The following is a 115,343-nucleotide window of genomic DNA, read 5'->3' on the forward strand; positions in this document are numbered from 1 at the left end:
GCTCGGCCTTCTCGGCGCCGTCCCCGTACGCGTACCAGCCCTGCCCGGACTTGCGTCCCAGACGGCGGGACTCGACGAGGCGGCGCTGGGCGAGGGACGGGGTGAACTTGGGGTCCTGGAAGAACGACTCCCACACCGAGCGGGTGACGGCTTCGTTGACGTCCTGGCCGATGAGGTCGGTGAGTTCGAAGGGGCCCATCTTGAAGCCGCCGCACTCGCGCAGCACCGCGTCGGTCGTCGCGGGGTCGGCGGCCCGCTCCTCGTGGAGGCGCAGCGCCTCGGCGTAGAAGGGCCTGGCGATGCGGTTGACGATGAACCCGGGGGTGTCGGCGCAGCGCACCGGCGTCTTGCCCCAGGCCTTCGCCGTCTCGTACGCGCGCGTGGCCGCCGCTTCGTCCGTGGCGTGGCCGCTGACGACCTCGACCAGGGGCAGCAGCGGCGCGGGGTTGAAGAAGTGCAGCCCGACGAACCGTTCGGGGTGCTTCAGGGCGCCCGCGACGGCGGTGACGGACAGGGACGAGGTGTTCGTGGCCAGCAGACAGCTCTCGGCGACGACCTCCTCCAGGTCCTGGAACAGCCGCTGCTTGACGTCCAGTTGCTCCAGGACGGCCTCGACGACGAGGTCGCAGCCCGCGAGGTCGGCGAGGTCCTCGACGGCGCTCAGGCGCCCGGTCGCGGCGTCGCGGGCGGTGGCTTCGATGCGGCCCTTCTCCACGAGGCGGTCCAGGCGGGCGGTGATCGCGGCGGCCGCCGTCTTCGCGAAGCCGGGCGCGGCGTCGTACAGCCGCACGGGATGGCCCGCCACCAGCGCGACCTGGGCGATGCCCTGGCCCATGGTGCCGGTGCCGACCACGGCGACCGGGCCACTGAGATCGAGTGCTGTCATGCTCGCGATCCTCCCGCACGGGGGTACTGGCCGGGAAACAGGGGTGTCGGCCAGGGCTTCGGGGCGGCCGGGGGGAGGTTTTCCACAGGTTCGGCAGACCCTCTTGTACCGACCGATCGTTCGGTTACTCTAGCTCTGTCCAGCTGTTCCTGCCCACTGCCCCTGCCCAGCTCGCCAGCTCGAAGGAGAGCTGACTCGACGAGGAGTTGGTCCCTCATGGCCGCCGAACTCACCGCGCACCAGCTGATCGCCAAGCACCGGCCCACCCTCGACCAGGCGCTGGAGACGATCCGCACACGCGCGTACTGGTCGCCGCACCCCGAACACCCCAAGGCCTACGGGGAGAACGGAAGCCTGAGCCTGCCCGAGGGCAAGGCGGCCTTCGAGGCCCTTCTGAACAGCCGCTTCGACCTCGACCAGCCGGGCACCGACGACTGGACGGGCGCGGAGACCTCGCCCTTCGGCCCCGAGTTGGGCATCACGTATCCGCATCCGGACGTGGACACCCTGCTGCCCGCCATGCGCGCCGGGATGCGCGCCTGGCGCGACGCGGGCGCGGAGACGCGTGCCATGGTCTGTCTGGAGATCCTGTCGCGCATCAGCGCCCGCACGCACGAGTTCGCGCACGCGGTCATGCACACCAGCGGCCAGGCCTTCATGATGGCGTTCCAGGCGGGCGGCCCGCACGCCCAGGACCGCGGCCTGGAAGCGGTGGCGTATGCCTACGTGGAGCAGTCCCGCACGCCCGACAACGCGGAGTGGACCAAGCCCCAGGGCAAGCGCGACCCGCTCGCCCTGACCAAGCGCTTCACGCCGGTCGCGCGCGGCGTCGCGCTCCTGATCGGCTGCAACACCTTCCCGACGTGGAACGGCTACCCCGGCCTGTTCGCCTCCCTGGCCACCGGCAATCCGGTCCTGGTCAAGCCGCACCCCCGCGCGGTGCTGCCGCTCGCCCTGACCGTGCGCGTCGCCCGTGAGGTCCTCGGCGAGGCGGGCTTCGACCCGAACCTGGTCGCGCTGGCCGCCGAGCGGCCCGGCGAGGGCATCGCCAAGACCCTCGCCACCCGCCCCGAGATCAAGATCATCGATTACACGGGCTCGACCTCCTTCGGCGACTGGCTGGAGGCCAACGCCCGCCAGGCGCAGGTCTACACGGAGAAGGCAGGCGTCAACACGGTCGTCCTGGAGTCGACCGACAACTACAAGGGCATGCTGTCCAACCTGGCCTTCTCCCTGTCGCTGTACAGCGGCCAGATGTGCACGACCCCGCAGAACCTGCTGATCCCCCGCGAGGGCATCACGACGGACGCGGGCGCGAAGTCGTACGACGAGGTGGTCTCGGACCTCGCGAGCGCGGTGGACGGTCTCCTCGGCGACGAGGCCCGGGCGAACGGCATCCTCGGCGCCCTGGTCAACCCGGACGTGAAGGCGCGCCTGGACGCGGCTCCCGGGATCGGCGAAGTCGCCCTCGCCTCACGGCAGGTCAGCAACCCGGAGTTCCCGGACGCCGTGGTGCGCACGCCGGTGATCGTCAAGCTGGACGGCGCCAAGCCGGACGCCGAGGCGGCGTATCTCAGCGAGTGCTTCGGGCCGGTCTCCTTCGCCGTCGCGGTCGACTCGGCGGCGGACGCCGTGGAGTTGCTGCGGCGCACGGTGCACGAGAAGGGCGCGATGACGGTCGGGGCGTACACCACGTCCGCGGAGGTGTCCTCGGCCGTCGAGGAGACCTGCCTGGAGGAGAGCGCCCAGTTGTCGCTGAACCTCACGGGCGGCGTCTATGTGAACCAGACCGCGGCGTTCTCGGACTTCCACGGCTCCGGCGGCAACCCGGCGGCGAACGCCGCGCTGTGCGACAGCGCGTTCGTGGCCAACCGCTTCCGCGTGGTGGAGATCCGCAAGGAGGCGTGAGCCGGGCGCCGGCGCAGCCCCCGGGGGAGCAGGCTCAGGCCTGGGCCTTCGGGGGCCTGCCCGACGACCAGTGGAAGAGCGCCATGGCGACACTCGTCGCCAGGTTGTAGCTCGACACCTGCGGCCGCATCGGCAGCGACACCAAGTGGTCGGTGCGGGCGCGCAGTTCGGCCGACAGACCGCTCCGCTCGGACCCGAAGGCCAGCACGGCGCCGTCCGGGACCTCGATGCCTCGGATGTCCTCGCCCTCCGCGTCGAGGGCGAACAGGGGCCCCTTGGGCAGTTCCTCGACGTCCACACGCTCCACCGCCGTGGCGAAGTGCAGGCCCGCGCCGCCGCGTACGACCGTGGGATGCCAGGGGTCGAGCGTGCCGGTCGTCACGACACCCGTCGCGCCGAAGCCCGCCGCGAGCCGGATCACCGCCCCGGCGTTGCCGAGGTTGCGCGGATCGTCGAGGACGACCACCGGCGCGGACCTGGGGGTGTGCTCCAGCGCCCGCAGGTTGGCGGCACGCGACGGACGCACCGCCAAAGCGGCCACGGCCGTGGGGTGCAGCCGGGGCACGAGGGCGCGCAGCGTCGCGTCGTCGGTCTCGGCGAGCAGCGCGTCGAGAGCGTCCGACACATCCGGCGCCAAGTCCTGCGCGAGGGCGAGGACGGCGGCCTTGTCGCTGGTCAGGGCGACGGGAATGGAGGCGCCGAAGCGGAGCGCGTGCTTGAGGGCGTGGAAACCGTCGAGGAGTACGGAGGTGTCGGCGAGGCCGTGCCAGACGCGGACCGGGTCGGTCGACTCCACTCGGTGCGGGGCGCCGCCGCCGATGCCGTCGCCGTCCGTTCGCCTACCGCTCATCGCCACTGCCGCCCATTGCCGCTACCGCTCATGCCCACAGTCGCCACTACCGCCCACAACCGCTCGGACCGCTCCCGCTCAGACCACTACTGCTCAGACCACTACTGCTCAGACCACTACTGCTCGGACCACTACTGCTCACGCACCGAAGCCTACGCGCGCGTGCTCGGTGGCATCCCGGGTGTGTTCCTCCCCGGGCGGCTCCGGCGACGCCTCCGTGCGGGAGCGCCGCGGCACCCGAGAGAGCAGCCCCTCCCGCGCGCGGGTCGCCCAGCCGCCGAGGCGGCGCAGGAACGACGTGGGCAGGAAGACGGCGTCGGCCGCGATCATCGCGAGCGAGAAGAACGGCAGCCCCAGGACGACGGCGATGACGGCGTGCTCGAAGATCATCACAGCGAGCAACACGTTCTTGACGCGCCGGTTGAACAGCGTGAACGGGAAGGCGACCTGGACGGCGACCGTCCCGTAGGTCACCAGCATCACCAACACGCCGTGCGAGGTCAGCAGGTCGGCAAGCGCGGGCCAGGGCGAGAAGTAGTCGAGCTGGAGGGGGTAGTAGACGGCCGTCCCGTCCTGCCAGCGGCTGCCCTGGATCTTGTACCAGCCGGCCGTGGCGTAGATCAGGCACGCCTCGACCATGATCACCAACAGGGCGGCGTTGTGGGCGAGGTTGGCGACGACGTCGAGCAGCACGCGCGGCTCACCGTTCGGAGCGCGCCGCCCGGCCACCCACCACAGCCCGTGCGCGGCCCACAGCCCCCAGAACAGCAGCAGCCAGAAGCCGGTGAGCTCCCCCATGAACGTCACGACGGACAGGGCGAGGCCGAGCACCCACCAGAGGACGGGACCGACCCGGTCACCCCGGTCAGCACGGTCTCCGTCGTCCCCACGGCTGCCGTCGACCACACCGCTGCCGTCATCGGCATGGTTTCCGTCGTCCCCGTAGGCGAGCCGTGCCCCACGCGCGCGTGCCGCGCGGCGCGCGTCCAGGGACCAGACCTGGCCGCACCGCGTGAACACCAGGTAGATCGCCATGAGATGGATGACGTTGTCGCCGCCGTCCCCCATGAAGATGCTGCGGTTCTGCAGCGACAGCACACCGATCATGAACAGCACGGACATGGTGCGGGTGCGCCAGCCGACGACCAGCAGGGCGCTGGAGACGATCGCCAAGAAGTAGACGATCTCGAACCACACCCGGCCGTCCGACCACATCAGCGCCGTGAAGGCGTCGTTGGCGGAGATGAGCTGCCGGGCCATGTCCCAGCTCCAGGGCCCGTCGGGCCCGTACAGCTCACGCCGGTGCGGCAGTTCGCGCAGCAGGAACAGCAGCCAGGTGGCGGCGAAGCCGATCCGGACGACGGCGGTCTGGTACGGGCCGAGGGCCTGGGCCGTGACACGCTGCACGCCCTGGGCGAGCGGGGCAAAACGGCTCACCGGACACCCCCGTTCCGCTCGACGGCCACGTCTCTGCGCGCGTTCAGCCCGGCGGCGACGTCTCTGCGCGCGCGGTCCTCGCCGGCCAGCGGCAGGTCGCCCGGCGTGACCGACCACCACGGAAGCACCCGCAGGACGGGCTTGGTGGTGATCTTCTCGTCACTCCACTCCGGCGGCTGTACGACCGTGGTCCGGGCCCGGACCTGCACCTGGTCGAACGCCTCGCCACGGGCCAGCGGCTCGTGCCGGTCGAGGCGCAGCAGCACGATGCGGCGGACGTAGCGCTCCGACAGCTCACCGCGCAGACCGGTGGGACGATTCTGCGCGTCGTGCGTGGAGACGAAGAAGTCCCAGCCCCGGCGCAGCTCGTTCTGCTGCGTGTGGCTCGGCAGGAGGTTGTGGTCGATGGCGGCGCCGTCCTGCGCGGACAAGTCGTACCAGCGCGTGGTCCTGCCGACCCCGTCCGTGGTCCGGATCTGCGCCCGGACCTGCACCGACACGTTCTGCTGGAGCGGGTTCGGCGCGAACAGCTTCCAGTTCTGCTCGAACTCCGGGTAGATCCAGTCGTCGACGGTCCGGCCGTGTTCCTTGGTCACGGTGTTCGACGGCGCGACGTGCAGGAACACCATCCCGACGTGGACGCAGACGGTGACGACGACCGCGGCGAGGGCGAGGATGGCGACGACCTGCGAGCCTCGGGAGAGGGCGGCGATGCCGGTGCGGGCGGGGGTGTCGGCGGCGGGAGCCGGTGGGGCGGCTAGGACTGGTGGGGCAGCGGGGGCCGGTGGGACGGCAGGCTCGTCGACGGGGCCTTCCAGCGCGGCAGGCCCGGCATCGGACCCCGTGGGCGCGGCATCGGACCCGGCGGGCTCGCCGCCCGAATCCTTGTCGTACGCGTCCATCTCGCCCCGTTCCTCGACCCTCCGACCGAACCCTGCCGCCGGAACGGTACTCAGGCCCGCCCGCCAGGCCCAGCGCCCCGGAGGTTATCCACAGGGTTGACACCTTATGGCGAGGCGCCGCACCATTGAACTGCAACGAACCGAACGATCGGTCGGTCGGTCGGTGGGTTCGATGACATGCCGAGACACAGCCCGAGGTCGAGGGGGACCGAGATGGCGACAGCGCACCAGCCGCTCACCACGGCGCCGCACCAACCCGCGGCCGCCGCCGTGGACACCGCCGCGCTCGAGTCCGCCTTCGACGCGGCCGTCGCGGCCGACGAGCGCATCGAGCCGCGCGACTGGATGCCGGACGCCTATCGCGCCACGCTCGTGCGCCAGATAGCGCAGCACGCCCACTCCGAGATCATCGGCATGCAGCCGGAGGCCAACTGGATCACGCGCGCGCCGTCCCTGCGCCGCAAGGCGATCCTGATGGCCAAGGTCCAGGACGAGGCGGGCCACGGCCTGTATCTGTACAGCGCCGCGGAAACGCTCGGCGCGAGCCGCGACGACCTGCTCGACAAGCTCCACTCGGGCCGCCAGAAGTACTCCTCGATCTTCAACTACCCCACCCTGACCTGGGCGGACGTAGGAGCCATCGGCTGGCTCGTGGACGGCGCGGCGATCACCAACCAGGTCCCGCTGTGCCGGTGTTCGTACGGCCCCTATGCCCGCGCGATGGTCCGCGTCTGCAAGGAGGAGTCGTTCCACCAGCGCCAGGGGTACGAACTGCTGCTCGCCCTCAGCAACGGCACCGAGGCGCAGCACGCGATGGCCCAGGACGCCGTGGACCGCTGGTGGTGGCCGTCCCTCATGATGTTCGGGCCGCCGGACGCGGAGTCGTCGCACTCCGAGCAGTCGATGGTCTGGAAGATCAAGCGCCACTCGAACGACGAGCTGCGCCAGCGCTTCGTGGACATCTGCGTCCCCCAGGCCGAATCACTCGGCCTCACGCTCCCCGACCCGGACCTGAAGTGGAACGAGGAGCGGGGGCAGCACGACTTCGGCGCCATCGACTGGAGCGAGTTCTGGTCGGTCCTCAAGGGCAACGGCCCGTGCAACGACCAGCGCATCACGCAGCGCAGGCGAGCCCACGACGAGGGCGCCTGGGTGCGGGAGGCGGCGGCCGCGTACGCCGCCAAGCAGAGCGAGCGCAAGGAGGCGACCGCATGACCGGCTCGACCGAATGGCCGCTGTGGGAAGTGTTCGTGCGCTCGCGCCGCGGCCTGTCCCACACGCACGCGGGCAGCCTGCACGCGCCGGACGCCGAGATGGCCCTGCGCAACGCCCGGGACCTGTACACCCGCAGGAACGAGGGCGTCTCCATCTGGGTCGTGCCGTCCGCGGAGATCACCGCTTCCTCGCCGGACGAGAAGGACTCGTTCTTCGAGCCCTCCGCCGACAAGCCCTACCGCCACCCCACGTTCTACGACATCCCGGAAGGAGTGAAGCACCTGTGACCGCCACGCCCATGCCCCCCACGGCGGCGCCGTCGGCTCCCGCGGCCACGCCCACCGACGCCCCGGCCGTCCACACCGCGGCTCTCGCCCTGGGCGACGACGCGCTGGTGCTCTCGCACCGGCTGGGTGAGTGGGCGGGCCACGCCCCCGTCCTCGAAGAAGAGGTGGCCCTGGCGAACATCGCCCTGGACCTGCTCGGCCAGGCCCGGGTGCTGCTCTCCCTGGCGGGCGACGAGGACGAGCTGGCGTATCTGCGCGAGGAGCGCGCCTTCCGCAACCTCCAGCTGGTCGAGCAGCCGAACGGCGACTTCGCGCACACCATCGCCCGCCAGCTCTACTTCTCCGTGTACCAGAACCTCATGTACGGCCAACTGGCGGCAACCGAAAGCGCGTTGGCGCCGCTCGCCGCGAAGGCCGTCAAGGAGGTGGCCTACCACCAGGACCACGCCGAGCAGTGGACGCTCCGGCTCGGCGACGGCACGGCCGCGAGCCACGAGCGCATGCAGCACGGCGTGGACGCGCTGTGGCGGTTCACCGGGGAGATGTTCGGGCCCGTCGCCGGCCTCGACCTCGACCGGGACGCCCTGCGGGAGCAGTGGACCGCCCGGGTCACCGACGTGCTCGGAAAGGCGACGCTCACCGTCCCCGAGGGGCCGCAGAGCGGAGCGTGGACGGCCGGCGCCGGACGCGAGGGCCTGCACACCGAGCCGTTCGGCCGGATGCTCGCCGAGATGCAGCACCTGCACCGCAGCCACCCGGGGGCGTCATGGTGACCACGGCCCCCGAAGCGCCCAGCGCGGCTGCCGGACCCAAGGCGCCCCCAGCACCCACCGAGCCCGCAGCGGCTCCCGCGCCCACCGCCCTTGAGGCCCGGCTGCACGCCCTCGCGGGCTCCGTGCCCGACCCCGAGCTGCCCGTCCTCAGCCTGGCCGAGCTGGGCGTGCTCCGCTCCCTCCGGGTCAGCGACACGGGCCATGTGGACGTCGAGCTGACCCCGACGTACACGGGCTGCCCCGCGATAGAGGCCATGAGCGCGGGCATAGAGCAGGTGCTGCGCGAGCACGGCCGGGACGATGTCACGGTGCGCACGGTGCTCTCCCCCGCCTGGTCGACGGACGACATCAGCGCCGAAGGCCGCCGCAAGCTCGCCGAGTTCGGCATCGCGCCGCCGCGCCCGCACGCCGCCGACGGCGTGGTCCCGCTCACCCTCACGGTCCGCTGCCCGCACTGCGGCTCGACGGACACCGAGCTGCTCAGCCGCTTCTCGTCCACCGCCTGCAAGGCGCTGCGCCGCTGCGTGACCTGCCGGGAGCCCTTCGACCACTTCAAGGAGCTGTGATGGCACGCTTCCACCCGCTCCGTGTGGCGGCCGTCGAGGAGCTCACCGACGACGCCGTGACGCTGACGTTCGAGGTGCCACCGCACCTGCGCGAGGAGTACCGGTACGCCCCCGGCCAGCACCTCGCCCTCCGCCGCGTCGTCGACGGCACGGAGATCCGGCGCACGTACTCCATCTGCTCCCCCGCGCCGGATCCCCAAGCCCCGGGTGAGCCCCGGGAGTTGCGGGTGGGGGTGCGCGTGGTGGAGGGCGGCGCCTTCTCGACGTACGCGCGCAAGGAGGTCGCCGTCGGGGACGAGCTGGAGGTGATGACCCCAGCGGGCCGCTTCACCCTGGATCCGGCACCGGGGAGGTATGCCGCGGTGGTCGGCGGCAGCGGGATCACGCCGGTGCTCTCCATCGTGACGACGCTCCTGGAGCGCGAGCCGGGCGCCGAGTTCTGTCTCATCCGCAGCGACCGCACGGCGGCGTCCACGATGTTCCTCGACGAGGTCGCCGACCTGAAGGACCGCTGGCCGGACCGCTTCCAACTGGTGACGGTGCTCTCCCGCGAGGAGCAGCAGGCGGGGCTCAACTCGGGCCGCCTGGACGAGGAGCGGCTTGCCCGGCTGCTGCCCGCGCTGCTGCCGGTCGAGCAGGTCGACGGCTGGTTCCTGTGCGGGCCGTACGGACTGGTGCAGGGTGCGGAGCGGACGCTGCGGGCGCTGGGGGTGCCGCGGCGGCGCATCCACGAGGAGATATTCCACGTGGACGACGGCCTCGCGACGGCACCGACGGTGCCCGCCCCGGCGGACAGCACGGTCACGGTCACCCTCGACGGCCGCTCCGGCACCTGGCCGGTGCAGGCGGGGGAGTCCCTGCTCGACACGGTGCTGCGCAACCGCGCGGACGCGCCGTTCGCCTGCAAGGGCGGAGTGTGCGGCACGTGCAGGGCGTTCAAGGTGTCCGGCGAGGTCCGCATGGACCGGAACTTCGCGCTGGAGCCGGAGGAGACCGAAGCCGGCTATGTGCTGGCGTGCCAGTCGCATCCGACCACGGACAAGGTGGAGTTGGACTTCGACCGCTGAGCGGCCCCGGCCCACGGCCGACGTCATGGGCCCACGCCACACGACCCACCTCACCTCACGGGGTCGGCGCCGGACCACCCGCCGCGCCTGTTCCCTTCCCATAGAACCTGTTCTATCTTGACGACCCGTCAGAAACAGCGACGGAGCCGACGAGACCGAACCGGCCGGTGCGGAGGGACAAGCAGTGGACTTCACCTTCACCGAGGAGCAGCAGGCGGCGCTCGAGGCGGCCAAGGCGGTCTTCGCCGATGTCGCGCCGGACGGCGTGCCCAGCCCCGCCCTCACGCCCGGGGCCGTCGCCGAGGACTTCGACCGCGCGCTGTGGGCCAGGCTCGCCGACGCCGACCTGCTCAGCCTGCTGATGGCACCCGAGTACGGCGGGTCGGGCCTGGACCCCATCGCGCTCTGCCTGGTGCTGCGCGAGTCGGCGAAGGTGCTCGCCCGGGTCCCGCTTCTGGAGAGCGGCGCGGCCGCGTACGTCGTCCAGGCCTACGGCGGCGACGAGTTGAAGCGGGCCGTCCTGGAGTCGGCCGCGCGCGGCGAGACCGTGCTGACCGTCGCGGCGAACGGCCGCACCGGTCACGACGGCGCCGAGCTCGCCGTCACCGCACGCCCCGACGGCGACGACTGGATCCTGGACGGCCTCCAGACCGGCGTCCCCTGGGCCTACGACGCCGACATCACCGTCGTGCCCGCCACGGCCCCCGACGGCCGCGCGGTCCTCGCCCTGGTGCCGCGTGGGCTGTCCGGGCTCGCCCTCGCCGAGCAGTTCTCCACCAGCGGGGAGCGGCTCGGCGAACTGCGCCTGGACGCGGTACGGGTCGGGGCCCGGGACGTCATCACGGCGGACGGGGCCTGGGACTTCCTGCGGGACCTGCTCGCGACCGGCACCTGCGCGCTCGCGCTCGGACTCGGTACGGGCGTGCTCGGCATGACGAGTGAATACACCGGCAAGCGCGAGCAGTTCGGGTTCCCGGTCGCCACCTTCCAGGCGGTCGCCATGCAGGCCGCCGACCGCTACATCGACCTGCGCGCGATGGAGGTCACCCTCTGGCAGGCCGCCTGGCGCATCAGCTCACCGGACCGCGCGGGCGCGGGCAACGGCGGGCCGCTCCCGGCCTCCGGAGACGTGGCGGTGGCCAAGATCTGGGCGTCGGACGGGGTTCGCCGGGTGGTGCAGACCGCGCAGCACCTGCACGGCGGCTTCGGCGCCGACACCGACTACCCCCTGCACCGCTACCACGCCTGGGCCAAGCACCTGGAGCTGGCGCTGGGCCCGGCCGCGGCGCACGAGGACGCCCTGGGCGACCTGCTGGCCGCACACTCCCTCAGCTGAGGCGACGGGCCCGCGATCGGGCGCCGGTCCCACCACGCCCACGCCCGACGGGAGCACGGCGCCGGACCGACCAGTTCCCCGAGCCCGACCGGGCTAGATCACCGTGCCGGGCTGGCCCTTGTCGTCGACGACGGGCCTGCCGGTGGCCTCCCAGGCCTGCATGCCGCCGTCGACGTTCACCGCGTCGAGGCCCTGCTGCGCGAGATACATGGTCACCTGCGCGGAACGGCCGCCGGACCGGCAGATGACGTTGACCTTGCCGCCCTCCGGCGCCTTCTCGGTCAACTCGCCGAAGCGGGCGACGAAGTCACTCATCGGAATGTGCAGCGCACCCTCCGCGTGACCCGCCTGCCATTCATCGTCCTCACGGACGTCCAGCAGGAAGTCGTCGTTCGAGAGCGCGTCGACCCCGACCGTGGGCACACCAGATCCGAATTGCATACCCCCGACGCTACCCGAAAGCCACCGCCCCGACGCCGCCCACCCAGGAGGCACCGCCCACCGAACCGGCGCCGCCCGCACGGCACCGCACCGCCCAACTCAGGCGGTCAGCCGCTCCAGCTCCGCCTCGCGCTCGGCGACCTGGGCGAGCAGTTGCTCGGCGATCTCCTCCAGGAGGCGGTCCGGGTCGTCGGGCGCCAGCTTCAGCATCGACCCGATCGCGCTCTCCTCCAGCTCCCCGGCCACGACCGAGAGCAGCTCCTTGCGCCGGGCGAGCCATTCGAGCCGCGCGTACAGCTCCTCGCTCGGCGTGGGCCGCAGTTCCTCGGGCACCGGCCCCGCGGCCCACTCGGCGAGCAGCTCCCGCAGCAGCGCCTCGTCGCCGCGGCCGTACGCGGCGTTCACGCGGGTGATGAACTCGTCGCGCCGCCCGCGCTCCTTCTCGTCCTGCGCGAGGTCGGGGTGGGCCTTGCGGACCAGCTCCCGGTAGAGCTTGCGGACCTCGTCGCTCGGCCGCACCCGCTGCGGCGGCCGCACGGACTGCTCGGTGAGCATCGCGGCGGCCTCGGGGAACAGCCCGTCGCCGTCCATCCAGCCGTGGAACAGCTCCTCGACGGCCGGCATCGGCATCACGCGCGCCCGCGCCTCGTCCGCCTTGCGCAGGTCCTCCGGGTCACCGGACCGGGCCGCCACGGCCTCGGCGATCAGGGCGTCCAGCTCGTCCAGGCGCGAGTACATCGGGCCGAGCTTCTGGTGATGCAGCCGGGAGAAGTTCTCGACCTCGACCCGGAACGTCTCCACCGCGATCTCGTACTCGATCAACGCCTGCTCGGCGGCACGCACAGCCTTCTCAAGCCGCTCCTCGGGCCGCGCACCGGCACCGGCAGGGCCACCCGACTCGGGCCCAGCACCGGCATCGGCCTGGCCGCCCGCCGCAGGTCCCGCACCGGCACCCGCCTGATCGCCCGCCTCCGGCGGCGTCCCGGAATCCGGCCTCGCCCCCTCGTCGGACTGGGGCGTCTCAGGGTTCGTCGGCTCGGCTTCCGGGGTCGTCACCTGTCCAGCCTAGGCCACGGCTCCCCGCCGTATGGCTCCCTAGTCCGTGGCCCGCAGCCGCCCCTCCTTCACCGCGGCCACGAGCTGGGCGTGGTCGGCCTCCGTGCGGTCCGCGTACGTCACCGCGAAGGCGGCGACCGCCTCGTCCAGCTCGTCGTTCTTGCCGCAGTACCCGGAGACGAGCCGGGGGTCGGCGCTGTGCGCGTGGGCGCGGGCGAGCAGGGCGCCGGTCATGCGGCCGTAGTCGTCGAGCTGGTCGGCGGCGAGGGCGGCCGGGTCCACGCTGCCCTTGCGGTTCCTGAACTGCCGTACCTGGAAAGGCCGTCCGGATATCGTCGTCCAACCGAGCAGGAAGTCGCTGACGACCTGCATGCGCTTCTGGCCGGCCACCACCCGTCGGCCCTCGTGCTCGCTCTGCTGCTCCTTGAAGCCCGCCACCGGCAGATGCGGCAGCAGCGCGGAGGACCCGGCTTCCTTCACCTGCAGGACCAGCGGCTCCCCGCGATGGTCGAGGAGCAGCACCACATAGGAGCGCAGTCCGACGCTGCCGGTGCCGACGACGCGGAACGCGACGTCCTGGATGGAGTACCGCGCGAGGAGGGGCAGGCGGTCCTCCGGCAGAGTGGTGCGGTACTCACCGAGGGCCGCGGCGACCGCCGCCGCCTCCGCGTCCGGTATCCGCCGGAGCACCGGGGGCGCGTCGACGAAGCGCCGGGGCGTGACGTGGCCCGGCGGGGTCCCGGCGCCCGGGACCGGCTCGGTGGACTTGGCGGCGAAGCGGGCGCTGGTGTTCTGCCGGGCCTTCTCGGAGACGCGGTCGAGGGTGCCGAGCAGGTCGCGGGCGTCGGTGTGGGAGACCAGTTCCTCGTCGGCGATCGCGTTCCAGGCATCGATCACGGGGAGCTTGGCGAGGAGTCGCATCGTGCGCCGGTACGCACCCACGGCGTCGTAGGCCGCTTCCGCGCAGGTGTCCTCCGTGGCGCCCGCCTCCCGGCCGGCCAGGACGAGGGAGGTGGCGAGCCGCTTGACGTCCCACTCCCAGGGTCCGTGCACCGTCTCGTCGAAGTCGTTCAGGTCGATGACGAGGCCGCCGCGCGCGTCCCCGTACAGCCCGAAGTTGGCCGCGTGGGCGTCGCCGCATATCTGGGCGCCGATGCCGGTGAGCGGGGTGCGCGCGAGGTCGTACGCCATGAGTCCGGCGGAGCCGCGCAGGAAGGCGAAGGGGGACGCGGCCATCCTGCCCACCCGCAGCGGCGTCAGCTCCGCGAGCCGCCCCCGGTTGGTCTCCTCGATGACGGCGACGGGGTCGGGACGGTGGTCGTCCTCCACGAACTCCGCGTGCGCGATGCGCGGGGTGGCTCCCCGCAGGGCCTTGCCCTCCTGCTTGGGCTGCACAGGCACGACGTACCCAGACGAACCAGATGAACCAGCCGACCCAGCGCCCCCGGACGAACCGGACACCCCCGCCGCCCCGTCCCCGGGCCAGTGCGCGAACCCCTCCACACGCGGCATCCGCCGCACGCCCGACTGCTCGACCCCCGCGAACGCCATACCGTCGCCGCCCACACCCATCGCCCCCCTGTTTGCCGACAACCCGACCACCGCCGGACCCCCCGAACTCCATCGCCGGGTCCCCGCGAAATCAACTGACACCGACGGTACCGCCGCGGGCGAATTCCCGTCACAGCCTGTGGATAACTCTCCCCACCTCTCCCGCCGATCCTGACAAAACCCCAGCTCAGGACCTACTTTCCCGCACATCTACGCGCCGCACCGCCACCCGCCGACGAGCCCTGTCGATCATGCGGGCCCCCCTCCCGCGTCCGATCGGCCGCAGCGGGGAGAGGCCACTGCGGAGCCAGGAGGGCCGGGCCCCGCCCAGAACGGCGAAGCGCGTCCCCGCGCCCTCCGCCACAGCGGCCATCCCGCCGATCACCATCCGGCTCTGCATCAGGCACCAGCCCGACTGCAGCAGCACGTCGAAGTCGGCGGCATGCCCCAGCGGGCCGTGCGCCACGGCCCGGCACCGATCACGACCGCCCGCCGCAGCACCCCCCGCTCCCCCTTCCTCCAACCGAAACGCCCGTATCGACGGAATGAGGTGCGGCAGCTCACCCTCCAGATCCCCGGCCACCGCCCACACCTCCGCGAAGGACACGTCGAGGTGAGCCTCCGCGTACATCACCGGGTTCAGACCCGCCGCCAGCACCCGCAGCCTGCGGACCGGGTCGAGCCCGCCCGTCGGCCAATCGGCGTCCATCACATCCCCGTTCACCGCATCCCCGTTCACCGCACCCACGCCTTCCGGAAGTTGTCGCGGGCCCGGTGCAACCGGGACTTCACCGTTCCGATCGATACGTTCAGCAGCTCACCGGCCGCCTTCTCGTCCAGGCCCTCCAACTCCCGCAGCACCAGGATGGCCCGGTGTTCGGAGGAGAGCCGACGCAGCACGTCGTGCACTTCGGAGGCGAGCTCCGTAGTGGTTCGCGTGCCCAGGAGGCCGACGATTCCGTCGCAGTCGTCGACCGCTACAGGGACCTCCCGGGAGGCACGCTTGGCTACGCGTACCGCCTCGCGTACGGCAATCGTGCGCACCCAGGCGTACAGCGATCGCGGATCCTTGAGTTTCGGCAGTCCCCTGAAGACAGCGATCAGCGCTTCCTGCACCGCGTCCGCCGTGTCCGTCAGGGCGATGGGACGGCAGAGTCGGTTCACGTACGGAGTGAGCAGTTCGAGCAGGTCGTTGAGCGCCAGCACATCACCGGACCGCGCCGCCACGACCAACGGCTCAGCGGCGGCCCACGGCGTGACGGAAACCTCCTCGGCGGCACCCCGCCCACGTTGGCTCACGCCCACGCCCTCACCGACCCCGACCCCGACCCCAACACCGGCACCCGCACCCGCACCCGCACCCGCACCCGAGTCAGCCGGATTCATCCCCCACCCCCCGCCAAATCCAACGGAACCTTCTCCCCACCCGCCGCCTCCTGACCCCCCGACAACCAACCGCACTTCAAGGAGGTTCGCCATGGCTTTGATCGCGGACGAGGTGGACGCGGACGAGATGCCACACCTGGCGGGCGTACGCCACCACTACGTGGACGTGCGGGGCGTACGCCTGCACCTGGCGGAGGCCGGGGACGCGGACGCGGAGCCGGTCCTGCTGCTGCACGGATTCCCGCAGCACTGGTACGCCTGGCGCCGGATCATTCCGCGGCTTGCGGGCGAGTACCGGCTGATCTGCCCGGACCTGCGCGGCTTCGGCTGGTCGGAGGCACCAGCCAAGGGGTACGACACCGACAGCCGGGTCGACGACGTCCTCGCGCTGCTGGACGCGCTGGGCCTGGACCGGGTGCGGCTGATCGGGCACGACTGGGGCGCCTGGGCCGGGTTCCACGCCTGCCTGCGCGCGCCCGAGCGCTTCAGCCACTACCTGGCGCTCAACATGATGCATCCGTGGCCGCTGCACCGCCGCCTCATGCCGCAGGCCTGGAGGTTCTGGTACACGGCACTCCTGGAGCAGCCGCTGCTCGGCCGGTGGGTACTGCGCAGGCGGCCGGGCCTTACCCGGTACCTGCTGCGCAAGGGAGTGGTGGACCAGGCGGTCTGGGAGCCGGACGTGCTGGCCGGGTTCGTCGCGTCGAGCCGGGAGCCGGGCCGGGCGCGGGCCGGTGAGGCGCTGCACCGGGGTTTCGCCCTGCGGGACATCTCCCGGCTGGTGCTGGGCCGGTACAAGGGGCTCCGGCTGCGCACCCCGACGGTGGTCCTGGGCGGCGACGCGGACTTCATGCTGCCGCCGGGCGTACTGACCGAGGATCCGGCGCACGCGCCGCGGCTGCGGGTCGAAGTGGTGGACGGCTGCGGCCACTACGTCCACGAGGAACACCCCGAAGCGGTGGTCTCGGCAGCGCGCACGCTCTTCACCAGCAGGTGATCACCCGACCGATCGATTGCCACGCGGCCGGACCGCGACGAGGGCGTAGTTGACCGACGGAAGGCAAGAAATACGCGCGGGCCCCGATCGTGAGATAGCTCACCGTCGGGGCCCGGACACAAACCCAGGCATGGGCCCATCCAGAACATCCGGATCATCGGCTACGCGCCGCACCCCGGAATGCCCCCAACACGAGAAACGGGCCTCCACCAGGACTTTCGTCCTTGGTGAAGACCCGTTCATCGGTTCTTCTCTGTGCGCGAGGGGGGAGTTGAACCCCCACGCCCTTTCGGGCACTGGAACCTGAATCCAGCGCGTCTGCCTATTCCGCCACCCGCGCATGGGTGCTGTCTTTGGGTCTCTCACTGGTTGGTGCGAGCGCCTGCCGACATCCAGAAGATTAGCACGCTGGCGAGGGTGGATTCACATCCGTATTCGGGGGCACCCGCGCGGAACACGCGGACGCAACCACTGCCTGCGCAGACGTGTCGCACCCCGTCCCCACCAGCCGCCCCGGCCCGATCACGACCCGCCCCCGCCCCGCCCCGCGCGCGAGCAGAACCGGCCGAACCACCCGCCCGACGCAACCAAGGCGGACGTCAAGTCCTCCTCCTAGGTCCACAGCCGCGTGCGGGACACTGTCTTGGGACCCCCTCTACGATCCCTCTTAAGAGGAAGTAGGAGGAGGCCCGAGCCAGGCCCGGCCCGGGACCCCGGAAGGAGCCCACAAGGAGCCCAGGAGGAGCGCGGAATCAGCCCCGAGCGGAGCGCGGCACGCAGGCGCGGAGCGAGCCCGGACCGAGCCGTCGGCGCAGCCTCCGACGCGGGACTCAGGACGGTTCCCGCGGGAGCCCTGACCGATCCCCGAGGATCGGCGGAGCGAACCCGGGCGGAGCCCCGGGACACCCCTGAAGGAACCCTGAGGATCGCGGAAGACCAGTGCGGGCATGCCTTGTGAGGGGCGACACTCGTGGTCCGGGCGGACAGGGGGAACCACCTGATTTCCCGGCGCGTGGATACGATCAGTAAGCAGTACGAGGATGACAACGACGGAGGAGGTGCCCCATGGGAGTCCTGAAGAAGTTCGAGCAGCGACTCGAAGGTCTGGTCAACGGCACCTTCGCCAAGGTGTTCAAGTCCGAGGTCCAGCCCGTCGAGATCGCCGGCGCCCTGCAGCGCGAGTGCGACAACAACGCGACGATCTGGAACCGCGAGCGGACCGTCGTTCCCAATGACTTCATCGTGGAGCTCAGCGCGCCCGACTTCGAGCGCCTGAGCCCGTACTCCGGACAGCTCGGCGACGAGCTCTCCGGGATGGTGCGCGAGTACGCGAAGCAGCAGCGCTACAGCTTCATGGGCCCCATCAAGGTCCACCTGGAGAAGGCGGAGGACCTGGACACGGGCCTCTACCGGGTGCGCAGTCGCACGCTCGCGTCCAGCACCTCGCAGACTCCCGACTCCGCTCCCGGTGGCCCCGCGGGTCCCGGCGGGCCCGGCGCCCCCGGCGGCGGTCCCACGAGCGCGGGTCAGGGCCCCCGCGGCGGCTCCGGCTATCCGCAGGGCCCCTCGGGCGCCCCTCCCATGCCCGCCGCGCCGCCTCCCGGCGCGGGTGCGGGCCGCGGAGCCGCTCCGGCGGCGGCGCGGCCGCAGGGGCCGGGCTCCGGCTCCCTCCCGGGCGCGCAAGTGCGGCGCTGGATCGAGATCAACGGCAATCGCCATCAGATCTCCCGCCCGACGCTGGTGCTGGGCCGCAGCACCGACGCCGATGTGCGGATCGACGACCCCGGCGTCTCGCGCCGGCACTGTGAGATCCGGACCGGAACGCCCTCGACGATCCAGGATCTCGGGTCTACCAACGGCATCGTGGTAGACGGGCAGCACACCACCCGCGCTACGCTCCGCGACGGCTCGCGGATCGTCGTGGGCAGCACCACCATCATTTACCGGCAAGCCGAAGGGTGAAGCGGGGGCAATGTCAGAGCTGACCCTGACGGTCATGCGGCTGGGTTTCCTGGCCGTACTGTGGCTGTTCGTGATCGTGGCCGTCCAGGTCATCCGCAGCGACCTGTTCGGTACGCGCGTCACCCAGCGCGGTTCGCGTCGTGAGGGCGGCCGCCAAGCGGCCCGCCAGCAGGCCGCGCCGCCGCCACAGCGCCAGCAGAGCGGCGGCCGCCAGCGGCGCGGCGCCCCCACCAAGCTGGTCGTCTCGGAGGGCACCCTCACGGGCACCACCGTCGCCCTGCAGGGGCAGACCATCTCGCTGGGCCGGGCACACGATTCGACCATCGTGCTGGACGACGACTACGCCTCCAGCAGGCATGCCAGGATCTACCCGGACCGTGACGGCCAGTGGATCGTCGAGGATCTCGGGTCCACCAACGGCACGTATCTCGACCGGACCCGCCTGACCACCCCGACGCCCGTTCCGCTGGGCGCGCCGATCCGCATCGGCAAGACCGTCATCGAGCTGCGGAAGTAGTGCTACATCATGAATGAGCGCGAGCGGAGCGAGCGAGCCGACGCGGTCCAGGACCTGGACGCCAGCGCGCTCCCGACCGGAGGGTGGGCACCGTGCGGATGTACCCGGAGCCGACGGGCGAGGTGCGCATGAGTCTGTCACTGCGCTTCGCCGCCGGATCGCACAAAGGCATGATCCGGGAGGGGAACGAGGACTCCGGTTACGCGGGTCCGCGTCTCCTCGCCATCGCCGACGGCATGGGGGGCCAGGCCGCGGGCGAGGTCGCCAGCTCCGAGGTGATCTCGACGCTCGTCACCCTCGACGACGACGTCCCCGGCTCGGACATCCTCACGTCGCTCGGCACGGCCGTGCAGCGGGCCAACGACCAGCTCCGGCTGATGGTCGAGGAGGACCCGCAGCTCGAGGGCATGGGCACCACCCTGACCGCCCTGCTGTGGACGGGTCAGCGGCTCGGTCTCGTGCACGTCGGCGACTCGCGCGCGTATCTGCTGCGCGACGGCGTCCTGACGCAGATCACGCAGGACCACACCTGGGTGCAGCGGCTCGTCGACGAGGGCCGCATCACCGAGGAGGAGGCGACGACGCATCCGCAGCGCTCGCTCCTGATGCGCGCGCTCGGCAGCGGCGACCACGTGGAGCCGGATCTGTCGATCCGTGAAGTCCGCGCGGGCGACCGGTACTTGATCTGCTCCGACGGCCTGTCCGGGGTCGTGTCCCATCAGACGATGGAGGACACCCTCGCCAGCTACCAGGGCCCCCAGGAGACCGTGCAGGAGCTGATCCAGCTCGCGCTGCGCGGCGGCGGCCCCGACAACATCACGGTGATCGTCGCCGACGTCCTGGACATCGACACCGGCGACACCCTCGCGGGCCAGCTGTCCGACACCCCCGTGGTGGTCGGCGCGGTCGCCGAGAACCAGCTCCAGGCGAACGACGACGGCGCCATGCAGACGCCCGCGGGCCGCGCCTCGGGGCTCGGCCGCCAGACGCCGCCCAGCCCCTCCGGAGGCGGCTTCGGCCCGCCCGGAAGCGGCGACGACACCCCGGGGTACGTCCCCGAGGGCGGCTCCTTCGGGGCATACGGCGACGAGGACCTGGTGAAGCCCGGCGGCGGCCGCAAGTGGCTGAAGAGATCGCTGTACACCGCACTGGCCCTCGCCGTGGTCGGCGGCGGCCTGTACGGCGGGTATCGCTGGACGCAGACGCAGTACTACGTAGGCACCAAGGACGAGCACGTCGCGCTCTATCGCGGCATCGACCAGGACCTCGCCTGGGTGAGCCTGTCGAAGGTCGAGAAGGACCACCCCGAGATCGAACTCAAGTACCTGCCGCCGTACCAGCGCAAGCAGGTCGAGTCGACGATCCAGGAGGGCAACCTCGACGACGCCGAGAAGAAGATCGGCGAACTGGGCCTGCAGGCCTCGGCGTGCAAGAAGGACGCCGAGCGGCGCGCGATCGAGCGGGAGAACCGCGAGAAGCGCGAGCGTGAGCGCGAGAAGAACGACAACACCAAGCCCGGTGACGGCGAGGCGGGCGGCCAGGACGGCTCGCCCAACCCGGCCGACACCTCCAAGCCGGACTTCCGCAACGCGAGTTTCCGCGCGGCGGACGACCCGGGCACCAAGGACGAAAAGTCCAAGTCCACCACCGCACCGACTCCCACACCCGGCCCCAGCCTCTCCCAGCAGGAGAAGGATCTGGTCCCGCAGTGCGGTAAGCAGTAAGCAGCCGTTGGGGGCCCTTGCACGCCATGAGCAGTAGCACTACACAAACGTCGACGATCGGCGCCATCGGTGCGCCGAGCCGACGCAACACCGAGCTCGCGCTCCTGGTGTTCGCCGTCGTCATCCCGCTGTTCGCCTACATGAACGTGGGCCTCGCCATCTCCGGCGAGCTGCCGCCCGGCATGCTCGGCTACGGTCTGGGCCTCGGCCTGCTCGCGGGCGTCGCGCACCTCGTCGTGCGCAAGTTCGCGCCGTACGCGGACCCCCTGCTGCTGCCCCTCGCCACGCTGCTCAACGGCCTCGGCCTGGTGGTCATCTGGCGGCTCGACCAGTCGGAGAGGCTGCAGCAGCTCGGCAAGGCCTCCTTCGGGGCGTTCAGCGCGGCGGCTCCCAAGCAGCTGTTGTACTCGGCGATCGGCATCGCCCTGTTCGTCGCCGTGATGTTGCTGCTCAAGGACCATCGCGTCCTCCAGCGGTACACGTACATCTCGATGATCGGCGCGATGGGGCTGTTGCTCCTGCCGCTCGTGCCGGGCCTCGGCAAGAACATCTACGGCGCCAAGATCTGGATCCAGGTCGGCGGGTTCTCCATCCAGCCCGCCGAGTTCGCGAAGATCGTCATCGCGGTGTTCTTCGCCGGATACCTGATGGTGAAGCGGGACGCACTCGCCCTCGCCAGCCGCCGCTTCATGGGCCTGTACCTGCCGCGTGGCCGTGACCTCGGCCCGATCCTGGCCGTGTGGGCGATGTCGATCCTGATCCTGGTCTTCGAGACCGACCTCGGTACGTCGCTGCTGTTCTTCGGCATGTTCATCGTGATGCTGTACGTGGCCACGGAGCGCACCAGCTGGATCGTGTTCGGTCTGCTGATGTCAGCCATCGGCGCCGTCACCGTGGCCTCCTTCGAGCCGCACGTCAAGGTGCGTGTGGACGCCTGGCTCGACCCGTTCAACAAGGAAGTCATCGCGTCGACCGGGACCGACCAGATCGCCCAGTCGATGATGGCCTTCGGCTCCGGCGGCACGCTCGGCACCGGCCTCGGTCAGGGCCACTCCGACCTCATCGGCTTCGCCGCCAACTCCGACTTCATCCTCGCCACGTACGGCGAGGAGCTGGGCCTGGCCGGAATCATGGCCGTCCTGCTGATCTACGGCCTGATCGTGGAGCGCGGTGTGCGCACGGCGCTCGCGGCCCGCGACCCGTTCGGCAAGCTGCTCGCGGTCGGCCTGTCCGGCGCCTTCGCCATCCAGGTCTTCGTCGTCGCGGGCGGCGTCATGGGCCTGATCCCGCTGACGGGTATGACGATGCCGTTCATCGCGTACGGCGGTTCCTCGGTGATCGCGAACTGGGCCCTCGTGGGCATCCTGCTGCGCATCAGCGACACCGCGCGCCGCCCGGCCCCGTCGCCCGCCCCGAACCCCGACGCCGAGATGACCCAGGTGGTACGGCCGTGAACAAGCCTCTGCGCCGCATCGCGATCTTCTGCGGCCTGCTCGTCCTCGCGCTGCTCGCCCGCGACAACTGGCTGCAGTACGTCAAGGCCGACCACCTCGCCGAGCACGAGATGAACCGCCGAGTGCCCATCGAGCGGTACGCCCAGCCGCGCGGCGACATCATCGTCGACGGCAAGGCCATCACCGGCTCGCAGAAGGTCGACGGCGACGACTTCAAGTACAAGCGGACCTACAAGAACGGGCCCATGTGGTCGCCCGTGACCGGCTTCGCCTCGCAGCGCATCGGCGCCACGCAGATCGAGTCCATCGAGGACCGCATCCTCACCGGCAACGACGACCGGCTCTTCTTCCGCCGCAGCCTCGACATGCTGACCGGCAAGAAGAAGGAGGGCGGCAACGTCGTCACGACGCTCAACCGGGACGCGCAGAAGGCCGCCTACAACGGCCTGAAGGGCCTCGGCAAGGGCGCGGTCGCCGCCATAGACCCCTCGACGGGTGCGATCCTCGCGCTGGCCTCGACGCCCTCGTACGACCCCTCGAAGTTCGCCGGCAACACCAGCGCAGAGGCGGAGACCTTCGGGAAGCTCGACAAGGACGCCGACAAGCCGATGCTGAACCGCGCGCTGCGCGAGACCTACCCGCCCGGCTCCACCTTCAAGGTGGTCACGGCCGCGGCGGCGATGGAGCACGGCCTGTACACGGAGATAGACGAGAAGACGAAGTCGCCGCTGCCCTGGACGATGCCGAACACCACCACCGAGCTGAAGAACGAGGGCAACATCCCCTGCAAGAACGCCACGCTCCGCGAGGCGCTGCGGGTGTCCTGCAACACGGTCTTCGGCAAGATCGGCTCGGACCTCGGCAAGGACAAGATGCTGGAGACGGCCGAGAAGTTCGGCTTCAACGAGGAGCAGTTCGTCCCGGTCCGCTCGAACGCCTCCGTCTTCCCCGAGGAGATGGACAAGCCGCAGACCGCGCTCTCCTCCATCGGCCAGTTCGAGACCGCGGCGACGCCGCTGCAGATGGCCATGGTCACCTCGGCGATCGCCAACGACGGCACCCTGATGGAGCCGTACATGGTCAAGGAGCTCCAGGCGCCGAACCTCGACGTGATCGAGAAGCACTCGCCCAAGGAGATGAGCGAGCCGCTGTCCAAGGAGAACGCGCAGAAGCTCCAGGACATGATGCAGACCGTCGTGAACGAGGGCACGGGAACCAAGGCCAAGATCCCGGGCGTCACAGTGGGCGGCAAGACCGGTACCGCGCAGCACGGTCTGAACAACAGCAAGAACCCGTACGCCTGGTTCATCAGCTACGCCAAGACCGACTCGGGCTCCCCGGTCGCCGTGGCCGTGGTCGTGGAGGACAGTGACGCCTCCCGTGGCGACATCTCCGGCGGTGGGCTCGCGGCGCCGATCGCGAGGGACGTGATGAAGGCGGTCATCGACAGCAAGAAGTGACCCCTGTCACGACCCCTCCACATCGGTGCACGTTGCGATACCGGTCCTGTATCGGGTGACAGTTGCGGCCGGGTCACGTCAGGCGAGCCGGGTACGGTATGCCCGGACAGCACACCGCCGGACCGCGCAACTCGGTGCGGTCGGGACCGACGGAGAGGGCTGGAATAGCTATGGAAGAGCCGCGTCGCCTCGGCGGCCGGTATGAGCTGGGCCAGGTGCTCGGCCGCGGCGGGATGGCGGAGGTCTACCTCGCGCACGACACCCGCCTCGGCCGCACCGTGGCGGTGAAGACGCTGCGAGTCGACCTCGCCCGCGACCCGTCGTTCCAGGCCCGGTTCCGCCGTGAGGCCCAGTCGGCCGCCTCGCTCAACCACCCGGCGATCGTCGCGGTCTACGACACCGGCGAGGACTACGTCGACGGGGTCTCCATCCCGTACATCGTGATGGAGTACGTCGACGGCTCGACGCTGCGCGAGCTGCTGCACTCCGGGCGCAAGCTGCTGCCCGAGCGCGCCATGGAGATGACCATCGGCATCCTCCAGGCCCTGGAGTACTCGCACCGCAACCAGATCGTCCACCGCGACATCAAGCCCGCGAACGTCATGCTGACGCGCAACGGCCAGGTCAAGGTCATGGACTTCGGCATCGCCCGTGCGATGGGTGAGTCCGGGATGACGATGACGCAGACGGCCGCCGTCATCGGCACCGCACAGTACCTCTCGCCGGAGCAGGCCAAGGGCGAGCAGGTCGACGCGCGCTCCGACCTGTACTCGACGGGCTGCCTGCTGTACGAGCTGCTGACCGTCCGCCCGCCGTTCGTCGGGGACTCCCCGGTCGCGGTCGCCTACCAGCACGTACGGGAAGAGCCGCAGGCGCCCAGCGTCTTCGACGCCGAGATCACGCCCGAGATGGACGCCATCGTCCTGAAGGCGCTCACCAAGGACCCGGACTACCGCTACCAGTCGGCCGACGAGATGCGCGCCGACATCGAGGCCTGCCTCGACGGCCAGCCCGTCGCGGCCACCGCCGCCATGGGCGCCGTCGGCTACGGCGGTCACCCCGACGACCAGGCCACGGCCATGCTCCGCTCGCAGAACGGCGGCGCGGGCCACGGCCAGACGTCCATGATGCCGCCGGTCAACCCCGACGACGGCTACGACGACGGGTCACGGCGCGGCCGCGGCCAGAAGAAGAGCAACACGTCGACGATCCTGCTGATCGCCGCGGGCATCCTGGTCCTGGTGGGGGCGATCCTCATCGGCAAGTGGGCGTTCACCGGCAGCAGCGGGAAGAGCGACGACACCAAGGCACCGAACTTCGTGGGCGAGACCCTGAAGGAAGCGCAGCGGTCGGCGAAGAACGTCGACCTGGAGATCGTGGTGTCCAAGCGCGAGCCCTGCGAGAAGTACCCCAAGGGGGAGATCTGCTCGCAGGACCCGGGTGCGGACGCGAAGGTCGAGAAGGGCGACACGATCAATGTGGTCGTGTCGACCGGTGCGCCGAAGGTGGCGGTGCCGAGTGTCATCGGCATGGACGTCGACAAGGCCACGGAGAAGCTGGAAGCCCCCAAGTACGGCTTCGTCGTCAAGACCAAGCAGGTGGAGTCCCCGGAGACCGAGGGCAGCGTCCTCGAGCAGGACCCGACCTCCGGTACGGAGCGCCAGAAGGGCAGCACCATCACGCTGAGCGTGGCCAAGAAGAAGTCCCAGACCCCGGTCCCGGACGTCTCCGGGCAGACCTGGGAAGCCGCGAAGAAGCAGCTGGAGGACAACGGCCTGAAGCCGGTCCGCTCGGACGTCGAGAGCGACAGCGTCGAGGAGGGCAAGGTCATCCAGACCTCGCCCGCGGCCAACACCGAGGTCGACCCGGGCTCGACGGTGACCGTCCAGGTCGCCAAGAAGAAGGCCGAGGAGGAGCCGGAGGAGGCCACCGTCCCGGCGGTCGGCGGCCAGACCCTCTCGGACGCCCGTGACGCCATCGAGGACGCCGACCTCACCGTGGGCACCATCACGGGCCCGCAGGACGACGACGCCCGTGTGGTCCTCTCCACGCCGAACGGCGGCCAGAAGGTCCCGTCCGGCACCGCGATCAACCTGGTGACCACCGGCGGCTCCGGCGGCGACCAGGGCGGCGGGAACAACGGCGGCGGCAACGGCGGCGGCTTCATCGAGGGCGCCACCGGCTTCGGCCGCCACGGGCGGGACTGACGCCTCCGGCGTTACACCGGCGGTACAGCGGACAAGGACGAGGGCCCCGGCACCAGAAGGTGCCGGGGCCCTCGTCCGCGCTCCGGGCTCGCGTCCCGGGCTAACTCAGCGGGCCCTCGTCCCGGGCTAGCTCAGCTCCCGCGGCGGCGTCCGCTCGTTGTCCACCTTCTCGACCCGCTCCAACTTCCCCCACACCACATACCGGTAGTTCGAGGTGAAGACGGGGGTGCAGGTGGTGAGGGTGATGTAGCGGTCGGACTTCTTCGCGCCCGACTCCTTGGGGATCGGGTCCAGGACGCGGACGTTGTACTTCGAGGTCTCGGGGAGGGTCTTGTAGACCTTGTAGACGTACCACTTGTCGCGGGACTCGAAGACGATCGGGTCGCCCTCGTCGATCTTGTCGATCTTGTGGAACTTCGCGCCGTGGCCGTCGCGGTGGGCGGCCAGGGTGAAGTTGCCCTTCTCGTCCTGGGGCAGGGCGGACTTGATGGGGGCCGTGTAGTACCCGGCGACGCCGTGGTTGAGGGTCTTGGTGTTGGTGCCCTTGGTGACCAGGATCTCGCCGCCGGTCATCGAGGGCACGTGCAGGAAGCCGATGCCGTCCTTGGTGTCGATGGCGCCGGGGCCCTTGGCCTCCCAGTGGTCGCGGACGCGGTTGCCCTGCTTCTTCGCCTCGCGGTCCGCTATGACGTTGGTCCACCACAGCGAGTAGGCGACGAACAGGCCGAGGATCACGCCCGCGGTGATGAGGAGTTCGCCGAAGACGCTGACCGCCATCGCGATCCGGCCACGGCCGGGCTGCCGCGGCGCGGGCTTCGGCGCGGACTCCCCGGCCCGCTCGGCCCGCTCCTGCTCGTCCTCTTCGGTGGTGGCTGCCACTGCATCTGCCCCGTCTGTCTCAGCGTCTAGTCGACCAGCGCGGGCGGCTTTCCCTTGGCGCGTGGCCGGTCTTCGACCATCTTGCCCCACACGATCATTCGGTACTTACTCGTGAACTCGGGGGTACAGGTGGTCAGTGTGATGTAGCGGCCGGGTTTCGTGAAGCCGGAGCCGGGCGGTACGGGGTTGAGGACCGCCGTGTTGCCGGGGCTGGTCTGCGGCAGGATGCTCGCCATCTTGTAGACGAAGTACCGGTCCTGCGTCTCGATGACGATCGGATCGCCCGGTTTGAGCCGGTTGATGTACCGGAACGGCTCGCCGTGCGTATTGCGGTGACCGGCGAGCGCGAAGTTGCCCGGGTTCGCCTCCGGCATCGGGGTCTTGGTGCTGCCCTTGCTGTAGTGGCCGACCATGCCCCGGTCGAGGACCTTGTGCTTGTCGATGCCCTCGGCGACCGGAGTGACGACGTCCAGCTTCGGGATGTGCAGCAGGGCGAAGCCCTCGCCGGGTTCGAAGGCGCCCGGCTTGCCCTTGCCCTTCGCCCAGTCCTCCTGGAGCTTGCGGGCGGCCTCGTCGGCCTGCTGCTGAGCTCTTATGTTCGTCCACCACAGCTGGTACGTGACGAAGAGGAGCATCAGGACGCCGATGGTGATGAAGAGTTCGCCGATGGCGCGGCTGGCGACGGTGGCGGGGCCCGGCTTCGCGGCACGGGCGGCGCGGCGGGCCTCGACCCGGGTGCGGGGGCGCTCCGCTTCGGCGGCGGACGTGGCCGCGGCCGGCCCGGACCCGGTGGCCGGGGGCTTCGCGCCCCGGCGGCCCTTGCGCTTGGCGGCCTTGCGGCGCGCCGCCCGTCCACCCGGGACGACCGCCTCCGGCTGCCCGGCAGCCACTATTCGGCGCGTGTCGGCCGTCCGCAGCCCGATGGTCTCGTCGTCCCGGGGAGGGTCGTACGCCGCCGGGTACGGCTCGGGCGGCACCTCCGCGTCCCCCAGCGCCTCCCCCGCGGGCGCCTCGGGCCCCACCTGCCCCTCAGCCGCCCCCGCCGCACTCCGGAACCACGGCGACGGATGCTGCCCCGGCGCGGCGGCGTCGGGGCCACCGGGCACGGTCACGCCGTAGCCCTGCCCACCACCGGCGCAAGCCCGCTCGACCGCCCCACCGCCCCCGCGTCGCCGCACTCCACCAGCCAGTTGGCCAGCATCAGGTGGCCGTGTTCGGTGAGGACGGACTCGGGGTGGAACTGGACGCCCTCGACCGGCAGTTCGCGGTGACGCAGGCCCATGATGATGCCGTCGGCCGTGCGGGCGGTCACTTCGAGCTCGGCCGGTACGGTGGCGGGCTCGGCGGCCAGCGAGTGGTAGCGGGTGGCGGTGAAGGGCGAGGGCAGGCCCGCGAAGACGCCCTTGCCCTCGTGCGTGACCGGCGAGGTCTTGCCGTGCAGGAGCTCCGGCGCCCGGTCCACCACACCGCCGTACGCCACCGCCATGGACTGCATGCCGAGGCAGACGCCGAAGACGGGCACGCCGGTGGCGGCGCAGTGGCGCACCATCTCCACGCAGACGCCCGCCTGCTCGGGCGTGCCGGGTCCGGGCGACAGCAGGACGCCGTCGAAGCCGTCCTGGGCGTGCCGCAGCTCGACCTCGTCGTTGCGCAGGACCTCGCACTCGGCGCCGAGCTGGTACAGGTACTGGACGAGGTTGAAGACGAAGCTGTCGTAGTTGTCGACGACAAGAATGCGGGCGCTCATTGGCCGTCCACCGTCACATCGTTGAAGGGCAGCAGCGGCTCCGCCCAGGGGAAGACGTACTGGAACAGCACATAGACGACCGCGAGGGCGAGCAGCAGCGAGAGCAGCGCCTTCACCCATGCGTTCCCGGGAAGATGCCGCCAGATCCAGCCGTACATGCCGTCCCTTCCGTCGTCAGGCGCCACCAGGCGTCGCCGTTCGGCACCAGACTAACGGCGCAGTGCCTCGGGTTTCCCGGCCTCCACAGGCTGGGTGGCATCGAGGTGCGCCCAGGCGATCAGGCGGTGGCTGTGGCCCCACTCCGGTTCACAGGTGGTGAGGGTGAGATAGCGGCCGGGCTCGCGGTAGCCGGATTTGCGCGGGACGGGGTCGATGACACCGATGTCGGCGGGCAGGGTGCGGTACGGCTTCTTGTCGATGCGGTACGTGAACCAGGTCGTCCCGTCGGTCAGGACGACGGCGTCGCCGGGGCGCAGCTCGGGGAAGTCCTTGAAGGGGTCGCCGTAGGTGCGGCGGTGTCCGGCGACGGCGAAATTGCCCTTCTGGCCGAGCTTCGCGGTGCGGGCGTAGTGGCCGAGGCCCTTCTTGAGGGTGTTGGTGGCGGTGCCCTGGAGCACGGGCTTGTTCCACGTGAAACCGAAGCGGGGGATGTACATCACGGCGAAGGGCTTGCCGTCCGGGTACGCGGCGGGCTCCGGCGGCGCGGCGTCCGCGTCCCGGCCGGACCCCTGGGCGGCGACGGGCCGCCGCGCCCACTGGTCCTGCAACTGGTCGATCTGGCTGTCCATCGCGCGGTCGGCCTTCACCCCGGTCCAGAACAGGACGTACACGACGAACAGCACGATCACGGTGCCGATGGTGACGCACAGTTCGCTGACCGTCCTGACGATCACTCGCACCGGCACGGGGTCCCCCAGGGGCTACTGCTCCACAGGCTTCGCGTAGTGGAGATCCACTGTGCCCGAGTAGCCGGGAAGAGTCACCGCCCCGTCGTCGTCGACTTTCCAGCCGAGCCCGTAGGCGTTGACGTAGAGCATGTAGTTCTGGATCTCCGGGGAGGCCGCCAGGGCCTGCTTGAGCTTGTCGGGGTCGCCGACGGCCGTGACCTTGTACGGCGGTGAGTAGACGCGGCCCTGGAGGATCAGGGTGTTGCCGACGCAGCGCACGGCGCTGGTGGAGATCAGGCGCTGGTCCATGACCTTGATGCCCTCGGCGCCGCCCTGCCACAGCGCGTTCACCACGGCCTGCAGGTCCTGCTGGTGGATGACCAGGTCGTTGGGCTGGGGCTCGGGGTAGCCGGGGAGCTTGGCGGTGGCGTCCGGCGGGGCGTCGGTGAGGGTGACCGTGACGGCGTCGCCGCCCAGCTTGCGGGTGCCCGCGTTCTTCTCCAGGGCCTTCAGACGGGCGTCGTCGGCCTTGGTGCCGGGGCTGTCGCGCTGGGCCAGGGAGTCGACGTCGCCGCGCAGGGAGCCGTTGGACTCCTCCAGGTCCTTGTTCTCGCGGCTGCGTTCCTGGATGAGGTCGGAGAGCTTCAACAGGGAGGCGTCCGTGCGGATGTTGGTGCCCTTGGCCGTGTTGAAGCTGGTGACGAAGATGAGGCCGGCGAGGGCGAAGACGGCGATCGTGAGGAGCCGCACCGGGCGCCAGCGGCGGCCTCGACCGGTGCCTCCTGGGAAGTCGGCAGAATTGCTCAACGTACCCTTATCTCCTTCACCGCCGCGGAAGCACTACGCTAACGGACGCCCGGGGGAGGACTTCGCGCACCGTAGCGCCGAAGAACCCGCCCCGCGTCACACCCCGTTCCCTGCGCGGCCACGCAGCGCATCGACAGGAGAGACCCTCGTGCCGAAGTCACGTATCCGCAAGAAGGCAGACGACTACACGCCGCCGTCGTCGAAGAAGGCGACGGCCATCAAGCTGACCAACCGCAGCTGGGTGGCTCCGGTGATGCTGGCCATGTTCCTGATCGGCCTGGCCTGGATCGTCGTCTTCTACGTCACGGACGGAAAGCTGCCGATCGACCCGCTGGGCAACTGGAACATCGTCGTCGGCTTCGGCTTCATCGCGGCTGGCTTCGGCGTCTCCACGCAGTGGAAGTAACGGTTCCACGCGGCTGAGGGCACGGCGGGCGGGCACCTGTGTGCCGTGAGAGCGGAAACGGGCCCCGTCCGCAAGCCCTGGCCTGAGTTATCCACAGCGCGACCACCGCCATCCACAGACCTGGGGAAAGGTCTGAAGATCTGTGGATAACTCTCAGAGAGTTGACGCCGGTGTGACTGACCCACCGGCTCGCACCGGCCCGCGCACCCCTTGTCCCGCCTGGGAAAACCCGGACCGGCGACGCGCGGAACACCCGTTCCCCACTTCGTGCACAAGATCGGGCACAGACTGTGGACAACACGGGTACGCGCGCCGGTCCGCGCACGACATGCGAAGGCCGGTCGGCGGGCGTCGCACGACACCCACCGACCGGCCGCCCACACCTCAGCTGAGCTGGGCCGTCCGCAGCACCACGGTCACCACGATCACCGCGAACACCACCGCGCACGTGCCCCACTGCACCAGGGCGCGCCGCTCGCGCGGGGCGTGCACCATGCCGTACGCGATGGCCACACCCGCGACCAGACCGCCGACGTGGGCCTGCCAGGCGATGCCGCTCCAGGTGAAGGTGAAGAGCAGGTTGAGCGCGAGGAGCGCGATGACCGGGCGCATGTCGTAGTTCAGGCGCCGCATCAGGACCGCCGTCGCGCCGAGCAGGCCGAAGATCGCGCCGGAGGCGCCGAGGGAGGCCTTGTCCGCGTCTTCCAGGAGGTAGGTCAGGGCGCTGCCGCCGAGGCCGGACAGCACGTACAGCGTCAGATAGCGGGCCCGGCCGAGCGCCGCCTCCAGCGGGCCGCCGAGCCACCACAGGCCCAGCATGTTGAACGCGATGTGCCAGATCTCCTGGTGCGTGAACATCGACGTGACCAGGCGATACGCCTGACCGTCGGCGACGCCCTCGGTCGGCACGAACGGGTGCGGCGGCCACTGGCCGATCAGCACCAGGTCGCTGAGCAGGCTGTCGCCGCGCACCCGGACCGCGACGAACACCAGCAGGTTGACCGCCAGGATGATCTTCGTGAGCAGCCGGGGGTCCTGGGCGATCGTGCCCCCCGCGAGCGTGCGCGGCTGGGTGGCCGCGGCCGGGTGCCCGGTGCCCGAGCCACCGCGGACGCACTCCGGGCACTGGAAGCCGACCGAGGCGCTGATCATGCACTCGGGGCAGATCGGCCGCTCGCAGCGGGTGCAGGTGATGCCGGTCTCCCGGTCCGGATGCCGATAGCACGTCGGCGGGCCCTGCGCGTCCCGCGGCTCCTGCGGGCTGCCTGGCGCCTGGTCCATGGGGTCCCCTCATTCTCCGTACGAAGGCGGCTTGGCGAACGCGCCGCCCCGCCCTTCCTCTACGGATGGGCGGGGCAGTTTGGTTCCCTCACGGGTGCGCCGCGCGGGCGTCCCCGGAGCTCGCGTCGGCGCTCAGCCCTCGCGCGTCTCGATGACGACGGACTCGATCACGACGTCGTTGACCGGGCGGTCGGTGCGCGGGTTGGTCTGCGTACCGGCGATGGCGTCCACGACCTTCTTGCTCGCGTCGTTCGAGACCTCGCCGAAGATGGTGTGCTTGCGGGTCAGCCAGGCCGTCGGCGACACCGTGACGAAGAACTGCGAGCCGTTGGTGCCCGGTCCCGCGTTGGCCATGGCGAGCAGGTACGGCTTGTCGAAGGCCAGGTCCGGGTGGAACTCGTCCTCGAACTCGTAGCCCGGGCCACCGGTGCCGTTGCCCAGCGGGTCGCCGCCCTGGATCATGAAGCCGCTGATCACCCGGTGGAAGACCGTGCCGTCGTACAGCTTGTCCGTGGACCTCTTGCCGGTGGCGGGGTGCACCCACTCGCGCTCACCCTGGGCGAGCTCAACAAAGTTCTTGACCGTCTTCGGCGCGTGATTCGGCAGCAGCCGGATCTCGATGTCGCCTTGGTTGGTCTTGAGGGTGGCGTAAAGCTGCTCGGCCACGATCTGCCTTCCGTTGTCCTCTGTGACCCTCCGATCCTCGCACGGACCGGATTGGGACGAGTAGCCACCGACTGGGCGCGCGCCACGGCGATCCGTGGCATTGTCGTCGACAAGCTCCGCTCGTACCGAATTGGTCGAGTTCACGGGGGAGCGGCCGATGACCCGGATGCCCGCCCTCACATGCCCCGGATCGATCCGGCAGGCATGATCCCGGAAAGGGTGGAAAGGTGACATACCTATACGCCACCAAGGAGGAGGATCCCGTGACCCGCAAAGACAGTGTGCGCGCCGCGGCCGACTCGGCGAAGAACAGCGTGCGGCACGCCGCGGACGCGGTGGCACCGTACGCGGACAAGGCGGCCGAGGCCAGGGACAAGGCGGCGCAGCGCGCGCAGGAGGCCAGGGCGCGCCTTGCGCCCAGGGTGTCACAGGCCGCGCACACGGCCGCGGACCAGGCCCGCGTCCATTTCGACGCGCATGTGGCGCCGCGCGTGGAGCAGGCCCGCAGCCATGTGCCGCCGAGGGTCGACCACGCGGCGCACGAGGCCGCCGTCCGCACCCGCCGGGCCGCCCGCCAGGCCGCCGACTTCTCGAAGCCCCGCGTCGAGCACGCCGTGGCCGTGGCCGGTCCGGTCCGCGAGGAGGCCGCCGCCCGCGGCGCCGCCGCCCTCGCCGCGCTGCGCGGGCAGGTCTCGCCCGCGCAGATCGAGCAGCTGGCCCGCCGCAACGCACGCCGTGCCCGGGCCGGCCGCCTCGCCAAGCGACTCGCCGTCCTCGGCGTCCTCGCGGCCGGTGCGGTCGCCGTATGGAAGTGGTGGGACAAGCAGGCCAACCCGGAGTGGCTGGTCGAGCCCCCCGCGGCCACGGAGATCCCCGACCGGGCCCCGCTGACCTCGGTCGACGGCAGCCCCCAGGGGTCCCTGGACCCGGAGGTCCAGGCGAAGCAGGCGGAGGCCGAGGCCGACGACCGCGAGGACCGCGCCTGACCCACGCCGAGCACCGGGCCCGGCCCTCACCCGAGGGCCGGGCCCGAGCCGCGCCGGGCCCGAGCCGCGCCGGGGCCGAGCCGCGCCGGGGCAAGCCCCGCCCCAGAACCCTCGCCCGCCAGAACGGCTAGAAACAGCTGACCAGAACGGCTAAAGCGCCAGCCGCCCCTCCACCACCTCCCGCGCCACCTCCGCCAGCTTGCGCTGGTGGGAGCGGGCGTGGCCGCGGAGGATCGCGAAGGACTCGTCCATGGACAGGGACTTGCGGGCGGCGAGGATGCCCTTGGCCTGTTCGATGGCGAGGCGGCTGGTCAGGGCGTGTTCCAGTTGGTCGGTGCGGGTGTGGCTGCGGTGCAGCTCGCGTTCGCGCAGGACGGCGATGGCCACGATGTCGGCGAGCGACTGGCCGAGCCGCAGCCCTTCGTCGGTGACCGGCTCCTGGTCGCTGCCGAACAGGACGAGCGCGCCGACGGTCCGATCCCGGCCGCGCAGCGGACGGGCCGCGACATGGGTGTGGCCGAGGGCGAGCGCGCGGGGCGCGTAGTACGGCCAGCGCTGCCGGGCCATCAGGCCCGTCAGATCGGTGCGCGGCAAGGGGCGGCCGGTGTCCCAGCACTGCGGTCCCGGCCCCTGCTGCCGCAAGTGGGCGTCCAGGACCAGCTCGCGGGCCGGTTCCTCGGACGCGTAGACCTCGGCGGCGTCGGTGCTGTCCCCCGCGCCGGCCAGCACACTGCAGGCACGGACACCGAGGAGTTCTCTGCTACGGACAGCGAGCGCGGCCAGCAGCCCGGGCGAGTCGAGGGGTGACTCGGGGCTCCCGCCGGACAGTTCGACGAAGATGTCCGCCAGGTGTTGCCGTGGCGTCGTCATGACGGACCTTCCGGGGTGAGTTTGAGATCACCGGACACGATGCTGCGGGCAAGGCTCTCCAGGGGCATGGCGAGAGTGAACGCGCGGGCCTTGATGAGCGCCAGCGCGTCGTCGACACGGCAGTCGACGTGTACGGACACCATCCCCGCGGCCTGCTGCACCACATCCCGGTGGTCGGTTCCGCCGTACAGGTCGGGGTCGGCGTCGGGGTCGAGGAGCACGAGGCGGGTCAGCGCCTCCACCACCTCGGCGAAGGCCCGGGTGCCGATGAGCCCGGGGCGCGGGTCGAACACCGCGAGGGCGCCGAGCCGGCGCAGCGAGGTGTCCAGCGGCACGGCGGCGACCTCGCGGATGCCGAGTGCGATGAGCGCGGGGCCGTAGCAGGGCCAGCGCTCCTCGATCACGCTCCCGGAGGCGAGCACCGGGCCGCGGTGGGTGACGGCGTCCCGGGTCGGCCCTTCGCCGAGGATGAACTCCAGTTCCTGTGCGGCGCGCGCCGGTTCGTTGGACGCGGCGACGGCGAGCTGGCTGTTGCCCGAGTCGACCAGGGTGAGGGCGGCGCTCCTGGTGCCGCAGGCCTCGGCGACTCCGGTCATGAACCGTGGCCGGACGGCGCCGTGCCCCTGCGCCCACCGGGTCATGCGGCGGGCGAACGCCTCCTGGAGCTCCGCCGACGAGCGGTGACAGCCGGCGCTCTTGCGGAGCGCAGCAGCCATCTCCGTGTGCAGCGCCTGACCCGGTTCCAGCGCCCAGGCGTCATGCCGAAGAGCGGCCTCCTCGGCGTTCGCGGCCCGCTCGCGTGCCGCTGCGGCCCGCTCGTACGCCGAGGCGGCCTGCTCGGCATAACCGTCACCCCGGGTCATGTCCGAAGAGTACGCCCGGAGTTCACCGAGCACAGGGCCTTTGGGGACTTCTCACTCCACACTGGCGTGAACACCCCGTGTCGCCGCTCGCCGCCCCGAACCGGACGCCACACCCGCAGGCAGGAGAGCCGTGCGCCCCCTCAGCCGCTGCTCTGCAACAGCTCCTCCATGAGCAGCACGACCCCGCCGTTGTGCCCGTTGAACGGCGAGCAGACGATGTTGCACACGATGGTGCGGCCGATGCGGCTCACAGCGGTGACACCAACCTGCTCGGTGCGCCTGCCGGAGTCCAGGCACTTCTGGACGAGCGGCCGCAGCTCCTCCGTGGGCAGCCCGAAGTCGAGTCCGTAGAACGGCTCGTCCATGACCTCGTCCGGGCGCAGTCCCCACAGCTCGCTCGCGCCCCGGTTCCAGCTCTTGACCCTCATCTCGGCGTCCAGGACCACCACACCCGCCGCGACGCTGCTCATCACGCCCTCCAGGAAGGCGCGGGCCTCGTCCAGCTCCTCCGAGCGGATGCGCATCTCGTCGTTCATGGTCTCCAGTTCCTCGTTCCCGGACTGGAGTTCCTCGTTCGTGGTCTCCAGCTCCTCGTTCGTGGACTGGAGTTCCTCGTTCGTCGTCTCCAGTTCCTCGATGCTGGACTGGAGTTCCTCGTTGGTGGTCTCCAGTTCCTCATTGGTGGACTGGAGCTCCTCGTAGGCCGTCTCCAGATCTTCGCGTACGCGCTTGATCTCGGCCTTGAGCTGGGTGGACACCGTGACGTCGGAGAACGTGATGATGGTGGCCGCGGGCAGCCCGTCGGTGCCGGAGAGCGGCTGGATCACGATGTCGTTGTACTGGATGTCGTCCCCCGTCCGCCGCGCGACCCGGTTGATGCGCAGCGTCCTGCGTTCGTGCGTGGCCTGCTCGATCAGCGAGCGCAGCTCGACCGGCCGGTAGGAGATCTCCAGGTCCTGGAAGAGCCGCCCGCAGTCGTTCGAGGTGAGCCCGAACTGCACCCGGGCGTGCGCGTTGACCAGCACGACCGTGCCGTCCGCGTCGACAGCGACGGCCGGTACCGGAATGGCGTCGAGCAGCAGGTCGCGCAGCTGCCGGTTGCGGGCCACCGAGCGCTGTTCCAGGCCGACGCCGGACCTGATCTTCAGGGGCGCGGGCTGGTAGGGCGGTCCCGAGTCGCCGGGCCTGCGTCTGAAGACGCGCTGGCGCATGCTGACGACCTCGAAGCGCTCGGCGTCGTTCAGGAGCATCTCGGCCTTGCCGAGGAACAGGAACCCGCGCTCGCGCAGCGCGAAGTGAAAGCGGTCGACGATCTGCGACTGCGCCTCGACGTTGAAGTACATCAGGGTGTTGCGGCAGACGAGCAGATCGAGCCGGGAGATGGGGGCGTCGCGGGTCACGTCGTGCCGTCCGAAGATCACCCGGCGCCGCAGGTCGGGCCGGAAGCCGTACTGTGCGCCGTTCTGCTCGAAGTACTTCTCGCGCAGCTCGGCGGGCAGGGCCTCCAGGTCCTTGGCGGTGTAGAGCGCGGAGCGGGCCTCGCGCAGCGCCTCCTCGTCGACGTCCGTGCCGTAGATCTTGACGCGGTTGACGCACTCCTCGATGCCGAGCGCCTCGGCGAACATGATGGCCAGGGAGTATGCCTCCTCGCCGCTCGAACAGCCGGCGCTCCACACCCGCACCTCCTCGTCGGAGTCGAGCCCGGCGAGCAGCTCCGGCACCACCTCGCGCTGCAGAAACGTCCATGCGTCGGGGTCACGGAAGATCGAGGTGACATTGATCAGGATGGTGTTGAAGAGCGCGCCGAACTCGTCGGCGCTGGTCTCCAGGCGGTCGCGGTAGTCCGCGTACGACTGCACGTCGACATCGGACATCCGCTTGCGGATGCGGCGTCCGAGCGAGGAACGCTTGTACCCGGTGAAGTCGAATCCCCGTGCGTCCCGCAGAAAGCCGAGAAGGTCCTCAAGTTCCTCGTCCGTCTCGGTGTCCTGCGTACCGGCCATCACTGCCTCTTGTCCTCGACGAGTCCGCGCACGACCGCGGCGATCTCCTCCAGAGGTAGCACGAAGTCGACGGCTCCCGTGCCCACGGCCGCCTGCGGCATACCGCTGAATTCAGCCGTCTCCGGATCTTGGGCGATCACCGTGCCGCCGCGCGACTTCACCGCGTCGACGCCCATCGCGCCGTCGCAGCCCGTCCCGGTCAGGACACAGGCGATGGCCCGGGGCCCGTACGCCCCCGCCACCGACTCGAAGAGCAGGTCGGCCGAGGGCCGCACGAAGTGGACCAGGGCGCTGTCCGACAGCCAGAGCATGCCGTCCGGGCCCACGAGGAGGTGCCGGTCGGGTGGCGCGATGTGAACGGTGCCGGGCCGGGCCCGCTCACCGTGCTCCGCGAGCTTCACCGGCAGCTCGGTGCGGCGGGAGAGCACCTCGGCGATCACCGTGCGGTGGCGCGGGTCGAGGTGCTGGACGAGGAACACGGGCACGCGCAGATGGGGGCCGAGGCCGCTGAGCAGCACTCCGGCGCCGTGCACACCTCCGGCCGACGACGCGATGGCCACCACCCCGTAGGAGGTGTCCGCGTCTACGTCGTCTACGTCCGTGCCGGCGTTCGTCGACTCCTGAGGCGTCACACTGTCGAGCCTAGCGCGGGTGGCGGCCGCGGTCTCGGGCCCGGACACGAACAGCCTGTTCGGAAGGGTAGAAGAGGGCCCGCCCGCGGCGCGGGCGGCGCCCCCGCGCTCCCCGGCCCTTACGCCAGGCGGCGCAATCGACCGTGCGCGCCGCTGCCGTCACGCGTGTCCTTGCAGGTATGGGCTATGGCATAGACAGCCCGCGCGAAGCGGGCACCACACGACGGAACGCGCTCGGCCTGGCCGCGGGACTGCTGGCCGGCGGCGCGCTGACTGCGACCACGGCGACCCCCGCGTCTGCGGACGACGACGAATGGGCCGCGCCGGGGGAGGAATGGATCCCCGAGGCCGAGGACTGGTGCGACGCGGACTTCGACGAGGCGTTCGAGGCCGACCTCGCCGCCGCGGAGGCCACGCTCCCCGAAGAGGACAGCCGGGGCCTCGGCGCCCTGGAGAGGCCCACGGGCAGGTACACCCGGCCACTGCGCCGCCGCTACCGCGTCACCTCGCGCTACGGCGTGCGCGGCAACTGGGCCGCCGGGCACCACACCGGCATCGACCTGGGGGTGCCGCACGGCACCCCCGTGTACGCGGTGACCAGCGGTGTCGTGGTGCTCGCCCGCTGGTCGGGGGCGTACGGCAAGGCGGTGACCGTACGGATGCCGGACAAGCGCTATGTGCTGTTCGCGCACCTCTCGCGGATCTCGGTGCGCCAGGGCCAGCGCATCCGCACCGGCGCCCGCATCGGCTACAGCGGCGCCACCGGACGTGCCACGGGCCCGCACCTCCACTTGGAGATACGGGCCCGGCGCGGCTACGGCTCGGACATCAACCCCGTCTCCTACCTGGCCAGGCGAGGGGTACGGCTGCTGTAGGCGGCTTGTCCTTGAGCGTCGGCCGCGGGCTACTGGACGGCGGGCACCGCGTTGGTCACGGGCGCCGCCAGGTCGGTGAGCTGGTGCAGTTGGTGCAGTTGGTTCAGACCGCCGAGCTGGCTGGCGACCGTGGGCACCTCGTGCCGGCGCTCGGCCGGGATGCCGGAGGTCTGCAGGTCGTCGATCGTGTCCAGGACGGAGATCTTGGACGCGGCCGGCGCGTCGGTGGACGCGTGCGCGGCGGGCGCGGCCAGCGCCGCGGCACCGGCGGCGAGGGAGACGGCGGCCATGAGTCGGCGTGCTGATGTCATGCCCTCACAAACGCCCGGGGGCGGTGAAGGATACGGCTCGCTGACCGCTGTCACTCAGGAAGCGCACCCCGCCCGGGGTGTTTTCCGGAATTTCTCGGCCCCTCGTACGACACGAATACGCAAAGCGTCACCCGGCGTGACTTCGTGTCAACAACGTGCGTTAGAGGAACTGCGGCCGTCCCTATGCGGCCGTATTTTCCCAGTCAAAGGAGAACGTGATGTCTCGCATCGCGAAGGCAGCCGCCGTCACGCTCGGCGCGGGTGCCGTCGTACTCAGCGGTGCCGCGCTTGCCTCGGCGGACGCGGGCGCGCAGGGCAAGGCCGTCGGCTCCCCCGGTGTGCTCTCGGGCAACCTGCTCCAGGTCCCCGTCAACGTTCCGGTGAACGTCTGCGGCAACACCGTCGACGTCGTCGGCCTGCTGAACCCCGCGTTCGGCAACAAGTGCGCCAACACCGGCGACATGCACGGCGGCTACGGCAAGTGACGCCGAGGCGAGGCCCCCGGCATCGGCCGGGGGCCTCGCCGTGTGCGGGGGCCACCCGCGCGGGCCGCGCCGCCCCGTCCTCGCGGAGCTGCTCGGCGTACCGGGCGGCGCTACTCGGCGTACCGGTAGATCGTCTTGTGGCTGAGCATGTCCTGCGGCGTCGTCCGCCACGGCGGCATCGCCTCGCGGCGCGCGACGATGCGCCGGTACTGCGCGTCGCCGAGGGTGGGCGGCTTCGCCGGGAGGTACGGGGCGGAGTCGGGGTGCAGCCGCTGCCACCGGCTCCACAGCAGGTCGACGAAGGCGTGGTTCAGCCAGAAGACCGGGTCGTTGACGGAGCCGCCGCCGAGCATGTGCCCGCCGACCCAGCGGTGCACCCGGTTGTGGCTGCGCCAGCGCGCGCTGCCGCTCTCCTCCGTCCAGCCCTCCAGTCGGTTGCGGAAGCCCCGCCGTGACGTGGAGTCCCAGGGCTCGACGTCGTACACCGTCTCCGCCATCGCCCACGTCACGTCCCGGTGGGTCGGCAGCTCCAGCGGGTCGGAGCGGCGCCCGAGGTCGCGGGTGAGGAAGTCCCCGTCGGTGACGGCCTCCTTGACGACCCAGCCGTTGCGGCGGGCGAAAGGACCGGTCATGACCCGCCGGTCGCTGCGCCGCCCGTTGCCGCCCATCAGGTCCTCGCTCCACAGGGACGCGGCCGGGCTGCGGTCCTTCGTCCAGTCCCAGTACGGCACCGTGACGCCGTCGTCCATGCGGCGCAGGGCCCGCTCGAAGTCGAGCAGGAAGCGGCGGTGCCAGGGCAGGAAGGTGGGCGTCATATGGGCGACGCGCAGCCGGTCGTCGCCGTCGGAGACGTAGAAGTCGATGTGCGTGCGGACGAACTCGTCGTACTCGCCGCGCCGTTTGAGGCGTAACACGGCGTCGACGAACCGGCGTCGCTCGGCCCGGCTGAGGGTGTTCTGGTTCCTGCGCGTATAGACCATGGCAGTCGGTGTCCGTCCGTTCTCCGTTCCGGTGTGGGCGGGGCTCAGTGGAGTCGGCCGCTCAGGGTCTGGTGCGCGCCGAGTTCGTCGACGGCGCCGCGGGCGGCCGCCAGCGGGGTCGCGTACGACTGGTAGTGGTCCAACATGCTCAGATAGCTGCCGTCGGCGCGCCGCATCAGGCCGAGCGGCTTCCCGTCGACGGTGACCCGCCAGCCGCCGGGACCGTGCACGGCCGCACCGGTCGCGGGCTCGCCCTGGATGCGCCGCCCGCGGTACGTCTCGTCGAAGCCGGGCTCGCCCGGCGGCCCCGGCAGCCCTTCCTCCGCGCGCGGTTCGCGCAGCCCCCGGAAGGCGCCGACGGCACCCAGGGCGGCCGCGGCCGCGACGGCGATCAGATGACGGCGCGTCAACCGGTGGACTCTGATTGCGGGCGACACCGCGATGTTCTCCTCCCGAGCGAGGACGGTTACGACGAGGCGCGATCAGCTCATCCAGAAATCCCACCAACGCGTGAGGATCAACATGCCGATGACACCCGAATGCAGCACCGGGAATACCCAGGTGAACTCATTCATGAACGTACGCAGCCACGTGGGTGCGGGCAGAAATCCCTGGCGGACATTGTGCGAAGTCACGTACCAGAACATGAGAAGGGTGGCCGCCCACGCCAGACAGCACCACAGGCACAGCGCGTGGATGCGGTACAGCGACTGGAATTGCAACCAGGTGCAGAACACGACGCCGAAGACCGTGCCCGCGTTGAGCGTCAGCCAGTACCAGCGGGGAAAACGCGCCCCGGCCAGCAGGCCCACGCCGGCACAGAGGACGACGCCGTACGCGGCGAGGCCGAGCATCGGGTTGGGGAACCCGAACACCGCGGCCTGCTCGCTCTTCATGATGCTGCCGCAGGACACCACCGGGTTCATGCTGCAGCCCGGGACGTAGTCCGGGTCCGCGAGCAGCTTGAACTTGTCGAGGGTGATGACCCAGGAGGCGAGCAGCCCCGCCGCCGCCGTGAGGACGAGGAGCAGGGCGAGACCGCGCCCGCCCCCGGCCGCCCGGGAGTCGTCCGGCCGGGGAACGGCGGCGGGCCGGGCGGCGGAGGCCTGCACCGGGACCCGGCCCGTCGTGGCGGCGGCGCGCATCAGCCGCGCAGCCTGCGCACGGGCAGCAGGCAGTGGGCCGCGTTCAGCATGGTGTCCTCGGACCCGGCGAAGTCGCGCAGCGCCTCCTCGGAGACGGGGCTGCCGGGCTTGCCCTCGGGCCAGGCCACGGTGGTGATCATGAAGTAGGCGTGGCCGCGCTGCTCGACGGCGGCGAGCCACTCGGGCGGGACGACGCACTGCGCCTTGACGTGGGGCATGTTCACGACGGCCTGCTCGGCCTCGACGAGGAGGCTGACCGGCAGCGACGGGGTGCGGGCACCGTCGAGTACGGGGCCGCCGAGCGGCAGGTTCTCGTTGCGCAGGAGAGTGCGCATGGCCTCGGCGGTGGCTTCGGGGCCGCCTTCGGCATCGCCCAGGGAGTAGGCCAGGAGAAAGGCCATGTCCCGCTCGTCCTCCGGGTGTTCGCCGCTCCAGGCGAGGACGGCGAGGGTGCCGAGATCGGTCACGCGGAAGGTGCGCTGTTCGTTGGAGGTTGAGGTCATGGGGTGCACGCTATAGACGCGTGGAGGGCACCCGAATCCCTTTGTCACCTGGTTGGCGCAGCGCACCAGCGGCATCACACGATGGGGGCAGCGGGCCCCGCTGATTGACACGGGCCAGTCCACGGATGCCGAGGAGTGGGTGCCGGAGATGCCGAAGTCCCGGCCCGGGAGATGCCGTAGAGCCGGTCCCGGAGATGCCGAAGGGCCGGTCCCGGCGGTGTGTCGCCGGACCGGCCCCATCGCCTCCGGGTGCGGAGGCGTCCCCGAGGGGCGTTCAGTCGTTGGTGCCCGAGTTGCCGAAGGCCGGGTTGAGGGCGCCGACCAGGTTGGCGGTGTTGCCGACCACGTTGACCGGGACGCTGACCGGGACCTGGCCGAGGTTGCCGGAGGCGACACCCGGGGAGCCGACCGCCGCGCCCTCGGCGCTGGCGCCGTCGCCGCTGGCGAAGGCGCTGCCGGACGCGGCGCCCGCGGCGAGGCCGGCGGCGGCGATGACGAGGGCGGCCTTCTTGACATTCTTCATGATCAAAACCTTTCCTTGGGTTTACTGAAGCCTATGGACATGAATGCGGAAAGCTCCGCAATAACACGCCCACGCGTCCCCGCCCCTCATTCCCCCGTTACTTGATTACTTGGGGAGCGGAAGTCCACCGAGCATCTTCGTCGGACCGCCACCCGAGTTCAGGCCCTCTGCGGCGTCCTTCACGGTGTTGACGACGGAGTCCTTGTTCTCGGTGTCCAGCATGTTCGTGCTGACCGGCTTGGTGTCCAGCATCGACTGACCGAGAACGGTCTCCAGGCCGCCGTTCAGGCTGGTGGGCGTCAGGTCGCTGGCGAATGCGGGTGCGGCGGCACCGGCAATGGCCATCGACCCGGCCAGGACAGCGGCAGCCTTGAGGGACTTCATCGTGTTCCTTTCTTCGGCGACTTCGGTCGCCTTTGGAGGCACCGTGCAGGCATCGATTGCCTGTCTCTCGAGTTCACTACGCCTAACGAGCGCAGGACAGTACGGAAACCCCTGAGAGGAAACTTCCCCCGGCCCGCACGGATGAATATGGGCCACCATTTCTCATATCAACGGGCGCATTTTCGGGCGGGGTTGACGACGCCACCCGCCGTCCCGGGTACGGGAGCGGCGGGTGGCGAAGGTGCGGGGACCGGCCTCAGACCGGCAGCTTGGGCAGCGGCAGCCCGTCGACCGGCAGCTTCGGCAGGGCGGGCAGGCCCGGCAGGTTCGGCACCGGCAGGCCGCCGCCGAGGAGCGTGGCGACGGCGAAGTTGACCAGGCCGGTGAGGACGGCCGGCACCTCCTTGGCGATGGCCGCGACGTCGGCCGAGGTGACCGCCTTGACGAGGGCCTCGACCGACTTCTGCAGCGCGGCCAGGGCGTCGCCCTTGAGGTCCATCGGCGCCTGCGCGGCCGGGGCGCCGCCGAGCGGGAGCTGCGGCGCGGCGGGGAGCTGCGGGGTCTCGGGCAGCGCGGCGCCCTTGGGGGCCGCCGCCTTGGCCGCGTCGAGCGCGGTGGTGACGGCGCTGGTGAGCGTGGCCAGGTCCGCGGCGGGCACCGCGCCGTTGTCCGCCTTGAGGACGGCTTGGAGGAGGTCGGTGACCGGCTTGATGACACCGCCGATGTCGCCGAGCGACTTCACCTGCCCCAGCAGGGCGTCGGCTCCCGGGACGGGCACCTGCGGCGCGGTCCGTGCCGCCTCGCGCGCCGTGTCGTCGTGGGTCGCGGCGTAGACGGGCCCCGCGGTGCCGAGCAGGAGGGCGGTGCACAGGAAGGAGGTCGCGATGCGCCGTACAGGCAGAGCTCGCATAGGTCATTTCCCTTTCGGAGATGCGTCGGATCCTGTGATCACCGTCTAAACGGCATCCACGGTCCGCAACCGAGCGGCCACGCACTGCGGCGGCCCGTTTCCGATGGAAACGGCATCAGCGCAGGTGAGAAGGAAGGGCGGCGGGTGCCCGATGGCCCGGCGGGCGACGTCCATCCGGGGTACCGGAGTACTCCACCCGGAAGCGCGCACGACGAGCGGCGGCCGCCCCCGGGACCGGGGACGACCGCCGCTGTGCCGACTCTGCGTCAGGCGCTGTACGCCGAACGGCTGTACGTCAGTCGTTGACGCAGGTGTTGCCGAAGGCCGGGTTCAGCAGGCCGATGACGTTGATGCTGTTGCCGCACACGTTGACGGGAACGTGCACCGGCACCTGGACGGCGTTGCCCGAGATGACGCCGGGGGAGTTGGTGGCGGCACCGTGCGCGCCGCTGTCGGCGGCGGCGACACCGGCGCCACCGGCCACGGCGGCGGCGGCAACGGCGGACAGGGCAAGGGCCTTGGTGGTACGCGACATGGAGTACTGCTCCTTGTTCTGAATGTGCTGAGGTGCTGAAGCCGTGCGTGATGCCCGGTGTGGGGATCAACTGAGTTCCCCATCAGTCGGTTGTGCGCCCAGATGAGTGATGTCTTCCTCGCGGTTCGGCCACACGCTTCACCAATCCGACACACGCCACCAAGTCATCAGAAACTCCCGGAATAAACGCTACTGTTGCGCTTCCTTCTGAGTCTATTTCCGTCATACGCGCTCAGATCCACACATTTAATGCGACTAACCGCACCGTGGAAGGCCAGTGCCGTCATGCGTCATCTTCTGGGCCCGCGTCGTGTGCTCGTCGTCCTGCTCGCCCTGACCGGGTGCCTCGCGCTGCCCGGCACCGGCGCCGCCGCCCCGGGCACGGGCGCCGCGGCCCCCGGCGGGGAGAAGCCGCGCATCGCCTTCGCCCAGCGCTACCACGCGGTCCAGCACGGCGGGATCGTCCGGGCCGCCAACTCGTCGATCACCTGCCGCCGTCCGGTGTCCCGCGCGGTCGCCCCGTGCGCGGACGTGCGCCGCGGCGGGCCCGGCGCGAACCACGACTTCGAGATGTTCTACACGGACATCGACCGCGACCCGAACACGTACAACTCCAGCGCGGGCGAGGTCCGGCTGCCCGCCGGGTCCCGGGTCTCCTACGCCCGGCTCTACTGGGGCGGCAACCTCCGCGTCGGGGAGCAGAAGCCGCCCAAGGACAACGGCCGGGTGCTGATCGCCGAGCCCGGCGGCAGCTACCGGGCCGTCCTCGCCGACACCCTGACGGGCCACCGGGTCGCGGGCGGCGCGGACGCGTTCCAGGCGTCCGCCGACGTCACCTCGCTGGTCCGCGGCTCCGGCGCCGGGCTCTACACCGTCGCGCAGGTCAACGTGGCGATGGGGCACTCCAAGGCCGGGGCGTGGGGCGGCTGGACGCTGGTCGTGGCGTACGAGAACGCGGCGCTGCCGAAGCGGTCGCTCGCCCTGTGGGACGGGTTCGACTCGTTCGGCGTACCGGGGCGGCGGCACACCGTGCGCATGCGGGGCGTGCCCGTGGCGCCCGGCGCGCGGGGCACGGTCGGGGTCGTCGCGTACGACGGCGACCGGGGCGTGCGCGGGGACGCGGTGCACGTGTCCGCCGGGCGCGGTCGGCCCGTGCCGCTCTCGGACCACGCCAACCCCGCCGCCGACGTACTGAACTCCACCGTCAGCGAGCCGGGCCGACCGGCCCGCAGGAGCCCCGCGTACGCCAACACCCTCGGCTACGACTCCGACGTGCTGCGCCTGCCGGAGCGGCCGCGGGGGCAGCGCGGCGACTTGACGGTGCGGGTGTCCGCGCGGCGGGACGCGGCCTGGACGGGTGTGCTGTTCGCCGCCGTCGACGTGCAGCGGTAGCGCGTATTCCGTCGTCCTGACCCAAGGAACTCAAGGAGTCGTGCATGCAACTGCCGTCGAACTCCTCTCCCGCGCCGCGCGTCCTGCACGTCAGCCAGCCCGTCGACGGCGGCGTCGCCCGCGTCGTCACCGACCTGGTCAAGGCGCAGCGCGCGGCGGGCATGGACGTGCACCTGGCCTGCCCCGACGGCGGCACCCTCGCCCGGTCGGCGGGGCCCGTCCCCGTCCACCCGTGGGCGGCGGCCCGCTCCCCCGGCCCCGGCCTGCGCGCCGAGGTGCGCGACCTCGCCCGCCTCGTCGACGCCGTCCGGCCCACCCTCGTGCACGCGCACAGCGCCAAGGCGGGGCTCGCGGCCCGCGTCGCCGTACGCGGCCGCGTGCCCACCGTCTTCCAGCCGCACGCCTGGTCGTTCGAGGCCGTCGACGGCAGCGTCGCGCTGCTCGCCCGCACCTGGGAACGGCACGCGGCCCGCTGGACGGCCCGCACCCTGTGCGTCAGCGCGGCGGAACGGGAGACCGGGCGCCGGGCGGGGATCGCGGGGGCCTGCTCGATCGTGCCGAACGGGATCGATCCGGAGCGGTTCCTGCCGGGGGAGCGGGGGGTCGCTCGGGCGCGATTGCTCGGGATGGACGGAGGCGGGGGGCTCGTCGCGGCCGACGGGGCCGCCGGGCTGCGCTCTGCTGGCGACGGCGCCGGGCTGCTCGCGGGTTCCGGGCTGTTCGCGGGGGACGGCGGCGCCGGGTTGCTCTCGGCGGATGGGGCCGCCGCGCTGCGCTCGGCTGACGATGGCGCCGGGTTGCTCGCGGCTGACGACGCCCTCTGGGTGGTGTGCGTCGGGCGGCTGTGTCGACAGAAGGGGCAGGACGTGCTGCTGCGCGCGTGGCCGACGGTGGCCGCGCGGGTGCCGGGAGCGCGGCTTGTGCTGGTCGGCGACGGGCCCGAGGGGACGGCGCTGCGGGCGCAGGCGGAGGGGCTGCGGGTGGGAGCTGGGGCGGCGGCGCTGCCGCCCGGGGCTGCGGCTCTGCGGGCGGAGGCGGCAGGGACGCGCGCGGTGGCAGCAGCACTTCGGGCGCGGGCAGCGGCACTTCAGGCGGGGGCCACGGGATCCGAAGGAGCGGTGGGGGCTGTTCCGTCCGTGACGTTCGTGGGGGGTGTTCCGTCCGTGACGTTCGTGGGGGCCGCCGATGACACGGCGCCCTGGTACCGGGCGGCCGACGTGGTCGTCCAGCCGTCCCGCTGGGAAGGCATGGCGCTCGCGCCCCTGGAGGCCATGTCCTGCGCCCGGCCCGTCGTCCTCACCGATGTGGACGGCGCCCGCGAGAGCCTGCCGCCCGCGCACCACGCCCACGCCCTGGTCCCGCCCGAGGACCCGGCCGCGCTGGCCGACGCCCTGACGGCCCTGCTGCGCGACCCGGACCTGCGCGCGTCCCTGGGCGCACAGGGGCGCGCGCACGTCCTGGACCACCACGACGTGCGCCGTACGGCGGCCGCGGTCGAAGCGGTGTACCGCGAACTTCTGGGCCCGGCGCCCACCGAGCACAGGGAGTGCAGCACCACGTGAGCGCGGAACGTACCGTCACCTCGTCGTCCAGCCAGCCACGGCAGGACGAGCGGCACCGGACCGGGCCGCTCGTCGTCGCCCCCCGGGGCGCACCGGCCCGGCGCACCGGGCGCCGCGGCGGGCAGCCCGCCCACCGCGGGCACCGGGCCTTCGCCCTGCTCACGGCCGACGCGCTCGCCGCCGTGACCGCCGCGCTGCTGCTCCCGGCCCCGCACCGCTCCCCGGCGCTGCTCGCCCTGCTGCTCGCCGGCCTCCTCGCCCTCAACACCCAGGGCAGGCTGTACGAGAACACGCTCGCGCCGTCCGTCCTCGACGAACTGCCCGCGCTGGCCTGGCGGATCGCCCTCGCCTGGTGCGCCGCCGCGGTCCTCGCCCCCGCACTGACCCCGGCACTCACCCCGCTCGCCCCGGTCGTGCCCCCGTTCACCCCGCTGCCGCCGACGACGCTGCTCACGGCTGCCGCGCTGCACGGCGTGCTCGGCGCGGGCAGCCGTGCCGTCGCGCACTGGCACCGGCGGGCGGCGGCCGCGCGCAGGCCGCAGCCGGTCCTGGTGCTCGGCCACGGCGGCCAGGCGCGGAGCGTGGCGGCGGCGCTGCTGCGACGGCCCCGGTGCGGGCTGCGGCCGGTGGGGGTGGTGGGGGAGTTGGGGGACGAGGAGTACGAGTACGGGGTGGAATTCGAGTACGGGGCGGAGTCCGAGCAGGGTTCGGGGGCGGGCGGGGGCGCCGGGGCGGATTTCGGGGCTGATGGTGGGTCAGGGTCAGGATCAGGGCCCGGTGCGGGGGTCGGGTCGGGCGCCGGATCAAGTGCGGGGCGGGGTGGCGGACCTGGCGGCGGGCCTGGCACCGGGCCTGGCGGCAGACCTGGCACCGGGTCCGAGCAGCACGTGGGGGCCGCCCCCGAACTCCCCCTCCTCTCCTCCGAGGACGAGCTGCACCGGGCCGTCATCCAGAACGACATCCGGGCCGTCCTCCTCCTGTCCGGCCGCGCCCCCGACCACGACGCCCGCGTCACCGCCCTGCGCGGGCTCGGCTGCGAGGTGTGGGAGGTCGACCCGCGCGGACCGGCCGTCCCGGCGCCACGTGACCGCGCCCGCCCCCTGTTCGTGGCCGGATTCCGCTGCCGTCCGCTGGTGGTCGCCGACCGGCCCCGGCCGAGCGCGGGCAAGCGGGCGCTCGACATCGTCGTATCCGGCACCCTTCTTCTCCTCACCGGGCCGCTGCTCCTCGCCTGTGCGCTGGTGCTGCGGGCCACGGAGGGCCCGGGTGTGGTGTTCCGGCAGGAGCGCGTCGGCAAGGACGGACGCCTCTTCACGCTCCTGAAGTTCCGCACCCACCGCCCCGCCGACCCGCAGGAATCGGCCACCCGTTGGAGCGTCGCCGACGAGCACCGCATCAGCCCCTTCTGCCGGTTCCTGCGCGGCACCTCGCTGGACGAGCTGCCCCAGCTCTGGAACGTCCTGCGCGGCGACATGAGCCTGGTCGGCCCGCGCCCCGAACGGCCCTTCTTCGTCGACCGGTTCAGCGTGCGCCACCCCCAGTACGCGTACCGCCACCGCATGCCGACCGGCATCACCGGACTCGCCCAGATCCACGGCCTGCGCGGGGACACCTCCATCGAGGACCGCTGCCGCTACGACAACGCGTACATCGACAGCTGGTCGCTCTGGCAGGACCTGTGCATCCTGCTGCGCACGGTCGGGTGCCTGCTGCGCCGCACGGGGAGCTGATCCCGTGGACCAGGCCCTTCCGTATCCGGCACCCACGGCACCCACGGCACCCGCCGTGCCCACCACACCCACGGCGTCCACAGCGCCCACGGCCCACGCGCCGGTCGCCCCCGACAACCTCGCGCCCCCCGGCGCCCCCACGCCCCCCTCCGCCCGCACCCACCACCCGCTCGCGCGCCTCCCCCACGCTCCCCCGCACCCCCTTCGCCACACCGCCACCGTCCTCCCCGTCGTCCTCCTCCTCGCCCTCCTCGCGCTCCCCGTCCCCGCGGGCGACGGCTCCGGCGGCACCCCCGCCGACGCGTTCTCCGCGCTGGTCGTCGGCTGTGCCCTCGTCCACGTCGTCCGGTCCGCGCGCCGCCCCCTGACCCGGAGCGCCGCCGTGGTCCTCGGCCTGCCCGTCGTCGGCATCGCCGCGGCCGCGTGCTCCTCCTCCTCGGCGGCCACCGGGATCACCGGGGCCGCGCGCTACTTCCAGGTCTTCGTCCTGGTCCCGGCCGCGGTCCTCGTCCTCATCCGGGACGCCCGCCAATTCCGGGTCCTCGCCTGGGCGTTCGTCGGGCTCGCGCTGTTCCAGGGCGCGCTCGGCGTGCACCAGAACCTCACCGGGACCGGGGCCTCGTACATGGGCGCGGACATCCGGGCGGTGGGCACGTTCGGGCCGTCGGACGTCATGGGGATGGCCACGGTGGTGTCGTACGGGCTCATCGCCTCGCTCGCCCTCGCCTTCCGCCCGCACGCGCCCCGGCAACGCGCCGCCGCGCTGACCTGCGCGGGGCTGCTGACCGTGCCGCTCGCGCTGTCGTTCAGCCGGGGCGCGTGGATCGCGACGGTGGCGGCCTGCGGGGTGGTGCTGCTGCTCGCCGGGGTACGGCACGCGCTGCGGGCCGCGCTCGTGGCGACGGCGGCGGGCGTCGTGCTCGTGGCCGGGCTCGGCCTCGGGTCGCAGCTCCTCCAGGACCGGCTGACCAGCATCACCGACGTCACGGACGCCCCCGACCAGTCCGTCACCGACCGGTACGCGATGTGGGCGGCCTCCGTGGACATGTGGCGGGACCACCCGGTGACCGGCGTCGGCCTCAAGGGCTTCCCCGAACACCGCGACAGCCACGCCTCCCTCGCCCTGTCCTCCGGCAGCGACACCGCGGGCGCGGGCGCCGAGTTCCGCCGCCAGCCGCTGCTGTCCCCCCACAACATGTACCTCCTCGTCCTCAGCGAACAGGGCCTCATCGGCCTGCTCACCCTCGCGGGCGGCTGGCTGGCGCTGCTGGTGTGCGCGCTACGGGGGTGGGCGCGGGTGCGCGTGCGGCGCGGCCACGCGGGGGACGGCCCCGGGGGAGCGCGGCTGGACTGCGCCCTCGCGGCCTGCGGGTTGCTGGTCTGGCAGCTCGTCGACTTCATGTACGCCGACATCGGCGGCCCGTCCACGGTGCTCACGGCGGTGGCGCTCGGGGGGTGCGCTTGGTGGGCGTTGCGGGGGCGGGGAGAACACGAGGGGGGCGCGGACGGCATGGCGTGCGCGGCTGGTGCGTCGTGCGCAACGGGTTCGGCGTACGAAGGGAACTCCGCGTACGGGAGCGGGAGTTCTTACGAGACAGACGCGTCGCGTCCCGTGGCGGGGGCGCGATGACGACGTTGCCCGGCACGGAGGCGGGAACGGGGACGGGGAGGCCGGAGGCCGAGGCCGCAGCCGAGGCCGAGCCGGTCCCGGCGGCACCGGCGGCCCCGGCGAAGGGCGCACCCTCCGGCACCGACCCCGGCAACGCCTTCCTCGCCAAAGCCGCCGTGGTCACCGCGGTCCTGACCGTCGCCGGATCCCTCCTGGGCCTCGTCCGCGACCAGGCCCTCGCCCACTTCTTCGGGGCCGGGAGCGCCACCGACGCGTTCCTGGTGGCCTGGACCGTGCCGGAGATGGCGGCGACGCTCCTCATCGAGGACGGCCTCGCGTTCTTCCTGGTGCCCGCGTTCAGCCTGGCCCTGGCGCGCCGTGCGGCGGCCAGCGGCCCTGGCTCGGGACCCGATCCGGTACGCGCCCTGGTCGCCGCCTCCCTGCCCCGGATGACCCTGTGGTTCGTGGGCGGCTGCCTCGCGCTCATCGCCGCGGCCCCGCTCCTGGTGGCCGCGCTCGCGCCCGGCCTGCCGGACCCCGGGCTCGCCGTGGACTGCACGCGGCTGACGGCGACCTGCGCCCTGAGCTTCGGCCTCGCCGGTTACTGCAGCGCGGCCCTCCGCGCCCACCAGCGCTTCGCCGCGCCCGCCGCCGTGTACGTCGTCTACAACGCCGCGATCATCGCCGCCCTGTTCCTGCTCGCCGCACCGCTCGGCGTGCGCGCGGCGGCCGTGGGGGTGGCGCTGGGCGGGGTGCTGATGGTGGTCGTACAGGCGCCTTCGCTGTGGGGGGAGTTGAGGCGGCGGGGGGTGCCGGGGGCGGCGGCTGCGGGGGGAGGGGTGGCTCCGCGGGGGGAACCGGTACCGCGGGAGACCCCGGCAGCGCGGCGGGACTCGGAACCGCGGGAGATCCCGGCGCCGCACGGGGAACAGACCGTGTGCGGCGAGCAGGCCGTCCCCGGCGAGCAGGCCGTCCCCGGGGAGCAGGCCGTGCACGGGCAGCAGGCCGTGCACGGGCAGCAGGCCGTACGCGACGAACCGGTCGCCGTACGCGGGGAGGAGGCCGTGCGGCTGGAGACGGCCGTCATCTGGACCGTGCTGCTGTTCGCCCTGTGCCGCCAGTCGCAGGTGCTCATCGAGCGGTTCCTCGCGTCCTCGCTGCCCGCCGGGGCGATCTCGCATCTGAACTACGCGCAGAAGGTCGCGCAGATGCCGATGGTCCTGTCCCTGATGCTGTGCACGGTCACGTTCCCGGTGGTGGCGCGGGCTCTGGCGGCGGGCGAGACCGACCGGGCACGGGACCGGGTGGAGCGGGACCTGGTGCTCGCCGGGTGCGTGGTGCTGTACGGGGCGGCGGCGATCGTGGCCGTGGCGCCCGACCTGGTCCACCTCCTCTTCCAACGGGGCGCGTTCACGGCGGCGGACACCGAGGCGACGGCCGCCGTCATGCGGGTGTACGCGCTGGGACTCCTTGGCCACACGCTGGTGGGCGCCCTGGCCCGCGCGCACTTCTCGGTCGGCCGGGCCACCTGGGCACCGCTGGCCGCGATGGGCATCGGCATCCTCACGACGGCCGGGCTCGGCTTCCTGACGGTGGGCACCTGGGGCGTGTACGGCATCGCGGGCGCCAACGCGATGGGGATCTGCGTGACGGCGGTGCTGCTGCTCGGGGCGCTCGGCCCGCGGGCGGTACCCCTGCGCACGCGGTCTGTCGCCGGTCAGTTGGGCCGCCTGGCCTTGGCCGCGGGCTGCGCCGCGGTCCTGGGCGCGTGGTGCGCCCATCAGGTCGGCCCGCCCGCGCTCGCGGTGGTGACGGGCGGGGTCGTGGTGGGGGTGACGTTCCTGGCGGCCGGGTGGGGGCTCGGCGTACGCGCCCTGCGCGCCGCGTCCGCACGCCTACGAGCACCGAGCTCCGCCAGCCGAAAGGGCCACCATGACCACTGACTTCACGCCGTCCGGCGGGCCTACGGGTCCTGGTGACCGCAAGCTGCCCGGGGAGGCCACGCGATCCGGTGACCGCGAGCTGCCCGGAAAGGCCACGCGACCCGGCGACCGCAGGCTGCCCAGGGAGGCCACGCAACCCGGTGACCGCACTCCCCCCGAGGCCCTCATCCGCCCCGGTGCGCACGAACACCGCGCCGCCCCTGCCGACCTCCGCACCCGCCAAGCCCCGGGGGACCCCGCACGCCACCCCACGCGCCCCACGAGCACCCCGTGGATCGCCATGTACCACTCCGTGGCCGACACCGACCCCGCCGACGACCCGTACGACATCACCGTCACCCCAGCCCGCCTGGACGCCCAACTGACCTGGCTGCGCCGACGCGGCCTACGCGGAGTGTCCACGGCCGAGCTCCTGGAGGCGTACCGCCGGGGACAGGCGGACGGCCTCGTGGGCCTCACCTTCGACGACGGCTACGCGGACTTCCTGGACCACGCGGTCCCCCTGCTGCACCACCACGACTGCACCGCCACGGTGTTCGTACTGCCAGGCCGTCTCGGCGGCGACAACGCCTGGGATCCCCTGGGCCCCCGCAAGCCCCTCCTCGACGCGGACGGCATCCGGCGGGCCGCCGAGCAGGGCATGGAGGTCGCCTCGCACGGCCTGACGCACGTCGACCTCACCCGCGCCGACGACCAGGCGCTGCGCCGCGAGGTCGCGGACAGCCGGTCCGCCCTGGCCGACCTGACGGGCCAGGGCGTAGGCGGCTTCTGCTACCCGTACGGGCACGCGGACCCCCGCGTCCTCGCGGCCGTGCGCGCGGCCGGGTACACGTACGCCTGCGCCATCGCCCCCGGCGACCTCAACGGCCCGCTGGCCCTGCCCCGCATCCACATCGGACAGCGCGACACGGCCCTGCGGCTGCGCCTGAAGCAGGTCACCGGCGGGCCGCGCGGCCGCGCGCTGCGTCCGGGCCACATCCCGTTCCCGGCGGCGGTGACCGCGTGAGGGTCCTGCACGTCATCACCGGGCTCGGCATGGGCGGCGCGGAGCAGCAACTGCGGCTGCTGCTGCGCCACGTACCGGCGACCTGCGACGTCCTCACCCTCACCAACGCGGGCAGCGTCGCCCGCGGCATCACCGCCGACGGCACCCGCGTCACCGACCTCGGCATGGCGGGCAACCGCGACGTCGCCGCCCTGCCGCGGCTTGCCCGGCTGATCCGCGCGGGCCGCTACGACGTCGTCCACACCCACCTCTACCGCGCCTGCCTGTACGGCCGGATCGCGGCCCGCCTGGCCGGGGTGCGCGCGGTCGTGGCCACCGAACACTCCCTGGGCGCCTCGCAGATGGAGGGCCGCCCGCTGACCTCCGGCGTCCGCGCCCTGTACCTCGCCGGGGAGCGGCTCGGCCGCATGACCGTCGCCGTGTCCCCGGCCGTCGGCGCCCGCCTCAACCGGTGGGGCGTGCCCTGGCAGCGCATCCGCGTGGTGCCCAACGGCATCGACGCGGGCCGCTTCCGCTTCGACCCGGCCGCCCGCGCGGCCGTGCGCGCCCGCCTCGGCCTGCCCGCGGACGCGTTCGTCATCGGCGGCGTCGGCCGCCTCGCCGAGGGAAAGCGCTTCGACGTACTCCTGCGCGCCGCCGCCCAACTCCCGGCCGACGTACGGGTCCTGCTGGTGGGTTCCGGACCGCAGGAGCCGGAGCTGCGGCGCCTTGCCGGGCGGCTCGGCCTCGCCGACCGGGTGCGGTTCGCGGGCGAGACCGCGCACGAGGACGGCGGCGCGGAGCACGCCACCGCGCACCTGCCGTCCCTGCTCTCGGCGATGGACACGCTGGCGTCCCCGTCCCCGGAGGAGGCGTTCGGCCTCGCCCTCGTGGAGGGCCTGGCCAGCGGCCTGCCCGTGCTGTACGCGTCCTGCCCCGCCGTCGAGGGGCTGCCCGCGCACGAGCGCACCAACTCCGCGTACTGCGCGAGCGATCCCGACTCCTTCGCGCAGGTCCTGTACGGCCTGCGCAGGTCCGGCACCCCGCCGCACCGGGCGGCACCCGCCGCGGTGCGGCACTACGACATCACCCGCAGCGCCGGTCGGCTGATGGACGTCTACACGTCCGTGCTCACCGGCCCGAACCAGGAGGTGAACTCCCCATGAGCGCCCCTTCAAGCGCCCCCTCGGGCACGAAAGCGTCCAGCGGTACGTTCAACAGTGCGGGCGGCACCGGCAGCACGCCGGGCACCCCGGCGCCGCCCGCCCCGCACGCCACCGACGCCGACACCCCACCCCCGACCAGCCTCCGCACCCGCCTCGCCCGGCTCCCCCGCTGGACCCTCCTGCCGGTCTGCGCCGCCCTCGGCGCCCTCGCGGGCGGCACGTACGGCCTGCTCCAGACCCCGGAGTACACGGCCACCAGCTACGTCGTCGCCGTGCCCGGCGCCAAGGCCGACCCGGCCACCGCCCTGGGCTTCGCGCAGGCCTACGGCCGGGTCGCCACGCAGCTCGCCGTCCTCGGGGACGCGCAGATCGCCGCGGGGATCTCGCCCACCGAGCTGCAGGACCGCGTCAAGGTGGCGACCTCCCCCGACGCCCCCATGATCTCGGTGTCCGCGTCGGCGGACCGGCCCGACGCCGCCGCCACCCTCGCGAACGCGGTGTCCCGCGCGCTCACCACGAGCGCCGGCCACACCAAGAACAGCACCCGGGTCAAGCTCCTGCCGTTCTCCCGCGCCGTCGCGCCCACCGCTCCCTCCTCGCTCTCCGCCCCGGTGACCGCCCTGGTCGGCCTGTGCGCGGGCGGGCTGCTCGGCGGCCTCGGGCTCCTGGTGCGCCCGCGCGCCACCGCCCGGGCGCTGCCCGGCGGCGCCGTGCCGGGGCCCGCGTCCGCCGGGGTCCGGGGCGGCGCGTGACGACGGCGACCCGGTCCGGGCTGACCGCCGGGCTCTGCGTGGACGAGGACGAGTTCGCGTCCCTGGCCGGTCCCTGGCGGCGGCTCTACGAGACCTGCGAGGAGGCGACGCCGTTCCAGAGCCACGCGTGGCTGACCTCGTGGTGGCGGTCGTACGGCCGTCGCGGGCGGCTGCGGGTGCTGCTCGTGCGCGACGGCGGCGAGCTGGTCGCGGCGGCGCCGCTGATGCGGGTGCACCGGCCCGTCCCGGCGCTGCGGCCGCTCGGCGGCGCGATCTCGGACTTCGCGGACGTCCTGCTCGCCGCCGACTGCCGCGAGCGCGCGGCGGACGCGCTGGCCGAAGGGATGCACGGCCTTGCCCGGGGCGCGCTGATCGACTTCCGTGAGGCCCGTCCCGGCGCCTGCGTCGAGAGCGTCTACGACCGGTGGTGCGGCCCGCGCCGTGAACTGGCCGACTCCCCCTGCCTCGAACTCCCCCCGCTGCCCGTCGACGAGCTCCTGAAACGGCTGCCCGCCACCACGGCCCAGCGCGCCCGCGCCAAGCTGCGCAAGCTGACGGCGCTCGGCGTGCGGACCCGGGTCGTACCCGCCGACGAGGTGGAGACGTCCCTGGCCACCCTGCTGCGGCTGCACGAACTCCAGTGGCAGGGGCGCAAGGTGACGACCGAACACCTCCGGCCGCGCTTCCGCGAGCACCTGCTGTGCGCCGTGCGCCCCATGGTCGCGGCGGGCGACGCCGTGGTCACGGAGTTCCACCTGGACGGCGAGGTCCTTGCCGCCGACCTCACCCTGCTGTCCGCGCGGCTCGCGGGCGGCTATCTCTACGGCGCCCATCCGCGGCTGCGCGAACGCAAGATCGACGTGGCCACGATGCTGCTCGACGCCTGCACCCGGCACACCTCGGGCCCGCACCCCCGCACCCTGTCCCTGCTGCGCGGCGACGAACCGTACAAACAGCACTGGCGCCCCACCCCGGCTCCCAACCGCCGCTTCCTCCTCGCCCACAGTCGGACGGCCCCGCTCCTGACGGCGGCGGTGTGCGAGGCGTCGGCGCGGGAGTGGGCGCGGGGGGTGCGCCGGGACTGGCAAGTACGGCAGCAGCAGCGGGAACGTGCCGGGCGCGCGGGCGACGGGCAACGCGGCAGCGACAGGCAACGCGGGAACGACAAGCAGCACGGCAGCGACAGACAGCACGGCGGCGAAGTGCGACGTGGAGGTGAGGGGCGGCCCGGTGGCGGAACTTCCCCGTGAACGTTCCGCCACCGCGCCGGGCTCAGTCACCCCCACGACCGCCGCGCCCCCTCAGGCGCGCGGCCGCTCCTTCCGCTCCCACCAGTCGAACCGCAGGCACAGCTTCCCGCCCAGCCAGTACTCGACCCAGTCGCCCAGGTCCAGCGGCGAACAGTGCGGCGGGCGTACCGGAGCGGTCGGTTCGGTCGGCTTCGGCGTCGGGTTCACCGGCAGGCCGGAGAGCGCCTCGCGGTACACCTTCGTGGCCTTGGGGTTGTCCTTGCACTGCCAGACGCCGTGCGGGCAGTAGTCCGTGACCGTGTTGTACAGCGGCTTGTGCTCGGCCATCCACTTCAGCATCCGGCGCATGTACTCGTCGTTGTCGCCGTTGCGGAAGAGGCCCCATTCGGGATACGAGATGGGCTTCTTGTGGGCCTTCGCGAAATCCACGTGGTGCTGGAGCCCGTACTCCTCGGTTACCTGCTGGTCGAACGTCACGCCGCTGGGCTGGTCGTACGAATCGAGCCCGATGATGTCGACGGAATCGTCACCGGGATAGCAATCGGTCCACGGAATGGCGTCCCGACCGCGATTCGGGGTGAAATCGAACTTGAATTTCTGTCCCGGCACCGAACGCATCGTGGTGACGATTCGTTTCCAGTACGTCTTCCAGGATTCCGGATCCGGACCGCAACGATGGGTGTACGTGGTGCCGTTCATCTCCCAGCCGAGCACGATCACCGTGTCCGGCACCCCGAGGTCGACGAGGCGCTTCGCGAGGACGCGGAAGTGCTCGTCGAATTGCCCGGCCGCGCCCTGCCGCAGCATCGAGCGCACCTGCCAGTCGCCGATGCGGTCCTCGTTGCGCTCCAGCATCGGCACGTTCAGGACGAACATCCGGTCGTCCTTGGCCTTGCGCCAGGCCGCCCAGCTCTCCAGGAAGCGCGGCGCGCCCTCGATGTTGCTCCACCGGTCACCCGGGAGGTACGTGTGCCCGACCCGCAGCTCGGTCCCGTCCAGCCACTTGCTGAGCTCGGTCATGCGGTCGACGCCGAGGGGGCCGTAGTCGAGGTAGGCGCCGATGGCGGGGAGCTGGGGGTCGGCCGGGTCGGGACTCTCCGCGGGCGCGGGGCTCTCCGAGGCGGCGGGCGCGGGGCTCTCCGCGGGCGCGGGCGCCGGACTCTCCGGAGGCGCGGGGACGGCGGCGCCCGGCGGCGCGGGCGTCGGCTCCCCCGCGGGCGCCTTCCCTGCGGTGTGTGCGGGCACGGCGACCACAGCGGTCGACGCGATGATTCCGGCCGCGATGAAGGCCAGCCGTTTTCCGCGTCGGCCCGATCGTTTACTGCGTTGGCTACGCCGTGGGTTCATGACTGCTCCTCGTGGACCGGCCACACATGTCTGACGCCTCGGATTGCTGACGCTGCTGACGTTCCGTCATATGTATTTCTTTTGCGCCAATCGAGTCTTTAATCCTCCGTGACCGCACATCGCCCCATTGGGCGAGCGATCAGTAAGGCCGACCTTGCATTCTCTGGACACACGCGTTCCCGCGGTCCTGCTGCGGATCGACCGGAATCCCTTTCACCACGGCACCCTGGGCGCGGTGCGTTCCCTGGGCCGGGAGGGGGTGGAGGTGCACCTGGTGGCCGCCGACGAGCACAGCCCGGTCGCCCGCTCCCGCCACCTGCACCGCATCCACCCGCCGCCCAACCCCACGGCCACCCCGGAGGACGTGCGCGCGGTCCTGCTCCGCGTCTCCGCACGCGTCGGCCGCCCCGCCGTCCTGATCCCCCTGGACGACGCGGGCGCCCTCGCCGTCGACGCCGTGCGCGCGGCCCTCACCGACCGCTACCTGCTGCCCCGGCCCGCGCCCGGCCTGCCCGAGCGCCTCGCCGACAAGTCCGCCCTGGCCGAGCTGTGCGCCCGCATCGGTGTGGCCCACCCGCGGATGGTGGCGCCCACGACGCCCGCCGAGGCGGCCGGGGCGGTGACGGCCCTGGGCGCCCCGGTGGTGGCGAAGTGGAGCCGCCCCTGGCTGCTGCCCCGCGGCAGCGGCCTGCGCAGCGCCGTCCTCATCCGCTCCGCGCGCGAGGCGGCGGCCCTGCACGAACGCGCCGCGGCCGCGGGCAGCCGCCTGCTCCTCCAGGCGTACGTCCCCGGCGGCCCCGAAGCCGACTGGTTCGTGCACGGGTACGTCGGCCGTGACGGCGACGTGTCCGGCGGCGGCACGGGCCGCAAGCGCCGGGCCCGGCCCCGCGCGGCCGGGCTCACGGCGGTCGGCGAGTGGGCGCACGACGCGGGCCTGTGGGCGCTCGCCCGGCGGCTGCTCGCGGGCCTCGGCTACCGGGGCGTGTTCGACCTGGACTTCCGCCGCGACGCCCGCACCGGCACGTACCACCTGCTCGACTTCAACCCGCGCCCCGGCGCCCAGTTCCGCCTCTTCGCGGACGGCACCGGCACCGACGTGGTGCGCGCCGCCCACCTCGACCTGACGCACCGCCCGGTCCCGGCACCGGCCCCGCTGCCGGGCCGCGCCTTCGTCGTCGAGAACTACGCGCCCCTGACCGCCCTGCGCACCCGGCACCGGGTCACCCTCCGGTCGCGGGAATTCCGGGCTCCCGGCGTCGAGTTCGCCTGGTCCGGCGCGGACCCCGCCGACGACCCGGCCCCGGCCGCCGACCTGTGGCGCCGCTGGCGCCGCCACGTCCTGCGGCACTCGCGCGCCCGGCTCGCGGGCGCCGCCCAGAACATCCTGCTGACGCTGTCCACCAGGGCGCGGGAGACCTCCCCGGCCGTCCTGTCCGGCACGACGAACAGAGAGCGAGCGGTCACCGATGCATGACCTGCTGATCGTGGGAGCGGGCCCCTACGGCCTGTCGATCGCCGCGCACGCCGCGGCGGCGGGCCTGGACGTACGCGTCTTCGGCCGGCCCATGGCCTCCTGGCGCGACCACATGCCGCGCGGCATGTTCCTGAAGTCGGAGCCCTGGGCGTCCGACCTCTCCGACCCCGGCGCCCGGTACGGCCTGGCCGCGTACTGCGCCCGTGAGGGCCTGCGCGCGGAGCACGGCGTTCCGCTGCCGGTCGAGCACTTCGCCGCGTACGGCCTGTGGTTCGCCGCGCAGGCCGCCCCGCCGGTCGACGAGCGCCTGATCCGCTCCGTGCGCCCCCTCCCGGACGGCTTCGCCGTCACGACCACCGACGGCGAGACCTTCCACGGCCGTACGGTGGCCCTCGCCGTCGGCGTCATGCCGTTCGTCGAAATCCCCTCCCTGGTACGGGGCCTGGGCCCCGCCCACGTCTCGCACAGCAGCCACCACGCGGACCTGCGCCCCCTGCGCGACAAGGACGTCACGGTGCTCGGCGCGGGCCAGGCCGCCCTGGAAACGGCCGCGCTCCTCGCCGAACAAGGCACCCGCGTACGCGTCCTGGCACGCGCCCCCCACGTGCGCTGGAACACCCTGCCGCCCGCCTGGCACCGCCCCTGGTGGCAGTCGGCCCGCGCCCCGCACAGCGGCCTCGGCTGCGGCTGGCGCAACTGGTTCTACGCCGAACGCCCCGGCCTCTTCCGCCTCCTCCCCGCATCCACCCGCGCCCGCGTCAGCGAGACGGCACTGGGCCCGGCGGGAGCTTGGTGGGTGCGGGACCGCGTGGAAGGAGCAGCCGCTCCGACAACGGCCGGGCCGCCGCGTACCACCATCGAGATCGTCACCGGACACCGGCTCACGGCCGCACACCTCAGCGACGGCCAGGTGCGCCTCTCCACCCAAGGCCCGGACGGCGCCGCGGTCTTCGCCACCGACCACGTCCTCGCGGCCACCGGATTCCGCGCCCAGACCCACCGCATCGACGTGCTCGACCTCGGCGTACGGGACTCCCTGCGCCGCCTCGCCGACGGATCCCCGTACGTGGACCACGGGTTCGAGACCTCCCTGCCCGGCCTGTTCGTCGCCGGTCTGCCGACCGCGTCGAGCTTCGGCCCCGCGATGCGCTTCGTCCAGGGTGCGGGCTTCACGGCGGGCCGCCTGGTGGCGGGGGTGCGACGGCGGGTGCGGCGGCCGGGCGCCGTGCCGGTGGCCCGCAGCGCCGAGCCGCTCGGGAGGGCACCGTACGAGAGCGGGGCGCCCGGGCGCTGACGCCCCCACGCACGGAGCGGACGGGCCGCCGTCGACCCGTCCGCTCCGCACCTCGCGCACTGCTGCACGCTGCTGCTTCTAGCTGCAGCCTCTCCTGCTCACTTCTCTCTCACCGCTCGCACTGCTCTCTGCCACTGCTTCCTCTTCGCCCCGGCGCGGGTTCAGGACGTGCTGCGTCCGCGTCGGTAGAGGAGGGCACCGCCGACCAGCAGCCCGGCGCTCGCGGCAGCGGCCGCGAGGGCGTTCTGGTCCATGCCGGTCGCGGCGAGCTGGCTGGCGTGCTCCGGTGTCGCGGCGGGACGCGGCGGCCTGGCGGTCGCGGCGGCCTTCAGGAACTCCGGGGCCCTCGGCACGGTGCGCGGCGCGCGGGGCGGCTCGGGCGGCGTGACCCGCTCGACGGGCTGCTCGGGCTTGACCGGTGGCACGTGCGGCTCGGGCACCGGAGGCGCCTGCTCGGGAGCCTGACCGCACTCGTTCCCGCTGGTCCCGGAGAGCGCCGCCACCACCTCGACGGCGTTGCCGCAGGCGTTGATCGGGATGTCGAGCGGGGCCTGGAGCAGGTTCCCCGCCAGCACGCCGGGCGAGTGGGACGCCTCGCCGTCGGCGCTGGCGCCGCCGCCATGGTGCGCGGGTTCCGGAGTCGCCGGTTCCGGGGTCGCCCGCTCCGGGGTCGCCGACTCGGGCGCGGGCTTCGGGGCGGGGGCCGGGGCGGGCTTGGGGGCCGCGCGCTCCGGGGCGGGGGCGGGTGCGGGGGCGGGCTTGGGTACGGGCGCGGGCGCGGGCTTCGGCGCTGCCTCGCGCTTCGGCGGAGCCGCACGCTCCGGTGCCCGCTCGGTAGTCGGGGATGAGGTGTGCGCACACGAGTTACCCATGGCCGGGTTCCCCGCGCCCACGCCGTTCACCGAGTTGCCGCAGACGTTCAGCGGCACCTCCAGCGGGGCTTGCACACTGTTGCCCGACAAGAAGCCGGGCGAGCCCGCGGCCTGTCCGTGCGCATCGGCTGCGGCGAACGCGGACTGGCCGGGCAGGGACAGGATGCTCGTGGCGGCCGCCGCCGAGAGCACCCCTTTGGTAAGGGCCTGTCGCAATCTAGTGGTCTTCCTCTGAGCGAAGGGGAGCCGGCCTTGGGGCCCTGGGGCCTGCCAAGGCCGGCGGTGACACGGCCTGGACGACCGGGTCGCTACGTCAGTACGTCAAGGACGTCAGTCGTTGACGCAGCTGTTGCCGAACGCCGGGTTCAGCAGCGCGAGCAGGTCGGCGCTGTTGCCGCACACGTTGACGGGAACGTGGACGGGAACCTGCACGAGGTTGCCGGAGAGGAAACCCGGGGAGTGGGCGGCCACGCCGTCGGCGCCCGCGTCGGCGAATGCCGGGGCACCGAAGCTCAGTGCCAGGACAGCACCAGCAATGACGGTTGCGCTCTTCTTGAGCTTCACAGATCTTCCCTTCTGACCGGTCGCGCCTAAACGGCGGTGAGAGCCGGGCGGGCAGTATCTTCACCCGCACCGCGACCTGAGTCCTGACCAACGAGCACCAAGAGCAGAAGAAACCGGCAGAACCCCGACATTCCCAGGTTCACCCGACTGCTATCGACCAGCTTTTACACACCGGAATACGCACAGGGATACATGCGGGGACACCTGACTGGATACACAAGGAGATACGCACTGTGTACGCCCGGAAATCCGGCGACCGAATTTCCGCCGGAGCCATCCGAATCACGGCAAAGAAAAGCCGCTCGGGCCGCCCCGCTCGAAGGAGTCGGGGCGGCCCGGGCGGTCGCTGCGGCGTGGAGGGTCAGCCGTTGTGCGCGCCGTTGCCGGACAGCACCGGGATGTCGCTGAGGATGTGCGACAGCGGCTCGTCGCCCTTGGCCTGCGTCGAGTTCTCGGTGCACTGCTGGTTCTGCGGCGCCGACAGGATCGGGATGTCCTGGACCGCGACCGGCACGACACCGACGATGGAGCCGATGTTGCCCTTGACCGGCAGGCCGACACAGGGCTTGTTCAGGGATCCCTGGACGAGGGACAGCTGCGGGCTCATGTCGCCCTTGGTGACGGAGTTGCCGAACGCCTGCTTGGCGCCGTTGCCGCTCGCCGACTGGGTGCCGCTGTCGTCACCGATGGCCATCGCGGCAGGGGCTGCGGTGGCTGAGATACCGACGACGGAGACTGCGACCGCAGCCGCTGCCATTGCCTTCTTGAGCATTTGCTGTTCCTTTTCTGGGCAGAAGCACAGGTTACTGCGGGCTGCTCAACTCACCGTCGGACGTTTGGTTCCGCTCATTCACTCCATCGGATCTTTTCGTAGGACCGGCGGCGCCCGGCGCATTCACATAAACGCACACCACCATGAGTGGCGCCGCAGTGAACCATCGGATTATCCGGACAACGCCAGGCACAGAACACCTGTTGGCGGACCCGCGCTCGGCCATTGGTGGGCCATATGAGTGAACAGCAGCAACCCCACACCGCTGGCGCAGTTGCTCAGGGTGCTCCACGGACGGGGTTCATATCCAGAAGGGAAATGCTGTGCTCAAGAAGGTTATGGCCGCGGCCGCGGTCACGGCTTCCGTAGTCGGTGCGTCGGCTGCCACTGCTTCCACGGCGTTCGCCACCGGTGACGACAGCGGCACCCAGACGATGAGCGGCAACGCCGCCTCCCAGACGTTCGGCAATTCCGCCACGTACGGAAACATGAGCCCGCAGATGGCGCTCATTCAGGGCTCCCTGAACAAGCCCTGTATCGCGCTGCCCGCCAAGGCCAATGTCGGCTCCCTCGTCGGCCTGGTGCCGGTCGCGGTCCAGGACATCCCGATCCTGTCGGCGCCGCAGAACCAGCAGTGCACGGAGAACTCGACGCAGGCCAAGGGCGACGAGCCGCTGTCGCACCTGCTCAGCGACATCCCGGTGCTGTCCGGCAACGGTGCCGGCAACCACTGACACCGACCAACAGTCCAGCGGGCCGCCACCTCTCCTCGGCGGCCCGCTGTTTTCGGGTTGCCGCGCCGATGGCTTGCGAGTTCCCGGCCGGACCGATTTCGGGTTCCCGGCCCGATTGACAGCTACCGGGTCGCTTTCCGGTTTCTCCGCTCACCACACTATTGGGCCGACTGAGCTAATCGCCGAAACCAGCGTTCCATCAGTTCAGTTGACCACCATGCGGCTCCGCAACGGAGCCTGTCTCCGAAGGGAATTCCTCACCATGAAGAAGATCTTGGCAACCGCCGCGATCGCCGCATCCGCCGCCGGCATGACGGCCGTCACCGCCACCTCGGCCATGGCCATCGGCAACGACACGGGCACCACGTCCGTCAGCGGCAACGGCGCTGAGCAGACGTTCGGCAACTCCGCGACGCACGGCAACATGAGCCCGCAGATGTCCCTGGTCCAGGGCTCCCTGAACAAGCCGTGCATCGGCCTGCCCGCCAAGGTCAACGCCGGTTCCATCGTCGGCCTGGTGCCGGTCGCGGTCCAGGACATCAACGTCCTGTCGGCGCCGCAGAACCAGCAGTGCACCGAGAACTCGACGCAGGCCAAGGGCGACGAGCCGCTGTCGCACATCCTCAACGACATCCCGCTGCTCTCGGGCAACGGCGTCAACAACCACTGACGCACCGGGGCCGACCGTGCCCCAGGCGCCCTCGGCGCCGCATCCGGTGGCCGCCACGCTCTCCGTGGCGGCCACCGTCGCGTTCGGCGGACCGTTGGCCGGTGGCCGATGGCCGTTCAGTAGCCGATGGTGAAGCGGCGCTGGACGAAGCGCGGCAGTTCCGCCTCGTCGACCAGGGCGACGGCGGCGTCCTCCGCGGAGATCCGGCTGCGCCCTTCGGCGTCCAGGACGGGCTGGTCACCGCCGACGCGGAAGCGTCCGGTGCGCTCGCCGGGGGCGATGTCCTCGGCCGGGCTGAAGTAGGTCCACAGCCGGTTCGAGGTCCGCAGCACGTTGAGGGCGTCCCGGTGGCCGCGCACCGCCGCCGCGTAGTCGCGGGGCAGCCCGATCTCGTCGAGCGTGGCGTGCAGCAACTCGTCGGAGTCGGCGCGGACCACCCCCGGCGCGATCTCCAGGCTGCCCGCGCCGCCGATCACGATGAGCCGGGTGCGGGGGTGGCTCTCCAGGGCCTTCAGGAGGGCCCGCGCCGCGGTGGCGTACACCGTGGGATCGGCGATCGAGCGCCGCACCGTGTCCGCCATGTCCTTGGCCGCGTTGCCGGGCTGGAAGGCGCTGACCAGGACGTCGAGTCCGGGCAGCACCGCCGCTATGGACGCCGGGTCCAAGGCGTCGACGCTCGCCCAGGCGACGTTCTCCCGCCGTTCCTCGCCCGCAGCCCGTGCCGCGTCCCGGCTGAACGCCGCCACCTGATGCCCCCGGCCGAGAGCTTCGGTGACGACTCGGCTGCCGATGGTCCCCGAGGCCCCGATGACTCCGATGCGCATGGTTCTCCCCTGTTCGTGTGTTCCTGCTCCGCACGTGGACATGGGGCGCCACCCGGAAGGTGACGCCGCGCAGGAACTATACGCCGTGAAGTTACTGCACTCTGTCAACTAAACAAACGCTGTAGAGTTGCCGCGTGACAGGGACAGGCGAAGAGGGCAGCCGGGACGGCCGAGACGGCGAGGACACTCGGGACGGCCGGGATGGTCGAGGCGGCGAGGGCGCTCGGGACAGCCGGGCTGCCGGGGACGGCGCAGGCACCGCGAAAGGCCGACGGGCCAAGAGCGGCGGCCAGGGCAGGCGCGAGCGGCTGCGGGCCGAGACGACGGCCGAGATCAAGAACGTGGCCCTCGCCCTGATGGCCTCCGGCGGCCCTGACGCCATCACGCTGCGTGCCATCGCCCGCGAGATGGGCATGACCGCCAACGCCATCTACGGCTACTTCGCCACCCGCGACGACCTGGTCACCACGCTCATCAACGACCTGTACACGGCCCTCGCCGACGCCGTGGACACCGCCTGGGAGACGAGCCTCCCGCTGGCTCCGGCCGCCCGGATCCAGGCCTGGGCCACCGCTTTCCGTGACTGGGCCCTGGCCAACCCCGAGGGCTTCCGGCTCATCTACGGCGACCCCGTCCCCGGCTACCGGGCCCCTGCCGGCGGCGCCGCCCCCGACGCCGCACGCCGCGTCTGCACCGGCCTCGCCGGACTCGCCGCGGCCGCCTGGCCGGACGCCCAACACCTCTACCCGACCAGCGAGTTCGAGTGGTCCGACTTCGACCCGGGCCTGCTCGACAAGGTCCGCCCGGCCTTCCCCGAACTCCCGCCCGCAGCCGTCGCCCTCGCCCTGCGCATCTGGGGACATCTGCACGGCCTGGTGTCCCTGGAGGTCTACGGCCACCTGCGCACCCAGACGGTCAGCCCGCGGAAACTCTTCCAACAGGAACTGACCGGGCTCGTACGAGCCCTGAACCTCCCCCCGAGCCACTGACGCCCCCGGCGTCCAGCGCCCGCACCGCATCCAAAAGAGCCCCCCTGACCTGCTAAAACACAGATCAGGGGGGCTCTCGGAATGTGGAGCCTAGGAGATTCGAACTCCTGACATCTGCCATGCAAAGACAGCGCTCTACCAACTGAGCTAAGGCCCCGCTTGCGCCGATGCCGTGGCGAAACGATCGCGCCTCGGCGGGCGTCGGAGACCAGAGTACCGGGTCACCCCCCAGATCTCGCAAAAGGATTGGGGCTCCCCGTGCGCGACCACTCTCCGTAAGATGCTCGACGTGGTTCGCGGCAGCGAACCACGTCTTAGGGGAAGCGATGGGGAGACGCAAGATGGACGCTGCACAACAAGAATCAACCGCGAGAGCACGGGAGCTCCAGCGGAATTGGTACGGGGAACCACTGGGGGCACTGTTCCGTCGCCTCATCGACGATCTGGGCCTCAACCAGGCACGGCTCGCCGGGGTGCTCGGCCTCTCCGCACCCATGCTGTCGCAGCTGATGAGCGGCCAGCGTGCCAAGATCGGCAATCCTGCCGTCGTCCAGCGGGTGCAACTCCTCCAGGAGCTGTCGGGGCAGGTCGCGGACGGCAGCGTGAGCGCCGCCGAGGCGACGGACCGCATGGACGAGATCAAGAAGTCCCAGGGGGGTTCCGTACTGACCAACACCACCCAGTCGACCACGAGTTCAGGCGCACCCACGGTGAAGCGCGTGGTGCGTGAGATCCAGTCGCTGCTGCGCTCCGTCGCGGCGGCGGGCGACATCATCGATGCCGCGGACACGCTCGCCCCGACCCACCCGGAGCTGGCAGAGTTCCTCCGGGTATACGGAGCGGGCCGCACCGCGGACGCGGTCGCCCACTACGAAGCGCACCAGAGCTGAGCCGCCGGCCGGGCCGCTGCCGGGCGGCCCGGAAGGGGAGCGGGCACGACCATGGGTGAGGTCTTCGCCGGGCGGTACGAACTCGTCGACCCGGTCGGACGCGGGGGAGTGGGCGCCGTATGGCGTGCCTGGGACCATCGCCGCCGCAGATATGTGGCGGCCAAGGTGCTTCAGCAGCGCAACGCTCACACTCTGTTGCGCTTCGTGCGGGAGCAGGCACTGCGGATCGACCATCCGCACGTGCTCGCTCCCGCCAGCTGGGCCGCCGACGACGACCAGGTCCTGTTCACCATGGAGCTGATCACCGGCGGCTCGCTCGCCCACGTCATCGGCGACTACGGACCGTTGCCCTCCCACTTCACCTGCACCCTCCTCGACCAGCTCCTCTCCGGTCTCGCCGCCGTCCACGCCGAGGGCGTCGTACACCGTGACATCAAGCCCGCCAACATCCTCCTCGAGGCCACCGGAACGGGGCGCCCGCACCTGCGCCTGTCGGACTTCGGCATCTCCATGCGCAAGGGCGAGCCACGGCTGACCGAGACCGACTATGTGGTGGGCACCCCCGGCTACTTCGCACCCGAGCAAATGATGGGCGCCGAACCGGACTTCACCGCCGACCTCTTCGCCGTCGGCCTCGTCGCCCTCTACCTCCTGCAGGGCGCCAAGCCCGACGCCAAGGCCCTCATCGAGCACTTCGCGGCCCACGGCACCCCGTCGGCACCGCAGGGCGTCCCCGAACCGCTGTGGCAGGTCATCGCCACCCTCCTGCAACCCGACCCACAGGCCCGGTTCCGCACGGCCACCGGCGCCCGCAAAGCGCTCACCTCCGCCGCCGAGATGCTGCCCGAGCCCGGGCCCGACGACGAGCTCGTCGAGATCTTCGACCAACTCGCCCCGCTCCCCACAGGTTTCGGCCCCGACGGCCCCCTCACCCGCGCCCCTCAACCACCCCCCTCCCAGCCCCCTCCCCCCGCACCGTCACCCACCTCGTCCTCCGTCGCACCACCCCCACCCCTGTCCCACCCCTCCACAGGCCAGCCGCCCATGGGCCACCCGTCTACGGGCCACCCGTCCATGAGCCACCTGCCGACAGGGCACGCGTCCACGGGCCACCCGCCCACAGGCCCCGCATCCACAGGCCACCCCTCCACGCCACACCCGCCCCTGATCCAGCCCTCCCCAGGCCAACCGCCCCTGGGACAGCCCTCCGTGGGCCCGTCCCCCTCGGGCCAGCCGTCCTCCCTGGGCCAGCCCTCGTCCGTGGGGCAGCCCTCGGTCAGCCAGCCCCTCGCCACCCAGCCGCCCACCGGGCAACCCTCCGGGGGTCAGTCCTCAATCGGCCACCCCCCCATCGCCCAACCACCCGCTGGGCAGCCTTCGGTCGGCCAACCCTCCGCCGATCAGCCCTCGGCGCCCCACCACCCCGTACCACCGCCGTCACCCCCCGCGCACCCCCCGATGTCGGAAACCGGCAGCTTTCACCTCCCCCCGCCGGGCCCGCCCCGACAGGCACCACCCCCACAGCCCGCGCAACCACCAACTCCCCCTACACCGACCCCGATCCCCACCTCGATCCCGGCCGAACTCCCGGCGACACCTCCCACTCCAACGCCGACTCCAACGCCGACCCCGACCCCGGCTCCGTCCCCAAGTCCGGCACCGCCCGAGGCCCAGGTCCAGCCCTCAGCCCTGTTCCAGGCCCCCGCGCCCGCCTCGGCGACTCCCGCGCCCCAGCTCTCACCCGAACAAGCCCACGTACCCTCCCCCCATCAAGCGGCACCAGCGGCGGAATCGGCTCCCGCCCCGGCTCCCTTAACCTCAGCCGCCCCCGAGCCCGCTCACTCCCCGGCCGCATCCCCCGCCCCGCAGCCCGCTTACGCTTCTACTTCTCAATACACCGCTCAGCCCCAACAGGTTCCCTCTCCCGCCACCCCCATTGCGGCCCCGCTCCCGGAGCTTCAACCAGCAGGCCGCGCCCAGCGCCGCCACGCCGCAGGTTCCGCAGCACGGGCTGCACGGGCTTCGCGTCCAGGGCCGCCCGTGAAAGTGGCCCTGCCGATGCTGCTGGCCGCGCTGGCGTGTTTCGCGGTGGGTTTCTGGGCCCTCACCCGCATCTGACCCCGCGACGGAACCCAACGAGGACAGGTCGGGCTGTAGGGCAGGTGGGGCGGGTCCAGGCAGGTCGGGCAGGCCACCTGAGCCGAACAGCGCCCCCTCAGACCGAGGCCCGCCCCACCCGGCGCCGGGCCACAGCCCGCCACACCCACAGCACCGCCACCAGCACCGTCCCCGTGCCGATCCCCGCCGCCGCGAGCACCTTCATGGCCATGGTGTGCTCGGAAGCGGCCGCCGAGCCGTCGGATTCGGGCCCACGCCCGGCGGAGCCACCCCCTCCGGCGCCGTTCCGTGACGCCTCCTCGTCGCGCTCCGTGACACCGAAGCCGGGGCGCGCGGTCCCGGCGTACGCGGGTCCCTGCCTCCGCTCACCGGCGACGCCCACCCGCAGCGTCAGCCCCGTCTCCTCCGCGCCGAACCGCTTGCCGACGTCCGGGTCCAGGTGCACCACGAGGTAGTACCACCCCGCGAACCGCATCCCGGAGAGCCGGTCGAAGGCCGCGTAGCGGTTCTCGTACGTGACCGGCGGCAGCGCGGACAGGGTCATCGACTTCTGCCGGCCGTCGTACGGGATGTCGTGGTCCTCGACCGGCCCGCGGACCGGGTTGAAGAGCTCCATGATCAGCGCGGACGTCACGAAGTCGCCGGTCCGGGTGCCGCTGCCGAGCTCCAGGGTGGCCGACAGGCGCTGCCCCCAGTCGACGGGCACGCGGTAGAACCGCGTCTGCCCGGCCCGGATGCGGTCGCCCCAGACCCCCTTCCCCAGCGCCCTGGCCGTACCGAAGCTGCTGCCGCCCGCGCGCGGCAGCGGTGCCCCGACAGGGGGCTGCTGCTGCGGGGCGGAGTCCGTGTCCTGCGGCGGCAGGGTCGACCCCGCCTTGGCCAGGGCGGGCTCGGAGGCGACGTACAGCTCCAGATCCCAGTCCTCCGAAGAGGACGTCTTCTCCGGAGAGGACGACACCGGCGACCTGGAGTCCGTGGCCCGTTCGACCACTACGTAGTACGTCCCTGCCGTCTGGCACTTCTTCTGGTCCGGCGCGATCTGACGCTTCACCGCCGCGGTGAGCGGTCGCGGGCTCTGCGCGGAGCCGATCCTCGCGGACCCCATGTCGCAGGTGAAGCCGTCGGCGTCCTGCAGGGACAACCTGATGCCGTCCCCGTAGGCGACACGGGCGCGCGGGCCCGGCAACGCGGTCACGGAGACGTACGCGGTGTCCTTGGCCTTGAGTTCGAGCCGGTAGTACAACTCGCTCCCGGTAGCGCCGGAGCCAGCGGAACCGGCCCTTGGGGACGCTGACGGCCCAGACGGTTCCGACGCCCCGGAAGCCCCGCCCGACGAAGTCCCGGGATGCCCGAGAGCACTCCTGTAGGTCGTCCCCGGCACAAGCATCCGGCTCCCGGCCGTACTGGTCGCACCGTCGACGTCCTTCACGTCATCGTCGAAGGCGTACGGACCGGGGCTCTCCCCGGCGACAGCACGCCCGGCCGGTACGCGAGCCTCGGTGCTCCCGGGCTGAGCCGCGGCCACACCGCTCCGGGCCGCGCCGCCGGGCAGCACCACGGCGCACAGCACGGCCCCCAGGGCGGCACCGGCCGCCGACCGGCCGACGGGACCCCGCCAGGCACCACCCCGGCCTCGCCGCCTCATCGCCTCATCACGCCGGTCCGCACCTCACCCTCCACTGATTTGCTCAAGCAAGGAATGACATTGCGCAAGTGAACCAAAGGGGTGACGCCGTCAAGGTCACGCCGGCGGGAGCCAAACCACCCCGGTCCCCACGGGACCCGTACACGCGTGGGAGAACCCCCGCCACCCGGTAGAACAAGCGGGACAAAAAGCTCCCGGCACAGCACAGGGCCCCGACCGCTCAAGCGACCGGGGCCCTGTGACGAGACTGCTGGCGATACTCACGAACCCGTGGGCACGGAGTCAGTCGCCTCCGTCCACAGATCCTGCTCGGCGCGATCCGCCTGGATCTGGCGGTACACGAGGAGCCCGCCGATGGCGGCCAGTGCGACCAGGAGAAGCTTCTTCACCGCGCGACCTCGTCTTTCCTTGACGTAGGAGACTTCTGGCGCCCGACTATACACACCGCCCGATACCGATCGGTGACCTGGATCCACCCCGCATCCCGGCCCCAACTCCCGGCCCGATCACCGCAGTAGAAGTGGATCGCGGCCCTCCACCCGCGTCCCGGCCACTGTGATATTCGCCGCCCTTGCCCCATTTCCTGGCCTCCTCGGGCCGCTTGCACCCATCCGGGTGGTGTTCATCTGAACATCGACGCGGCGCGAGCGTCGGTCCCGCACTTCCGGCCCGGCATACACATCATGAGGAAAGTACGCAAATCGCCCAACCTGAATGTGAGGGGCCATGACCGCCACCAAGGCCATGAAGCTGTGGACCGCACTCGTCACCGCGGTGCTCGCACTGTTCGCCACGCTGGGACTCACGACGACCGCCACGGCGGCCGCCCCGGCACACCAGGCCACGACCTCGTGCGAAAGCACCGCGAGCATGACGGCCCCCCTGGCGGCCCTGTGGCAGGCGGCATACGAACGCTCCTTGCCCCCGACGATGAAGCAACGCATCCGCGCCGAGGCCCACGGCTCCACCCCGAGCTGCCGCCACCTGCCGACGACGGACACGGAAGACCAGAGCGAGCTCGAGTCTCCGACAGCGGACCAGCTCGCAGCGGAGCCGTAGTCACCACGGCGCCGTAGCCACAGACGCAAGACCCCCAGCCCGGACCGGCTGGGGGTCTTCTCGTTGCGGGCGGCGCCCGGCGTCGTAGGCCGTGCCCCGCGTCGTAGGCCGTGCCCGGCATTTGCGGACAGCACCCGGCCGAAACTGCGAAAGCCCGGTAGATCGCAATGATCTACCGGGCTTTTTGCCAGGCTGTGAGCCTCTGTGGGGCTAACAGGATTTGAACCTGTGGCCTCATCCTTATCAGGGATGCGCTCTAACCAACTGAGCTATAGCCCCGCCGCGCTCTGCGGGATCGCCCCGCCGCGCTGACCACTGAAGATTAGCGCACGTCCGGGCCAGTCCCAAAATCGATAGTTGTCAGGGGCCCGAGCGAACCCTCGGCACCCCGGCGCCGAGCCCTCAGCACGCCCCTGATGCCCGCCCGACAAGCCCCCAGCGCACCCCTGATGCCCGCGCGGCGAGCGCTGGGCGCCCCTCACAGCCTGGCGCGAACGCCCTCGGGGCGCCGGGCCGGAGCCCCCGTCCCGCTAGGCCGCAGCCAACCTCACTCGTCCTCGGCCAACGTCAGCTCGATACCGCCCACGAAGCCCGCCGACAGGTTGTAGATGAACGCGCCGAGGGTCGCGAGGGCCGTCGCGAGGACGACGTCGATGACCGCGATGATCGATGTGAAGATCAGTACGCGGGGGAGGGAGAGGAAGGCCTGGAGGTCGAAGCCGTTGGACTCGTTCGAGCCGGTGGCCTCTGAGATGGTGCCGCCGACCGTGGAGAAGACGCCCATCGCGTCCATGACCATCCACAGCACGGCCGCAGCGACGATCGTGCAGATGCCCAGGGCGATGGAGAGCAGGAAGCTGACTTTCATCACCGACCACGGGTCGGCCTTGGCCACCCGCAGCCGCGCCTTGCGCGTGCGCGGGGTGGTGCGCGCCCCCGTGCGCGGGCGCCGAACCGCGCCCGCGGGCGCCGCCTGGTACGCCTGCGGCGGGTGATACGGCTGGTTGTTCTGCTGGGGCTGGCGCTCCCCGGGCAGCGCCCCGGAGGCCCCGTCACCGGCACGCTTGCCGGAGGCCCCGCTTCCAGAACCCCCACCGGCGGCCGCCCCGCCCCCGGAAGCGTCGCGCCGCGAACCCGCGGCACCGTCTCCGGCACGCCCCCCGGAAGCACCGCCCCCGCCGTCGGTGTCCGCGCCCGTACGGCCTCGGGTGTCCGTCACAGTCCCCCCCTGGGATCCATGAGACTCATGCGAGTCGGGTGCGTCAGTGGCGGAGCCACGGGCACCTTCCGTGCCGGTTCCACTCGTCCCGGCGGATCCGGCGCCCGTGGCTCCACTCACGATGACTACACTCCTCGCGCTACTCGGCCGGGGACTCGGTGCCCTCGTCCGTACCGACGGCCGGCTCGCCGTCAGACGATTCGTCGACGTCGCCGTCGACTTCCTCGGCCTCGCGCCCGGCCTCGGCGTTACGTGCGATACCGACCACGGCATCGCGCTTGCCCAGGTTGATCAGTTGGACGCCCATGGTGTCACGGCCCGTCTCCCTGACCTCGTTGACTCGCGTACGAATCACACCGCCGGACAGGGTGATGGCGAGGATCTCATCGGTCTCCTCCGTCACCAGCGCGCCGACGAGCTCACCGCGGTCCTCCACGATCTTGGCGGCCTTGATGCCGAGGCCACCGCGGCCCTGGACGCGGTATTCGTCGACGGCGGTCCGCTTCGCGTACCCACCATCGGTGGCGGTGAAGACGAACGTACCGGGCCGAACCACATTCATCGAGAGCAGTTGATCGCCGTCGCGGAAGCTCATGCCCTTGACGCCGGAGGTCGCGCGGCCCATCGGGCGCAGCGCGTCGTCGGTCGCCGTGAAGCGGATCGACTGTGCCTTCTTGCTGATCAGAAGCAGATCGTCATCGGCCGAAACCAGTTCGGCACCGATCAGTTCGTCGTCCGAACCGTCGTCCGTCTCGCGCAGATTGATGGCGATGACGCCGCCGGAGCGGGGCGAATCGTAATCCTTCAGAGGCGTCTTCTTGACCAGACCGGCCTTCGTGGCGAGGACCAGGTAGGGCACCGCCTCGTAGTTGCGGATCGCGAGGATCTCGGCGATCTGCTCGTCCGGCTGGAAGGCGAGCAGGTTCGCCACGTGCTGGCCGCGGGCGTCGCGTCCGGCGTCGGGCAGCTCGTAGGCCTTCGCGCGGTAGACGCGGCCCTTGTTGGTGAAGAACAGCAGCCAGTGGTGCGTCGTCGACACGAAGAAGTGGTCGACGATGTCGTCTTCCTTGAGCTTCGTGCCGCGCACGCCCTTGCCGCCGCGCTTCTGCGAGCGGTAGTCGTGCGTCTTGGTGCGCTTGACGTAGCCGCCGCGGGTGATCGTGACGACGATGTCCTCTTCGGCGATCAGGTCCTCGATGGACATGTCACCGTCGAAGGGCACGAGCGCGGAGCGGCGGTCCTCGCCGAACTTTTCGACGATCGCGGCGAGTTCCTGGCTGACGATCGTCCGCTGCTTCTCGGGCGAGGCCAGGATCGCGTTGTACTCGTTGATCTTGAGCTGGAGCTCGTCGTGCTCGGCGACGATCTTCTGACGCTCCAGGGCGGCGAGTCGGCGGAGCTGCATCTCGAGGATGGCGTTCGCCTGGATCTCGTCGATGTCCAGGAGGCCCATCAGGCCCTCGCGCGCGACGTCGACGGTGTCGCTGCGCCGGATCAGCGCGATGACCTCGTCGATGGCGTCGAGCGCCTTCAGCAGACCGCGCAGGATGTGCGCGCGCTCCTCGGCCTTGCGCAGCCGGAACTTCGTGCGCCGGACGATGACTTCGATCTGGTGCGAGACCCAGTGCCGGATGAACGCGTCGAGCGAGAGCGTGCGCGGCACGCCGTCGACGAGCGCCAGCATGTTGGCGCCGAAGTTCGACTGCAGGTCCGTGTGCTTGTAGAGGTTGTTCAGTACGACCTTGGCGACGGCGTCGCGCTTGAGCACGATGACGAGTCGCTGGCCGGTACGGGAGGACGTCTCGTCACGGACGTCCGCGATGCCGCCGACCTTGCCGTCCTTGACCAGGTCGGCAATCTTCTGCGCCAGGTTGTCCGGGTTGGTCTGGTACGGGAGTTCGGTGACCACCAGGCACTGGCGGTTCTGGATCTCCTCGACCTCGACGACCGCGCGCATCGTGATGGAGCCACGGCCCGTGCGGTACGCCTCCTCGATGCCCTTGCGGCCGACGACGAGGGCGCCGGTCGGGAAGTCGGGACCCTTGATGCGCTCGATGAGGGCGTCGAGCAGCTCCTCGTGGGAGGCCTCGGGGTGCTCCAGGGCCCACTGGGCGCCCGCGGCGACCTCGCGCAGGTTGTGCGGCGGAATGTTGGTCGCCATGCCGACCGCGATGCCCGCCGAACCGTTGATCAGCAGGTTCGGGAAGCGGGACGGCAGGACGGTGGGCTCCTGGGAGCGGCCGTCGTAGTTGTCCGTGAAGTCGACGGTGTCCTCGTCGATGTCACGGACCATCTCCATGGACAGCGGCGCCATCTTGCACTCGGTGTAGCGCATGGCGGCGGCGGGGTCGTTGCCCGGAGAGCCGAAGTTTCCGTTGGAGTCCACCAGCGGCATGCGCATCGACCACGGCTGCGCGAGGCGGACCAGCGCGTCGTAGATCGAGGAGTCGCCGTGCGGGTGGTAGTTGCCCATGACGTCGCCGACGACGCGGGCGCACTTGTAGAAGCCCTTCTCGGGCCGGTAGCCGCCGTCGTACATCGCGTACAGGACGCGGCGGTGGACGGGCTTGAGGCCGTCGCGGACGTCGGGCAGCGCGCGGGACACGATGACGGACATCGCGTAGTCGAGGTACGAGCGCTGCATCTCGGTCTCGAGCCCGACGGGCTCGATCCGCAGCGTCTGACCCTCGTCGTCCTCGGGCGTGGTGGGGTTGTTCTCGTCGGCCATGGCCGGTCAAGATCCTTTCGGTGCGGTCAGCAGTCAGTAGTCGGCGACTTCGAGTGCCTGACCGGCTCAGATGTCGAGGAAGCGGACGTCCTTGGCGTTGCGCTGGATGAACGAGCGGCGCGCCTCGACGTCCTCGCCCATGAGGACCGAGAACAGGTCGTCGGCCTGCGCGGCGTCGTCGAGCGTGACCAGGCCGAGCACGCGGTGCTCCTGGTCCATGGTCGTGATGCGCAGCTCCTCGGCGTTCATCTCGCCGAGACCCTTGAAGCGCTGGACCGAGTCCTCGCGGATGCGCTTGCCGTTCTGGCGGCCGAGCTCGATGAGCGCGTCCCGCTCGCGGTCCGAGTACGCGTACTGGAAGTCGTCCCGGGACCACTTGATCTTGTACAGCGGCGGCCGGGACAGGTACACGTGTCCGGCCTCGACGAGCGGCCGCATGAAGCGGAACAGGAACGTCAGGAGCAGGGTGTTGATGTGCTGGCCGTCGACGTCGGCGTCCGCCATCAGGATGATCTTGTGATAGCGGAGCTTCTCGATGTCGAAGTCCTCGTGGACTCCGGTGCCGAAGGCCGAGATCAGCGCCTGGATCTCCTGGTTCTGCAGGATCTTGTCGACGCGCGCCTTCTCGACGTTCAGGATCTTGCCGCGGATGGGCAGGATGGCCTGGTACTGCGGGTTCCGGCCGGACTTGGCGGAGCCACCGGCGGAGTCGCCCTCGACGATGAAGATCTCGCACTTCGTCGGGTCGTTCGACTGGCAGTCGGAGAGCTTGCCCGGCAGGGAGGCGGTCTCCAGGAGGCCCTTGCGGCGCGTGAGGTCGCGCGCCTTGCGGGCGGCCACGCGCGCGGTGGCGGCCTGGATGCTCTTGCGGATGATGTCCGCGGCCTCGTTCGGATTGCGGTCGAACCAGTCCGTGAGGTGCTCGTGCACGACCTTCTGGACGAAGGTCTTCGCCTCGGTGTTGCCGAGCTTCGTCTTGGTCTGGCCCTCGAACTGCGGCTCGCCGAGCTTCACCGAGATGATCGCGGTCAGACCCTCGCGGATGTCCTCACCCGTGAGGTTGTCGTCCTTCTCGCGGAGCAGCTTCTTGTCGCGCGCGTACCGGTTGACCAGGCCGGTCATCGCCGCGCGGAAGCCCTCTTCGTGGGTACCGCCCTCGTGCGTGTGGATGGTGTTGGCGAAGGAGTAAACGCCCTCGGTGTACTGAGAGTTCCACTGCATCGCGATCTCGACCGAGAGCATGCGCTCCTTGTCCTCGGCCTCGATGTCGATGACGGTCGGGTGGATGACCTCGCCCTTGCGGGAGTTGAGGTACTTCACGAAGTCGACGATGCCGCCTTCGTAGTGGTACGTGACCGTGCGGACCTCTTCGACGGTGTCGTCGCTGGCCTCGGCGGAGTCGGCGCCCGCCGTGGCCTTGGCGGACTCCCGCTCGTCGGTCAGCTTGATCGTCAGGCCCTTGTTGAGGAAGGCCATCTCCTGGAAGCGCCGTGCGAGCGTCTCGAAGGAGTAGTCGGTGGTCTCGAAGATGTCCGGGTCGGCCCAGAAGGTGACCGAGGTACCGGTCTCCTCGGTGGCTTCGTGCCGCTCGAGCGGCGCCGTCGGGGCGCCGCCCTTGTAGTCCTGCGTCCAGCGGTACCCGTCGGTCCTGATCTCCACGGAGAGCTTGGTGGAGAGCGCGTTCACGACGGAGACGCCGACGCCGTGCAGACCACCGGAGACGGCGTAACCGCCGCCGCCGAACTTGCCGCCCGCGTGCAGCACGGTCAGCACGACCTCGACGGCCGGCTTCTTCTCGACGGGGTGGATGCCCACCGGGATGCCACGGCCGTTGTCGACCACGCGCACGCCGCCGTCGGGAAGGATCGTGACGTCGATCGTGTCCGCGTGGCCGGCCAGTGCCTCGTCGACGGAGTTGTCCACGACCTCCTGCACCATGTGGTGCAGGCCGCGCTCACCGGTCGAGCCGATGTACATGCCGGGTCGCTTGCGGACCGCGTCCAGACCCTCGAGGACGGTGATGGCACTGGCGTCGTACGAGGCGGTGACCTCGCCGTTGACGCCGGCGTCGGTGGACGGGATGTTCTCGTTGGGGTTGCCGGAATCGGCCACGAAGCGCCCTTTCTGGCACAGCACAAGCCAAGCTCCCGGCGCTCGCCGGAGCGGCTGCGGCGTGTTGCGTTGATAAGCCTGGTTCAGCTCTTGCTCAGCTACTCCCGTCGCTCCCCACGCTTGGGGCGGGATTAGCTTCCAGTCTACCGGTAGCGCTGACAGTGATGGGGGTTTGCCGGTACCTGAGTCCGCATGTGCCGCCCTGAACCGGCATCAGCCGACTCCCCATATGCGGCCCCGGGGTCCCAGCGGCTCACAGCGGCACTCAGCGCTTCGGGAGGTCAACCACCAGCTACGGTCCGGATCACGTCATCCGTAGGTGTCGCCGGGACCCGTGCTACCAGGGGCGCGCAGGGGTCCGAAGCGGTGCGCGGGACCCCCGGGACCGAGCACCTTGATGATGCGTACGGTGCCGTGGCCCAGGTCCTCGTTCAGGCGCGCGACCAGCTGCGGAGCGAGCAGGCGCAGGTTCGTCGCCCAGGCCGTGGAGTCGCACTGCACGGTCAGGACCCGCTCGTTCTCGTCGTACCGCTGCGGTACGCAGTGCTTGGCCAGGTCGTCGCCGACGATCTGCGGCCAGCGGCCCATCACGCCGCCCACGGCGGCCGGGGTCTCCCAGCCGCGCTCGGTGATCAGCCGGTTGATGGCGGAGCCGAGGGGCAGTGGGTCACGCCCGTCCGCCCGCGCGCCCGAGCGCAGTCCGCCGCGGCGGGCCTGCTTCTTCTGCTGCGTCGCGTCCCCCCGCGCGCGTGCCTGCTCCTTGGCGGCGCGCAGGGCGACGCGGGCGAGGTCCACGCCGGAGGGCTCGGGGGTCTTGGGGGTGTCCGGGGCGGCGGGCGCGCCGGTGGTCTCGGCGGGCTTCGGGGCGTCGCGCTCCGGCCGCTGCTCGTGGCCGCTCATACGCGCTCCTCCTGGCGGGTCATACGCGCTCCACCGCGCCCTCGGCCACGGAGTAGCGCACGCCCGCGAGGACGCCCGGCACGTCGTCGTCCACAGCGGCCGTCACGAGGACCTGCTCGCCCGGCGCCACCAGCTCCGCGAGCCGTTCCCGGCGGCGCGCGTCGAGCTCGGCGAAGACGTCGTCGAGGACGAGCACCGGCTCGTTGCCCTCGGCCCGCAGCAGGTCGTACGAGGCGAGGCGCAGCGCGAGGGCGTACGACCAGGACTCGCCATGGCTCGCGTAACCCTTCGCGGGCAGCTGGCCAAGTTTGAGTAGCAGTTCATCGCGGTGGGGTCCTACCAGCGTCACGCCCCGCTCGATCTCCTGCTTGCGGGCCTCCACGAGGGCAGCGATGAGCTGCTCGTACAGCTCTTCGCGCGCGTGGCCGACGATTTCCGGCGAGGACGGCTTGTAGTCGAGCGCCACGGGCCCGCCGCCGGGCGCGAGCTGTTCGTACGCCTTGTCGGCCAGCGGCTGGAGCGTGGCGATCAGGTCGAGCCGCTGGGCGAGCAGCTCGGCGCCCGCGCGGGCGAGGTGCTGGTCCCACACGTCGAGCGTGGACAGGTCCATGGACCGGCCGCCGTGGCGGCGCGCGAGGGCGGCCGACTTCAGAAGGGTGTTGCGCTGCTTGAGGACGCGGTCGTAGTCGGAGCGCACCCCGGCCATGCGCGGCGAGCGCGCGGTGATCAGCTCGTCGAGGAACCGCCGCCGCTCCCCGGGGTCGCCCTTGACCAGCGCCAGGTCCTCCGGCGCGAACAGGACGGTGCGCACGATGCCGAGTACGTCACGGGGTTTGACCTGCGAGGACCGGTTGATGCGGGCGCGGTTGGCCTTGCCGGGGTTCAGTTCGAGCTCGATGAGCTGCTGGCGCTCGCCCTGCCGGACCGCGGCCCGGATGACGGCGCGGTCGGCGCCCATGCGGACCAGGGGCGCGTCCGAGGAGACCCGGTGGCTGCCGAGGGTGGCGAGGTAGCCGACGGCCTCGACGAGATTGGTCTTGCCCTGGCCGTTCGGGCCCACGAACGCGGTGACGCCCGGGTCGAGCGGAACCTCGACCCGGGCGTACGAGCGGAAGTCGGCCAGCGACAGATGCGTGACGTGCATGGTGTACGCCGACCTCCCCCGGCCTACTTCACTTGCTGATCGGCCCCTCGCCGCACCCCACAGGCTGTGGACGAGGGAGCGTACGGGCTGTGGATCAGCTCTTGGTCTCGACCGCGTGGCCGCCGAACTGGTTGCGCAGCGCGGCGATCATCTTCATCTGCGGGGAGTCCTCCTGGCGCGAGGCGAACCGGGCGAACAGGGACGCGGTGATCGCGGGCAGCGGCACGGCGTTGTCGATCGCCGCCTCCACCGTCCAGCGGCCCTCTCCGGAGTCCTGCGCGAAGCCGCGCAGCTTGTCCAGGTGCTCGTCGTCGTCCAGGGCGTTGACCGCGAGGTCGAGCAGCCAGGAACGGATGACCGTGCCCTCCTGCCAGGAGCGGAAGACCTCACGGACGTCGGTGACCGAGTCCACGGCCTCCAGGAGCTCCCAGCCCTCGGCGTAGGCCTGCATCATCGCGTACTCGATGCCGTTGTGGACCATCTTCGCGAAGTGGCCCGCGCCGACCTTGCCCGCGTGCACCGAGCCGAAGTCGCCCTCGGGCTTCAGGGCGTCGAAGACCGGCTGCACCTTGGCGACGTTGTCCTTGTCGCCGCCGTACATCAGCGCGTAGCCGTTCTCGAGGCCCCAGACGCCGCCGGAGACGCCGCAGTCGACGAAGCCGATGCCCTTGGCAGCCAGCTCCTCGGCGTGCTTCTCGTCATCCGTCCAGCGCGAGTTGCCGCCGTCCACGACGACGTCGCCGGGCTGCAGGAGCTCGCCGAGCTCGTCGATGGTGGACTGCGTCGCGGCTCCGGCCGGCACCATCACCCACACGACGCGCGGGCCCTTGAGCCTGCCCACAAGCTCTTCGAGGCTGTGGACATCCGCGAGGTCCGGGTTGCGGTCGAATCCGATGACGGTGTGGCCTGCGCGGCGGATGCGCTCGCGCATGTTGCCGCCCATCTTGCCGAGACCGACGAGACCGAGCTCCATCAGTGCGTTCCTAACTAGCGATGTGGCGTGAAGACACGTCGCCGCCACTCGTCGTCGAGCGGCGCACGTGCCCGTTGGCACTTTCGTACCCGCGCCCGAGCCTACGCCCGGACGCGGCCACACACCTGTGGGCTCAGCCGCTCAGACGTACGGGCATGATCAGGTACTTGTACGCGTCGTCGGACTCGGCGTCGAGGGCGGGCTTGCCGCTCAGGAGCGCGGGCTTCGTGGACGTCGTGAACGAGAGCTGGGCGACCGGGGAGTCGATCGCGCTCAGGCCGTCGAGCAGGAACGTCGGGTTGAAGGCGATCGAGACGTCGTCACCCTCCAACTGGGCGTCGACCCTCTCCACAGCCTGTGCGTCGTCGCTGGAGCCGGCCTCCAGGATGAGCACGCCCTGCTCGAAGCTCAGCCGCACCGGGGTGTTCCGCTCGGCGACGAGCGCCACGCGCTTGACGGCCTCCACGAAGGGGGGCGTCTCGATGACGGCGACCGAGTTGAACTCCGTCGGGAACAGCGAGCGGTACTTCGGCAGGTCGCCTTCGAGCAGTCGCGTGGTCGTGCGACGGCCCGCGCCCTCGAAGCCGATGAGGCCCTCTCCCGCGCCGGAGCCGGAGAGCGCCAGGGTGACCGTGTCGCCGCTCGTGAGGGCCTTGGCGGTGTCCTGGAGAGTCTTGGCGGGCACCAGGGCGACCGCGGAGGCCTCCGGGTCCTCCGGCTTCCACAGGAACTCGCGGACCGCGAAGCGGTAGCGGTCGGTGGACGCCAGGGTGACCTTGTCGCCCTCGATCTCGATGCGCACACCCGTGAGCACAGGGAGGGTGTCGTCACGTCCGGCAGCGATCGCCACCTGGTTCGCGGCGGCGGCGAAGACCTCACCGGGGACGGTGCCGGTCGCCGTGGGCATCTGCGGCAGCGCCGGGTACTCCTCCACAGGAAGGGTGTGGAGTGTGAATCGCGAGGAGCCGCAGACCACCGTCGCCCGTACACCGTCTGTGGAAATCTCCACCGGGCGGTTGGGCAGGGCGCGGCAGATGTCGGCGAGCAGGCGGCCGGAGACGAGGACCGTGCCCTCCTCGTCGACCTCGGCGTCCACGGAGACGCGGGCCGAGACCTCGTAGTCGAAGCTGGACAGGGAGAGGGCGCCCTCCTCGGCCTTCAGCAGCAGGCCCGCGAGGACGGGCGCTGGCGGCCGAGCCGGGAGGCTGCGTGCCGCCCACGCCACCGCCTCCGCGAGTACGTCGCGTTCCACCCGGATCTTCACTTAGCCGCCCTCCTGCTGTTGCTGGCACTGGGGACCAGTCTGACGCACCGCACTGACAGCTGGTGCCCGTCGGGGTCAAGTCGTGCCGAGAGGTCGCCGAGGGCCGGGCCGCGAGTTGTGCACAGCCCCAACTTCGAAACGGATTCCCAGGTGACTCTAGGGGGCAGTAGTAGTAGGGCCTGTGGAAACCGTGGATAACCGCGAATGCGCAGGTCAACGCCTGTTTTTTGTCCACTGACCCTGTGGGCGGAGGCGGTGGACAACCGGCGGAATCTGTGGACGGGCGAAAGTTCTGCACACCCGATGCACAGGAGGGGGGTACTTCTCCCCAGCCCTGTCCCCAGCTTTACCCAGCTTCCCCACAGGCCAACCCGGCACCTTTGTGTGACGCCTTTCACTCGTCCCGGTGAGAGGGCGCGTCGCATTGCCGAACAGTGGACAGCGCTGTGGGGAAGCCGGGAAAAGTTGGGGACAACCGGGCCGTCCCTGTGGGCCGCCGGTGGACAACTTCGGAGCGGCCCTGTGGACACAATCTTCATCCACAGTCTGTGGAGAGTCTTCGTCCACGAATCCACAACCACCTGACCTGGCCTGATGGTCATTCAGCAGGGTCCCCTGTGGACACGATCTGGACAACTCGCCAGTCCCCAGGGTGTGGAAGGCGCAAAGGCCACAGATCTGTGGAGAACGTCCTCGCGCCGAGCCGTATTCGAACGGCAGGTGTCGGGAAGGTCGCGGTCGCCACGAGCTTTTCGTCGTGCACAGCTGTGGGTGCGCGCGCGTGGGCGCCGATGAGGACGCCGTGCGGGCGGCCACGGGCCGCTCTGTGAGCGACTGTGTCCACGCGCGCGTGGACAACGAAAAGGGCGCCCCGGGATGTACTCCGGAGCGCCCTGAGGCCGCGTAACGCGCCTGCTGTCAGCCGTTCTTGATGCGGTTGGTCAGCTCGGTGACCTGGTTGTAGATGGAGCGGCGCTCGGCCATCAGCGCGCGGATCTTGCGGTCGGCGTGCATCACGGTCGTGTGGTCGCGGCCGCCGAACTGCGCGCCGATCTTGGGCAGCGAGAGATCGGTCAGCTCCCGGCACAGATACATCGCGATCTGGCGGGCCGTCACCAGAACCCGGCTGCGCGAGGACCCGCACAGGTCGTCCACCGTGAGCCCGAAGTAGTCCGCGGTCGCCGCCATGATGGCCGTCGCCGTGATCTCCGGGGCCGCGTCCTCGCCGCCAGGGATCAGGTCCTTGAGGACGATCTCCGTGAGGCCGAGGTCCACCGGCTGCCGGTTCAGCGACGCGAACGCCGTGACCCGGATCAGCGCGCCCTCCAGCTCGCGGATGTTCCGCGAGATGCGGGAGGCGATGAACTCCAGGACCTCCGGCGGGGCGTTGAGCTGCTCCTGCACCGCCTTCTTACGAAGGATGGCGATACGCGTCTCCAGCTCCGGCGGCTGGACGTCGGTGATCAGGCCCCACTCGAAGCGGTTGCGCAGCCGGTCCTCCAGGGTCACCAGCTGCTTGGGCGGCCGGTCGCTGGACAGCACGATCTGCTTGTTCGCGTTGTGGAGCGTGTTGAACGTGTGGAAGAACTCCTCCTGCGTCGACTCCTTGTCCGCGAGGAACTGGATGTCGTCGACCAGGAGGATGTCCATCTCGCGGTACCGCTTGCGGAAGCTGTCGCCCTTGCCGTCGCGGATGGAATTGATGAACTCGTTGGTGAATTCCTCGGAGCTCACATAGCGCACGCGCGTGCCGGGATACAGGCTGCGGGCGTAGTGCCCGATGGCGTGCAGCAGATGCGTTTTGCCCAGCCCCGACTCCCCGTAGATGAACAGCGGGTTGTACGCCTTGGCGGGCGCCTCGGCCACCGCGACCGCGGCCGCGTGCGCGAACCGGTTCGACGCGCCGATGACGAAGGTGTCGAAGAGGTACTTCGGGTTGAGGCGGGCCGTGGGCTCACCGGGACCCGTCGCCGGCGCGGGCTGCGCGGCCAGCGGGCCGGGGGCGCCGCTCGCCGCGGGCAGCGGGGTGCCGCCGCGGCCCACCGGGCCGCCGTGCCCGCCCTGTCCCCCGTGCCGCCCGGTGCCGCCGTGCTCGCCGGAGCCCGCGCCGTCGGACGGCCCGCCCATCCCGTGCCGCTCGCGGCGGTCGTGTTGGTCGTGCCGGTCCTGCTGGCGCTCGGGGTGCTGGTCGTAGGGCCCGCGCTCCTGCGGCTGCTGCGGGCGGTAGTCGTGCTGGGGCTGCTGTGGCGGGCTCGCGTACGGGTCGCGCTCGGGGTAGCCGAGGCGGGGCTGCTGCCAGCCGTAGTCGTCCTGGGGCTGCTGTGGCCAGGCACCGGGGCGCTGGTAGTCCGGGTAGGCGGGGCGGGCCGTGGGGAGCTGGTCGGGGCGGCCGCCATGGTCGTCGGCGGGGCGGCGGCCGTAGCCGTCGTACGTGTCATGGCCCTGACCGGAAGGGTTCGGCTCCTGGTCCTCGTACCGAGGCGGGCGCTCCTCGTACCGGGAGGACTGGTCCTCGTACCGGGACGGCTGCTCCTCGTACCGCGGCTGCGGCCGGGGCTGCTGCTGGAGGGGGGGTGCCGGTGGGGTCGGCTCACCCATGGAGTCGTCGACCGTGATGGCGATGCGGATCGGGCGGCCGCACTCGCGGCTCAGGGTCTCGCTGACGACGGGGGCGAGACGGCCTTCCAGGACGCCCTTCGCGAACTCGTTCGGCACGGCGAGGAGGGCGGTGTCGGCGACGAGCGCGAGCGGCTGACACCGTTTGATCCAGTGCTCGTCCTTCGCCTCTACCCCTTGACCGCGTCCCTCTCCGAGAAGTTGTTCCAAAACCCGTGGCCACACTGCGGCAAGATCGGCAGGTACGTCAGCCACAGGGCACGCTCTCTCACAGGTCCCACGAAGGTGTGGTTCTTGGGACGGGTAGGGACGGAAGTCGACAGAGGCAGAGGGAAGGGAACGACTCGGAGTTCAGCCACGGTAGTCAGGGCGACGGGTGCGGTTCAAGTTGTTGTCCACAGGCTGTGCACAGTGTCTCTCCATGACGGCTGGTTTGACCGGATGGCGTAGCCCCGCGTACCGTAACCAGGTCGAGTTGTCGATGGCTGCTGCCGCCTGCCTCCGATGGGCAAAGATCACGATCTGTGATTGTGAAGCGGTGCACTCGGTGCGTATGCGAGCTTCTCGTGGGCGCACGGTGACAGCCAGGCGATGTCCCGCCACCACACACATCATTTCTGGAGCCCCCGAGTGAGCAAGCGCACCTTCCAGCCGAACAACCGTCGTCGCGCGAAGACCCACGGCTTCCGGCTGCGTATGCGCACCCGTGCCGGCCGCGCCGTCCTGGCGTCCCGCCGTAGCAAGGGTCGCGCCCGCCTGTCCGCCTAAGCGCATTAGGTCATGACGTCGTGCTGCCTACCGAGCATCGGCTGAGGCGGCGCGAAGACTTCGCGACCGCGGTACGACGGGGTCGTCGGGCCGGACGCCCGCTTCTCGTCGTCCATCTACGCAGCGGTGCAACGGACCCGCACGTGCCGGGGGAGAGCCTTCCCCCGACACGTGCGGGTTTCGTCGTGAGCAAGGCCGTGGGTGGAGCCGTGGTTCGCACTACGGTCAAGCGCAGACTCCGCCACCTCATGCGCGACCGACTGGCCTCGTTGCCCCCCGGTAGCCTGGTAGTCGTACGAGCGTTGCCCGGCGCGGGCGACGCCGACCATGCACAGCTGGCCCGAGACCTGGACGCCGCCCTGGAGCGGCTGCTGGGAGGGGGCGCGCGATGAAGTACCCGCTGCTGGCGCTGATCAAGCTGTACCAGTGGACGATCAGTCCACTCCTCGGCCCAGTCTGCAAGTACTACCCGTCGTGCTCCCGCTACGGCTACCTGGCCATCGACCGGCACGGTGCGATCAAGGGAACGGCGCTCACTGCCTGGCGCATCCTGCGGTGCAATCCGTGGTCGCTCGGTGGTGTCGATCATGTCCCGCCGCGCAAGCGCCCGCGGTGGCACGAGATGCTGCGCGCCGCCTGGCGTGAACGCAAGGGCGGGCCCTCCGCCGCTGGCGTGCCGTCCGGAGACCTCCCCCCGGCTCCCACGAGCCCGGCCGCCGAGACCCCGTCCCATGCTCAAGGAGCCTGATTAGTGGACACGATTGCCGGTTTCTTCAGCTTCATCACGACACCCGTCTCCTGGGTCATCGTGCAGTTCCACAAGCTGTACGGTGCGATCTTCGGCCCTGATACGGGCTGGGCCTGGGGCCTGTCGATCGTGTCTCTGGTGATCCTGATCCGCATCTGCCTGATCCCGCTCTTCGTGAAGCAGATCAAGGCGACCCGGGCCATGCAGACGCTGCAGCCCGAGATGAAGAAGATCCAGGAACGCTACAAGAGCGACAAGCAGCGTCAGTCCGAAGAGATGATGAAGCTGTACAAGGAGTCGGGTACCAACCCGCTCTCCTCGTGCCTTCCCATCCTGGCGCAGTCGCCGTTCTTCTTCGCGCTGTACCACGTGCTCAACAGCATCGCGTCGAACGACACCATCGGCGTCATCAACAACCGCCTCCTGGAGAGCGCGCAGAAGGCCCACATCTTCGGCGCCCCGCTGGCCGCGAAGTTCACGGACAGCTCGTCGAAGGTCGAGGCCCTCGGCTCCTCTCTGACGGATGTGCGCATTGTCACCGCGCTCATGATCGTCCTGATGTCGCTGTCGCAGTTCTACACGCAACGCCAGCTCATGACGAAGAACGTCGACACCACCGTGAAGACGCCGTTCATGCAGCAGCAGAAGATGCTGATGTACGTCTTCCCCATCATGTTCGCCGTCTTCGGCATCAACTTCCCCGTCGGTGTCCTCGTCTACTGGCTGACCACCAACGTGTGGACCATGGGCCAGCAGATGTACGTGATCCGCCAGAACCCGACCCCGGGCTCCAAGGCCCAGGCCGCGTTCCTGGAGCGCCTGCACAAGCACGTCACGACCGCTCAGAAGGCGCGCAACCGTCGCGAGGTCAACGTCATCAAGGCCATCGTCGCCAAGGGCCGGGACCGCAACGAGTACGAGCGCAAGTTCATCAACGGCCTGCACAAGGCTGGTCTCGCCGCGCAGGCCGACGGCTCGGTCGTGGTCAGCGACGCCGCCACCACCGCCACGCTCACCGAGGACGGCACTCCGTCCGGCGGCGGCACGCCCAAGCGTCAGCAGCCCAAGCGCCAGAGCAAGGCCAAGCGCCACTCCGGCCCGACCGCCGCGACCGCCAAGACGGACGCGGAGTCCGGGGCGAAGCCCTCGCTGACCAAGTCCGAGGACGGCTCCGCCACCAAGGACGCGGACAAGTCCGGGGAGCCCAAGGACGCCGCGGCCAAGGATGCGGCGAACAAGGGCAAGTCCGGCGCATCCGGCGGCCAGCAGCCCGGCCAGGGCACCCGCAGCAAAGCCAAGTCCGGGCAGCGCAAGGGCCAGCAGCGGCCCAAGCACCCGTCCAAGAAGTAGAAGGAGTCCATCCCGTGACGGAAGGCACCACCACCTCTGCCGCTGCCGAGGCCGGCGACACCATGACCCGGCTTGAGCAGGAGGGGGAGATCGCGGCGGACTACCTCGAGGGTCTGCTGGACATCGCCGACCTCGACGGCGACATCGACATGGACGTCGAGGCCGACCGCGCCGCTGTGTCGATCATCAGCGACGTCAGCAGCCGCGACCTGCAGAAGCTGGTCGGCCGCGACGGCGAGGTCCTGGAGGCGCTTCAGGAGCTGACCCGCCTCGCGGTGCACCGCGAGACCGGCGACCGCAGCCGCCTCATGCTGGACATCGCGGGTTACCGCGCGAAGAAGCGTGAGGAGCTGTCCGAGCTGGGCGCCACCGCCGCGGCCGACGCGAAGAGCTCCGGCGAGCCGGTGAAGCTCAAGCCGATGACGCCCTTCGAGCGCAAGGTCGTGCATGATGCGGTTAAGGCCGCCGGTCTGCGCAGCGAGTCCGAGGGCGAGGAGCCCCAGCGCTTCGTCGTGGTCCTCCCTGCCTGATCACACGTGTTTCGCCCGGCCCCGTCTGTCCGCAGGCGGGGCCGGTCTTTGTCAGCCTGATAGTCAGCGAACCCAGTGCGGTACGGAAGGACGGTCCCCGTGACGGAGGCAGCGGAGCTCCCCCCGGCGCCGGAGCAGGCGCGGACGGTTTTCGGTGAGCGGTTCCAGGACGCGGTCCGTTATGCGGAGTTGCTGGCCGAGACGGGAGTGCAGCGCGGCCTGATCGGCCCCCGTGAGGTTCCCCGGCTGTGGGAGCGGCATCTGCTGAACTGCGCGGTGCTGTCCGAGGTGGTGCCCGAGGGCGTGACCGTGTGCGATGTGGGCTCCGGTGCCGGACTGCCTGGTATCCCGCTGGCCCTCGTCCGCGAGGACCTGAAGATCACACTGCTTGAGCCCCTGCTGCGGCGGACGAACTTCCTGACCGAGGTCGTCGAACTGCTCGGGCTCGACCATGTGACGGTCGTCCGTGGCCGTGCCGAGGAAGTCCTCGGCAAGCTGCCGCCCGTCCATGTCGTGACCGCACGGGCCGTGGCCCCGCTGGACCGGCTCGCGGGCTGGGGCGTCCCGCTACTCCGCCCGTACGGCCAGATGCTGGCCCTCAAGGGCGACACCGCCGAGGAAGAGGTCAAGGCGGCGGGCGCGGCCCTGAGCAAGCTCGGTGCGGAGTCCGTCTCCGTCGTGCAGGTGGGCGAGGGCGTGGTGGATCCGCTGTCCACCGTGGTGCGGGTCGAGGTCGGCGAGAGCCCGGGCGGTGTGCGCTTCGCGGCGAAGCGAGCCAAGGCGGCACGGGTGGGGCGGACGCGGCGCCGTCGCTGAGAGCCCAGAGCCAGCAGGGGTGCTGCCGAGGAGGTAATGGGACCGGCGCTGATCCGTCCTGACGACGAGCCGTACTCCACAAAAGCTGTCAAACGTATCCATACCGGGGTGTCGCACCAGCGGCACCCCGGTCGCCGTGCATCGTGTTTCACGTGAAACGTCGCTCACTGCTGCATGGCATCATCAGTCGCGGCCGCGCTGCGGAACCTCGCGAACGCCGGCCGCTCGGTTCCCTCGACAAGGGCACGGAGTTGTCCACAGAGGGGGATTCGTCCACAGAAGACCGGGCCTCGCTGGTTCACGACCCCGAAAGCATGGGAGGCTCTGTTCATTGCGAGCCTGAAGTCGAGGAGAGTGAATCCTTGCGGTCCGACGCCAACATCGCGGGACCGATGACCGATCCGGTCCCCGGTCCCCGTACCGAGTCGGCGGGGGAGGATGTTTCACGTGAAACACCGAGCCCGATGGACGACACCCCCATTGGTCGTGCCGCCCAGCTGGCGGTGGAAGCTCTGGGCCGTGCAGGCGAGGGCTTGCCGCGACCGGATCAGACCAGAGTCATGGTGGTCGCCAACCAGAAGGGCGGGGTAGGCAAGACGACGACAACCGTCAACCTTGCCGCTTCGCTCGCTCTGCACGGTGCGCGCGTTCTGGTGATCGACCTCGATCCGCAGGGCAATGCCTCCACGGCTCTCGGTGTCGACCATCACGCCGAAGTCCCCTCCATCTACGACGTGTTGGTCGAGAGCAAGCCTCTCTCCGAAATCGTCCAGCCCGTCCCTGACGTCGAGGGGCTCTTCTGCGCCCCGGCGACCATCGATCTCGCGGGTGCTGAGATCGAGCTGGTGTCCCTGGTGGCGCGGGAGAGCCGGTTGCAGCGGGCGATCCAGGCCTATGAGCAGCCGTTGGACTACATCCTCATCGACTGCCCGCCGTCGCTGGGGCTGTTGACGGTCAACGCTCTGGTGGCCGGTGCGGAGGTACTGATCCCGATCCAGTGCGAGTACTACGCACTGGAGGGCCTGGGGCAGCTCCTGCGCAACGTCGACCTGGTGCGCGGTCACCTCAACCCGCTCCTGCATGTGTCGACCATCCTGCTCACCATGTACGACGGCCGGACCCGGCTTGCGTCGCAGGTGGCGGACGAGGTGCGCAACCACTTCGGCGACGAGGTGCTGCGCACCAGCATCCCGCGTTCGGTGCGCATCTCCGAGGCGCCCAGCTACGGCCAGACCGTGCTGACCTATGATCCGGGCTCCAGCGGTGCCCTGTCGTACTTCGAGGCGGCACGCGAGATCGCCCTGCGCGGAGTCGGCGTGCGCTACGACGTGCAGCACGCCCATGTGGGCGGACAGAACGAACAGCAGAACTTGACGGAGGGGATGCAGTGAGCGAGCGACGGAGAGGGCTGGGCCGTGGTCTCGGCGCTCTGATCCCTGCGGCTCCTACGGAGAAGTCGGCGGCCCCGGCCGTGGGTGGAGGCTCCACCTCCCCCTCGTCCGTGCCGGTGCTCACCGCTGAGCGAGGTGTGGCGGCCGCGAAGGTGGCCTCGCTTCCGCAGCACGTTTCTCAGGAAACGGACGAGCACACGATCGGTGGTGTGGCCGAGGAGCCGATGCGCCCGGCAGGTGCGCACTTCGCGGAGCTTCCCCTCGACTCCATCAAGCCCAACCCGCGGCAGCCGCGTGAGGTGTTCGACGAGGACGCCCTCGCCGAGCTGGTGACCTCCATCAAGGAGGTCGGTCTCCTCCAGCCCGTCGTCGTACGGCAGTTGGGGCCCGCGCGCTACGAGCTCATCATGGGCGAGCGGCGCTGGCGGGCCTGCCGAGAGGCGGGTCTGGAGCGCATCCCGGCGATCGTGCGGGCGACGGAGGACGACAAGCTCCTCCTGGACGCGCTCCTGGAGAACCTGCACCGCGCCCAGCTGAACCCGCTGGAAGAGGCCGCGGCTTATGACCAGCTGCTCAAGGACTTCAACTGCACGCACGACCAGTTGGCCGACCGCATCGGGCGCTCGCGTCCGCAGGTCTCCAACACGCTGCGGCTGCTGAAGCTCTCGGCGACGGTGCAGCGCAGGGTCGCCGCCGGTGTCCTCTCCGCGGGCCATGCCCGGGCATTGCTGGCCGTGGAGGACCCGGAGGAGCAGGACCGCCTCGCGCACCGCATCGTGGCCGAGGGACTCTCGGTGCGTGCCGTGGAGGAGATCGTGACCCTGATGGGGTCGCGGCCGCAGAGCAAGCCGAAGGCGAAGGGCCCGCGTGCCGGCACCATCGTCTCCCCCGCCCTGACCGGTCTGGCCACGCGCCTCTCCGACCGGTTCGACACTCGGGTGCGGGTCGATCTGGGGCAGAAGAAGGGCAAGATCGTCGTCGACTTCGCCTCGCTGGAGGATCTGGAGCGCATCCTCGCCACGCTCGCCCCGGAGGAGGGCCCGGTCCTCAGGAATGGGCTCGCCGAGGCAGAGGCGGAAGCCGAGGAAGCCTCGGAGGACGAGCAGGACTGAGGCCCATGAGGCCATAGGAGAGGCCCCGGGACGAAGTGTCCTGAACCCTCTGAGAGCAGGTCGTGTCCGGTGTATGCCGGAACACGGCCTGCTCTTTCCTTTCTTACGGTTTCGGTGCAATCGCATCGTGGATACGATGCGATCGGGTACGGCGCATCCACCTGAAGGCACCTCTTAGGGGAGGCAGGGGCCATGCGATCGGTGAGCCGCACAGGACTGATGACCGCCGGGCTCGGGCTCGGAGCGGTTGGTGGTTTCGTCGGCAGCCTGCTCAGGGAACGGAGCGCACTGACAGCCGCTCGTGGCGCTGCGAGCGAAGGAAGTGAGGAACCGCCTTCATGGGGCGACGGCTCGTACCGCTCACGCTGGACAACCTTCCGGACCTTCCCAAGCGTTGTCGCACGTGTGTCTTCTGGGAGCTGGACCCGGTCAGCGGCCAGGCCGCGGTAAAGGCCGGCACTCCGGAGCTGGAGAAGGAGGCCTGGATCTCCGCCGTCCTGCTGGAGTGGGGGTCCTGCGGCCGGGTGGTCTATGTCGACGACGTGCCGGTGGGTTTCGTGCTCTACGCACCGCCCGCTTATGTGCCGCGTTCGACCGCCTTCCCTACGAGCCCCGTTTCACCGGACGCTGTGCAGCTGATGACCGCCTGGATCATGCCGGGCTATCAGGGGCAGGGGCTCGGCCGCGTCATCGTGCAGACCGTCGCAAAGGATCTTCTGCGCCGAGGGTTCAAGGCCATCGAGGCGTTCGGCGACGCGCGCTGGGAGAAGCCGGCCTGTGTGCTGCCCGCGGACCATCTGCTCGCGGTGGGCTTCAAGACGGTCCGCCCGCACCCTTCCTATCCGCGGCTGCGGCTGGAGCTGCGGACGACGCTCTCATGGAAGGAGGACGTCGAGCTGGCACTCGACCGACTCCTCGGGGCGGTCCAGAAGGAACCAGCGCTGCGGCCGCTGTAGTCCGAGCACCCGCACTGAGACGGTGCTGGGCCGGGCGAGCCACGGCGAAGGGGCCAACCTCGTGAGGTTGGCCCCTTCGTGTTTCACGTGAAACATTGCCTGCCGCCATCGCGGTAGGCGTCGACTACTCGGCGATGAAGTCTTCCAGGTCGCGCACCAGGGCCGCCTTCGGCTTGGCGCCGACGATGGTCTTGGTGACCTCGCCACCCTGGTAGACGTTCAGGGTCGGGATCGACATGACGCCGTACTTGGCGGCCGTCGCCGGGTTCTGGTCGATGTTGAGCTTGACGATCTCGATCTTGTCGCCGTGCTCGGCGGCGATCGCCTCGAGGGACGGCGCGATCTGGCGGCACGGGCCGCACCACTCGGCCCAGAAGTCGACCAGTACGGGCTTGCTGCTCTTGAGCACGTCCTCCTCGAAGGAGGCGTCAGTGACGTGCTTCAGGGTTCCGGCCACGGGGGGCTCCTAACTTGGTGCTGCGGTGGGGCAGGCGGGGGTGAGTTGGGTCAGACAGTCGCGGCGGCAGCGTTCTCGCTGTCCACGGCGGCGGCGAGGAAGCGCTCGGCGTCGAGAGCGGCGGAGCAGCCGGTGCCCGCCGCCGTGATCGCCTGGCGGTACGTGTGGTCGACGACGTCGCCGGCACCGAAGACGCCGGAGAGGTTCGTCCGGGTCGACGGCGCGTCGACCTTCAGGTAGCCCTCGTCGTCCAGGTCCAGCTGGCCCTTGAAGAGCTCGGTGCGCGGGTCGTGGCCGATCGCGATGAACAGACCGGTCACCGGCAGCTCGGAGGTCTCGCCCGTCTTCAGGTTGCGCAGGGTGAGGCCGGAGAGCTTCTGCTCGCCGTGGATCTCGGCGATCTCGCTGTCCCAGATGAACTTGATCTTCGGGTCGGCGAAGGCGCGCTCCTGCATGGCCTTGGAGGCGCGGAGGCTGTCGCGGCGGTGGACCACGGTCACGGACTTGGCGAACCGGGAGAGGAAGGTCGCCTCCTCCATCGCCGTGTCACCGCCGCCGATCACCGCGATGTCCTGGTCCTTGAAGAAGAACCCGTCACAGGTCGCGCACCAGGAGACGCCACGTCCGGAGAGGGCGTCCTCGCGGGGCAGGCCCAGCTTGCGGTGCTGAGAGCCCGTCGTGACGATGACGCTCTTCGCGCGGTGCACTGTGCCGGCCGTGTCCGTGACCGTCTTGATCTCACCCGAGAGATCGACGGACACCACGTCGTCGGGGACCAGCTCGGCACCGAAGCGCTCGGCCTGGGCCCGCATGTTGTCCATGAGGTCGGGGCCCATGATGCCGTCCCGGAAGCCCGGGAAGTTCTCCACATCGGTGGTGTTCATCAGCGCACCGCCCGCGGTGACGGCACCTTCGAACACCAGGGGCTTCAGCGAGGCGCGCGCGGTGTAGAGCGCCGCCGTGTAGCCGGCGGGCCCGGAGCCGATGATGATCACGTTACGGACGTCGGTCACGGCTTGATTCCTCGTCTCTGGGGACTACTGCGTACTGCCGGGTGCCTGTCTCAGGACTCTCACCCCACCCAACGGATCCTACGGGGCGAGCATTCCCCACGTGTCCGAGCACACGTAAGCAGGGCAGGCCGGGGCACGGGAAAGGAGCCCGGCACCGACCTCCGGGAAGTGCGTCAGAGGGGTGCCTCAGCGCCTCATGGCCGGGCGTAGGACTCCGTGAGCAGCACCTTGCCCTTGGCGTTGGGCGACGCGGACGCGCCCACGCACGCGGCGTCCACGACATAGGCGGAGACCTTCGCTCCGTCGGTGTCGTGCGGCACGACGACGAGGTAGGCGTTCTTTCCCTCGTACGTGCCCTTGTCGGCGGCCAGGGGTGTACGCCCGCCGAGGCCCTTCTCGATGCACGCGGGCACCTCGACGTACTCCTCGCGCATGGTGGAGCCCTTCTTCGGGCTTCCATCGGGGCTCGATCGGGTGTCGAAGGACGGCTTCTTGCCTCCTGTTTCAGTGCCCGAGATCTTCTGCTCTTCGGAGAGGAGGTCGGAGACCTGAGCTTCGAGCCTGCTCTTCGAGATGGTGTCCGTGCCCGTCGCGGAGGCGTTGGGAGACTCGTTCGAGTCGTCGCTCCACGGCTGGATCAGCAGGGCGCCCAGGCCGAGGGCGGCGGCGGTGAAGACGGCGCCGATCATTGTCGTACGGCGTCGGTGGCTCCGCAGACGTCCACCGCGACCCGGTCCGGTGGCCGCACGCGGGTGTCCAGCGGGGCCGTGTGCGGAGGACGTACTCGGGGTCGACGTCGGCACAGCACCGGGTGCGGCGGTCTGCTTGGCCGCTTCCGTGGGCGATGTTTCACGTGAAACATGCGCGGGCTCGGCGGTGGTTTCACGGCCGGAGTCGGTGTCGGTTTCACGGGCCGAGCCGGCGAGACCCGCAGCCTCGGCGTCAGCTGCGGTGACGGTGGCCGTGGCGGTCGCGTCGAGCAGCGCCTCCGCCGCCAGCGCCGCGTCGATGCGCTCCGCGACGTCGGTGGGCATACGGGGCGGCCCGGGCAGCGAACCGAGCATGCCGCGGATCTCTTCCAGGGACGCGTAGACGTCGGCGCAGAGCGGGCAGTCGTCCAGGTGCTGACGCACGTCCAGGGTGCGGGACGGGGAGAGCAGGCCTTCGGTGAGGTCGGAGATCTCGGCTACGTCCGGGTGCCCAGCCGAGTCTGTCGTCGTGGTCACGCTCGCCCACCTCCGCCCTTCACTGCCGCTGAGTCGCTGGGTCCCGCTTCTGGAGGAGGCCCCGCGTCCTGAGGTTCCGCTGCCGGTGGGACGGTTGTCCCCTCGGTCCGGTTCCGTCCCGGGGCGGTCTTTCTGGGGGTTTCCTTGCCGCCGGTACCGGCGGCACCGCCTGTGCCGTCCTCGCGCCGGGGCGGTGCTTCCGTCCGGAGATGCGTGAGGAGGGGCAGAAGCCGGGCTCTGCCGCGCGCGCAGCGGCTCTTCACCGTGCCGGTCGGGACGTCGAGCACGCGGGCCGCCTCGGCGACGGGATAGCCCTGCATGTCCACCAGGACGAGGCAGGCGCGCTGATCGGGCGGCAGGGTGCCGAGCGCCTCCAGGAGCTCCCGGTGCAGATCGCCGCGCTCGACGGGCGCCGCGGCCGACTCATGCGGTTCGAGGAGCTGGTCCAGGCGCTCGGCGTCGTCGACGGGCGAGGTCTTCCGGGAGGCGGCCTTGCGGGCCCGGTCGAGGCAGGCGTTCACGGTGATGCGGTGCAGCCAGGTCGTCACAGCGGACTGGCCGCGGAAGGTGTGCGCGGCGCGGTAGGCGGAGACGAGGGCGTCCTGGACGGCGTCCGCCGCCTCCTCACGGTCCCCCAGCGTGCGCAGGGCCACGGCCCAGAGCCGGTCGCGGTGGCGGCGGACGATCTCACCGAAGGCGTCCTTGTCGCCGTCGACATGGCGGGCAAGGAGCTCCTGGTCGTTGAGCTCACCGAGCTCGGTGCTGTCCACCGTGGAACCCCTCCCCTCGCCCCTCAGCTTCCGCTGGGCCGGTCAGCCCTTGAACTTCACGTCCGTGATGCCCTGCTTGTAGCCCGCGCTGTAGTAGCCGTCCGTTTCGGACCTCGGCACGTGCGTCATCCAGAGAAACACGTACCGCGTCTTGACCGGCTTGTCGGCCTTGATCTTCAGGCTTGTGTCCGTGGTCGTGCCGTCACCGATCTTCTTCATCGAGCTGACCGGCCCGGACGGCGACATCGAGTCGGCCGCGTACAGCGTCGCCGTCGTGCTGGGGCCCGGGTACTTGAGGCCGAGCGACGCAGCCGCGACGTTCTTCTCGGAGCCGAGGTCGTAGACGATGCCGACGCCCGGGCGGTATGGGGCCAGCCGAGGACCGTCCACGTACGACTTGGTGCGCCAGAGCGTGGAGGTGTCGCCGTCGTACGTCTTCGAAACGTTCTCGGGGTCCTGCGCCTTGCCGCCGAGCAGAGACTCCTGCGCGTTCTGGATGGCGATCGGCTTGGGCGGCTTCGGCTGCTTCTTGTCGTCGCCGTTCGTCGTCTTCGACGTACCGGAGTCGCCGTTCTTGTTCTGGTCCATCAGTGCGTCCGCGAGCTGCCAACTGCCCAGGCCCAGCGCGGCGATGAGCAGCGCGGAGACGGCCCACTTGAGGGCCTTGCCGGTGCGGCTCTGCAGCGGGGGCGGCGGGGCCGGGACGGCCTGGGTGGTGCCGGGGGGCTGGGCGCCACGGCCGTAGTTCCCCTGCTGGTACGTCGTGCGCTGGTACTCCGGCGGGGCCGTGAAGACGGGCTCCGGGGGCCGGATGCGGGGCAGTTCGGCGATGGCCTTGACCAGGTCGTCCGGTGTCGGGCACGCGGGCTCCTGGCGGGACGCCGTCGCGCCGTCGTTGGCGAGCGCGCGCATGGCGAGCTCGGACAGGCCGCGGTGCACCCCGGCGCGGACCTGGTCCGGCGGGAGCAGGCCGACGCCCTTGGGCAGGCCGGACAGGCCGTAGGCGTCGCTGTCGTAGGGCCAGCGCTGGGTCAGCGCGGCGTACAGCAGGGCGCCGATCGCCTCGGTGTCGGCGCGCTGCGGGGTCTCGGTGCTGATGCCGCGCAGCGCGGCGTTCACCGCGAGGCCGCGGATGCGGTACTGGCCCGAGGAGGTGCGCAGCACGGCGCTCGGGGTGAGCCGCAGATGCGCGAGGCCCTCCCGGTGCGCGGCGGCCATCGCCTGGGTGACCTGGCTGACGAGTTGGTAGGCGTCGTGCGCCTCGAGCGGTCCTGCCGCGAGCAGCGCGGTCAGTTCCGTGGCGTCGGGCAGCCACTCGTGCACGACGTAGACGAGGTCGTTCTCCTCGACCGCGTCCAGGACCTGCACGAAGCGGGGGTCACCGAGCAGCGCTGCGGAACGGGCCGCGGCGAGCACCGAGCGCGCCCGGGGATGGTCGGCGGGCAGCAGGTGCACACCCACGGCCCGGCGCAGTTTCTCGTCGACCGCACGCCAGCTGCTGAAACCGTCCAGACGGGTGACGCACTCTTCGAGGCGATAGCGTCTGGCGAGTTTGTGACCGCTGTGCAGTTCCGGGGGAGTCGTCACCCCGGGCGGGCTGGTGGGCTCGTTCGTGTTGGCTGTTCCGTCGTCCGCCGTGTCCCGCTCCCGGGTCTGGGCCACCCCGTCGGCCGTGGACTGCTCCGCCTGCGCGGTCAGCGGCTTCTCGCCGCTGTTGTCTGCCACGTCGACGGCAGCCGTGCTCCGTTCCGCCACCGTCGTTCCTGCCTCCCCATCCGTTGCGCTTCGTCAGACGCCAAAGCCAATTGTGCCCACAGTCCGGCGCTATGCACGACACGCGGTGGCCGACGATGGTTGTGCGGACTCCTTCACATCAGCGCCCCAGTCGCCCGCGCACCATACCGACCAGCGAGTTCAGCTCCTGGATCCGCATGCGCCGCGCGGCCACGAAGAAGACCCCGAAGAGCACCGCGAGACCGACGATCAGCGCGGCCAGCGAGCCGATGACGCCCTGTCCGAGCGCCTTCGTGATCGCGTACCCGGCCCCGGCGCCGAGAATCGCCCCCGGCACGGAGGCGAGCGCGAGGCGGGCGTACGTACGGATCACGTTCGCCCCGTCCAGATCGCCGCCCAGGCGCTTGCGCAGCCGCTGCCAGGCGACGCCCACCCCGATCGCGTACGCGGCGCCGTAGGACAGCGCCATGCCCGCCACGGCCCAGCGGGCGGGCAGGACCAGGTAGCAGATCCCGGAGGCGGCGGCGTTGAAGGCGGCCACGATGACCGTGTTGTAGAAGGGGGTGCGGGTGTCCTCGTACGCGTAGAAGGCGCGCAGGACGACGTACTGCACGGAGTACGGGATCAGGCCGAGGCCGAAGGCCATCAGCATGTAGCCCATGCGAGTGGCGCCGTTGACGCCGGACGAGCCGAAGATGAGCGTGCACATCGGGATGCCGAGTGCGAGGAAGCTGAAGGCGATCGGCACGATGGCGACGGCCGAGGTGCGCAGTCCCTGCGAGATGTCGTCGCGAACGGCCCCGGTGTCGCCCTCGTGTGCCGAGCGGGCCAGCCTCGGCAGCAGAGCGGCCATCAGGGAGACCGTGATGATGGCCTGCGGGAGCATCCAGATGAGTTGGGCGTTGGAGTAGGCAGCGAAGCCGGTGCCGTCCATGCCGGAGTGCTTGACCGCCGCGGTGCCGAGCTGGATCACGACGATCGCGCCCGCTTGGTTGGCGAGGACGAAGAACATCGTCCACTTGGCGAGCTTGGCCGCCTTGCCGAGCCCCTGGCCCTTCCAGTCGAAGCGCAGCCGCAGCTTGAAGCCGGTCTCGCGCAGGTAGGGGAACATCGCCAGCGACTGGACGATGAGCCCGAGCAGGACGCCGACACCGAGCAGCTGCACACCGTCGTCGGGGATCGACGTGACGCGCATGCCCGACTTCTCCGAGGTGCCGTAGACCCAGAGGAACATGCCGAGCGTCGCGATGATGACGACGTTGTTGAGGACCGGGGTCCACATCATCGCGCCGAACTTCCCGCGGGCGTTGAGGATCTGCCCCATCACGACGTGGATGCCCATGAAGAAGATCGACGGCAGGAAGTAGCGGACGAAGGTGATGGCGACTTCGTTGGCGGCCGGGTCGCTGGCGACCGGCGTGGAGAGCAGGTGGACCAGCAGCGGCGCGGCGATCCAGCCGAGCACCGTGAGCACGCCGAGCGCCACCATGACGAGCGTCAGGAGGCGGTTGGCGTACGCCTGGCCGCCGTCCGCGTCGTTCTTCTGGGCGCGCACGAGCTGCGGTACGAAGACTGAGTTGAGGCCGCCGCCGACGGTGAGGATGTAGATCATCGTCGGCAGTTGGTAGGCGACCTGGAAGGTGTCGCCGAGCAGGCCGATGCCGAGCGCCGAGACGATCATCGCCGAGCGGACGAAGCCGGTGAGGCGGGACACCATCGTGCCCGCGGCCATCACGGCGCTGGACTTCAGCAGGCTGGACGCGCGGCCACCGGACTTCCCCGCGGGCGCCGCAGGGGCCGACGAGGGCGCCTTGGCGGGCGCCGGGACGGCCGCCGGTGCCTCCTGCCCCGCAGGCGGGCGCGTGCCGCCGTGCTGCGGCTCCTGGTAGTAGCCGTTCTGGTTCGGGTCCGGGTACTGATGGGGATCCGGGTACTGGTTCGGGTCCTGGTAGTAGCCCCCGGCCTGCTGGTTGGCGTACGGAGCGCCCTGCTGCGCGTACTGGGCGCCTTGCTGGGCGCCGTACGCGGCGTTGTTCTGCGGGTACGCGTACGGCGTGCCGTGCTGCTGGTCCGCGTAGCCCTGCTGGTTGGCGTACCCGGCACCGGGCTGCTGCTGGTCCGGGTATCCGGGCTGCTGCTGGTAGTACGCGGCGCCCTGCTGGTCCTGATAGCCGGAGGCGGGCTGTCCTTGGTACCCGCCGGGCTGTCCCTGGTAGCCGGCCGCCTGAGGGTCCTGGTATCCGGCGTTCTGGGCGGGGTGCTGGCCCTGGTATCCGCCGCCCTGGGCGCCCTGCTGGCCCTGCTGGCCCTGGTACGGGGCGTTCTGCTGGCCCGCGTAGCCCTGCTGGGCGCGCGGGTCGGCGGCCTGCGGGTCGACGTAGCCCGCCCGCGGGTCGTGGTGTCCGCCGCCCTGCTGGTCCCGGAAGAGGTGCGCGAAGGCGTCCGGCTGGTGCCGCTCCTCGCCGGCCTGGGTGACGAGGTCGTCCACGCCCACGTACTGCGTGGTGCGCGGGTCGTCGCCGTAGGGGAGGTGACGGGTGGTGCCGTCCGGCTCCGGCGGCGGGGTCTGGGCCCAGACGCGGGGGTCCGGCTGGTACGGCGACGACGGCGGCTGGGCGTAGAGCTGCTGCGGGTCCGGGTAGCTGCCGGGCGGCGGCGGGGGGTGGGCCGCGCGGTCGTAGAGCGCCTCGGCGACCGGGTCCTGGGCCGAGAGGTCCTGGGCCCGGTAGGGGTCCTGGGCGTACGCGTCCTGGAGGTAGGCGTCCGGCGCGTGCTGCGGCGGCACCTGACCGTCCTCATGAGGGCCGGGAGGCGGGTCCCCGGCGGCACCGGAGCTGCCCGCGCCCTGGCCGCGCTCACCGTCGTACGGCGCGTTCATGGTTTACCCCACCTCATGGTCCGCGGGCCCACCGGCCACGACATCGCTCAACGGTCCACTCTCTCACCCGTGTGCGACGGCTCGGTGCTTTCCACAGCGGTGTCCGGTGTCGGGTCACTCGGCTGCTCGGGATCGGCCGAACCGGGGTCCGTGCCGGGAGAGGTGTCGGGGGTGGCGTCGGAATCCCCGTCGGGGCCGCCGTCCGGGCCCGCCTCGGCCTGCCGCCGCGCCGCACGCTTGCGCTGGGTGTACATGCGGAATCCGGCGAGGACCAGGAGCAGCACGCCGCCGCCGATGACCAGCATCACCGTCGAGGTGAACTCGGTGACGTTGACGTCGAAGCGGACGGGCTCGCCGTAGGGCTCGTTGTCCTCGGTGTAGAGCTGGGCGTAGACCGTGACCGGGCCGTTGGCGTTGGCCGTGGTGGTGAACTTCACGGACTGGGTGTGGCCACCGCCCGTGATCCTGACGGCCTGCTCCTCGTAGAGGCCGTCGCCGACCTTCAGACGGGTGGGGTTGGTCGACGTCAGGCGCAGGACGAGGTGGTCGACGCCCTGCACCAGGTTGTTCTGCACCGTGACCGGGATGGTGGCGCTGCGGCCCGACAGCTTCACGTCGGACTTGTTGATCAGCTTCACCTGCTGGATGAGGCTCGTCAGATACCCCTGCACGCCCTTGCGGAAGTTCAGCGCGTCGGTCGGGCGCCCGCGCCACGACGTGGACATCTCACGGTCCATCGCCCGCCCGAAGGGGGTGATCACGCGGTCCGGCTCGGAGAGGACCTGCTTGAAGCGGTCGAGCTTGCCCTGGGTGTTCTGGATCTCCTCGAACGCCGAGCGGGGCAGCTCCTGCTTGCGCAGGGACGACGGGTAGGCGCCGGCCGAGGGGACCTGGGTGGTGGCGTCCGGGTCCGGCTCGGCCTTCGCGGCCGCCGCCAGGGTCTGCGGCTGCGACCAGCGCTTGTCGTCGAGGGAGGCCAGCGCCCTGGCCATGGTCTGCGCCTGGCTGGCCGAGGGCATGCGCTGGGGGGCGACCACGATGCTGCGCTGCTTGTCCGGATCCTGCAGTGTGATCATGAGGCTTTGGGCCAGGAACTCCTGGACGGCGAGCGTGGAGTTCTCGGCCCCCGTCATGTCGCCGCGGAAGGCGGTCGACAGGCGCGCGTCGGCGACCACGGCGGTCGTGCCGCCGCCGATGGGCCGTGCGGCGCTGGGGGTGTACAGCAGCCCGCCCGTCTCGCGCAGGCTGTCACTGCGGGCGATCACCGAGTGGGCGCCGGCCGAGGTGGCGACGTCGACGACCGACGGGTCGATCGCGCCCTCCGTGGGCCAGGCGAAGTCCGAGCTGGGCTTGACGTTGAGGATGTCCTTCACGGCCTGGGCGCTGACCTCGGTGGCTTCCTTGAGGTGGCCGAGGGAGCCCTTGACGGACCGGCCGTTGTGGGCGAGCGAGGCGAGGTCGGGGTCCGCGAAGGGCAGCGCGACGACCTTCTTGCCCTCCACGGCCTTGTGGAGCTGGTTGAGCCACTGCTTCGCCACGGCCTGGTGCTTGCCCGCGATGGTCGTGCCGTCCGGTCCCTCGACGTCGTAGCTCGTCGTCATCGCGTCGACGGAGACCAGCAGGTCCGGATCGATGACCCAGGTGACGTCGAGCTGGCTGCCGAGCGTCAGGAGCTGCTGCAGCCGCCCGCCCGTCTGGAGCTCCTTGGCCAGGCTCTCGTCCTTGAAGAGCGGCGTCTGCTGCTCGTCGGAGCGCGACCTCGACGTGAGGTGCGTGGTGGAGATGAGCGGCCACAGGTACGTCGTCTTGGTCTTCGTGTCGGCCGCCCCGTCCTGCCACGGCAGGAAGGTCCGCTCGATGCCGAGCACTTGGGGGAAGGGCTGCGCGGCGGTCTGGCCGGTCAGCGTGACGCCGAGCTGATAGACGCCGTCCATGGTGAGGCGCAGGGCGCTCACGGGCACGGAGATGCTGAAGTCGTACGGAACGCCGGGGGCGAGCCGGGAGAACTTCTCCACGTACTTCCCGCCGACCTCGGAGCCGTCGAGGCCCGGCTGGTACGCGGTCCGCTTCGCGGCGCTGTCGATGTCCGTGCGGCCGCCCAGGGCGCTGCCCACGAGGAGGCCCACATGGGCGTCGGTGATCGTCTGGCGGCCCTCATTGGTGATCTTGCCCGAGACGACCACGGTGTCGCCCTCGCGGGGCGCGCTGGGCGTGAGGGCGTCCAGGGACACGTCGACGGTGCGGGAGCCGGTGGCGGCGGCCTTCGCGCCGGTGCGCGCGTTCGCGGCGCCGGTGTGCGTGCTCGACGCACCCACCGTCCCCGTCGCGCTCGCCGTGCCTGTCAGCACTCCGGTACCGGCGGCGTACACGGACGGGCTCGCAGGCATCTGGAGCAGTCCGGCCAGCAGCGGTGCCCCGGCCAGCAGTGTCGCTGTCCGCCGGAACCACCGGCGGGCAGGTGAGGGGCTGGTCCCCGGGAAATCTGCCGCCTCGGCCACGCGTTGCCCGTCCCTCGTCGTCGTCAGCTGTGTCGGTGCTAGTCGTTCGCTGCGTCCACGCATGGTAACGAGGTGCGCCGGGGCTAAGTGCCGCGGACTGCTCCACAAGATCGGAAGACCTGGCGATGATGTCCGCAAGGCCGGAGGTGAGCGCCGTACGCGGCGCTGACGAGGCCCGTGGAAATCCGGGCGGCCCCGGGCGCCCGGGGCACGTACCCTTTTCTGTTGTGCCGAACGCCAACGAAGACAATCCCCGTGCCCTGAGCCAGGCGCAGGACCGCGCCGTGAGCGAGCTGCTGCGCGTCTCCCCCGTCGCGGACGACCTCGCCCGCCGTTTCCAGGAGGCCGGGTTCTCGCTCGCCCTGGTGGGCGGATCGGTCCGGGACGCGCTCCTGGGCAGGCTCGGCAACGACCTGGACTTCACGACGGACGCCCGGCCCGAGGACGTCCTGAAGATCGTCCGGCCGTGGGCCGACGCGGTCTGGGAGGTCGGGATCGCCTTCGGGACGGTGGGCTGCCAGAAGGACGCCCACGTGGACGGCGCCGAGCAGCGCTTCCAGGTCGAAGTGACGACATATCGATCGGAGGCGTACGACCGGACCTCGCGCAAGCCCGAGGTGTCGTACGGCGACTCCATCGAGCAGGACCTCGTCCGCCGTGACTTCACCGTGAACGCGATGGCCGTGGCGCTGCCGGAGAAGACGTTCATCGACCCGCACGGCGGCCTCGGTGACCTGGCGGAGCGCGTCCTGCGTACGCCGGGGACTCCCGAGGAGTCCTTCTCGGACGACCCGCTGCGGATGATGCGGGCCGCGCGCTTCGCCGCGCAGCTCGACTTCGAGGTGGCCCCGGAGGTCGTCGCCGCCATGAAGGCGATGGCCGAGCGCATCGAGATCGTCTCCGCCGAGCGGGTCCGGGACGAGCTGAACAAGCTCATCCTGTCCGCGTACCCGGCCAAGGGCCTCGCGCTCCTTGTGGACACCGGCCTCGCAGACCACGTCCTGCCGGAGCTTCCGGCCCTGCGCCTTGAGCGTGACGAGCACCACCGGCACAAGGACGTCTACGACCACACGCTGATCGTCCTCGAACAGGCGATGGCGCTGGAGACCGAAGGCCCGGACCTGACGCTGCGGCTCGCCGCGCTGCTGCACGACATCGGCAAGCCGAAGACGCGCCGCTTCGAGTCGGACGGGCGGGTCTCCTTCCACCATCACGAGGTGGTCGGCGCGAAGATGACCAAGAAGCGCATGACCGCCCTGAAGTACTCGAATGAGCTCATCAAGGACGTATCGCGGCTCGTGGAGCTGCACCTGCGCTTCCACGGCTATGGCGAGGGCGAGTGGACGGACTCCGCGGTACGGCGCTACGTCCGCGACGCGGGCCCGCTCCTCACCCGCCTACACAAGCTGACCCGCTCCGACTGCACCACCCGCAACAAGCGCAAGGCCAACACCCTGTCGCGCGCGTACGACGGCCTGGAGGAGCGCATCGCCCGCCTCCAGGAGCAGGAGGAGCTGGACTCCATCCGCCCCGATCTCGACGGCAACGAAATCATGGAAGTCCTGTCCGTCCGCCCCGGCCCGGCCGTCGGCCAGGCGTACAAGTTCCTGCTGGAGCTGCGCCTGGAGAACGGGCCGATGGAGCGGGATGCGGCGGTGGCGGCGCTCAAGGAGTGGTGGGCCGCGCAGGAGCAGTAGGGGTGAGCATGCGAAGGGGCGCCGTGTTTCACGTGAAACACGGCGCCCCTCTTGTATGAAGCGGGGCGATGTTTCACGTGAAACATCGCCCCTCGGCGTAGGCGCATGCTTGGCCCGCGGCCTGCCCTACAGCTTGTGTGGCGCCAGGCAGAGCGTGAAGTCGTCGCCGCGACCGGTCTCCCGGTACGTGGCGTACTTCGTAATGTCGCAGGTGCCGCTGTCCTTCTTCTCCGCGACCTTGTACTTGGCTTCCTTGTCGCTGCAGTCCACGATCTTCAGACCCGGGTCGGTCTTGTTATTGGGGTCCTCGATGCTCATGCAGTCGCCGACCTCGGCGGCAGCCGCCTCGTCCTGGCCCGCCAGGAACGCGCCACCGGCGATCAGAGCGACGACGGCGACACCCGCGATGGAGAATATGAGCTTCTTCTTGCTCTTCTTGGGCGGCGCCATCGGGTCCGGACCGCCCTGGTAGAACGGCATGCCCGGCTGCTGCGGAGTGCCCGGCTGCGGCGGGTACGGCTGGCCGGGAGCCTGGCCGTAAGGGGCGCCCTCGCTCTGGGGCTGGCCGTACGGCGCACCACCCTGCGGCTGGCCGTAGGGCTGCTGGCCCTGGGGGAATGGATTCTGGCCCTGGGGCGGCGGAGTGGACACGGGGATCCCCCTAGAAGAGAGCGCAAGGCGTGTGGCTGGGATGCGCGATGGCGCGAAACGACCCCCGTAAGTTACCGAGGTCCCGAGCGCGGATTGAAGCTCAGCGGGCCTCTGTGGCATTGATGTGACACTTACTGGTCGTCAAACCTGGCCATAGCCACAGCAATCGCCGCGTAAATCACGGCCACCGTGACAACCAAGGGGGCCGATTTTCCGTCCGGGGGCAGCATCAGGGCGGCCACGCCTGCCGCGCCGACGAACGAGATGTTGAAGAGGACGTCGTAGAGGGAGAAGACCCGGCCTCGGAAGCCGTCGTCCACGGCGGCCTGGACGACCGTGTCCGTGGCGATCTTCGCGCCCTGGGTGGTCAGGCCCAGGACGAAGGCGGCGACGAACATCGGCACCGGGGCGAAGGCCAGGCCGAGCGCGGGCTCCAGGACGGCCGCCGCGGCGGCGCAGAGCACGAGCCAGCCGCGCGGCCCGAACCGCCCCGCGGCCCACGGCGTCACCACGGCCGCCGCGAAGAACCCGGCACCGGAGATCCCCACGGCGACCCCGAGCAGCGCGAGCCCGTCGTCCTCCGTCGACCCCCACGCGTACCGGCACAGCATCAGCACCATGACCGTCAGCGCGCCGAAGCAGAACCGCATGAGCGTCATCGACACGAGAGCGTGCGCGGCTGGGCGGCGCTCGGCGAGGTGGCGTACGCCCGCAAGGAGGCCGCGTGCGGTCCCGGCGAGCGCCGTGCGCAGGTGTGGCTGCACCAACTCCGGATCGGGGCCGAGGAGTTCACGGGAGATGCGCAGGGAGGCGAGTGCCGAGCAGAGGTAGAGCGCGGCCCCCAGGAGGACCACGGCCGCGTCCGAGTCCGATGCCACGATGCGTACCGCGAAGGCGAGGCCGCCGCCCGCGGTGGCCGCGAGGGTTCCGGCGGTCGGGGAGAGGGAGTTGGCGATGACCAGCCGGTCGGCATCGACGACGCGCGGCAGCGCCGCCGAGAGCCCGGCCAGGACGAAGCGGTTGACGGCCGTCACACACAGCGCGGAGGCGTAGAACAGCCAGTCCGGGGTGTCGCTGAGGATCAGCACGGCGGTCACGCAGGCGAGGGCGGCCCGCAGCACATTGCCGTACAGCAGGACCTGGCGGCGCCGCCAGCGGTCGAGCAGGACGCCCGCGAACGGGCCGACGAGGGAGTACGGAAGGAGGAGCACCGCCATCGCGGAGGCGATCGCCGCGGCGGACGTCTCCTTCTCCGGCGAGAAGACCACGTACGCGGCGAGCGCGACCTGGAAGACGCCGTCCGCGCCCTGGGAGACGAGCCGCACGGTCAGCAGGCGCCGGAAATCCCGCAGCCGCAGGAGAACGCGCAGGTCACCGACGACAGCCATGGAGCACAGCCTCACATACGAGCGGGGTCCCCGGGCACATACGACCCGGGGACCCCAACTGCCAACCGAAGCAGCCGACTCAGCAGTCGGCGCAGCGGTTGACTCAGCGCTCGACCTCGCCCTTGATGAACTTCTCGACGTTCGCGTAGGCCTCGTCGTCGAAGTACTGCACCGGCGGGGACTTCATGAAGTACGAGGACGCGGAGAGGATCGGGCCGCCGATGCCCCGGTCCTTGGCGATCTTCGCGGCGCGCAGGGCGTCGATGATGACACCGGCCGAGTTCGGGGAGTCCCAGACCTCGAGCTTGTACTCCAGGTTCAGCGGGACGTCACCGAAGGCGCGGCCCTCGAGGCGGACGTACGCCCACTTGCGGTCGTCGAGCCACGCGACGTAGTCCGACGGGCCGATGTGGACGTTCTTCTCGCCCAGCTCGCGGTCGGGGATCTGCGAGGTGACGGCCTGCGTCTTCGAGATCTTCTTGGACTCGAGGCGGTCGCGCTCCAGCATGTTCTTGAAGTCCATGTTGCCGCCGACGTTGAGCTGCATGGTGCGCTCAAGACGGACACCGCGGTCCTCGAACAGCTTCGCCATGACGCGGTGCGTGATGGTGGCACCGACCTGCGACTTGATGTCGTCACCGACGATCGGGACGCCGGCCTCGGTGAACTTGTCCGCCCACTCCTTGGTACCGGCGATGAAGACCGGGAGGGCGTTGACGAAGGCGACCTTGGCGTCGATGGCGCACTGGGCGTAGAACTTCGCGGCGTCCTCGGAGCCGACCGGCAGGTAGCAGACCAGGACGTCGACCTTGCGGTCCTTGAGGATCTGGACGACGTCGACCGGGGCCTCGGCGGACTCCTCGATGGTCTGGCGGTAGTACTTGCCCAGACCGTCGTGGGTGTGGCCACGCTGGACCTGCACGCCGGAGTTCGGCACGTCGCAGATCTTGATGGTGTTGTTCTCGCTGGCACCGATGGCGTCCGCGAGGTCGAGGCCGACCTTCTTCGCGTCGACGTCGAAGGCGGCGACGAACTCGACGTCACCCACGTGGTAGTCGCCGAACTGGACGTGCATCAGGCCCGGGACCTTGGTGTCCGGGTCTGCGTCCTTGTAGTACTCGACGCCCTGGACCAGCGAGGCGGCGCAGTTGCCCACGCCGACGATGGCTACGCGAACCGAACCCATTCCGGTTGCTCCCTGTGTGATCTCGGTATTCCGGATGAGACTCCGCGGAATGCGGAGGCTCACTTGGTGGTGTCGTCGGACGCATCCGGCGGCGGGGTGCTGCCCCGCCGCCGGGGCAGGACGCCCGACTCCCCAGATGTGCTGTTCTGCTGAGCGGAGCTGTCGGGGGCGGACCGTTGCTGGTCGCGTCCCGCGCGCTCGCTCTCGATGAGCTCGTTCAGCCAGCGCACTTCGCGCTCCACGGACTCCATACCGTGCCGCTGCAGCTCAAGCGTGTAGTCGTCGAGGCGCTCCCGGGTGCGGGCCAAGGAGGCGCGCATCTTCTCCAGGCGCTCCTCCAGGCGGCTGCGGCGGCCCTCGAGCACCCGCATCCGCACGTCCCGCGAGGTCTGGCCGAAGAAGGCGAAGCGGGCAGCGAAGTGCTCGTCCTCGTACGCATCGGGGCCGGTCTGCGAGAGCAGTTCCTCGAAGTGTTCCTTACCTTCAGCCGTCAACCGATAGACGATCTTGGCGCGGCGCCCCGCGAGGGGAGCCAGGGCCTCTCCGGCAGTACCCGATTCCTCGATCAACCAGCCGTTCGTGACCAGAGTCTTGAGGCATGGGTAGAGCGACCCGTAGCTGAAGGCGCGGAACACACCCAGTGAGGTGTTGAGCCGCTTGCGCAGCTCGTAGCCGTGCATCGGGGACTCGCGGAGCAGGCCGAGCACGGCGAACTCGAGGATGCCGGAGCGTCTGCTCATCGTCGCCTCCCGTCTGTCCCGGTCTGCCGCGCACGGCCCTTTATGCCGACCCGATGTATCGGCTCGATACATCACGACGATAGAACGAGGTGCCGCCTGCGACAAGAGGGGGCACGGTGAACGGCATCACATCACCGATTCGTAGGAAGTAACTTGCCTGTTTTGGGGTGAACTTCGGTCCTAAGAGGGTTTTGACGGTGCGTAGTCTGTGCGCCATGCATACCGCCGGGAACCAAGTGACGCGAGGTGGCGTCGTCGTCCCCGGTGCAGTGCGGATGAGTGCCGGAACGGGCGCATCCGTACATCGGGGGGACCGGAAACCAGCCGCCGTTTCCAGGCGCGGAGATCCGCGCCTGCCCGAGGAGTAGTCGTTCGATGAGCGAGCACCGTCGCAAACCGCCGCAGCCGCAGGGCGGCGGACGCGCCGCGGCCAGGCGTGGCGCATCCGGCGCATCCGGCGCGCCGTCGGGCCGTCGTGCAGCACCGCGTGGCGCCACTGGCGCGCCGTCATCCCCGTCGTCGTACGGGCAGGGGGCTCCCGAGGGCGAGGAGCGTCCTTACGGCGGCCGGGCCGAGGCTCGGCGCGCGGCCCGCAACGGCTCCGTCGGGGGTGGCGGCGGCCGACGCAGAGTGGCCGAGAACGCCGGTCGAGGGCGCGGCAGAGGGCGTGGCCACGAGCCCGTCAAGAAGCGCTTCATCGACTATCCGCGCGCGGGTAAGTTCGGAGCGCGGCGCTGGCTGCCGTCATGGCGGCTCGTCACCGGCCTGTTCATCGGGTTCCTCGGCAGCGCGCTGGCGGTCATCGGCATCGCGTACGCCCTCGTCGAGGTCCCGGAGGTCGCCAAGGCGGCGAGGGCCCAGAACAACGTCTACTACTGGGCCGACGGCTCGCAGATGGTCGCGACGGGTGGTGAGACGAACCGCCAGATCATCAAGTACGAGGACATCCCGCGGGCGATGCGCAACGCCGTCATCTCGGCGGAGAACAAGACCTTCAACAAGGACAAGGGCGTCGACCCGATGGGTATCGCCCGGGCCGTGGTGAACATGGCCAAGGGCGGTCAGACCCAGGGCGGCTCGACGATCACGCAGCAGTACGTGAAGAACGCCCGCCTCGACGACCAGTCGCAGACGTTCACGCGGAAGTTCAAGGAACTGTTCATCTCCATAAAGGTCGGCCGGGAGGTGAGCAAGGAAGACATCATGGCGGGCTATCTGAACACCGCCTACTACGGCCGCAATGCCTACGGCATCCAGGCCGCCGCGCGTGCCTACTTCGCCAAGGACGCGGAGAAGCTGAACCCGAGTGAGTGCGCCCTCCTTGCGACCGTCCTCAAGGGCGCCACGTACTACGACCCGGCCGGATACCCCGAGATCGACCCCGCGGCCAGTCCCAAGGCCAACCGGGAGCGGGCCGAGAAGCGCTGGAAGTGGATCCTCGACGAGGAGGTCAAGGACGGCAGTCTGAGCGCCGACGTCCGCGACAAGTACACCAAGTTCCCGAAGCTGCAGAGCCCGCGCTCGAACGTCAAGCTGAGCGGCCAGATCGGCTACCTGGTCTCGCTGGCCAAGGCGTACGTCATCAACAACAGCGACGGCAAGATCACCGCAGGCCAGCTCGAACAGGGCGGCTACGAGATCCACACGACCTTCGACAAGAAGAAGGTCAACCAGCTCGAGGACGCGGTGGAGAAGGTCCGCAAGGCCAAGATCAAGCCGAAGCTGCGTCCGGACAAGGACACGCACGTCCAGTTCGGTGGTGCGTCGGTGAACCCCAATACCGGGGCGATCGAGGCCATCTACGGCGGTGAGGACGCGACCAAGCACTTCACCAACAACGCGGACACGACCGGTGCCCAGGTGGGCTCGACGTACAAGCCCTTCGTGCTGGCGGCGGCCTTCAAGAACGGCATCCGCTCCAAGACCGGCGGCGAGATCCAGGGCGATGGCACGCGCACCATCGTCAACCCGAAGAGCAAGTACAGCGGCAAGAACAAGCTCAAGATCAAGAATTACAACGGTACGGTCTGGCAGGACAAGGACGGCAAGGAGTGGCTGCAGACCAATGACGGTCAGCAGTCGTACAACCCGCCGACCTACAAGATCGACCTCCGCGAGGCCATGCGGGAGTCGGTCAACTCCGCCTACGTCCAGCTCGGCATGGATGTCGGGCTCGACAAGGTGAAGGCAGCGGCCATGGACGCCGGCCTCAAGGACGACAAGTCCATGGCGGGCGCCACCTACCCGTCCTTCTCCCTCGGTACCTCATCACCGAGTGCGATCCGCATGGCCGGGGCGTACGCCACGTTCGCCGACGCAGGCAAGCAGCGCGATCCGTTCTCGGTCAAGGAGGTCGAGAAGGAGGGCGAGACGGTCTACCAGCACGAAACCGTGACCAAGAGCCCCTTCAGCGCTGATGTCGCGAACAACGTCACCGACGTGCTGCGCACGGTCGTCGACAAGGGCACCGGCACGTCGGCCCAGCTGCCCGGCCGCCAGGTGGCGGGCAAGACCGGTACGACGGACGGCAACAAGTCCGCCTGGTTCGTCGGCTACACCCCGCAGCTCTCGACGGCGATCAGCATGTACCGGCTCGACGACGACGAGAACAACAGCAAGCGCGAATTCCTGGAGATGTTCGGCACAGGCGGCGAGAAGAAGATCCACGGCGCCTCCTTCCCCGCGCAGATCTGGAAGGACTACATGCAGGAGGCGCTCAAGGGCGAGCGCGCCATCCCGTTCCCGGTTCCGGGGAAGATCGGCGAGGTCGTCGGAGACCCGCCGCCGCCCTCCCCGACGCAGACCGAGGAGCCCGAGCCGAGCGACTCCCCGTCGCCGTCGCCGAGCGAGACCAAGCCGTCCGAGTCTCCCGACCCGTCCGAGTCTCCCGACCCGACCGAGTCGTGCAAGCCCTGGGACCCCAGGTGTGAGGACGACGGCGGTGCGACGGACGGCGGAGCCGATAGCGGCGGTGCCGACGGCGGACCCGGCGGTGAGACACAACCACCCACCGGCGAGCCGAACGGCGGCAATGGCAACGGCGGCAACAACGGCAACGACAACGAAGGAGGGCTCTTCGCCGGTCCGACCGGCTGAGCCGATCCCTGCGTACGTTTCACGTGAAACGGCGTGATCCACGGAAACGGCATGTTTCACGTGAAACAAGGCCGCCGCATCCGGCAACGGTGCGGCGGCCTTGTTGTGCCTGTCTCGTGTTGTGCCTGCCGTGATGGCGTCGTGCCGTGACGTCCTGGTGCGGCGCGCTGCCGCGAGGCCTTCGTGCCGCGAGGCCTGGGCCTTCAGCCGTCCGTCGGGGGTACGGAGAGTTCTTGGGCACGTACAGCGGGAGTTCTCAGAGCGGTACGGCAGGATGTGCGCCATGCCCAGCGCAGAGAAGATGCCCCCCACACGCGCGCATCAGTCAGTACCCGAGCAGGCGCCGCAGCCTGTGCTCCCCACGAAGCAGGACGAGGTCGCTGCGGCCGGCAGCGAGCTGATCGGCGGACCGATCGGCCGCAGAGCCCTGCTGGCGGCGACCTGGCTGACCCCGGTACGCGTCATCGCACTGGTCGCGATCGGCATGTTCGCACTCGGCATGGTGCAGAAGATGCCCTGCTACAACGGCGGCTGGTTCGTCGGTGCGAGCTCGCAGTACACGCATGCCTGCTACTCCGACATCCCCCACCTCTACCAGGGGCGCGGCTTCGCTGACGGGCTCGTGCCGTACTTCGACAAGCTGCCTGCCGACGTCGGCATGGAGTACCTCGAGTACCCGGTGCTGACCGGTCTGTTCATGCAGGTGGCCGCCTGGCTGACGCCGGGCAGCGGGACCATCCAGCACCAGGAGAAAATCTACTGGATGGTCAATGCCGGGATGCTGATGGTCTGCACGGTCGTCATCGCCGTCTGTGTGACCCGCATCCACCGGCGTCGCCCCTGGGACGCCCTGCTCGTCGCTCTGGCTCCTGCTTTCGCCCTCACGGCCACCATCAACTGGGACCTGTTCGCGGTCGCCCTGACGGCCATGGCGATGCTGATGTGGGCGCGCGGGCGGGCCGTGGCCGCGGGGATCCTCATCGGCCTCGCGGCGGCCGCCAAGCTCTATCCGGCGCTGCTGCTCGGGCCGCTGCTCGTGCTGTGCTGGCGAGCCGGGCGCTGGCGGGCCTTCTGGCTGACCGCGGGGAGCGCGGTGGGCGCCTGGCTCGCGGTGAACCTGCCGGTGATGATCAGCCACGACGCGGCGGGCTTCCACATCCGCGAGGGCTGGGCGAAGTTCTACACGTTCAGCCAGGAGCGCGGGGTCGACTTCGGGTCGTTCTGGCTGATCCTCTCCCAGCGCATGGACGACCCCCTGACCACGGACACGGTGAACAAGCTCGCGGCCGCGCTGATGGTGCTCTGCTGCCTGGGGGTGGCCGCCCTCGGCCTGACCGCGCCACGCCGTCCACGGCTGGCGCAGCTCGTCTTCCTGGTCGTCGCTGCCTTCATCCTCACCAACAAGGTCTACTCGCCGCAGTACGTCCTGTGGCTGATTCCGCTCGCCGCGCTGGCCCGCCCTCGCTGGCGTGACTTCCTCATCTGGCAGGCGTGTGAGGTCGCGTACTTCCTGGGGATCTGGGGATATCTCGCGTTCACGACGAGCGGGGACGCCCACAAGGGGCTGCCCACCGAGGGCTACCAACTGGCCATCGGGATCCATCTGTTGGGGACGCTGTACCTGTGCGCCGTGGTCGTGCGCGACATCCTCTTGCCGGAGCGGGACGTGGTGCGGCGGACCGGGGAGGACGACCCCTCCGGAGGGGTCCTCGACGGTGCTCCGGACGTCTTCGTGCTCGGTGCCGCGGCGCGTCCGCCGCGGCAGGCCGGGCAGGACGGGGCGGGCTCGTGCGTGAAGTGGGGGACGGCGGGTGACCGTTCGCCCTGAGCGAACAGGGCGAGCGATCGGCGCGGGCGGGCCACTGTGCCCGACCCGTTGAGCAAGCCGAAGGGCCGGTGCGCGGGTGGCGCGTACCGGCCCTTCGGCATGTGCCCTCGATGTGCTCGAGGGCCGAGACTTCCTTGGAGCGACGGCTCAGCGGTCGACGATCCGGTCGAACTGCGTGGTGGTGTGCCGCAGGTGGGCCACCAGTTCCTCGCCCACCTGCGGCTCCGGCGCGTCCGACGGCACGAAGAGCAGCGACACCTGCATGTGCGGAGGCTCGGCGAACCAGCGCTGCTTGTCGCCCCAGACGAACGGCGAGAGGTTGCGGTTGACGGTCGCGAGGCCCGCGCGGGCCACGCCCTTCGCCCGCGGCATCATGCCGTGCAGCGCCTTCGGGGCCTCCAGGCCGACGCCGTGCGACGTACCGCCCGCGACGACGACCAGCCAGCCGTCGGAGGCGACCTTCTGCTGGCGGTAGCCGAAACGGTCCCCCTTCACGACGCGGGTGACGTCCAGGATGGCGCCCCGGTACTCGGTCGCGTGGTGGTCGCCCAGCCAGAGCTGCGTGCCGATCCGCGCGCGGAAGCGGGTCTGCGGGAACTGCTGCTGGAGGCGGGCCAGTTCACCGGCCTTCAGGTGGCTGACGAACATCGTGTGCAGCGGCAGGCGGGCGGCACGCAGCCGGTCCATCCAGGCGATGACCTCCTCGACGGCGTCCGAGCCGTCGGTGCGGTCGAGCGGCAGATGGATCGCGAAGCCTTCGAGGCGTACGTCCTCGATGGCCGCGTGCAGCAGCGGCAGGTCCTGCTCGCTGACGCCGTGGCGCTTCATCGAGGACATGACCTCAATGACGACGCGGGCGCCCACGAGGCCGTGCACGCCGTCGATCGACGACACGGAGCGGATGACGCGGTCGGGCAGCGGCACAGGCTCTTCGCCCCGGCGGAACGGCGTCAGGACCAGCAGGTCGCCGCCGAACCAGTCCTTGATCCGGGCGGCCTCGTAGGTCGTGCCGACGGCGAGCACGTCCGAGCCGAATCGCGTGGCCTCCTCCGCGAGCCGCTCGTGACCGAAGCCGTAGCCGTTGCCCTTGCAGACCGGGACGATGCCCGGGAACTGCTCCAGCATGTGCTTCTGGTGTGCCCGCCAGCGCGCGGTGTCGACATAGAGCGTGAGCGCCATGGCTGGTCCCGGAACCTTTCTGATGTCTGCGGTGTAACAGAGGTATGGAAGGAAATGCGGACGGAAGCAGTGCG

Annotated in this window: 103 protein-coding genes, 3 tRNA genes and 2 pseudogenes (1 of these 108 only partly in view); 47 read left to right on the forward strand and 61 right to left on the reverse strand. The window is 70.8% G+C overall.

Going from position 1 to position 115,343, the window contains the following annotated elements; translation table 11 throughout:
* Positions 1-886, reverse strand: partial view of a 3-hydroxyacyl-CoA dehydrogenase gene (locus IE274_RS26815; protein ID WP_190118470.1) — the 5' portion only. It extends 626 nt beyond the left edge of the window; only the first 886 of its 1,512 coding nucleotides appear in the window; the start codon lies at positions 884-886; its stop codon lies beyond the left edge, outside the window.
* A gap of 216 nt (positions 887-1,102) precedes the next feature.
* On the opposite strand from IE274_RS26815, the gene paaN reads away from it, so the two are divergent.
* Positions 1,103-2,794 carry a phenylacetic acid degradation protein PaaN gene (gene paaN / locus IE274_RS26820; protein ID WP_190118471.1) on the forward strand — a complete coding sequence of 564 codons (1,692 nt, stop codon included), beginning with the start codon at positions 1,103-1,105 and terminating at the stop codon, positions 2,792-2,794.
* Between the two features lie 34 nt (positions 2,795-2,828).
* Here the strand turns inward: paaN and IE274_RS26825 are convergent, their stop codons facing one another.
* The 3 genes from IE274_RS26825 to IE274_RS26835 form a co-directional block, all read right to left on the reverse strand.
* Complete coding sequence (locus IE274_RS26825; protein WP_229909835.1) at positions 2,829-3,644, reverse strand: TrmH family RNA methyltransferase; 816 nt, start codon at positions 3,642-3,644, stop codon at positions 2,829-2,831.
* A gap of 138 nt (positions 3,645-3,782) precedes the next feature.
* Positions 3,783-5,081, reverse strand: coding sequence for an HTTM domain-containing protein (locus IE274_RS26830; protein ID WP_190118472.1), 1,299 nt, complete (start codon positions 5,079-5,081; stop codon positions 3,783-3,785).
* Positions 5,078-5,983, reverse strand: a complete 906-nt coding sequence (locus tag IE274_RS26835; RefSeq protein ID WP_190118473.1) for a DUF5819 family protein — start codon at positions 5,981-5,983, stop codon at positions 5,078-5,080. Before IE274_RS26835 ends, IE274_RS26830 begins: the two co-directional genes overlap by 4 nt.
* Before the next feature lie 213 nt (positions 5,984-6,196).
* On the opposite strand from IE274_RS26835, the gene paaA reads away from it, so the two are divergent.
* The 6 genes from paaA (at position 6,197) to IE274_RS26865 (ending at position 11,227) form a co-directional block, all read left to right on the forward strand.
* Positions 6,197-7,198 (forward strand): 1,2-phenylacetyl-CoA epoxidase subunit PaaA, encoded by a 1,002-nt coding sequence (gene paaA, locus IE274_RS26840; RefSeq protein WP_190118474.1) that lies wholly within the window; start codon positions 6,197-6,199, stop codon positions 7,196-7,198.
* Complete coding sequence (paaB, locus tag IE274_RS26845) at positions 7,195-7,485, forward strand: 1,2-phenylacetyl-CoA epoxidase subunit PaaB (RefSeq protein WP_030360620.1); 291 nt, start codon at positions 7,195-7,197, stop codon at positions 7,483-7,485. The genes paaA and paaB overlap by 4 nt, the downstream gene beginning before the upstream one ends.
* 11 nt (positions 7,486-7,496) lie before the next feature.
* Positions 7,497-8,258 carry a 1,2-phenylacetyl-CoA epoxidase subunit PaaC gene (gene paaC / locus IE274_RS26850; protein ID WP_190118657.1) on the forward strand — a complete coding sequence of 254 codons (762 nt, stop codon included), beginning with the start codon at positions 7,497-7,499 and terminating at the stop codon, positions 8,256-8,258.
* Positions 8,252-8,824 carry a 1,2-phenylacetyl-CoA epoxidase subunit PaaD gene (gene paaD, locus IE274_RS26855; RefSeq protein ID WP_229909837.1) on the forward strand — a complete coding sequence of 191 codons (573 nt, stop codon included), beginning with the start codon at positions 8,252-8,254 and terminating at the stop codon, positions 8,822-8,824. The genes paaC and paaD overlap by 7 nt, the downstream gene beginning before the upstream one ends.
* Positions 8,824-9,891, forward strand: coding sequence for a 1,2-phenylacetyl-CoA epoxidase subunit PaaE (gene paaE / locus IE274_RS26860; RefSeq protein WP_190118475.1), 1,068 nt, complete (start codon positions 8,824-8,826; stop codon positions 9,889-9,891). The genes paaD and paaE overlap by 1 nt, the downstream gene beginning before the upstream one ends.
* A 184-nt stretch (positions 9,892-10,075) precedes the next feature.
* Entirely contained in the window at positions 10,076-11,227 is a 1,152-nt protein-coding gene (locus tag IE274_RS26865) for an acyl-CoA dehydrogenase family protein (RefSeq protein WP_190118476.1), read from the forward strand.
* Between the two features lie 93 nt (positions 11,228-11,320).
* Here the strand turns inward: IE274_RS26865 and IE274_RS26870 are convergent, their stop codons facing one another.
* From IE274_RS26870 to IE274_RS26890, 5 genes are all read right to left on the reverse strand, one after another.
* Positions 11,321-11,668: a rhodanese-like domain-containing protein gene (locus tag IE274_RS26870; RefSeq protein ID WP_190118477.1), complete on the reverse strand. Its 348-nt coding sequence runs from the start codon at positions 11,666-11,668 to the stop codon at positions 11,321-11,323.
* A 99-nt stretch (positions 11,669-11,767) separates the two neighbouring features.
* Positions 11,768-12,724, reverse strand: a complete 957-nt coding sequence (locus tag IE274_RS26875; RefSeq protein WP_190118478.1) for a J domain-containing protein — start codon at positions 12,722-12,724, stop codon at positions 11,768-11,770.
* 39 nt (positions 12,725-12,763) lie between these two features.
* A complete protein-coding gene (locus IE274_RS26880) occupies positions 12,764-14,296 on the reverse strand; it encodes a DUF2252 domain-containing protein (protein ID WP_372446971.1) in 1,533 nt (510 codons plus the stop codon).
* A gap of 166 nt (positions 14,297-14,462) precedes the next feature.
* On the reverse strand, positions 14,463-14,984 hold the full coding sequence (locus tag IE274_RS26885) for a hypothetical protein (RefSeq protein WP_190118479.1): 522 nt from the start codon (positions 14,982-14,984) through the stop codon (positions 14,463-14,465).
* Positions 14,985-15,010: 26 nt separating this feature from the next.
* On the reverse strand, positions 15,011-15,574 hold the full coding sequence (locus tag IE274_RS26890; protein WP_229909838.1) for an RNA polymerase sigma factor: 564 nt from the start codon (positions 15,572-15,574) through the stop codon (positions 15,011-15,013).
* A gap of 178 nt (positions 15,575-15,752) precedes the next feature.
* Here IE274_RS26890 and IE274_RS26895 point away from each other — a divergent pair, with 178 nt between their 5' ends.
* Positions 15,753-16,658, forward strand: coding sequence for an alpha/beta fold hydrolase (locus IE274_RS26895; RefSeq protein WP_190118481.1), 906 nt, complete (start codon positions 15,753-15,755; stop codon positions 16,656-16,658).
* A 256-nt stretch (positions 16,659-16,914) separates the two neighbouring features.
* Here the strand turns inward: IE274_RS26895 and IE274_RS26900 are convergent.
* A tRNA-Leu gene (locus tag IE274_RS26900) sits at positions 16,915-16,998 on the reverse strand.
* A gap of 725 nt (positions 16,999-17,723) precedes the next feature.
* Between IE274_RS26900 and IE274_RS26905 the strand changes: the two genes are divergently transcribed.
* The 6 genes from IE274_RS26905 (at position 17,724) to pknB (ending at position 25,982) form a co-directional block, all read left to right on the forward strand.
* Positions 17,724-18,620, forward strand: a complete 897-nt coding sequence (locus IE274_RS26905) for an FHA domain-containing protein (RefSeq protein WP_190118482.1) — start codon at positions 17,724-17,726, stop codon at positions 18,618-18,620.
* A gap of 10 nt (positions 18,621-18,630) precedes the next feature.
* On the forward strand, positions 18,631-19,137 hold the full coding sequence (locus IE274_RS26910; RefSeq protein ID WP_030360578.1) for an FHA domain-containing protein FhaB/FipA: 507 nt from the start codon (positions 18,631-18,633) through the stop codon (positions 19,135-19,137).
* Between the two features lie 128 nt (positions 19,138-19,265).
* Entirely contained in the window at positions 19,266-20,861 is a 1,596-nt protein-coding gene (locus IE274_RS26915; protein WP_229909839.1) for a Stp1/IreP family PP2C-type Ser/Thr phosphatase, read from the forward strand.
* A gap of 26 nt (positions 20,862-20,887) precedes the next feature.
* Entirely contained in the window at positions 20,888-22,315 is a 1,428-nt protein-coding gene (locus IE274_RS26920; protein WP_030360576.1) for an FtsW/RodA/SpoVE family cell cycle protein, read from the forward strand.
* Positions 22,312-23,775, forward strand: coding sequence for a peptidoglycan D,D-transpeptidase FtsI family protein (locus tag IE274_RS26925; protein ID WP_190118484.1), 1,464 nt, complete (start codon positions 22,312-22,314; stop codon positions 23,773-23,775). Before IE274_RS26920 ends, IE274_RS26925 begins: the two co-directional genes overlap by 4 nt.
* Positions 23,776-23,945: 170 nt before the next feature.
* Complete coding sequence (pknB, locus tag IE274_RS26930) at positions 23,946-25,982, forward strand: Stk1 family PASTA domain-containing Ser/Thr kinase (protein WP_190118485.1); 2,037 nt, start codon at positions 23,946-23,948, stop codon at positions 25,980-25,982.
* Positions 25,983-26,108: 126 nt separating this feature from the next.
* On the opposite strand, the gene IE274_RS26935 is transcribed toward pknB, so the two are convergent.
* From IE274_RS26935 to IE274_RS26960, 6 genes are read right to left on the reverse strand one after another with little or no spacing between them, the layout of a single operon-like run.
* Positions 26,109-26,861 carry a class E sortase gene (locus IE274_RS26935; RefSeq protein WP_190118486.1) on the reverse strand — a complete coding sequence of 251 codons (753 nt, stop codon included), beginning with the start codon at positions 26,859-26,861 and terminating at the stop codon, positions 26,109-26,111.
* A 26-nt stretch (positions 26,862-26,887) separates the two neighbouring features.
* Positions 26,888-28,039, reverse strand: coding sequence for a class E sortase (locus IE274_RS26940; protein ID WP_372446972.1), 1,152 nt, complete (start codon positions 28,037-28,039; stop codon positions 26,888-26,890).
* Entirely contained in the window at positions 27,970-28,608 is a 639-nt protein-coding gene (locus IE274_RS26945; protein WP_190118487.1) for an aminodeoxychorismate/anthranilate synthase component II, read from the reverse strand. The genes IE274_RS26940 and IE274_RS26945 overlap by 70 nt, the downstream gene beginning before the upstream one ends.
* Positions 28,605-28,766, reverse strand: a complete 162-nt coding sequence (locus tag IE274_RS26950) for a hypothetical protein (protein ID WP_190118488.1) — start codon at positions 28,764-28,766, stop codon at positions 28,605-28,607. Before IE274_RS26950 ends, IE274_RS26945 begins: the two co-directional genes overlap by 4 nt.
* A 51-nt stretch (positions 28,767-28,817) precedes the next feature.
* Positions 28,818-29,507 (reverse strand): class E sortase, encoded by a 690-nt coding sequence (locus tag IE274_RS26955; protein ID WP_190118489.1) that lies wholly within the window; start codon positions 29,505-29,507, stop codon positions 28,818-28,820.
* Positions 29,508-29,528: 21 nt separating this feature from the next.
* Positions 29,529-30,302, reverse strand: coding sequence for a DUF881 domain-containing protein (locus IE274_RS26960; RefSeq protein WP_190118490.1), 774 nt, complete (start codon positions 30,300-30,302; stop codon positions 29,529-29,531).
* 148 nt (positions 30,303-30,450) lie between these two features.
* Here IE274_RS26960 and crgA point away from each other — a divergent pair, with 148 nt between their 5' ends.
* Positions 30,451-30,708, forward strand: a complete 258-nt coding sequence (crgA, locus tag IE274_RS26965; RefSeq protein ID WP_190118491.1) for a cell division protein CrgA — start codon at positions 30,451-30,453, stop codon at positions 30,706-30,708.
* A gap of 384 nt (positions 30,709-31,092) precedes the next feature.
* Here crgA and IE274_RS26970 read toward each other — a convergent pair whose 3' ends face one another.
* On the reverse strand, positions 31,093-31,989 hold the full coding sequence (locus IE274_RS26970; RefSeq protein ID WP_190118492.1) for a rhomboid family intramembrane serine protease: 897 nt from the start codon (positions 31,987-31,989) through the stop codon (positions 31,093-31,095).
* Between the two features lie 132 nt (positions 31,990-32,121).
* Positions 32,122-32,655 carry a peptidylprolyl isomerase gene (locus IE274_RS26975; protein WP_190118493.1) on the reverse strand — a complete coding sequence of 178 codons (534 nt, stop codon included), beginning with the start codon at positions 32,653-32,655 and terminating at the stop codon, positions 32,122-32,124.
* A gap of 263 nt (positions 32,656-32,918) precedes the next feature.
* On the opposite strand from IE274_RS26975, the gene IE274_RS26980 reads away from it, so the two are divergent.
* Positions 32,919-33,641: a DUF5324 family protein gene (locus IE274_RS26980; protein WP_190118494.1), complete on the forward strand. Its 723-nt coding sequence runs from the start codon at positions 32,919-32,921 to the stop codon at positions 33,639-33,641.
* Positions 33,642-33,791: 150 nt separating this feature from the next.
* On the opposite strand, the gene IE274_RS26985 is transcribed toward IE274_RS26980, so the two are convergent.
* The 4 genes from IE274_RS26985 to IE274_RS27000 form a co-directional block, all read right to left on the reverse strand.
* Positions 33,792-34,511, reverse strand: coding sequence for a GAF and ANTAR domain-containing protein (locus IE274_RS26985; RefSeq protein ID WP_190118495.1), 720 nt, complete (start codon positions 34,509-34,511; stop codon positions 33,792-33,794).
* The gene (locus IE274_RS26990; protein ID WP_190118496.1) at positions 34,508-35,374 is read right to left on the reverse strand and encodes a GAF domain-containing protein; all 867 of its coding nucleotides are present in this window, start codon (positions 35,372-35,374) and stop codon (positions 34,508-34,510) included. Before IE274_RS26990 ends, IE274_RS26985 begins: the two co-directional genes overlap by 4 nt.
* Before the next feature lie 140 nt (positions 35,375-35,514).
* Positions 35,515-37,377, reverse strand: coding sequence for a CheR family methyltransferase (locus IE274_RS26995; protein ID WP_190118497.1), 1,863 nt, complete (start codon positions 37,375-37,377; stop codon positions 35,515-35,517).
* A complete protein-coding gene (locus IE274_RS27000) occupies positions 37,377-37,937 on the reverse strand; it encodes a chemotaxis protein CheB (RefSeq protein ID WP_198897786.1) in 561 nt (186 codons plus the stop codon). Before IE274_RS27000 ends, IE274_RS26995 begins: the two co-directional genes overlap by 1 nt.
* 251 nt (positions 37,938-38,188) lie before the next feature.
* Here IE274_RS27000 and IE274_RS27005 point away from each other — a divergent pair, with 251 nt between their 5' ends.
* On the forward strand, positions 38,189-38,884 hold the full coding sequence (locus IE274_RS27005; RefSeq protein ID WP_190118499.1) for a M23 family metallopeptidase: 696 nt from the start codon (positions 38,189-38,191) through the stop codon (positions 38,882-38,884).
* Between the two features lie 29 nt (positions 38,885-38,913).
* Here IE274_RS27005 and IE274_RS27010 read toward each other — a convergent pair whose 3' ends face one another.
* Entirely contained in the window at positions 38,914-39,195 is a 282-nt protein-coding gene (locus IE274_RS27010; RefSeq protein WP_190118500.1) for a hypothetical protein, read from the reverse strand.
* A 218-nt stretch (positions 39,196-39,413) separates the two neighbouring features.
* Here IE274_RS27010 and IE274_RS27015 point away from each other — a divergent pair, with 218 nt between their 5' ends.
* Complete coding sequence (locus tag IE274_RS27015) at positions 39,414-39,680, forward strand: chaplin (protein ID WP_190118501.1); 267 nt, start codon at positions 39,414-39,416, stop codon at positions 39,678-39,680.
* A 110-nt stretch (positions 39,681-39,790) separates the two neighbouring features.
* Here IE274_RS27015 and IE274_RS27020 read toward each other — a convergent pair whose 3' ends face one another.
* The 8 genes from IE274_RS27020 to IE274_RS27055 all read right to left on the reverse strand — a co-directional run bounded on the left by IE274_RS27020 (position 39,791) and on the right by IE274_RS27055 (position 44,660).
* Positions 39,791-40,660 (reverse strand): tyrosinase family protein, encoded by an 870-nt coding sequence (locus IE274_RS27020; RefSeq protein WP_190118502.1) that lies wholly within the window; start codon positions 40,658-40,660, stop codon positions 39,791-39,793.
* 44 nt (positions 40,661-40,704) lie between these two features.
* Positions 40,705-41,070 carry a tyrosinase family oxidase copper chaperone gene (locus IE274_RS27025; protein WP_268255587.1) on the reverse strand — a complete coding sequence of 122 codons (366 nt, stop codon included), beginning with the start codon at positions 41,068-41,070 and terminating at the stop codon, positions 40,705-40,707.
* A gap of 72 nt (positions 41,071-41,142) precedes the next feature.
* Positions 41,143-41,805, reverse strand: a complete 663-nt coding sequence (locus IE274_RS27030; RefSeq protein WP_190118503.1) for a vitamin K epoxide reductase family protein — start codon at positions 41,803-41,805, stop codon at positions 41,143-41,145.
* Complete coding sequence (locus IE274_RS27035; RefSeq protein WP_190118504.1) at positions 41,805-42,308, reverse strand: DUF5949 family protein; 504 nt, start codon at positions 42,306-42,308, stop codon at positions 41,805-41,807. The genes IE274_RS27030 and IE274_RS27035 overlap by 1 nt, the downstream gene beginning before the upstream one ends.
* 274 nt (positions 42,309-42,582) lie before the next feature.
* The gene (locus IE274_RS27040; RefSeq protein ID WP_190118505.1) at positions 42,583-42,831 is read right to left on the reverse strand and encodes a chaplin; all 249 of its coding nucleotides are present in this window, start codon (positions 42,829-42,831) and stop codon (positions 42,583-42,585) included.
* 105 nt (positions 42,832-42,936) lie between these two features.
* Positions 42,937-43,215 carry a hypothetical protein gene (locus IE274_RS27045; RefSeq protein ID WP_190118506.1) on the reverse strand — a complete coding sequence of 93 codons (279 nt, stop codon included), beginning with the start codon at positions 43,213-43,215 and terminating at the stop codon, positions 42,937-42,939.
* A gap of 256 nt (positions 43,216-43,471) precedes the next feature.
* Positions 43,472-44,125: a hypothetical protein gene (locus IE274_RS27050; RefSeq protein WP_190118507.1), complete on the reverse strand. Its 654-nt coding sequence runs from the start codon at positions 44,123-44,125 to the stop codon at positions 43,472-43,474.
* A gap of 295 nt (positions 44,126-44,420) precedes the next feature.
* Positions 44,421-44,660, reverse strand: coding sequence for a chaplin (locus IE274_RS27055; RefSeq protein WP_190118508.1), 240 nt, complete (start codon positions 44,658-44,660; stop codon positions 44,421-44,423).
* 285 nt (positions 44,661-44,945) lie between these two features.
* On the opposite strand from IE274_RS27055, the gene IE274_RS27060 reads away from it, so the two are divergent.
* From IE274_RS27060 to IE274_RS27100, 9 genes are all read left to right on the forward strand, one after another.
* A complete protein-coding gene (locus IE274_RS27060; protein WP_190118509.1) occupies positions 44,946-46,052 on the forward strand; it encodes a DUF3344 domain-containing protein in 1,107 nt (368 codons plus the stop codon).
* A 44-nt stretch (positions 46,053-46,096) separates the two neighbouring features.
* Entirely contained in the window at positions 46,097-47,614 is a 1,518-nt protein-coding gene (locus tag IE274_RS27065; protein ID WP_190118510.1) for a glycosyltransferase, read from the forward strand.
* Positions 47,611-49,344 carry a sugar transferase gene (locus tag IE274_RS39665; protein ID WP_229909841.1) on the forward strand — a complete coding sequence of 578 codons (1,734 nt, stop codon included), beginning with the start codon at positions 47,611-47,613 and terminating at the stop codon, positions 49,342-49,344. The genes IE274_RS27065 and IE274_RS39665 overlap by 4 nt, the downstream gene beginning before the upstream one ends.
* Before the next feature lie 4 nt (positions 49,345-49,348).
* Complete coding sequence (locus IE274_RS27075; protein WP_229909842.1) at positions 49,349-50,974, forward strand: O-antigen ligase family protein; 1,626 nt, start codon at positions 49,349-49,351, stop codon at positions 50,972-50,974.
* The gene (gene murJ, locus IE274_RS27080) at positions 50,971-52,896 is read left to right on the forward strand and encodes a murein biosynthesis integral membrane protein MurJ (RefSeq protein WP_190118511.1); all 1,926 of its coding nucleotides are present in this window, start codon (positions 50,971-50,973) and stop codon (positions 52,894-52,896) included. Before IE274_RS27075 ends, murJ (IE274_RS27080) begins: the two co-directional genes overlap by 4 nt.
* A 280-nt stretch (positions 52,897-53,176) precedes the next feature.
* Positions 53,177-53,902 carry a polysaccharide deacetylase family protein gene (locus tag IE274_RS27085; RefSeq protein ID WP_190118664.1) on the forward strand — a complete coding sequence of 242 codons (726 nt, stop codon included), beginning with the start codon at positions 53,177-53,179 and terminating at the stop codon, positions 53,900-53,902.
* Entirely contained in the window at positions 53,899-55,047 is a 1,149-nt protein-coding gene (locus tag IE274_RS27090) for a glycosyltransferase (protein ID WP_190118512.1), read from the forward strand. Before IE274_RS27085 ends, IE274_RS27090 begins: the two co-directional genes overlap by 4 nt.
* The gene (locus tag IE274_RS27095) at positions 55,044-55,799 is read left to right on the forward strand and encodes a YveK family protein (RefSeq protein ID WP_229909843.1); all 756 of its coding nucleotides are present in this window, start codon (positions 55,044-55,046) and stop codon (positions 55,797-55,799) included. Before IE274_RS27090 ends, IE274_RS27095 begins: the two co-directional genes overlap by 4 nt.
* Complete coding sequence (locus tag IE274_RS27100) at positions 55,796-57,049, forward strand: GNAT family N-acetyltransferase (RefSeq protein ID WP_190118513.1); 1,254 nt, start codon at positions 55,796-55,798, stop codon at positions 57,047-57,049. Before IE274_RS27095 ends, IE274_RS27100 begins: the two co-directional genes overlap by 4 nt.
* Before the next feature lie 51 nt (positions 57,050-57,100).
* Here IE274_RS27100 and IE274_RS27105 read toward each other — a convergent pair whose 3' ends face one another.
* Complete coding sequence (locus tag IE274_RS27105) at positions 57,101-58,396, reverse strand: glycoside hydrolase family 26 protein (RefSeq protein ID WP_190118514.1); 1,296 nt, start codon at positions 58,394-58,396, stop codon at positions 57,101-57,103.
* A gap of 154 nt (positions 58,397-58,550) precedes the next feature.
* Here IE274_RS27105 and IE274_RS27110 point away from each other — a divergent pair, with 154 nt between their 5' ends.
* Complete coding sequence (locus IE274_RS27110) at positions 58,551-59,870, forward strand: carboxylate--amine ligase (RefSeq protein ID WP_190118515.1); 1,320 nt, start codon at positions 58,551-58,553, stop codon at positions 59,868-59,870.
* The gene (locus tag IE274_RS27115) at positions 59,863-61,164 is read left to right on the forward strand and encodes an NAD(P)-binding domain-containing protein (RefSeq protein WP_190118516.1); all 1,302 of its coding nucleotides are present in this window, start codon (positions 59,863-59,865) and stop codon (positions 61,162-61,164) included. Before IE274_RS27110 ends, IE274_RS27115 begins: the two co-directional genes overlap by 8 nt.
* 161 nt (positions 61,165-61,325) lie before the next feature.
* On the opposite strand, the gene IE274_RS27120 is transcribed toward IE274_RS27115, so the two are convergent.
* From IE274_RS27120 to IE274_RS27130, 3 genes are all read right to left on the reverse strand, one after another.
* Positions 61,326-62,252 (reverse strand): chaplin, encoded by a 927-nt coding sequence (locus IE274_RS27120; RefSeq protein ID WP_190118517.1) that lies wholly within the window; start codon positions 62,250-62,252, stop codon positions 61,326-61,328.
* Positions 62,253-62,366: 114 nt separating this feature from the next.
* Positions 62,367-62,600, reverse strand: coding sequence for a chaplin (locus tag IE274_RS27125; protein ID WP_190118518.1), 234 nt, complete (start codon positions 62,598-62,600; stop codon positions 62,367-62,369).
* Positions 62,601-62,961: 361 nt separating this feature from the next.
* Positions 62,962-63,372 (reverse strand): rodlin, encoded by a 411-nt coding sequence (locus tag IE274_RS27130; protein ID WP_190118519.1) that lies wholly within the window; start codon positions 63,370-63,372, stop codon positions 62,962-62,964.
* 323 nt (positions 63,373-63,695) lie between these two features.
* Between IE274_RS27130 and IE274_RS27135 the strand changes: the two genes are divergently transcribed.
* Together IE274_RS27135 and IE274_RS27140 are read left to right on the forward strand one after the other, a co-directional pair.
* Positions 63,696-64,106: a rodlin gene (locus IE274_RS27135; protein WP_190118520.1), complete on the forward strand. Its 411-nt coding sequence runs from the start codon at positions 63,696-63,698 to the stop codon at positions 64,104-64,106.
* 262 nt (positions 64,107-64,368) lie between these two features.
* A complete protein-coding gene (locus IE274_RS27140) occupies positions 64,369-64,776 on the forward strand; it encodes a rodlin (protein ID WP_190118521.1) in 408 nt (135 codons plus the stop codon).
* A gap of 116 nt (positions 64,777-64,892) precedes the next feature.
* Here IE274_RS27140 and IE274_RS27145 read toward each other — a convergent pair whose 3' ends face one another.
* Entirely contained in the window at positions 64,893-65,600 is a 708-nt protein-coding gene (locus tag IE274_RS27145) for an NAD(P)-dependent oxidoreductase (RefSeq protein ID WP_190118522.1), read from the reverse strand.
* A gap of 134 nt (positions 65,601-65,734) precedes the next feature.
* On the opposite strand from IE274_RS27145, the gene IE274_RS27150 reads away from it, so the two are divergent.
* Positions 65,735-66,589, forward strand: coding sequence for a TetR/AcrR family transcriptional regulator (locus IE274_RS27150; RefSeq protein ID WP_307821924.1), 855 nt, complete (start codon positions 65,735-65,737; stop codon positions 66,587-66,589).
* 84 nt (positions 66,590-66,673) lie between these two features.
* Here the strand turns inward: IE274_RS27150 and IE274_RS27155 are convergent.
* Positions 66,674-66,746: transfer RNA gene (locus IE274_RS27155), tRNA-Ala, on the reverse strand.
* Positions 66,747-66,930: 184 nt separating this feature from the next.
* On the opposite strand from IE274_RS27155, the gene IE274_RS27160 reads away from it, so the two are divergent.
* Positions 66,931-67,479 carry a helix-turn-helix domain-containing protein gene (locus IE274_RS27160; RefSeq protein WP_030357748.1) on the forward strand — a complete coding sequence of 183 codons (549 nt, stop codon included), beginning with the start codon at positions 66,931-66,933 and terminating at the stop codon, positions 67,477-67,479.
* A gap of 51 nt (positions 67,480-67,530) precedes the next feature.
* Positions 67,531-69,597, forward strand: coding sequence for a serine/threonine-protein kinase (locus IE274_RS27165; RefSeq protein ID WP_190118523.1), 2,067 nt, complete (start codon positions 67,531-67,533; stop codon positions 69,595-69,597).
* A gap of 97 nt (positions 69,598-69,694) precedes the next feature.
* On the opposite strand, the gene IE274_RS27170 is transcribed toward IE274_RS27165, so the two are convergent.
* Both IE274_RS27170 and IE274_RS39670 read right to left on the reverse strand, forming a co-directional pair.
* Positions 69,695-70,840, reverse strand: coding sequence for a hypothetical protein (locus IE274_RS27170; protein WP_190118524.1), 1,146 nt, complete (start codon positions 70,838-70,840; stop codon positions 69,695-69,697).
* Positions 70,841-71,502: 662 nt separating this feature from the next.
* Positions 71,503-71,631 carry a DLW-39 family protein gene (locus tag IE274_RS39670; RefSeq protein WP_003999697.1) on the reverse strand — a complete coding sequence of 43 codons (129 nt, stop codon included), beginning with the start codon at positions 71,629-71,631 and terminating at the stop codon, positions 71,503-71,505.
* Positions 71,632-71,968: 337 nt separating this feature from the next.
* Here IE274_RS39670 and IE274_RS27180 point away from each other — a divergent pair, with 337 nt between their 5' ends.
* Positions 71,969-72,301, forward strand: a complete 333-nt coding sequence (locus tag IE274_RS27180; protein WP_190118526.1) for a DUF6344 domain-containing protein — start codon at positions 71,969-71,971, stop codon at positions 72,299-72,301.
* Positions 72,302-72,506: 205 nt separating this feature from the next.
* On the opposite strand, the gene IE274_RS27185 is transcribed toward IE274_RS27180, so the two are convergent.
* From IE274_RS27185 to IE274_RS40610, 10 genes and pseudogenes are all read right to left on the reverse strand, one after another.
* A tRNA-Ile gene (locus IE274_RS27185) sits at positions 72,507-72,580 on the reverse strand.
* 268 nt (positions 72,581-72,848) lie between these two features.
* Positions 72,849-73,640 (reverse strand): DUF3566 domain-containing protein, encoded by a 792-nt coding sequence (locus IE274_RS27190; protein ID WP_190118527.1) that lies wholly within the window; start codon positions 73,638-73,640, stop codon positions 72,849-72,851.
* 19 nt (positions 73,641-73,659) lie between these two features.
* Positions 73,660-76,248 (reverse strand): DNA gyrase subunit A, encoded by a 2,589-nt coding sequence (gyrA, locus tag IE274_RS27195; protein ID WP_190118528.1) that lies wholly within the window; start codon positions 76,246-76,248, stop codon positions 73,660-73,662.
* 66 nt (positions 76,249-76,314) lie between these two features.
* Complete coding sequence (gyrB, locus tag IE274_RS27200) at positions 76,315-78,384, reverse strand: DNA topoisomerase (ATP-hydrolyzing) subunit B (RefSeq protein ID WP_307821926.1); 2,070 nt, start codon at positions 78,382-78,384, stop codon at positions 76,315-76,317.
* Between the two features lie 285 nt (positions 78,385-78,669).
* Entirely contained in the window at positions 78,670-79,260 is a 591-nt protein-coding gene (locus tag IE274_RS27205) for a DciA family protein (protein ID WP_229909844.1), read from the reverse strand.
* 19 nt (positions 79,261-79,279) lie between these two features.
* On the reverse strand, positions 79,280-80,404 hold the full coding sequence (recF, locus tag IE274_RS27210) for a DNA replication/repair protein RecF (protein WP_190118529.1): 1,125 nt from the start codon (positions 80,402-80,404) through the stop codon (positions 79,280-79,282).
* Between the two features lie 94 nt (positions 80,405-80,498).
* Positions 80,499-81,377, reverse strand: coding sequence for a phosphogluconate dehydrogenase (NAD(+)-dependent, decarboxylating) (gene gnd / locus IE274_RS27215; protein ID WP_190118530.1), 879 nt, complete (start codon positions 81,375-81,377; stop codon positions 80,499-80,501).
* A 133-nt stretch (positions 81,378-81,510) separates the two neighbouring features.
* Complete coding sequence (gene dnaN / locus IE274_RS27220) at positions 81,511-82,641, reverse strand: DNA polymerase III subunit beta (protein WP_190118531.1); 1,131 nt, start codon at positions 82,639-82,641, stop codon at positions 81,511-81,513.
* A gap of 918 nt (positions 82,642-83,559) precedes the next feature.
* Positions 83,560-85,071: pseudogene (gene dnaA / locus IE274_RS27225) on the reverse strand (chromosomal replication initiator protein DnaA); the annotation flags it as partial.
* Positions 85,072-85,184: 113 nt separating this feature from the next.
* A pseudogene (locus IE274_RS40610) lies at positions 85,185-85,512 on the reverse strand (chromosomal replication initiator protein DnaA); the annotation flags it as partial.
* Between the two features lie 375 nt (positions 85,513-85,887).
* On the opposite strand from IE274_RS40610, the gene rpmH reads away from it, so the two are divergent.
* The 9 genes from rpmH to IE274_RS27270 all read left to right on the forward strand — a co-directional run bounded on the left by rpmH (position 85,888) and on the right by IE274_RS27270 (position 92,928).
* Positions 85,888-86,025, forward strand: coding sequence for a 50S ribosomal protein L34 (gene rpmH / locus IE274_RS27230; protein ID WP_016644655.1), 138 nt, complete (start codon positions 85,888-85,890; stop codon positions 86,023-86,025).
* A gap of 20 nt (positions 86,026-86,045) precedes the next feature.
* Entirely contained in the window at positions 86,046-86,417 is a 372-nt protein-coding gene (gene rnpA / locus IE274_RS27235) for a ribonuclease P protein component (RefSeq protein ID WP_190118533.1), read from the forward strand.
* The gene (gene yidD, locus IE274_RS27240) at positions 86,414-86,773 is read left to right on the forward strand and encodes a membrane protein insertion efficiency factor YidD (RefSeq protein WP_190118534.1); all 360 of its coding nucleotides are present in this window, start codon (positions 86,414-86,416) and stop codon (positions 86,771-86,773) included. The genes rnpA and yidD overlap by 4 nt, the downstream gene beginning before the upstream one ends.
* Before the next feature lie 3 nt (positions 86,774-86,776).
* On the forward strand, positions 86,777-88,123 hold the full coding sequence (yidC, locus tag IE274_RS27245; protein ID WP_190118535.1) for a membrane protein insertase YidC: 1,347 nt from the start codon (positions 86,777-86,779) through the stop codon (positions 88,121-88,123).
* Positions 88,124-88,137: 14 nt separating this feature from the next.
* Entirely contained in the window at positions 88,138-88,653 is a 516-nt protein-coding gene (locus IE274_RS27250; protein ID WP_190118536.1) for a Jag family protein, read from the forward strand.
* A 99-nt stretch (positions 88,654-88,752) separates the two neighbouring features.
* Positions 88,753-89,469 (forward strand): 16S rRNA (guanine(527)-N(7))-methyltransferase RsmG, encoded by a 717-nt coding sequence (gene rsmG, locus IE274_RS27255; protein WP_190118537.1) that lies wholly within the window; start codon positions 88,753-88,755, stop codon positions 89,467-89,469.
* 314 nt (positions 89,470-89,783) lie between these two features.
* Positions 89,784-90,860, forward strand: coding sequence for a ParA family protein (locus tag IE274_RS27260; protein ID WP_190118669.1), 1,077 nt, complete (start codon positions 89,784-89,786; stop codon positions 90,858-90,860).
* Positions 90,857-91,972, forward strand: a complete 1,116-nt coding sequence (locus IE274_RS27265; protein ID WP_190118538.1) for a ParB/RepB/Spo0J family partition protein — start codon at positions 90,857-90,859, stop codon at positions 91,970-91,972. The genes IE274_RS27260 and IE274_RS27265 overlap by 4 nt, the downstream gene beginning before the upstream one ends.
* A 338-nt stretch (positions 91,973-92,310) precedes the next feature.
* A complete protein-coding gene (locus tag IE274_RS27270) occupies positions 92,311-92,928 on the forward strand; it encodes a GNAT family N-acetyltransferase (RefSeq protein ID WP_190118539.1) in 618 nt (205 codons plus the stop codon).
* A gap of 124 nt (positions 92,929-93,052) precedes the next feature.
* Here the strand turns inward: IE274_RS27270 and trxA are convergent, their stop codons facing one another.
* The 7 genes from trxA to IE274_RS27305 form a co-directional block, all read right to left on the reverse strand.
* A complete protein-coding gene (trxA, locus tag IE274_RS27275; protein ID WP_190118540.1) occupies positions 93,053-93,385 on the reverse strand; it encodes a thioredoxin in 333 nt (110 codons plus the stop codon).
* Positions 93,386-93,435: 50 nt separating this feature from the next.
* Positions 93,436-94,398, reverse strand: coding sequence for a thioredoxin-disulfide reductase (trxB, locus tag IE274_RS27280; protein WP_190118541.1), 963 nt, complete (start codon positions 94,396-94,398; stop codon positions 93,436-93,438).
* A 194-nt stretch (positions 94,399-94,592) separates the two neighbouring features.
* Positions 94,593-95,624 carry an anti-sigma factor family protein gene (locus tag IE274_RS27285; protein WP_190118542.1) on the reverse strand — a complete coding sequence of 344 codons (1,032 nt, stop codon included), beginning with the start codon at positions 95,622-95,624 and terminating at the stop codon, positions 94,593-94,595.
* Entirely contained in the window at positions 95,621-96,394 is a 774-nt protein-coding gene (gene sigM, locus IE274_RS27290) for an RNA polymerase sigma factor SigM (protein WP_190118543.1), read from the reverse strand. The genes IE274_RS27285 and sigM overlap by 4 nt, the downstream gene beginning before the upstream one ends.
* A gap of 42 nt (positions 96,395-96,436) precedes the next feature.
* Positions 96,437-98,149: a protein kinase family protein gene (locus tag IE274_RS27295; RefSeq protein WP_190118544.1), complete on the reverse strand. Its 1,713-nt coding sequence runs from the start codon at positions 98,147-98,149 to the stop codon at positions 96,437-96,439.
* Between the two features lie 118 nt (positions 98,150-98,267).
* Entirely contained in the window at positions 98,268-101,006 is a 2,739-nt protein-coding gene (murJ, locus tag IE274_RS27300; protein ID WP_190118545.1) for a murein biosynthesis integral membrane protein MurJ, read from the reverse strand.
* 47 nt (positions 101,007-101,053) lie between these two features.
* Complete coding sequence (locus IE274_RS27305; RefSeq protein ID WP_190118546.1) at positions 101,054-103,504, reverse strand: DUF6049 family protein; 2,451 nt, start codon at positions 103,502-103,504, stop codon at positions 101,054-101,056.
* A gap of 227 nt (positions 103,505-103,731) precedes the next feature.
* On the opposite strand from IE274_RS27305, the gene IE274_RS27310 reads away from it, so the two are divergent.
* Entirely contained in the window at positions 103,732-105,201 is a 1,470-nt protein-coding gene (locus IE274_RS27310) for a CCA tRNA nucleotidyltransferase (protein ID WP_190118547.1), read from the forward strand.
* Between the two features lie 126 nt (positions 105,202-105,327).
* Here IE274_RS27310 and IE274_RS27315 read toward each other — a convergent pair whose 3' ends face one another.
* The 4 genes from IE274_RS27315 to IE274_RS27330 form a co-directional block, all read right to left on the reverse strand.
* Positions 105,328-105,852 carry an LppU/SCO3897 family protein gene (locus IE274_RS27315; RefSeq protein ID WP_190118548.1) on the reverse strand — a complete coding sequence of 175 codons (525 nt, stop codon included), beginning with the start codon at positions 105,850-105,852 and terminating at the stop codon, positions 105,328-105,330.
* Positions 105,853-105,983: 131 nt separating this feature from the next.
* Positions 105,984-107,240, reverse strand: coding sequence for an MFS transporter (locus IE274_RS27320; RefSeq protein WP_190118549.1), 1,257 nt, complete (start codon positions 107,238-107,240; stop codon positions 105,984-105,986).
* A 103-nt stretch (positions 107,241-107,343) separates the two neighbouring features.
* Complete coding sequence (locus IE274_RS27325) at positions 107,344-108,426, reverse strand: inositol-3-phosphate synthase (protein WP_190118550.1); 1,083 nt, start codon at positions 108,424-108,426, stop codon at positions 107,344-107,346.
* Between the two features lie 59 nt (positions 108,427-108,485).
* Positions 108,486-109,166 (reverse strand): PadR family transcriptional regulator, encoded by a 681-nt coding sequence (locus IE274_RS27330; RefSeq protein ID WP_190118551.1) that lies wholly within the window; start codon positions 109,164-109,166, stop codon positions 108,486-108,488.
* Positions 109,167-109,541: 375 nt separating this feature from the next.
* Between IE274_RS27330 and IE274_RS27335 the strand changes: the two genes are divergently transcribed.
* The gene (locus IE274_RS27335) at positions 109,542-112,262 is read left to right on the forward strand and encodes a transglycosylase domain-containing protein (RefSeq protein WP_190118552.1); all 2,721 of its coding nucleotides are present in this window, start codon (positions 109,542-109,544) and stop codon (positions 112,260-112,262) included.
* 274 nt (positions 112,263-112,536) lie between these two features.
* Positions 112,537-114,090, forward strand: coding sequence for a glycosyltransferase family 87 protein (locus IE274_RS27340; protein WP_190118553.1), 1,554 nt, complete (start codon positions 112,537-112,539; stop codon positions 114,088-114,090).
* 147 nt (positions 114,091-114,237) lie between these two features.
* Here the strand turns inward: IE274_RS27340 and IE274_RS27345 are convergent, their stop codons facing one another.
* A complete protein-coding gene (locus IE274_RS27345; protein WP_190118554.1) occupies positions 114,238-115,269 on the reverse strand; it encodes an alanine racemase in 1,032 nt (343 codons plus the stop codon).
* Positions 115,270-115,343 lie beyond the last annotated feature (74 nt).

It is taken from the genome of Streptomyces flavofungini, assembly GCF_014650815.1.
In the GTDB taxonomy this organism is placed as follows: Bacteria; Actinomycetota; Actinomycetes; order Streptomycetales; family Streptomycetaceae; genus Streptomyces; species Streptomyces flavofungini.

What these genes read in the sequence shown, in the direction of transcription:
- paaN (WP_190118471.1), top strand. Translation starts at nt 1,103, where the DNA reads ATGGCCGCCGAACTCACCGCGCACCAGCTGATCGCCAAGCACCGGCCC.
- IE274_RS26825 (WP_229909835.1), bottom strand. Translation starts at nt 3,644, where the DNA reads ATGAGCGGTAGGCGAACGGACGGCGACGGCATCGGCGGCGGCGCCCCG.
- IE274_RS26835 (WP_190118473.1), bottom strand. Translation starts at nt 5,983, where the DNA reads ATGGACGCGTACGACAAGGATTCGGGCGGCGAGCCCGCCGGGTCCGAT.
- paaA (WP_190118474.1), top strand. Translation starts at nt 6,197, where the DNA reads ATGGCGACAGCGCACCAGCCGCTCACCACGGCGCCGCACCAACCCGCG.
- paaB (WP_030360620.1), top strand. Translation starts at nt 7,195, where the DNA reads ATGACCGGCTCGACCGAATGGCCGCTGTGGGAAGTGTTCGTGCGCTCG.
- paaC (WP_190118657.1), top strand. Translation starts at nt 7,497, where the DNA reads ATGCCCCCCACGGCGGCGCCGTCGGCTCCCGCGGCCACGCCCACCGAC.
- paaD (WP_229909837.1), top strand. Translation starts at nt 8,252, where the DNA reads ATGGTGACCACGGCCCCCGAAGCGCCCAGCGCGGCTGCCGGACCCAAG.
- paaE (WP_190118475.1), top strand. Translation starts at nt 8,824, where the DNA reads ATGGCACGCTTCCACCCGCTCCGTGTGGCGGCCGTCGAGGAGCTCACC.
- IE274_RS26870 (WP_190118477.1), bottom strand. Translation starts at nt 11,668, where the DNA reads ATGCAATTCGGATCTGGTGTGCCCACGGTCGGGGTCGACGCGCTCTCG.
- IE274_RS26880 (WP_372446971.1), bottom strand. Translation starts at nt 14,296, where the DNA reads ATGGGTGTGGGCGGCGACGGTATGGCGTTCGCGGGGGTCGAGCAGTCG.
- IE274_RS26885 (WP_190118479.1), bottom strand. Translation starts at nt 14,984, where the DNA reads ATGGACGCCGATTGGCCGACGGGCGGGCTCGACCCGGTCCGCAGGCTG.
- IE274_RS26895 (WP_190118481.1), top strand. Translation starts at nt 15,753, where the DNA reads ATGGCTTTGATCGCGGACGAGGTGGACGCGGACGAGATGCCACACCTG.
- IE274_RS26905 (WP_190118482.1), top strand. Translation starts at nt 17,724, where the DNA reads ATGGGAGTCCTGAAGAAGTTCGAGCAGCGACTCGAAGGTCTGGTCAAC.
- IE274_RS26910 (WP_030360578.1), top strand. Translation starts at nt 18,631, where the DNA reads ATGTCAGAGCTGACCCTGACGGTCATGCGGCTGGGTTTCCTGGCCGTA.
- IE274_RS26915 (WP_229909839.1), top strand. Translation starts at nt 19,266, where the DNA reads ATGAGTCTGTCACTGCGCTTCGCCGCCGGATCGCACAAAGGCATGATC.
- IE274_RS26920 (WP_030360576.1), top strand. Translation starts at nt 20,888, where the DNA reads ATGAGCAGTAGCACTACACAAACGTCGACGATCGGCGCCATCGGTGCG.
- pknB (WP_190118485.1), top strand. Translation starts at nt 23,946, where the DNA reads ATGGAAGAGCCGCGTCGCCTCGGCGGCCGGTATGAGCTGGGCCAGGTG.
- IE274_RS26945 (WP_190118487.1), bottom strand. Translation starts at nt 28,608, where the DNA reads ATGAGCGCCCGCATTCTTGTCGTCGACAACTACGACAGCTTCGTCTTC.
- IE274_RS26950 (WP_190118488.1), bottom strand. Translation starts at nt 28,766, where the DNA reads ATGTACGGCTGGATCTGGCGGCATCTTCCCGGGAACGCATGGGTGAAG.
- IE274_RS26970 (WP_190118492.1), bottom strand. Translation starts at nt 31,989, where the DNA reads ATGGACCAGGCGCCAGGCAGCCCGCAGGAGCCGCGGGACGCGCAGGGC.
- IE274_RS26985 (WP_190118495.1), bottom strand. Translation starts at nt 34,511, where the DNA reads ATGACGACGCCACGGCAACACCTGGCGGACATCTTCGTCGAACTGTCC.
- IE274_RS26990 (WP_190118496.1), bottom strand. Translation starts at nt 35,374, where the DNA reads ATGACCCGGGGTGACGGTTATGCCGAGCAGGCCGCCTCGGCGTACGAG.
- IE274_RS26995 (WP_190118497.1), bottom strand. Translation starts at nt 37,377, where the DNA reads ATGGCCGGTACGCAGGACACCGAGACGGACGAGGAACTTGAGGACCTT.
- IE274_RS27005 (WP_190118499.1), top strand. Translation starts at nt 38,189, where the DNA reads ATGGGCTATGGCATAGACAGCCCGCGCGAAGCGGGCACCACACGACGG.
- IE274_RS27010 (WP_190118500.1), bottom strand. Translation starts at nt 39,195, where the DNA reads ATGACATCAGCACGCCGACTCATGGCCGCCGTCTCCCTCGCCGCCGGT.
- IE274_RS27015 (WP_190118501.1), top strand. Translation starts at nt 39,414, where the DNA reads ATGTCTCGCATCGCGAAGGCAGCCGCCGTCACGCTCGGCGCGGGTGCC.
- IE274_RS27020 (WP_190118502.1), bottom strand. Translation starts at nt 40,660, where the DNA reads ATGGTCTATACGCGCAGGAACCAGAACACCCTCAGCCGGGCCGAGCGA.
- IE274_RS27030 (WP_190118503.1), bottom strand. Translation starts at nt 41,805, where the DNA reads ATGCGCGCCGCCGCCACGACGGGCCGGGTCCCGGTGCAGGCCTCCGCC.
- IE274_RS27035 (WP_190118504.1), bottom strand. Translation starts at nt 42,308, where the DNA reads ATGACCTCAACCTCCAACGAACAGCGCACCTTCCGCGTGACCGATCTC.
- IE274_RS27040 (WP_190118505.1), bottom strand. Translation starts at nt 42,831, where the DNA reads ATGAAGAATGTCAAGAAGGCCGCCCTCGTCATCGCCGCCGCCGGCCTC.
- IE274_RS27045 (WP_190118506.1), bottom strand. Translation starts at nt 43,215, where the DNA reads ATGAAGTCCCTCAAGGCTGCCGCTGTCCTGGCCGGGTCGATGGCCATT.
- IE274_RS27050 (WP_190118507.1), bottom strand. Translation starts at nt 44,125, where the DNA reads ATGCGAGCTCTGCCTGTACGGCGCATCGCGACCTCCTTCCTGTGCACC.
- IE274_RS27055 (WP_190118508.1), bottom strand. Translation starts at nt 44,660, where the DNA reads ATGTCGCGTACCACCAAGGCCCTTGCCCTGTCCGCCGTTGCCGCCGCC.
- IE274_RS27060 (WP_190118509.1), top strand. Translation starts at nt 44,946, where the DNA reads ATGCGTCATCTTCTGGGCCCGCGTCGTGTGCTCGTCGTCCTGCTCGCC.
- IE274_RS27065 (WP_190118510.1), top strand. Translation starts at nt 46,097, where the DNA reads ATGCAACTGCCGTCGAACTCCTCTCCCGCGCCGCGCGTCCTGCACGTC.
- murJ (WP_190118511.1), top strand. Translation starts at nt 50,971, where the DNA reads ATGACGACGTTGCCCGGCACGGAGGCGGGAACGGGGACGGGGAGGCCG.
- IE274_RS27085 (WP_190118664.1), top strand. Translation starts at nt 53,177, where the DNA reads ATGTACCACTCCGTGGCCGACACCGACCCCGCCGACGACCCGTACGAC.
- IE274_RS27095 (WP_229909843.1), top strand. Translation starts at nt 55,044, where the DNA reads ATGAGCGCCCCTTCAAGCGCCCCCTCGGGCACGAAAGCGTCCAGCGGT.
- IE274_RS27105 (WP_190118514.1), bottom strand. Translation starts at nt 58,396, where the DNA reads ATGAACCCACGGCGTAGCCAACGCAGTAAACGATCGGGCCGACGCGGA.
- IE274_RS27115 (WP_190118516.1), top strand. Translation starts at nt 59,863, where the DNA reads ATGCATGACCTGCTGATCGTGGGAGCGGGCCCCTACGGCCTGTCGATC.
- IE274_RS27130 (WP_190118519.1), bottom strand. Translation starts at nt 63,372, where the DNA reads ATGCTCAAGAAGGCAATGGCAGCGGCTGCGGTCGCAGTCTCCGTCGTC.
- IE274_RS27140 (WP_190118521.1), top strand. Translation starts at nt 64,369, where the DNA reads ATGAAGAAGATCTTGGCAACCGCCGCGATCGCCGCATCCGCCGCCGGC.
- IE274_RS27145 (WP_190118522.1), bottom strand. Translation starts at nt 65,600, where the DNA reads ATGCGCATCGGAGTCATCGGGGCCTCGGGGACCATCGGCAGCCGAGTC.
- IE274_RS27160 (WP_030357748.1), top strand. Translation starts at nt 66,931, where the DNA reads ATGGACGCTGCACAACAAGAATCAACCGCGAGAGCACGGGAGCTCCAG.
- IE274_RS27165 (WP_190118523.1), top strand. Translation starts at nt 67,531, where the DNA reads ATGGGTGAGGTCTTCGCCGGGCGGTACGAACTCGTCGACCCGGTCGGA.
- IE274_RS27180 (WP_190118526.1), top strand. Translation starts at nt 71,969, where the DNA reads ATGACCGCCACCAAGGCCATGAAGCTGTGGACCGCACTCGTCACCGCG.
- gyrA (WP_190118528.1), bottom strand. Translation starts at nt 76,248, where the DNA reads ATGGCCGACGAGAACAACCCCACCACGCCCGAGGACGACGAGGGTCAG.
- IE274_RS27205 (WP_229909844.1), bottom strand. Translation starts at nt 79,260, where the DNA reads ATGAGCGGCCACGAGCAGCGGCCGGAGCGCGACGCCCCGAAGCCCGCC.
- recF (WP_190118529.1), bottom strand. Translation starts at nt 80,404, where the DNA reads ATGCACGTCACGCATCTGTCGCTGGCCGACTTCCGCTCGTACGCCCGG.
- gnd (WP_190118530.1), bottom strand. Translation starts at nt 81,377, where the DNA reads ATGGAGCTCGGTCTCGTCGGTCTCGGCAAGATGGGCGGCAACATGCGC.
- yidD (WP_190118534.1), top strand. Translation starts at nt 86,414, where the DNA reads ATGAAGTACCCGCTGCTGGCGCTGATCAAGCTGTACCAGTGGACGATC.
- IE274_RS27260 (WP_190118669.1), top strand. Translation starts at nt 89,784, where the DNA reads ATGGGAGGCTCTGTTCATTGCGAGCCTGAAGTCGAGGAGAGTGAATCC.
- IE274_RS27270 (WP_190118539.1), top strand. Translation starts at nt 92,311, where the DNA reads ATGGGGCGACGGCTCGTACCGCTCACGCTGGACAACCTTCCGGACCTT.
- murJ (WP_190118545.1), bottom strand. Translation starts at nt 101,006, where the DNA reads ATGAACGCGCCGTACGACGGTGAGCGCGGCCAGGGCGCGGGCAGCTCC.
- IE274_RS27320 (WP_190118549.1), bottom strand. Translation starts at nt 107,240, where the DNA reads ATGGCTGTCGTCGGTGACCTGCGCGTTCTCCTGCGGCTGCGGGATTTC.
- IE274_RS27325 (WP_190118550.1), bottom strand. Translation starts at nt 108,426, where the DNA reads ATGGGTTCGGTTCGCGTAGCCATCGTCGGCGTGGGCAACTGCGCCGCC.
- IE274_RS27330 (WP_190118551.1), bottom strand. Translation starts at nt 109,166, where the DNA reads ATGAGCAGACGCTCCGGCATCCTCGAGTTCGCCGTGCTCGGCCTGCTC.
- IE274_RS27335 (WP_190118552.1), top strand. Translation starts at nt 109,542, where the DNA reads ATGAGCGAGCACCGTCGCAAACCGCCGCAGCCGCAGGGCGGCGGACGC.
- IE274_RS27340 (WP_190118553.1), top strand. Translation starts at nt 112,537, where the DNA reads ATGTGCGCCATGCCCAGCGCAGAGAAGATGCCCCCCACACGCGCGCAT.
- IE274_RS27345 (WP_190118554.1), bottom strand. Translation starts at nt 115,269, where the DNA reads ATGGCGCTCACGCTCTATGTCGACACCGCGCGCTGGCGGGCACACCAG.